The sequence below is a fragment of the Mesorhizobium sp. M1328 genome, assembly GCF_040318075.1.
Taxonomy (GTDB): Bacteria; Pseudomonadota; Alphaproteobacteria; order Rhizobiales; family Rhizobiaceae; genus Mesorhizobium.
On record NZ_JAMYLO010000002.1, the window covers coordinates 42,501 to 154,967 of the forward strand.

Genomic DNA, 112,467 nt, shown 5'->3' on the forward strand with positions numbered 1-112,467 from the left:
AGTTATGGCTAAGTGGGAAAGGATGTGAGGATCCCAAAACAACCAGGATGTTGGCTTAGAAGCAGCCATCATTTAAAGAAAGCGTAACAGCTCACTGGTCTAAATAAGGGTCTTTGCGCCGAAAATGTAACGGGGCTAAAGCCATACACCGAAGCTTAGGGTTTGCAGCAATGCAAGCGGTAGCGGAGCGTTCTGTAAGCTGATGAAGCCATACCCGTGAGGGGTGGTGGAGGTATCAGAAGTGCGAATGCTGACATGAGTAACGTAAGGGGAGTGAGAGACTCCCCCGCCGAAAGTCCAAGGGTTCCTGCTTAAAGCTAATCTGAGCAGGGTTAGCCGGCCCCTAAGTCGAGGCAGAAATGCGTAGACGATGGGAACCACGTTAATATTCGTGGGCCTGGAGGAAGTGACGGATCATTGAGGTAGTCCAATCTTATCGGATTGAAAGGGCTGCTGCGTGGTTCCAGGAAATAGCTCCTCCTTATAGACCGTACCCGAAACCGACACTGGTGGACTGGTAGAGTATACCAAGGCGCTTGAGAGAACTATGCTGAAGGAACTCGGCAAATTGCACGCGTAACTTCGGAAGAAGCGTGACCCTTTCATGCGCAAGCATGGGAGGGTGGCACAGACCAGGGGGTAGCGACTGTTTATCAAAAACACAGGGCTCTGCGAAGTCGCAAGACGACGTATAGGGTCTGACGCCTGCCCGGTGCTGGAAGGTTAAGAGGAGGGGTGCAAGCTCTGAATCGAAGCCCCAGTAAACGGCGGCCGTAACTATAACGGTCCTAAGGTAGCGAAATTCCTTGTCGGGTAAGTTCCGACCTGCACGAATGGCGTAACGACTTCCCCGCTGTCTCCAGCATAGACTCAGTGAAATTGAATTCCCCGTGAAGATGCGGGGTTCCTGCGGTTAGACGGAAAGACCCCGTGCACCTTTACTATAGCTTTACATTGGCATTCGTAGTGGCATGTGTAGGATAGGTGGTAGGCTTTGAAACCTGGGCGCCAGCTCAGGTGGAGCCACCCTTGAAATACCACCCTTATCACTATGGATGTCTAACCGCGGCCCGTTATCCGGGTCCGGGACAATGTATGGTGGGTAGTTTGACTGGGGCGGTCGCCTCCTAAAGAGTAACGGAGGCGCGCGATGGTGGGCTCAGAACGGTCGGAAATCGTTCGCTGAGTGCAATGGCATAAGCCTGCCTGACTGCGAGACTGACAAGTCGAGCAGAGACGAAAGTCGGTCATAGTGATCCGGTGGTCCCGCGTGGAAGGGCCATCGCTCAACGGATAAAAGGTACGCCGGGGATAACAGGCTGATGACCCCCAAGAGTCCATATCGACGGGGTTGTTTGGCACCTCGATGTCGACTCATCGCATCCTGGGGCTGGAGCAGGTCCCAAGGGTATGGCTGTTCGCCATTTAAAGCGGTACGTGAGTTGGGTTCAGAACGTCGTGAGACAGTTCGGTCCCTATCTGCCGTGGGTGTAGGAATATTGAAAGGATCTGTCCCTAGTACGAGAGGACCGGGATGGACGGATCTCTGGTGGACCTGTTGTGGCGCCAGCCGCATAGCAGGGTAGCTATATCCGGACGGGATAACCGCTGAAGGCATCTAAGCGGGAAACCCACCTTAAAACGAGTATTCCCTGAGAACCGTGGAAGACGACCACGTTGATAGGCCGGGTGTGGAAGAGCGGCAACGCTTGAAGCTTACCGGTACTAATAGTTCGATCGGCTTGATCGTTCTCATTCCTAATGCCCATCGTGAACACGATGGATGGCACAGAAAGCAGCTTCTCGAGCAACGTGCGTTTTGCCGACCTGGTGGTTATGGCGGAGCGGCTGCACCCGATCCCATTCCGAACTCGGCCGTGAAACGCTCCAGCGCTGATGGTACTTCGTCTCAAGACGCGGGAGAGTAGGTCGCTGCCAGGTCTGCCAAGCGCACGTTGTTTAATCTTCTCCTTACGAACAGGCCCGCCAACGGGACTCCGGGCCGCGCAAGCGGCCCTTTCATTTGGCGGAAGCTTGAATTCGGTGAGCCAAGGCTTACCTTTAGGGTTGACGCGGGGTGGAGCAGCCCGGTAGCTCGTCAGGCTCATAACCTGAAGGTCACAGGTTCAAATCCTGTCCCCGCAACCAAAAACGAAAACGGCCCGCCTTGTGCGGGCCGTTTTCGTTTTGATACCACCCCTGCACAAAATGCATCGAACCCCGGTAGCCCTACGGCGCCGGGTTTTTGTTTTGGGGCGTGCTGCCAAACACCGGAGAGCACCGCGGGCGGGACGGAGTTTCACGTCCTCGCCGGCACCCGAATGTGCTGCATGGATACAGCTCTCTTCTCGTCGATCCATCCTGATTTTGCAGACGCACACGAGGCCGCCAACCGATGGACCTATCCTTTTGCGTGCTGCAAGGGCGATCCTGAGGATGGAGACCGCCAAAGAATTCCTTACGCTGCAGTGAAGACTCGACCGAACGGCTTCGTGGTAACTCTCTACCCCGGCGACCACCACCGGATCACCACGGAGGAAGACGTGAACTGCTTTTTCGCTCCTCCTGAAGGAGTTTGATTTCTAAAGCGGAAGGTCCGGAAGGGGTCGATAGTGTTGAAACCCCATCGGTTATCCGCCAATAACGGACAGAATCGAGTTCGCGCCAAAAGCTCAAGAGCCACGCGGCAACGAACTATTCCGGCGGCTTGATGCGGAAGATCGAGTTGCCGGAGATCCATAGCGAACCATCTCCATAACGGATACCGTCGCCTAGGTACACTCCGAATGGGCGCTTGAACTTGCCACTGAACGAGTTCGTATTCGGGTCAATGCGAATGACCGGGACGAGTATCGTTGATACCCAGACAAAGCCGCCTCCGGCTGCTATATCTCCGCCCTTTCCGGCGGCGTCAGCCTCGATGGTGGCGAGAAGCTCACCGGTTTTGCCATCGATCCGCTGGACGGTTCCGTCGCCCTGATTGAGGACCCAGATCGATCCTTCGCCGGACGTCAGGAACCGCGGCTCTGGGTTGAGAGCAGTTGTCGTAACGATCTGATTCGTTTTCGGATCGACACGGTACAATTCACTCTTCGCAGTTCCTGTAACCCAGACGGACCCGAAGTCTGCGACTACGCCGGAGCTGGCAGATGGCAGCGGTACCTTCGCGACCTCGTTCCCAGTCTGAGCATCATAGCGAGCCAGGATCTGGCCATTGCTACCGGTGACGGCCCATACGGCACCTTCACCGACTCCGATGCTACCTTCGCTGTCGAATAGGAGGGACGGTATTTGCAGGACGATTTTGTTTGCGTGCGGGTCTACCTTGTAGATTGTCTTGCTGCCGACATCCGGCACCCAGACGGCGCCCTCGCCGACGGAAATCCCGCGGTAACTGCCGACAGCCCCCTCAATGGGAATGTCGGCAACAGAGTTGTCGTCTGGATTGATCCGAACAAGCTTACGGCCACTCATCATCCAGAGAGAGTCAAAACCGAAGGCTAAGAAATCGCCGCCACGCTCTATTGTCGCTTCTATGAGCACCTCAGGGGGTTTTTCGGGAGCTGCCGGAGTTGCCCAAGCCGAAGCTGCTATCGAAAAAGCGATTGCGTATGTTGCTGTTTGGATTCCCATTTGCCCCTCCATCAGGGGAATTCCACCTCGCCGTACTGGCTCTGGTCATTCCAAGTAGCGGCCAACCGCAAGCCCCCCTGGCATCACGGCTACGATGGTTGTGTTCAAGCGTCTTTCGCTTGGTGCGGCCGGCTAGCTAGATCATATACTTTGGACGGCAGCACCGGAAGCCGAAACGCTCCGAGGCCTTGCGGAGGGATCCGACAGCATCCAGCTCTCAGGCGCCAGGAGTTTCGAACTCTTTCGGTTTGGAAAGACGCTCCTTCTTGGAAATGAGCATACGTCGCACGCCCTTAGCCAGGCCACTCGGCGGCTGGTTCATAGTACACGTACCGACATCGCCGCTGCTGAAATGAGTGTAAGAAGTACGCGAGAGAGAAGCTCAGCATTTCTTGTCGGTATCTCTTCAGCCGCGCAGTTCCCGATGAGGATCATGGCGCCGATCGCTACCGTGCTTTCAGCCCGGCTTAACGGGCTTACCAAAGGCAGGCCCTCCTTGCTTCTTCTCGCCACCGCTCATCCCTTCCTTTTGAGAGCGAGCGGTGGCTCCAGACGAAGCAGGCGGTGAAGAATTCGGGAGACTTCCGAACGGCGGGAGGAGGGGACTTGTAAACTTCTTTAGGAATCAAGTGGTTACATGGTATAAGAAAACGTGCGTTGGCCACGAATCAGGCGCACAAACTCGCACAAATCTTCGCACAAATATTATGACTACCGATCTTTTGATTTAAATTTCAATTACTTAAGTAATTGGCTGTCCGACTCATAACCTGAAGGTCACGGGTTCAAATCCTGTCCCCGCAACCAAATACGAAAACGGCCCGCCTTGTGCGGGCCGTTTTCGTTTTGATATCGAACCCCGGTAGCCCTACGGCGCCGGGGTTTTTGTTTTGGGGCGTGCTGCCAAACACCGGAGCAGCGCGCGCGGGGACGGAATTCCACAATCTCGCCGACACCTGAATGTGCTGCATGGATGCGGCTCTAGCCGGCATCCCGGTTGGTCAAGGCGATGTGGCAGCAACCGGAACCGTGCCCCGGCGTCCAGGTGACGTTGTCGAAGCGCACTCCGGTGGCCTCGAACAGGCCACGGTCGAAGGCGCCGGCGATGCGGCAGAGCGTGGCGAGCTTCTCGTTGCCGACGCCGGCTTCGACCCAAGCGTCCTTCAGCGGACAGCGCCTGACCTTGAAGGCGATGCGGTCCGGACCGCGTTCGACGTCGGTCGGATAGATGCGGCCGCCATCCGGGCTGACGGCGAGGAACGCCTCGCCGATTGCCGGCGCGTCGTTCGGACCGAAATCGGCGAAGGCCGCCGCCGCAACCTCCTTGCCGCGCCGATCGATGGTGCGGATCATGATCGCCTCAGCCCTTTCCGCGCCAACTTCCGCGGTTAGCTCGTCGAGCAACAGACGATAGAGATCGGCGCGGTTGCGGAAGGCGGAATCGAGTTCGCGCGACAGTTTTTCGGCTCGGGCTTCGGCGTGGGTCATGATGCGTCCTGTTCGATCCTTGACAGTCTCGGCGCTGCCGCCACCAGCGCCTTGCCGACCGCGGATTGCGGCGCGTCGATGACGGTGCGGGCATCGCCGCTCTCGGCAATCCGCCCGGCGTCCAGAATGGCGATGCGGTGGGCGATGGCACGGACGACACCGAGATCGTGCGAAATGAACAGATAGGCGATGCGCTCCTCGCGTTGAAGGTCGAGCAGCAGCCGCAGGATCTGCGCGCGCACCGAAACGTCGAGCGCCGACACGGCCTCGTCGAGCACGACCAGCGACGGTTTCGTGGCGATGGCGCGGGCGATTGCAACGCGCTGGCGCTGACCGCCGGAGATTTCGTGAATGGCGCGGCCGGCGAGACCGGTGCTGAGGCCGACGCGTTCCAGCAGAGCTGCAATACGGCGCGGGCGCTCGGCACGAGAGGCGATATGATGAATGCGCAAGGGGTCGTCGAGCACACGCGCCACCGTGGCGCGCGGGTTCAAGGCGGCGAGCGGATCCTGAAACACCATCTGCAGACGAGCGCGCCGGTCGCGCAAGGCAGCGCCGTTCAGCGACAGGAGGTCGCTGCCTTCAAATTCGACCTGGCCAGCGTCGGCTTCGATGAGCCGCAGTATGAGCCGAGCTATCGTCGACTTGCCGCTGCCGGAAGGTCCGGCCAGCGCCAGCGTCTCGCCGGGTTCGATGTGGAAGGAAACGTCGTCGACCGCGGCGATGGTCTTGCCGCCGCGACCGTATCGTTTGGTCAGGCCGGAAACGGCCAGCAGAGGACTGGTCATGTTCGCTGCAGCAGCGGCTCGGCGTCTAGGCCGAGATTGGCGTCGAGCAGCGCCCTTGTGTATGCGTGACGCGGCGCACTGACGATTTGGGCGGTCGAACCGAGCTCGAGCAGCTCGCCGTGCCGGAACACCGCGATGCGCTCTGCAAGCTCGGCGGCCAGCGCGATGTCGTGGCTGACGAACAGCAGCGTCATGCCGTCCTCGGACACTAGTCGCCGGATCAACCCGACGATCTCGGCCTGCACGATGTCCAGCGCGCTGGTCGCCTCGTCGGCGATCAGCAGTTTCGGCCCGGCCGCAATCGCGGCGGCGATCGCCACGCGCTGCTTCTGGCCGCCGGAGAGCTTATGTGGGTAGGCCCTCAGGGCGGCATCGGGATCGGGCAGACGGACGCGTTCGAGCAGGGTTTTCGCCCTGGCGTAGGATTGCGACCAGCCGAGGCCGAGATGCGTGTAGGCGACCTCAGCGATCTGCATGCCGATTGGCATCACCGGGTCGAGGCTGGCGGATGGATCCTGGAAGATGAAGCCGACGTCACGGCCGCCGATTGGAGCATGGTCGCGAAGACTTGCAGGTTGACGCAAGAGCCAATCGATGCGGCCTTCGATCCTGGCGGTGGCCGGCAGCAGCCCGGCAATGGCCAGCGCCAGCGTGCTCTTGCCCGAACCGCTTTCACCGATGATGGCAAAGCGCTCGCCGGCCGTGATGTCGAAGCCGACATTCTTCAGCGTCGCCACCTCGGCGCCGTCGCGGCGATAGGTCACCGTCAGATTGCGGATCGAAGCAAGCGCCGTCACGACAGGCTCCTCCTCATCGCCGTGGTCTCGACGACGCCTTCGCCGGCGAGATAGACGCCGAGCACGGTTAGCACGAGCGCTACGCCCGGAATGATCGACAGGAAGGGCGCGGTGCGCAGCACGGCGCGGCCTTCGGCGATCATGCCGCCCCAGGTAACGCGGTTGGGGTCGCCGAGGCCGAGAAAGGACAATGCCGCTTCGGTGAGAATCGCCGCGGCGACGATCACCGACGACAAAGCCAATACCGGCGGCAATGCGTTGGGCAGCACCTCGCGAAAGGCGATCTCCAGCGGATGCATGCCGATGACGCGGGCGCCGGCAACAAAATCGCGCTCGCGGATCGACAGCACTTCGGCCCGCGCCACGCGTGCCGGTCCGGTCCAGGCGCCCAGTGCGATCGCCGCGACGACGACGCCGAGCGACGGCCCGACGATGCTGACGAAAGCCAAAGCCAGCAGGAAGGCTGGGACGGTCTGGAAAGCGTCGGTGATGCGCATCAGCACCTCGTCGACAAGGCCGCCGGCAAAGCCGGCCACCGTGCCGATCACGGCGCCCACGGCAAGGGCGGCGGCGGCTGTTGCCAGCCCGACCGCCAGCGAGGTGCGGGCGCCGTGGAAAAGCTCGGCAAGTACGTCACGGCCGAGGCGGTCGGTGCCCAGTGGCAGCGACCAGTCCTGGAATGGCGGCAGCAATGCCGGCCCGGCAATCGCCTGCGGATCGCCGGGAAAGAGCAAGGGCGCGGCGAGCGCCACGGCGAACAGCGCCACCAGAATGACCGCCCCGGCGACTGCTTCCGGGGTCCGGAGAAAGCGGCGAAGCGGGCTCACGCGCCGGCCTCACTGGCCCCGACGCGCGGATCGAGGAAGGCGTAGGCGATGTCGACGAGAAGGTTGATGATGACGACCAGAACGGCGCTGACGAGAATGATGCCGAGCAGCAACGGCGTGTCGCGCGCGGCCACCGCTTCCTGCGCCAGCCGGCCAAGGCCTGGCACGGAAAAGACGCTTTCGATGACGACGCTGCCGCCCAGCATTTGCGCGGACTGCAGGCCGAGCATGGTGACCAGCGGCAACAGCGCGTTACGGGCGATGTGAGCGAGCACGATGCGGCGACGGGAAAGTCCCCTGGCGCGGGCGGCCAGCACAAAATCCTGTCGCCACACCTCGGCCATACCGGCGCGCATCATGCGCAGATAGAGCGCGAGATAAATGAAGCCGAGCGCCGAAACCGGCAGGACGAGGTGGCGGGCGATATCGGCGGCGCGATCGAGGCCGGTCCTGGCCGAGGCGATACTCTCGATGCCGCCGATCGGCAACCAGCGCAGGTCGACGGCAAAGACGACGATCAACACAAGCCCCAGCCAGAAACCCGGCACGGCATAGAGCGCCAGCGAACCTACGGACAGGAAGCGGTCGCGAAAGCTGCCGGGCCTGGCGCCGGCATAGATGCCGAGCACCGAGCCGAGACCGAAGGAGAGCGCGGTGGCGCTGCCCATCAACAGCAGCGTGTTGGGCAGGCGCTCGAGCATGATATCGCGGATCGGCCGCGAAAAGGTGACCGATTGGCCGAGATCGAGATGCAGCAGCGCCCAGAGGTAGTTGGCCAGTCGCGTCAGCTCGGACTGGTCGAGGCCCCAGCGATGGCGCAGCAGTTCGATCATGCCGGCGTCGCCGCCGGTCGACACGATATAGGCATCGACCGCGTCGCCGGGAGCGGCTTCGAGCAACAGGAAGGTGCCGATGACGACAATCAGCAGCACGAAGATGCTGCCGACGAGACGGCGGCGAAGGAGGATGAGAGCGCGGCTCATGGCGGCGCCGGGTGCTTGGCGATGCGCCGATCAAGAGAAATGCCGCGCCTGAGCACCTCCCTCTGTCCTGCCCTCTTTGCCACAACTTGGCATCTCCCCCTCAAGGGGGGAGATCGGTAGTCACTCGCCGTGGCGCCAATCGCAAACATCGTTGACGGAAGGGCCAGCGTCAAAGCAAACCAATCTCCCCCCTTGAGGGGGAGATGTCCGGCAGGACAGAGGGGGGTATCGTCGAGCACGGACATTACCAACTTCACCTATTGGCGAAGGTCAATCTCAATCTACCCGCAGCTTACCCCTCCAGCCAGGTGTCCGCCCAGTTCGATACCGCCCAGCGCGGGTTGTTGGCGATGTTCTTGACCGTGTCACGTGCGACGCTGATGAAGCTCCATTCGGCGACGTTGATCAGTGGCAGGTCGGCGGCGACTTTTCTTTGGAACTCCTTGTAGAGTTCGGTGCGGGCGGCGGTGTCGAGCGTCTCCGATGCCTTGGCGATCAGGGCGTCGAGATCGACGTTCTTGTAGCCACCCTGGTTGGAGAAGGGCACGCCGTCGGGAATGCCGCTCTGCACCAGGATGGTGGTCGAGATCGCCGGATCGCCGCGGAACACCGGCGGCCCGACCGCAAGGTCGAAGGCGTGGTCGGTGTAAACAGCCTTGATATGCGCGGCCGAGTCGTTGTTGACCAGCTGGGCGTCGATGCCGATGGCGGCGAGCGCCTGGCGCAGATAGTCGCCGAACTGCTTGGTCTCGTTGAAATAGGGCGCCGGCAGCAGTTTCAGCGAAAAGCGCTTGCCGTCATCGCCTCGGCTGTAGCCGGCCTCGTCAAGCAAGGCGTTGGCCTTGGCGACGTCGAAGGCGTAGGTCGGCACGTCGGCGGTGTAGAACTGCGGGTCGTTTTTCGGCACCGGGCCAGTGGCGGTCGCGGCATAGCCAAGGAATACCGTCTTGACGACGAAATCCTTGTCGATGGCGTGAGCGATCGCCTGGCGTACTTTCAGGTCGGCCAGCTCCTTGCGGCGATGATTGATCTCGACGACGAGCTGATAGGTCAGCCCTTCATAACCCTTGGTGATCACCTTGAGACCGGGCACTTTGGAGATGCGGTCGAGATCGGCCAGGGGCACGGCGGAGAAGGCGGCGAGCTGGATCTCTTCGGCTTCCAGGGCGCTGGCCGCCGACGTGCGGTCCGGCAGCACCTGATAGATGATCTCGTCGAGATAGGGCTCGTCCTTGCCCCAATAGTCGGTGTTCTTCTCCAGCCGGTAATATTCGCCGGGCTTGTATTCGGCAAATTTGAACGGTCCGGTGCCGACCGGGGCGTTGTTGGCCGGGTTGTCCTCGATCTTTCCGGTCTCGTAGATGTGCTTGGGCACCACGCTGCTCAGCGCCGGCAAGGCGTTGCGGATCAGCTGGAACGGGGTCGGCTTGGCGAATTTGAACACGGCGGTGACTTCGTCCGGCGTGTCGACTGCCTCCAGATCCTTGAACACGGTGCGGCCGAGATTCTGCAGCGGCTTCCAGACCTGCAGCGCCGAGAAGGCGACATCGGCTGAGGTGAAGGGCTTGCCGTCATGCCATTTGACGCCCTCGCGCAGTTTGAACGTCACCGACAGGCCGTCGGCGGCACCTTCCCAGCTGAGCGCCAGCCGTGGCTCGAGCCCGTCCTTGCCGCCGAAGGAGGCCTCGGCCAAGGTTTCCACGATCTTGCTCGAAATGAAGAAGACGCCGTTCGAGGCGACAATCGCCGGATTGAGATTGCGCGGCTCGGAATCAGCGGCGACAACCAGTCGTCCGCCCTTTCTCGGCGTCTGCGCCGAGCCGATCGTCGGCATGGCGGTAGAGGCCAGCAGCAATGCCGAACCGGCCAGCATCGTACGTCTGGAAATGGTGAACTCTGGCATGATCGAACTCCGTCCTCTCCGCGGACCCGGCCGGGTCCGCCGTACCCCTCGGACGCTCGTAAGCATCCTGCAAAGCTGATTATGGGCCTTGTCCGGGGTTTCGCCAGAGACGGAATTGGCGCATCCCCACGTGGCTTTGAAATTTCCGTCCGCTGGACCAGTTATACAGAAACGGTTCGATGCGCGGTTCTGGCAAGACCAGACTGGAGTAAAGTGCAGCAGGTGGAGCAGCTTTTGGGGCTGGTTCGCCCGTTCTGGCTGGACCAGATCGGGCAAAATGATGCAGATTTAAGCATAGCCGAGGATCAGAGCCGGAAAAGCCGGTGCCGGCGAGCGGCCGGCTAAGGGATTTCAGGGAGAGAGACATGAACATTGCCCCAGGCAAGAATGCCGTCGGCAGCGTGCCGTTCGACCAGGCCAGGGTGGACGGGCTGATGGAGGAAGCCGGCATCGACGTGCTGCTCGCCACCTCCAAGCACAACACGCAATATCTGCTTGGCGGCTACAAGTTCATCTTCTTCGCCGCCATGGATGCAATCGGCCACAGCCGTTATCTGCCTGTCGTCGGCTATGAGAAAGGCGGGCCGGAGCATGCCGCCTATATCGGCAACCGCATGGAGGGCGGCGAGCACCAGAACCATCCGTTCTGGACGCCGACACTGCATGCCGCCTGCTGGGGTACGCTCGATGCCGCCAATCTGGCGGTCGAGCATTTGCGAAAGATCGGCAAAGACAATGCCCGCATCGGCATCGAGCCCGCCTTCTTGCCGTCCGACGCCTATATGCTGATCCGCAAGGCGCTGCCGGATGCCAAGCTGATCGACGCGACTGATATGCTGGAGCGCATGCGGGCAATCAAAACCGAGGCGGAGCTGGAGAAGCTGCGCATCGCCTCCGAGCTGATCACCGATTCTATGCTGGCGACCATTGGCTGGGCACGCGAAGGCACGACGAAGAGCGAGATCATCGAACAGCTTAGGCGCGAGGAAACCAATCGCGGCGCGCATTTCGAATATTGCCTGCTGACGCTAGGCTCCAGTCACAACCGTGCCGCCTCGCCGCAGGCGTGGAAGAAGGGCGAGGTGATGTCGATCGACTCCGGCGGCAACTACCACGGCTATATCGGCGACCTCTGCCGCATGGGCGTGCTGGGTGAGCCTGACGCCGAACTCGAGGATCTACTAGCCGAGATCGAGACAGTGCAGCAGGCGGCCTTCTCCAAGGTCAAGGCGGGCACGCTGGGCGGTGACATGATTTCTCATGCCGAAGGCGTGCTGAAGAAATCCAAGGTTGCGGCCTACACTGATTTCTTCGCGCATGGCATGGGGCTGATCACGCATGAAGCGCCGTTCCTGATGACCAACCATCCGGTGACCTATGAAGGCACCTATGCCGCAAAGCCGCTGGAGAAAAACATGGTGCTTTCGGTTGAGACGACCATGCTCCACCCGACGCGCGGCTTCATCAAGCTGGAGGATACGGTGGCGGTGATCGATGCCGGTTACGTCATGTTCGGCGATCGGGGCAGGAGCTGGAACAGGGGCGGGGGTTAGGCGCTTTTATCTCACTTCCCGCCCGGCGGGATCAACCCGAAATCCGGCAACTCCCGCAAGGCCAGTTCCGGCCCGGCCGGCGAGTAAACGACGAAAAGCTGCATCGGCCCGTCGCCGGTATTGAGCGTCGAATGGAAGCGGCTTTCCGGCACATAGATGGTGCAGCCGGGGCCGACCTTCTCGACGACCGGGTTGCCCTTCTCGTCTTCAACCATCTGCTCGCCATTGCCTGAGATGACAAAGATGATCTCCTCGGCACCCGGATGGTTATGACGCGTATGGCCCTTGCCTGACGGCAGGTCGACGACACCACCGGAAAATCGCTTTGCGCCGTTCACTTCGGGAGCGACCGTCAGCGACAGCCTGCCCCAGTCGAAGCCGAAGGCGCTGACATCTTTTGGGTATACGAATACCTTGCTGTTGTCGGTCATCGTCCCACCCTTCTTTTTGCTGGTCTCTACGCAGCGCCGAACGTGACGGCCTTGAAATCCGCCGTCTGCCTGGCGATCGAGGCTTCCGCCGGCAGCCGCTCCATCGAACTGGCGCCATAGAACCCGTGCAGGCCCTTGCAGCGCTCCAGAATATATCTGGCGTCGTCCGGCATCGAGATCGGCCCGCCATGGCAAAGCAGGATTATATCCTCGCGCACTGAGCGTGCCGCTTTGGCGATGGCGTCGATCTCGCTGACACAGTCGTCCAGCGATTTAGCCGATGTCGCGCCGATCGAGCCGCCGGTGGTCACCCCCATATGGGCGACGACGATGTCGGCGCCGGCTTTTGTCATGGCGCGCGCCTCATCGGGGTTGAAGACATAGGGCGTGGTCAACAGGTCGAGTTTGTGCGCTTCGGCAATCATGTCGACCTCGAGCCCGAAGCCCATGCCGGTTTCTTCAAAACTCTGCCGCATCTGGCCGTCGAACAGTCCGATGGTCGGAAAGTTCTGCACGCCGGAAAAGCCCATCGTCTTCAACTCGGCCAAAAGCAGCGGCATGATGACGAAGGGATCGGTGCCGTTGACGCCGGCCAGCACCGGCGTCTTCTTCACTACCGGCAGCACTTCGTAGGCCATTTCCTTGACGATCTCGTTGGCGTTGCCATAGGCGAGCAGGCCGGCGGCCGAGCCGCGCCCGGCCATGCGGTAGCGGCCGGAATTGTAGATGATGATCAGGTCGATGCCGCCGGCTTCCTCTGCCTTGGCCGACAGGCCGGTGCCGGCACCGCCGCCGACGATCGGAACGCCGTCCGCGATCATCTTACGGAATTTCTCCAGGATTTTCTTGCGCGGTATGGCGGTCATGTCTTGGTGTCTCACTGTCTGGCGATGTCGAGGAAGGCCGTTGTGGCAGCCCAGGCGAATTCGGGGTCGTTGATGTGCAGCGGCAGGCGCAGCACGCTCCGCGTTTTGGCGGGTTTGATGGTACGCTCGATCGCCTCGAACAAAGCTGCATCGGCTTCAGGGTCGAAGAAGGCGCCGCCTTCGATGTCGAGCGCCGACACGCCTTTCTCCGGAATGAGGAAACGGACCGGACCCTGGCAGAGGCTCAGCCTTGTACCGATCCATTCGCCGATCGTTCTGCTTTCGTCGGCAGTGGTGCGCATCAGTGTGACGTTTGGATTGTGCTCATAGAACAGCCGGCCGCGATAGCGTTCCGGAATTGTCGGCGGCGCCCAGAAATTGACCATGTCGAGCGCGCCGACCGAGCCGACATAAGGCAGCCCGGTGCGGGCGATGGCACCAAATCGATCTTCGGTCGCCGGCAGCACGCCGCCAAACAGCAAGTCGCAGACTTCGGTCGTTGTGATGTCGATGACGCCGGACAACAGGCCGCTGTCGGCCAATTTTTCCATGGTGCGGCCGCCGGTTCCGGTGGCATGAAAGACCATGCAGTCATAGGTGGAACGAAGCTCATCGGCGATCGCGGTCACGCATGGCGTGGTGACGCCGAACATGGTCAGGCCGATCGAGGGTCTGCCGTCGGCCGGCGGCGCCGGCTTTGCCGCCATGCCTGATATCGCCTGGGCGGCATTGTGCAGCACGACACGCGAAAGCCGGTTGAGGCCGGCCATGTCGGTCACCGACGGCATCATGACGATGTCGGAGACGTCGACGTAAGGCGCGGTGTCGCCGGAGGCCAAGGTCGAAACCATGATCTTGGGCAGACCGAGCGGCAGCGTGCGCATGCCTGCAGTGATGATCGAGGTGCCGCCGCCGCCGCCGATGCCGATAATCCCGGCAATATCGCCGCGCGATTGAACAAACCGGGCAAAGGCGGTGGTCATCGCCGCCACCGCGGTGCCGCGATCGTCGATGCCGAGCACGGCACCGCGACCCTCGGGATGGTGGCTGGCGACCTCGCCTGCCGAAACATCGACCGGCACGGTCGCGCCGCGTGTTCCGATGTCGACGCGGACAATCGAAGCGCCGGTAGCCGCGACCGCATCGGACAGAAATGCGAGTTCCTCACCCTTGGTGTCGGCGGTGCCCACCACATAGATGCGCTTCATCGCGTTTCCCCGGTCTTGGGCGTGCTCGGCGCTGCCGCCCCTTTGCCCGGCCGTTCGACGGGCGAAGGGCCATTGCAATTTTTTGAGACGCGCGTATCGTATTGACATGGATGTCTCACGTCAACAAGCGACAGTGAACGACGACGCCGGCCAAGGGCCGAACCCGCGGGTAGAGCGCGGGGCCCGCGCGCGCACCAGGCGTCTCATGCTGGAGACGGCGACAAAGCTGATGCAGGCGGGCGCCACGCCCTCCGTCAGCGAGGTGGCGGAGGCAGCGGAAGTCTCCCGCGCCACCGCCTATCGGTATTTTCCGAGCCAGGCGGCGCTGGTGCAGGCGGTGGTCGATGAGGGGCTTGGGCCGATCCTTACCTGGAAATCGAGCTCTGCCGATCCCGAGCGCCGGGTCGCCGAGCTGTTCGAGACCGCCATGCCGCGCATCGAGGTCTTCGAAGCGACGTTCAAGGCGGCGCTGAAACTGTCGCTCGACCAGTGGGCGCAGCGACAGGCAGGCACGCTTGACGGCGAACCTGCCTTCACGCGCGGCCATCGCGTCGATCTTTTGAAAGATGCGATCGCGCCACTCAAAGGCCGGTTGCCGCCGCGCGAATTCAAGCGGCTCGCGCAGGCGCTGTCATTGATCTTCGGTGTTGAGATGCTGATCGTATTGAAGGATATATGGGGATTGGATAGCCGCAGTATGATGTCGGTTGCGCAATGGGCGGCCGGCGCTCTGGTGCGCGCGGCTATGACCGAATCGATGATTGAAGGAGATGGGATCGCGCCGACGTCGGCCGCTAGATAACGCCAATCTGGTTCGACCAGATTTTCAACCTGACTATTCATACTACTAGCGATGCAGCGGCCCAAGCAAGGCATTCATGTATCAAGGAGTAGGAAAATTCAGAGAAAACAGGCAGATATCGCAGAAACCAACTTGTCTGCGTGTCCGCCACCGTCCAAGAAAGGGCTTGACGTTCGTCTGAAATTGGTAATACCAGATCAGGGCAAATAAAGCGGATCAAAGGGTGAAGGCTAAGATCCGTTTCGGTCGAACGAGGAGGCTCAAAAACCGGAACGGTGCCGTCACGGGAGGACTACCAGGGCCGGCCTCGCCGCCGGCTCGCATGACGCGGTAGAATGCGCACAAGGGAGGAAATCATTATGCGCAAGACAATGACCAGCTTGCTTGCTGGTATCGGCCTAGTGCTCGCCTGCGGAACGTCCGTCTACGCGCAGGAAAAGGAACTTACAATCTTCTGGGCGGAATGGGATCCGGCCAATTACCTGCAGGAACTCGGCAACGAGTACGAGAAGGAAACCGGCGTCAAGATCACGGTGGAAACCACACCGTGGCCCGACTTCCAGACCAAGGCCTTCACCGAGTTCAACGCCCATGGCGACGCCTATGATATGGTCGTCGGCGACTCGCAATGGCTCGGTGCCGGCTCGACCGGTGGCCACTATGTCGACCTGACCGACTTCTTCAATAAGCACAAGGTCGGCGACGTTATGGCACCGGCGACGGTGAAGTACTACGCCGAATATCCGGGCGGCAGCAGCAAGTACTGGGCCATTCCACTTGAAGGCGACGCCGTCGGCTGGTCCTACCGCAAGGACTGGTTCGAGGATCCGAAGGAAAAGGAAGCCTTCAAGGCCAAGTATGGCTACGATCTCGACGTGCCGAAGGATTTCAAGGCGCTGCGCGACATCGCCGAGTTCTTCTACCGGCCGGACCAGAAAAAATACGGCATCGCCATCTACACCGACAATTCGTATGACGCGATGGCGATGGGCTTCGAAAACGCGCTGTTTTCCTTTGGCGGCGAGCTGGGTGATTATAAGACCTACAAGGTCGACGGCTTCATCAACTCCGACAAGGCGATCGCGGCGCTCGACGCCTACAAGGAACTCTACAAGTTCACGCCTCCGGGCTGGGCCAAGTCGTTCTTCGTCGAGGACAACCAGGCGATCACTGAAAACCTGGCCGCGATGAGCATGAACTACTTCGCGTTCTTCCCCTCGCTGATCAACGAGGCGTCGAACCCGAATGCCAAGAACACCGGTTTCTTCGCCAATCCTCCCGGCCCGAACGGCGACCAGTTCGCCGCACTCGGCGGTCAGGGCATCTCCATCGTTTCATACTCGCAGAAGCAGGAAGAGGCGACGAAGTTCCTGGAATGGTTCATCAAGGACGAGACCCAGAAGAAATGGGCAGCGCTTGGCGGCTACACCTGCAGTGCCGCCGTGCTCAAGTCGCCCGAATTCCAGAACGCCACGCCCTACAACAAGGCGTTCTACGAGACCATGTTCAAGGTCAAGGACTTCTGGGCGGTTCCGGAATATGCGGAACTGCTGCAGCAGCTCAACCAGCGCATCTATCCCTACATGATCGGCGGCGAAGGCACCGCCAAGGAGACGCTGGACGCACTGGCAGCCGACTGGAACGCGACCTTCAAGAAATACGGCCGCGGCCAATAAGTTTGAAGTTTCACGGAGGGGGCGTTCGTGCCTCCTCCGTTTCTTTTTCTGATTTTTGAACCGGGAGCAGGGTCTTGGCGACCACGATGATCACCACGCTGGACAGGTCTTCGCGGGCCGCCGCTCGCGGTCTAAGCGACATTTCGATCCGCAATCTCTTCATCATCCCGACGATCCTGTTTCTGATCGTCTTCAACATCTTCCCGCTGATCTATTCGCTGGGCTATTCGTTCACCGATTTCCGCGCCTCGACCAGCGCGGCGGCGAATTTCGTCGGGCTGCAAAACTATCGCGACCTGCTCAGCGATCCCTATGTCTGGTCCAACTTCGCCATCACCGCAAAATACGTCATCATCTCGGTCGCCGGCCAGCTGCTCGTCGGCTTCGGCGTGGCCATGCTGCTCAACCGCGACATTCCGCTCAAGGGCCTGCTGACGACGCTCCTGTTGTTGCCGATGATGCTGTCGATGGCCGTCGTCGGCCTGTTCTGGAAGCTGCTCTACGATCCGTCCTTCGGCATCATCAATTATGCGCTGGGCCTCGGCACCTTCGAATGGCTGTCGGATCCGAAAATGGCGCTCTATGCGGTCGCGCTGACCGACATCTGGATGTGGTCGCCCTTCGTCATGCTGTTGTCGCTGGCCGGCCTGTCGGCCGTGCCCAAGCATCTCTACGAGGCAGCCGCGATCGACAGGGCCGGGCCGTTCTACACCTTCTTCCGCATAACGCTGCCGCTGGTTGCGCCGATCCTGATGATCGCGGTCATCTTCCGCACCATGGAGGCGTTCAAGACCTTCGACCTCGCCTACATCCTGACCAGCCAGCCGACGGCCGAGCTGATCTCGATCCGGCTCTACAAGATGGCGTTCCAGGAATGGCAGACCGGGCGTTCCTGCGCGCTCGCCTACATCGTGCTGATCATGGTGCTGGCGATCACCAACATCTATGTCAAATACCTCAACAAGGTGAAGGAGCGCTGAGATGGCCGCAGTCCGCACTTCTTCCGAAATCAGCTTCAACCGGGTCGCTATCGTCGCTGTTCTGCTGGTGACGATCATCTTCCTGGCGCCGATCTACTGGATCGCCTCGACGGCGTTCAAGCCGCGCAACCTCGCCACCACCATTCCGCCGACGGTGGTTTTCCAGCCGGAGATATCGCCCTTCGTCAAGTTGTTCACCAAGCGTTCGCAGCTGCGCAGTCCGCCGTCGCCGGAGGAGTACGCGGCCGCGCCGTGGTGGGAGCGCGTCGTCTTCAATGGCGGCGAAAAGATCGTGCGCGACGGCAAGGGCCAGGTGCAGTGGTCGGGCTATCCGAGCCGTTTCATGAACTCGCTGATCGTTGCCATAACCTCGACCGTCCTGGCCGTCGGCATGGGCACCTTCACCGCCTATGGGTTCTCGCGCTTCAAGGTAAAAGGCGAGGCGGACCTACTGTTCTTCATCCTGTCGACACGCATGCTGCCGCCGGTGGTCGTCGCCATTCCGATGTTCCTGATGTACCGGGCGGTCGGCCTCAACGATTCCCATATCGGCCTGATCATCCTTTACACTGCCTTCAACCTGTCCTTCTCGGTGTGGCTGATGAAAGGCTTCATGGACGAGATCCCCAAGGAGTATGAGGAGGCGGCCCTCGTCGACGGCTATACGCGCATGGAGGCCTTCTTCAAGATCGTGCTGCCCGAGGCCGCCACCGGCATCGCCGCCACCGCCGTGTTCTGCTTTATCACGGCGTGGAACGAATATGCCTTCGCACTGATCATGACCAGCCGCCGTGCCCAGACAGCACCGCCCTTCATCCCCAGCCAGGTCGGTTCCGGCCTGCCGGACTGGACGGTGATTGCCGCCGGAACCTTCCTGTTCCTGCTGCCGGTGGCGATCTTCACCTTCCTGCTCCGCAACCATCTGCTGCGCGGCATGTCGTTTGGAGCGATCCGCAAATGAGCTTTCGTGCCATCAACCAGAAATATCTCGAACCAGGCTCTCAAGTGCTGATGGTGCTCGGTATCATCGCGCTCTGCCAGCCGTGGAACATGCTGCTGCACAGCTATGGCGTGACCATCATCCTGATCGGCCTGATCGGCTTCAACATCACCTCCAAGATCGCGCCGGAGGAGAAGGCCAGCACCGGGCAAGGGGCAAATCCGGGGGCACAGCATTGACCCAGATCGAGCTTCGCGGCGTCCAGAAATATTTCGGCGCCGTCCAGGTCATCAAGGACCTCAACCTGAAGATCGACGATAACGAGTTCATCGTGCTGCTCGGCCAGTCGGGCTGCGGCAAGACGACGACGCTCAGGGCGATTGCCGGGCTGGAGACGATCGACGGCGGCGACATCCTCATCGACGGCAAGCCGGTCCAGCACCTCAAGGCCGCCGACCGTGACATCGCCATGGTCTTCCAGTCGTTCTCGCTCTATCCGCATATGAGCGTCTATGAGAACATCGCCTTTCCGCTGAGAGCGACGCGCAAGAGCAAGGCCGAGATCGACAGCGAGGTGCGCTCGGTCGCCAAGACGCTGCAGATCAGCGATCTCCTCGCCAAGAAGCCGTCGGCGCTGTCGGGCGGCGACATGCAGCGCGTGGCGATCGGCCGAGCCTTGGTGCGGCGGCCGAAGGCGATGCTGATGGACGAGCCGATCGGGGCGCTCGATGCCAAGCTGCGCGAGGAGATGCGGGCCGAGATCAAGCGGCTGCACATCAAGCAGGGCTCGACCAGCATCTACGTTACCCACGACCAGATCGAGGCGATGAGCCTCGCCGACCGCATCGTCATCATGCATGAAGGTGTGCTGCAGCAGGTCGGCTCGCCGGACGAGGTCTATTCGCATCCAGCGAATCTTTTCGTCGCGCAGTTTGTCGGCAGCCCGGTGATGAACGTCGCCGACGCTTCGGTGACCGAGAAAGCCTCATCGGCCTCGGTCACGGTCGGCGATGCGGCCGCCGGTTTCGAATTCCCGCGCGCCTTGCTGTCGAAGCTCAACGGCCATGCCGGCAGCCAACTCGCGCTCGGCATCCGGCCGGAAGGCGTCCTCGTCCGCCGCGAAGCCGCCGAGGGATTCTTGCCGGTGGAGACGCAGATCGTCGAGCCGCTCGGGTCCTTCGACATCGTCGACCTCAAGGTCGGCTCCAAGATGCTGCGTGCGCGCACCAAGAGCGGCTTTATCGGCGGCCCCGGCGAAAGGGTCTTCGTCAGAATCGATCCCAGCCAGGCGCATTTCTTCGACACGGCGAGCGGCAAATCGCTGGGAGTGAGACTCTGATGGCCCACATCCAGCTCAAGAACATCTCGAAGAAGTTCGGCAACCACACCGCCTTGACCGGGCTTGATCTCGACATCGCCGATGGCGAGTTCTTCGTCCTGCTTGGCGAGACCGGCGCCGGCAAGACGACGACGCTGCGCATGATTGCCGGCCTGGAAAAACCGAGCGAAGGTCAGGTCTTCATCGACGGCGTCGATGTCGCAGACTGGGGTGCGGCCGAGCGCGACGTGGCGCTGGTGTTGCAGCAATATTCGCTTTATCCGCGCTATACGGTGCGCGAAAACCTCGAATTTCCGCTGAAGCCGAAGATCCGCCGGCTGCCCGATGCCGAGATCAAGGATCGTGTCGACCGCGCCGCCAGGACGCTGCGGATCGAGCATCTGCTCGACCGCAAGACCGACAGGCTTTCAGGCGGCGAGATGCAGCGCGTCTCGATCGGTCGCGCCATCGTGCGCAAGCCGCGGGTATTCCTGATGGACGAGCCGTTGTCGGCGCTCGACGCCAAGTTGCGCGAGGCGCTACGCACCGAATTGAAGAACCTGCAGATGCAGCTTGGCGCCACCTTCCTGTTCGTGACGCACGATCAGATCGAGGCGATGTCGATGGGGGACAAGGTCGGCGTGCTCAACCATGGCCGCATCGTCCAGACCGGCACGCCGTACGAGATCTACAACAATCCGCGCGACACCTACGTGGCGAGCTTCGTCGGCTCGCCGCCGATGAATCTCATCGACGGCAAGCTTGTCAACGGACGTGCGGTGATGGCGCCGCTCAATTTCGAATTGCCGTTTGCGGGGGGTGCCAAGACTCCGGGGGGTGCCAAGACGGGCGCGGCGACCGACGGTCGCCCGCTCGTCTTCGGTATTCGTCCCGAGGACGTCTATCTCGAGACCGGCGCGCCGGTCGAGGCGCGGGTCCATGACGTCGAGAACCATGGCGTCGAGAAGATCCTGACGCTGCGGGTCGGCGACGCCATGCTGCGCGCCACCGTGCCGGCCAGGACCGACGTCCAGATAGAGCAGCCGGTGCGCTTTGCCTGGAACCCGGACAAGGTGGTGCTGTTCGACAAGGGCAGCGGAATAAGCCTGCGTCACGCCAGCTAAATGCCCTGGGCCATCCGCATCCCCCGTACGGGGGATGCGGATGCTCCGATTTGTCGAGTAGGCTGATCCTTCGGTCCCAAAAAGGGATTTGCACGCCCAATTTGGAGACCCAAATACGGAGGGTTGGCTATGGGAAATCTGTTACGCAGTTTTGCGACGATCCTGCTTGTCGCCGGTATGGGATTGTCGGCCGCGCATCTGGGCGAGGCGCAGGCAGCCAAGAAAGTTGTCGCCGGCGCGCAGGTCGACGCCAAGAAGATCAAGGACCTCAGCGGCGCGGTCAATCTGTCCACCAGTGACTGCAAACTGTTGTTGAGCGGTACCGTCGTCGAAGTCTCGGATGGCAGGTGCGGGGCTTCCGGCAAATATTGCAAGAGTAGCGCCGGCTCGGCCTGCATCACCGAGCAATAACCCGGCCAATGTTTAGCCGGCCTGGCGGATCTCCGCCTGTTCCTCGGCCCGAAAATGGCTGGGCGGCGATCCGATGACCCGCTTGAAGGCGCGGCTGAAGGAGGCGTCGGATTCGTAGCCGAGGCGCGCCGCGACGACGGAAATCTTGAGCCGGTCACGGACCAGCCATTGCCTCGCCTGGTGCATCCGCACCTGCGTGACGTACTTTGCCGGTGTTTCGCCGACAATGGTCGCGAAGCGCTCGGCGAAACCTGATCGCGAGGCACCCATCATCTTCGCCAGAGCCTCCACCGTCCAGTCGCGGTTCGGTTCGAGATGGATTGCGGCCAGCACCCGGCCGATCTCGCGGTCCCTGACCGCCGCGATCCATCCGGAAGAGTCGCCGCAGCCGCGCTCGACCCATGAGCGGATGACGGTTGCGGCAAGCACATCGGCCAGCCGCGCCAGGATGCCGCCGGAGCCGACGCGTTCCATCGTCACCTCGCGGGCCATCGCCTCCAGCAAATGCGGGATACCTGGCTCATAGACCTCCAACTCATGTGCGCGCATCACGTCCGGCATCATGCCGAGCAAGGGGTGCAAGCCATCGAGATTGAAATACATGCTGCCGAAAAACAGCAAGGTGCCCGGACGGCAGCCGGGCACGCCGTCATTCGACATGCAATAGACATCCTTGCAGATTTCCTCGACCTCATAGCCGTGGATCGGCGCCGCCTCGATACCCGGCTCACTCGCCAGCGTGTGGGCTGAACCGCGTGGCAACAAGGCAGCGTCGCCCGCCTTGAGTTCCACCCATTCGCCGGACGGTTGCAGCAACCAGCAGCCTTTGCGGCCGATGAAATGAAACCGTGCCGCCGCCTGAGCCGGAAAATGGATGCCCCAAGGTTCCTTCATCTCGCAACGGCCGTAATCGACACCTTCGAGACGCAATCCGCGCAATATGTCCGTCAGCGGATCGCCGGTGAGGGGAATTTTGGACGAACTGTCAAACATAATGGTGTTTCTAGCATGGAAACTCCAGCTAGTCACTCCCTATGTTGCATTGCAGCTAGATGCTGCGCTGCAACAGACCGGAGATCCCTCATGACCGAACCCGCGACAGGCGTCATGGACGCCGTTCTCGACCCATCGGAAACCGGCGAACGGTCCGAACCGGCATGGGGGGCGGTGGTCTCCCTGGCGCTCGGAGTCTTCGGCCTGGTGACCGCGGAATTCCTGCCCGCCAGCCTGCTGACGCCGCTTGCGCAGGATCTCGGCATCACCGAAGGCGCCGCCGGGCAGGCGGTAACGGCCACCGCCGTCATTGGCGCGATCGCGGCGCCGACCATGGCCATTGTCACCAAGCGGCTGGACCGCAGGCTGGTCATGTGGGCGCTGACGGTGCTGCTTGTGCTGTCAAACCTGGTGGCCGCGTTTGCATCGTCGCTTCCCGTTCTTCTGATCGCCCGCATCATGCTCGGGATCAGTCTTGGCGGCTTCTGGTCGATGTCGGCAGCCATGGCGATGCGGCTCGTTCCGATGCGGCTGATGCCGCGTGCCATGTCGATCATCCTCACCGGCGTCTCGGTGGCGACGGTCTGTGCGGCTCCGGTCGGCGCCTATGTCGGCGACATCTGGGGATGGCGGACAGCGTTCATGATCGCTGCCGTGGTCGGCGCGCTGGCGCTGCTGGTGCAGGTGGCTACCATTCCGAAGCTGCCGCCGGCAGGTACGGCAGGTTTTCGCACGCTGCTGGAGGTGATGAAGCGGCCGATGATCAGGGTGGCACTGCTGGTGGTGTTGCTGGTCGCCTCGGGACACTTTGCCGGCTTCACTTATGTCCGCCCGTTTCTCGAGAAGGTGCCCACGCTGGACATCGAGACGATCTCGCTTGTGCTGCTCGCCTACGGCATTGGTGGCTTTTTCGGCAATTTCGCCGGCGGCTTTATCGCCGAACGCAGCCTCAAGGCAGCCGTCAGCCTGGCGCCTCTGCTGATCGCGTTTTCGGCGGTGTTGCTGCTGGTGGTCGGAGCCTCACCCGTGGTGGCTGCAATAGCAGTGGCCAGCTGGGGCTTTGCCTTCGGCGCGGTGCCGGTCGGGCTGCAGACCTGGCTGGTGCGGGCCGCCCCCGATCAGGCGGAAAGCGCCGGCGGGCTGATGGTTATGACATTTCAGGTCGCCATCGCGTTGGGCGCCGTCTTCGGCGGCCTGCTGGTCGACAATGCCGGCGTTGCCAGCGCCTTCGCCTATTGCGCGGCGGCGACGTTGCTTGCCGCCCTGGCGGCGTTCTTCCTTGGCCCGAAGCCGATCGACGATCCCAAGGCCTAAACTGAACGGCCGTCGAAGTCGAAGACCGGCACGGCGGCGACGTCCAACGCCTCGATGCAATGAATATTGATATAGGCACTTCGCCCGCTCCCTTCGCCGACATCCTCGGCGAAGGGGTGAATGCCGCAGATGCGGCAGAAGCGGTGGGCGATGACATGGTTGCCGAAGCTGTAGCGGCCGAGATCATCGCCCCAGGCAAGTACCCGCATGCTCTCATGCGGCACTGCCCATAGCAGTGCACTCTTGCGCGAGCAGATCGAGCAATTGCACCGAACGGCTCCGGTCAACTCGCCTTCGACCTCGAACGCGACCTTGCCGCAGTGGCAGCTGCCTTGGTAGAGCATCGGGCCTTCCTCCTTCGGTTCGACAGGTGCAAATCCGACCGTGCCGGGCTATGTCTCCTGCGGCCAGCTAGTGGCTGCTACCTTAAGACGTTGCAAGTGGGCGGAGTCCGACACCGAAAAATGCAATCAGCCCGTGATCGCCTCGAAGCAATTCTTTCGCGTCTTGCCGCTCGCGTGGGCGATGAGAGCGTTTTCGTAAAGCTCTACCCGGAAGCCGCACGGGCGGCGGCGGACGCCGCCGATGCGCGGCGAAAAGCCGGCGTCACACTCGGGCTGCTCGATGGGGCGACCGTCTCGATCAAGGATCTGTTCGATGTCGCCGGCGAGCCGACCACGGCGGGCTCTCTGCTGCTCGCCACCGCAGCGCCGGCGCTGCGGGATGCCATTGTCGTGCGACGGCTGCGCCAGGCCGGTGCAGTCATCCTCGGCAAGACCAACATGACCGAGTTCGCCTTCACTGCGATCGGCGTCAACCCACATTACGGTACGCCCGGCAATGCAAGCGATGCCAGCCGTATCCCGGGCGGCTCGTCCTCAGGCGCCGCGGTTTCGGTCGGCGAAGGTACCAGCGAAATCTCCATCGGTTCCGATACCGGCGGTTCGGTACGCATTCCGGCATCGTTGAATGGCGTCGTCGGTTTCAAGCCGACGGCGCGGCGCGTGCCGCTCGCGGGTGCGTTTCCGCTGTCGGCCACGCTGGACTCGATCGGTCCGCTGGCCCGCACCGTCGCCGAATGTGCGGCGGCCGATGCAGTGATGTCGGGCGAAAACCTGGCGGCATTGTTGCCGCTGCCGCTGGACGGCCTGCGCATCGGTATTGCGCGCGGCGTGCTGTTCGATGATACGCAGGAAGAGGTCGCGACGACGTTCGACCGGTGTCTGCGCAAGATGGAGCTTAGCGGCGCACGGCTTGCGGAACTGTCGATCGACGACCTGCTTGCCGATCTGCGCGCGGCAACCAAGCGCGCGTCGATCGCGGCGATGGAAGGGGCGGAGATCCATGCCGACCGGCTGGCGACCGGAGTGGCGACGCCGGTCGACCCGCGGGTAAGCGGACCATTGTCGCGCGCCGCCGCCATTCCGGCCACGGTCTATATCAGGGCAATGCGCTGCCGCACGGCGCTGGCCGCCGCAATGGACGACCGACTGGCAGCGGTCGACGCGCTGGCCCTGCCGACCACGCCGGTGACGGCGCCGACGATCGTCTCGATGACCGACGACGAGGCTCTGTGGAACAGGACGGAAGGCCTTCTGCTGCGCAACACGCAGGTCGCCAACCAGTTCGATCTGTCAGCCATCTCGCTGCCGATGCCGGGAATGACGCGCCCGGCCGGGCTGATGCTGGTGGCGCGCAATGGCCATGACCACCACCTGCTGCGCATCGCAGCGGGCGTGGAGGCGCTGCTTGCAAATTGATCCGATAGCGCGTGTCAGCGCGACGAGCAGTGGCCGCGTTCGCTGTCCTTGGCGGCGCGTTCGATGCTGGTGGCAATCAGCCAAGGCAGGGTGTACCGCTTGCCGTTAAAGGTCCGGGTGCGGTTCTCGATCGATCCGACAACAACGACCTTGCCGGCATAGAGTTTGTCCGAAAGATCCAGCGCCTTGTCTCGCTGCGGTAGGCGATCGATGTCGATCGAAACACCTTTGATAAGCTTACCAGTAGCGAGGTCGAGTGCGCTGTTCGATGGACAGGGTGCCGCCACGCAGCGCAAGCCGTTGTCGCAGAACACGTAGCTGCCCTGTCCGTTGGCGAAGGCTTGCGCCGTCGCCACGCAGAAGCCGGCGGTCAGCAGGAATTTTGTGACGTGTGCCATGCCGGTACCGTCGCCGGCGAATTCGGGAAAATTAGGGCGCTCTCAGAAATCGGCAGGGAACCGCCGCCGGTAGTGCTCGACCACTTCGGGGTTGCGCAGATTGACCGGCAATCTGTTGGCCAGCACCAGCAAGGCTTCGCCAGCCGCGCCGACGCCCATGCGCATCATCGACTGTTCGGTGATCCCGGCCATGTGCGGGGTGACGATGACATTGTCGAAGCCGAAATAAGGATGGTTGGGCGGCAGCGGTTGTGTTGCAAAAACATCGAGCGCAGCGCCGCCGATGCGGCCCTTCTGCAAGGCCTCGATCAGCGCGTCGTCATCGATCACCGGCCCGCGCGAAACATTGATCAGCAGCGCATCCGGCTTCATCCGGTCAATGCGCTCGCGGCTGATGAGCCCCCGTGTTTCGGGCGTCAGCGGGCAGCACAGAACGATGATGTCGCTCTGCTCGATCAGCGCATCGATCGACAGGAAGCCGACCTTGTCCGGCGCCGGCCGCATGCTGCGCGTCGTCGCCACCACATTCAGATCGAACCCATGGGCCGCGATATGGCCAACCGCCTGGCCGATCGCGCCGAGGCCGACAATGCCGATCGTCTTGCCCGCTAGCTCACTGGCCACGACGGTGTGTTCGCGGCCGGCCAGCCAACCCTTCGCGCGCAAGTCGCGGTCCAACACACGAAAGCGCCTAAGCAGTGCCAGCGCCGCGAACATTACATATTCGGCGACGGATCGCGCGTTCACCCCCGGCACGTTCGCCACCAACACGCCGGCCGCATTGGCCGCTTCCATCGGTACCATGTCCAGCCCGGCGCCGTGGCGGATCGCGGCCCTGAGCTTCAACGCGCCTTCGAAAAGCGCCGCAGGCAAGGGAGCGCGAACGATGATGACATCGGCGTCCCTTGCCTCGGCGGCCAGCGTGTGCGCGTCGAGGGCGGAAGCAACGACGAGTTCGCCGGCCCCTGTCAGCATGGAAGAGGCACGGGGGTGCAGTCTGTGTGTCGACAGGATCTTGGGCATTTCAGGCCTTTTCGAGCGCTGGGCTTTCGGGTTCCGCCCCACGCCCCTCGATCAGCCCCTTCCAGTAGCTTTCCGCGCCTTGCAGGTGGGCGCTCATCAGCGCCTGGGCGAGATTGCCGTCGCGGCGCAGCAGCGCCTCGTAGATCTGGATATGCTCGGCATGGGAGCGCACGCTGCGTTCGGGATCGTTGAAATAGATCGGCAGGCGCAGCTCACCCATCATGTAGTAGACGCTGCAGATATTGTGGAAGACGCTGTTCTTGGTCGCCCGCACGATCTCGAGGTGGAACTCGCGGTCTTCCCGGGCAAGGCCTTCACCGGCGGCGATGCGATCCTCGGAGGCCTTCAGGATCTCGCGCAGCCGCTCGAAATTCTCCTCGGTGGCGCGTGAACAGGCAAGTTCGGCGGCCTTGATCTCGTGGATCTTGCGCAACTCGACCGTCTCGTAGATCTGGATGGGATCGAGCGGCAGGCCGGCGCGGGCGAACAGCGCCATCGCCTCGACGCTCGCCTGCTTCGTATCGATGTAGATGCCGGATTTCGCCCGTCGCTCGACGATGCGCATGGCCTCGAGAATGGCCAGCGCCTCGCGGATCTGGCCGCGGCTGACGCTGAAATGCTCTGCCAGTTCGCGCTCCGACGGCGTGCGGCCCGTCTCCTTGTCCGAATGGGAGAACAGATAGGCGGCGAGTTCCGCGAGAAGGTTCTTTTCTTTCATGTCAGCCGTGTTGCGCGTGCGCCTCCAGGAACCGCTCCGAAATGGTGAATCCCAGCCCGGGTCTATCAGGGATCGCTACCATACCGTCCTTTGCTTCGACAGTCTCTTCGATCAGATCGTGGATCATCGGATTGGCGCCGAGCGAATATTCGACGGTGAAGCTCGCCGGCGAAGCAGCGCAGACATGCAGCCCGGCAAAGAAGCAGGGCGCACCCGCCCAAAGGTGCGGCGCAAAGCGCAGATTAAAGGCGCTGGCGATGGTGCCGATCTTCATCGCCTCGCTGATTCCACCGCAAAAGGCCGGATCCGGCTGGAAGATATCGGCGGATTTGAGTACGGCGAGGTCGCGGAAGGCATAGCGCGTCGCCTCGCTTTCGCCGGTGGCGATCGGGATCGAGCCGCAGGCGCGCACCTCGGCCATGCCGGGCTTGTCGTCGGCGATCACCGGCTCCTCGAACCAGGCGAGATCGAGGTCGCCGGCGAGATGGATGAAGCGCTTGGCTTCGGCCACCGTGTAAGTGCCGTGCGCGTCGACCATCAGGTCGATATCGGGACCGAGCGCCTGTCTTGCGGCGCGAACGCGAGCGGCCGAGATATGTGGGGCGCCGTCCATGGCGCCGACGCGCATCTTCAGCGCCTTGAAGCCGCCGTTGGCGATGTAGGACTGCAGCTGGTCGCCGATGGCTTCCGCAGTGGCCCAGCCGCCGGAAGCATAGGCCGGCATGCGGTCCAGCTTGCGGCCGCCGAGCAGCCGCCAGACCGGAACGCCGAGCGACTTGCCAAGAATGTCCCACAATGCGATGTCGACGGCGCTGATGGCGGCGATGCTCATGCCCCGTCGTGCCAATTGCGGCATGGCATGGCCGGCGCGAGCGGCGCTGTCGTGGCGCGTGCCATTATAGAGCATCTCCCATATGACGCCGATGTCGGCCGGGTCGCGGCCAACCAGCTGCGGGCCGACCTCGTAGTTTAGCAAATGGACGAGAGCGCCGTAGCTGCCGGCGCTGCCGGCGGCATTCTTGCCTTCGCCCCAGCCGACCAGACCGTCGTCGGTTTCGATGCGCAGGATGGCGGCGTCGAATGTCGCCACCTGACCGAAGTCGCTGCGGTGTTGCTTCGCGGCTTCGATCGGTATGCGAACCCACCAGGCTTGGACCGTCTTGATGCGCATGTTCATCCTCGGCCCGGCCGCGGTGAGGCGGAAGGGCTTTTTCCAAACGGCTCAGCTACTTGATCAGCGGCAGCAGCGTTTCCGCATTGATGCGCATCTGGTCGGTGTAGAATTTTTCCGTAAGCACGCTGGAGCCGTGGTCCTGAATGAATTTCAACTGCTCCGGCGAGATGTCGACGGGGTTGCGTTCGACCATGTCGGGATAGGGGGCAGCCGGCGTGCGGTCGACGGGGGCGACGAATTCATTGGTCAGCGCGCCGTCATAGCCGATCTCCTTCAGCGTGCCGACGATCTTCGGCCAGTCGATCTGCCCGAGGCCGGCGGCGAAGCGGTTGTTGTCGGCGACATGGAAGTCGTATAGGCGCTTGCCGACCTGCCGGATGGCGTCATAGACGTTAAATTCTTCCATGTGGATGTGGTAGGCGTCGAGGCAGACGCCGCATTCGGGGCTGACCGCATCGGCCAGCGCCAGTGCCTGGGCGCCGCGGTTGAACAGATAGGTTTCAAAGCGGTTGAGCGGCTCGACCGCGATCTTGACGCCGACCTTCTTGGCGTGGGTGAAGCATTCCCGGGTGGCGTCGACCACCCATTTCCATTCCTCTTCCTCGGTGCCGTCCGGCACCACCTTGCCGACGGTGGCGGGAACCAGCGTGATGATCTCGCCATCAAGTTCGCTGACCATGGTCAGCACGTCCTTGACGTATTGCACGGAGCGCTCGCGCTGGCCCTGGTTCTTGGCGGCGAGATTGCGCTCGCCCAGCATCAGCGTCACCGCTCCCCAGCAGCGAATGCCGTGCTCCTTCAACAGCGCGCGCGTCTCCTTGGGCTTGTATTGTTCGGGTTCGCCGGAAATCTCGATCGACTCATAGCCGAATTTCTTGATGCGCTTGAGCGTCGTTTCCAGCGGCTCCGCCCGCATCCAATTGTGTGTCGAAAGATGCATGGTCTATCCTTCCCAGAATCGCCTGTACCAGTCGCCTGCGGCGCACTCTGCCGAAGCCTGCCGCATGATTCCTCCCCAAGGCGTCCCAGCATTTTTAGCAAACTGGTTCGACCAATTGGGCTTAATGGGAGGTCTACAGTAATTTCATCTGGACGGCAAGAAGTGCTGCCATCAAGCGTTGGCTCATGACTATGCTATTGATTATACTTAAACATGTGGCTTAACTCGGCATGGTTGCAGGGCTGCGGCAGCGCGTCAAACGGCTTGACCAGATTTCGGCATTTGGTAATACCAGAATAGCGGCGCCGAGCGCGCTGTGCAAAGAGACCAAAGAAGCTGGCCCTGTTTTCAATCGGCGCTATGCTTGGTCGTGAAACATAGGGAGATGCCGATGCCGACGACGATGAAGGGGCCTGGTCTGTTCCTGGCGCAGTTTGCGGGCGACGCCGCTCCGTTCAATTCGCTGGCCTCGATCACCGAATGGGCGGCTGGTCTGGGCTACAAGGGCGTGCAGATCCCGACATGGGACGCCCGACTGTTCGATCTCGAGAAGGCAGCCTCCTCCAAGGCCTATTGCGACGAGGTGAAGGGCGTCTGCGCCGATGCCGGCGTCGAGATCACCGAATTGTCGACGCATCTGCAGGGGCAGCTGGTGGCGGTGCATCCGGCCTACGATGCACAGTTCGACGGCTTCGCGCCGGCTGCGGTGCACAACAATCCAAAGGCCAGGCAGCAATGGGCGGTCGAACAGATGAAGTTCGCCGCCAAGGCGTCGAAGAATCTCGGGCTCAAGGCGTCGGTGTCGTTTTGCGGCGCCCTGGCCTTCCCATACCTCTACCCCTGGCCGCAGCGGCCGGCGGGATTGATCGAGGAAGCGTTTGCCGAACTCGGCAAACGCTGGAAGCCGATCCTCGACGTCTATGACGAGAACGGCGTCGATATCGGCTACGAAATCCATCCGGGCGAGGACGTGTTCGACGGCGCGACGTTCGAAATGTTCCTCGATGCGGTCGGCGGCCACAAGCGCTGCAACATCAACTACGACCCGTCGCACTTCCTGCTGCAGCAGCTCGATTATCTCGAATTCATCGACATCTACCACGAGCGGATCAAGGCGTTCCACGTCAAGGACGCCGAATTCAATCCGACCGGGCGGCAAGGCGTCTATTCCGGCTACCAGAGCTGGACCAACCGCGCCGGGCGTTTCCGCTCGCTCGGCGACGGGCAGGTGGATTTCGGCGGCATCTTCTCCAAGCTCACCCAATACAATTACGATTCATGGGCGGTGCTGGAATGGGAATGCTGCCTCAAGCACCCGGAGGATGGTGCGGCCGAAGGCGCTCCCTTCATCCAGCACCACATCATCAGGGTTACGGAAAAAGCGTTCGACGATTTCGCCGGCGGCACGACCGATAAAAAGGTGCTGCGCGGGATGATGGGGATCTAGCACAGATATCCCTCCCCCTCGAGGGGAGGGTGGCCCGGAGGGCCGGATGGGGTCGGTCCATGCCGAGCTTCATGCCCGGCGACCCCACCCCGACGCTACGCGTCGACCCTCCCCTCAAGGGGGAGGGGTATCTCAGATAACGAGGGAGAAAATCATGGTTGGTGCATCGAAGGCGGAAACGGGGGGCGGTCCGATCCGCTACGGCATGGTCGGCGGCGGACAAGGCGCCTTTATCGGCGCGGTGCACCGCATCGCAGCGCGCATGGATAACGAGTTCGTGCTGGTCGCCGGCGCCTTGTCGTCGGATCCGGAGCGCGCTAAGGCCTCGGCCGCCGAGCTTGGGCTCGATCCCGCACGCAGCTACGGCTCTTATGCCGAGATGGCCAAGGCGGAGGCCAAGCGGCCGGACGGCATCGAGGCGGTGGCCATCGTCACGCCGAACAATGTGCACGTGCCGGCTGCCAAGGCTTTTCTCGAGGCCGGCATCCACGTCATCTGCGACAAGCCGCTGGCGACGACGCTGGCCGAGGCAAAGAAGCTGGCGGCGCTGGTCGAAAAGACCGGCAAGGTGTTCGTGCTGACGCATAACTACACCGCCTATCCGATGGTGCGGCAGGCACGCGAGATGGTGGCCAAGGGACAGCTCGGCGATATCCGCATCGTGCAGTCGGAATATCCGCAGGACTGGCTGACCGAAGATCTGGCCGCCACCGGCCAGAAGCAGGCTGCGTGGCGCTCAGACCCCAAGCAGGCCGGTGCCGGCGGCGCGCTGGGCGACATTGGCACGCACGCCTACAACCTTGCCCGTTTCGTATCCGGGCTGGAGCTCGATTCGTTGTCGGCCGATCTCGATGCCTTCGTGCCGGGGAGGCTGCTCGACGACAACATCAATGTGCTGCTGCGCTTTAGGCCGGTCGGCGGGTCGCACCCCGCCAAGGGCATGATCTGGGCAAGCCAAGTGGCGCCCGGCCACGAGAACGGGCTGAAATTGCGCATCTACGGCTCGAAGGGCGGGCTCGAATGGGTGCAGGCCGACCCGAACTATCTCTGGTACACGCCGTTCGGCCAGCCGAAGCAGTTGATCACCCGAAACGGCGCCGGCGCGCTCCCCGTCGCCGGGCGCGTCAGCCGCGTTCCGCCAGGGCATCCGGAAGGCTATCTCGAAGGCTTTGCCAATATCTACCAGGAAGCCGCGCGGGCTATTCGTGCGGCGCGCCAGAAGGGCGGCAAGCCGGCCAAGGATGTCGTCTTCCCGACCGTGGAGGACGGCGTCGAGGGCATGGCCTTCATTGAGGCCTGCGTGAAGTCGTCGAAGAAGAATGGGGCGTGGACGAAACTTTAATCGCTGCGTCCGGTTAACGGGAAGCCCCCCTCACCCGGATTGCCAGCCGAATTGCAAGGGCAATTCGGGGCAATCCGACCTCTCCCCGAGGGGAGAGGAGATCGCCAGCGTTGGCGTCTGCTTCTTCTCCCCAGCGGGGAGAAGGTGGCCGCGAAGCGGCCGGATGAGGGGGCTTGTGGCGAAGTCGCCAGAGGAGCAAGCCCGGCCGTCAAAGGGAGGGGGCGTCGATGAAAATCGGCATGTGCATGTTGTTGTGGACGACCAGTGTCTCGAAAAAACACGAGCCGCTACTCAGGGACATCAAGGCGACCGGCTTCGACGGCGTCGAAATACCGGTCTTCTCCGGCACGCCGGACGACTACAGGAAACTCGGCGAGCTGCTCGACCGTATCGGGCTGCAACGCACCGCCGTCTCGGCGATGGGCGATCCGGCGATGAACCTGATCTCGCCGGATGCCTCGACGCGCAAGGCCGGCATCGACTACATGAAGTCGGCGATCGACTGCGCTCAGGCGCTTGGCGCGAACACGTTGAGCGGCCCGCTGCATTCGACACTCGGGGCCTTCTCCGGCAGCGGGCCGACGGCGGCCGAGAAAAAACGTTCGATCGCTTCGCAGCGCGCCATCGGTGACCATGCCGGCAACAAGGGTGTCACCATCGGGCTGGAGGCGCTCAACCGCTTCGAATGCTATCTGCTCAACACGATGGACGATTTGTCGGAGCATATCGACGCGATCGACCGGCCGCACATCAAGGCGATGTACGACACCTTCCATGCCAACATCGAAGAGGCCGACCCGATCGGCGCCTATTCGCGCAACCGCAAGAACGTCGTCCATATCCATATTTCGGAGAATGATCGCGGCGTGCCGGGCCGCGGCCACATCCCCTGGAAGGAGACTTTCTCAGCCATTCGCAACAGCGGCTATGACGATTGGCTGACAATCGAGGCGTTCGGCCGCTCGCTGAAGGATTTGGCCGCGGCCACCAAGGTGTGGCGCGACTTTTCCGAAAGCCCGGAAGCCGTCTACCGCGACGGCTACAAGCATATCAGGAATGGATGGAGGAAGGCGCCCTAACCGCACGCCTGCGCAACGCCCCCGTTAATCCTGGCCGGCCTGGATCCGGTTGTAGTCGTGGATCGTCCTGCTCAAGCGGCGGCGCAGGAAATTGGAAATGTTGTCGAAGATGAAAACGACGAGCAGGACCAAGAGCACCATGTAGAAGACATTGGCCCAGTTGGAATTGGTGCGCATCGCCTCCCAGAGCTTCAGGCCGATGCCACCGGCACCGACGGCGCCGATGATCGTCGCGCCCCTGGTGTTGGATTCCCACTGATAGAGTGTCTGGCTGATGAAGACCGGGATCACTTCCGGCAGCACGCCATAGCGCTGCACCAGCAAGCCGTTGGCGCCGGTCGACTGGATGCCCTCGCGTGGCTTGTCGTCGATGTTCTCGAGGCCTTCCGAATAGACTTTGCCGAGCGTGCCGATCTCGGTGAAGAAAATCGCGGCGCTGCCGGCAAGCGGACCCGGGCCGAAGGCGCGGGTGAAGAACAGCGCCCAGATCAGCATGTCGACCGAACGCATGAAATCGAAGAACCGCTTGAGCACCTGGCTAAGCAGGCCGCTCGGGGTGATGTTGCGTGCGGCGAAGAAGGCAAGCGGGAAGGCAACGATGCCGCCGAGCAAGGTGCCGAGAAACGCCATGACGATGGTCTGGAACAGCTTCGTCCAGACATCGCCATGCTGCCACTGGGCGTTGTTCCAGATGTTGTCGCCGGCCAGTGCCAGATTGGATGTGCCCGGCTTGAGCTGGGGTCCGGACATCAGCAACGAGACCACGTCGCCGGGTGACTTGCCGAAGAAGGGCGAGCGTGTGTCGAAGACGAAATTCGCCCAGCCAAGGAAGCGCTTGCGGACCTTGACGCGATCGACGGTCATACGGACCTCGCCGGCAAAGCCCATCCTGGCGACGATTTCGTCGTCATGCACGGTGATCCACTCCGGCACCGGGCCGGATATTACCGGTTTGCCGCTGGCCAACGACACCGGCACCGTCCGGCCAAAGGCGACAAGCGTCGCCTCGGCCTTGTCGAAGGTGACGGATTTGGCTCGGCCGTCGATCAGGATGGTGTAGGAGCCGTTGGCATTGGTGATGACCCAATCGGGATGCGGGTCTTCGCCAAGCGCCGAAAAACGCGGGTATCTGGGTGTGATCTGAGGCTGGTCGAGACGGAATTCCGGCTGCAGATCGTAGCTGATCCATTGCGTCAGGAAGAGCGGCAGGCGCTCCCAGTGCGATTCCCTCAGCACTTGCGGCAGGCTGAAGAACCACAAGGCGTAGAGGAGGTAGAGCAGGATGCCGGTGAACAGGACCAGCGGGCCGAAGCGTTTGTACAGGGGCCGCCGGAACACTTGGGGAAAGCGCTCCTCGATCGACTGCATCTCATCGGCGGTCATTGCGGCCATGGGCAGTCTTCTTGTTGATTTGCCATGATCTTTTCCAAAAACCGGAATCCACTTTTTGGGATCATGGTCAGGCGCCCATCATGAATGCCTGCTCACCGACGAGCTTGCGGCGTAGCCAGGCGGAAAACTGGTCGACGAGGAAGATCGTCGTGAACAGCAGCAGCACCAATGCCAGCGTCTTGGCGCCGAAACCGCGCGAGATGGAGAGCTTCAGTTCCTCGCCGATGCCGCCACCACCGACCGCGCCGATAATGGTCGAGATACGCACATTGATCTCGATCCTGAGCAGCGTGTACGACATGAAATTGGGCAGCACTTGCGGCAGGCCGGCAAAGCGCACGCGCTCGAACCAGTTGGCGCCGACCGCGCGCAGGCCTTCTTCGGCGCGCATGTCGATGTTTTCATTGATCTCGTAGAAGAGCTTGCCGAGGGCGCCGATCGAATGCAGGCCGATGGCGATGATGGCCGCGACCGGGCCGGTCGAGAGGATGGCTGCGAACAGGCCGGCAATGACGATCTCCGGGAAGGCGCGAAGCAGTTCCATGAAGCGCTTGACGACGAGCCTGAGCACCGGACTGGGCGTCAAGTTGCGCGCGGCGATGAAGGAAAAGGGCACCGCAAAGACAAAGCCGATGAAAGTGGAAACCAGCGCCACGTTAAGCGTGGTGAGCATCAGCTCGAAATATTCGGGTAGATAAAAGCCGCCCCAGAGATAGACGCGACCAAGCGGGAAATTGAACTCCTGGCTGCCCTTGTCGTGCGGCGATGCGATGTCGAACAGCGCCCGCCAGACGTCGTTCCAGTCCTTGGGAACAAGCCAACTAAGGAAATCCAGTATGTGCGGTAGCCGATCGAAGAAATGCCCCGCATTGGCCTCGTCGGCGAACCACATGGCTGTGCACATGGCGACAAGCAGTAAGCCGATGCCGAGCGCCGTGTAGAACCGGCGCAAGGACGTCTGGCGTCGCCAGGCGTCTGCTGCCTGCCGGACCGCGTCTGAACGAATTGTAGCGGCGAAGGTCATACGGGGTCACGAGCGGACACGCAAAAAGGGCGGCGACCGCATCGGCCCGAAAGTCGAAGTTCGACTTTCGGAAAGCACGATGCGGCATCTAAGTGTTAGAGCGTACTTTGTGCGTCCAAGTGGACGCACGTCGCTCTAATGGACGCCGCCCTTTCCGCAATTGTCGTCAGCCGCCGATCGCGGCTTTGCGGGCTTCGACGATGACGCTGTAGAAGTCCGGCTTCACCGGAACGTAGCCGGTGAAATCGCCGCCTTCGATGGCCTCGAAGCAGGGCTTGTCCTTGGCCGGCAGGCTGGTGAAGAAGTTGGCGAGCTTGGCGGTCATATCGCCGCCGAGCGCGGTGCGCACGACCAGCGGGCCGTTCGGGATCAGGCCAGAACGCCAGACTTCGACGAAGTCGTTGGGGTCGACGGCGCCCTTGGCGACTTCCTTGTGGAAGGTGCCGGACGTGTAACCGTTCTTGAAGTCGCCGATGCCGGAAGAATCGTCAACCGCCACGTCGACCTTGCCGTCGCGGACGGCGAGAACGTTGTTCTCGTGACCGCCATTGAACTGCGTCGAGGCGAAGAAGGTTTCGTTCGAAGCGCCGGTGTCCTTCGGGATCTGGGTCAGCGGGATCAGATAGCCGGAGGTCGAATCCGGGTCGGCATAGCCGAGCTTCTTGCCCTTTGCCGACTTGATGTCGGTGATGCCGGACGACTTCAGCGCCAGGCCAATCGAATAATAACCGGTCGCGCCGTCGGTCTGCTGGGTGGTGAGGATCGGGGTGACGGCGTTCGGATCCTTGAGATAGACGCTGGCATAGCCTGACGCGCCAAGCTCGGCGAAATCGAGCGTGCCGCCGAGCAGGCCCTGGATGACGCCATCATAGTCGGCAGCCGGGAACAGCGAGACCTTTTCGAAACCGAATTCGGTCTTCAGATGATCGGCGAGGCACTGAAAGTTGCGCAGCCGGTCCGCTTCGTTCTCGCCGCCGAGAATGCCGACGCGGAATTCCTTGATATCCTGGGCGTGAGCAGCACTTGCTGCGATGGCGAGCAATGAAACCGCACCGAAAACCATCTTCCTGAACATTATCTCTCTCCTGTTGGTCCCGGCCTCGCGCCGGTAGCGTTCGAATTTTTGACGGGTGCCTTTGACGCGGGCGAGCGATCAGGCCGTTCTCAGCAACCAGGAAACGCTGGCTCGAGCGGTCCGGCGGATGCAGCGATCTTCTGTTTGACGGCGACACTGGTCGAGGTGATGGCCTCGGAGATTTCGGCGCCATTGCTGTCGGCGCCGTAGACCATGCGCACGGCCTCGCGGTTGAGGTCTTCGGGCGGGCCGTCGAAGACCACCTTGCCGGCGGCCATGCCGACGATGCGGTTGCAATAGTTGCGGGCCGTATCAAGCGTATGGAGATTTGTGATGACGGTGATGCCTTCGCGCAAATTGATGTCCTGCAGCGAATCCATCACCACCTTGGCGTTGAGCGGGTCGAGCGAGGCGATCGGCTCGTCGGCGAGCAACACCTTCGGCTGTTGCATCATGGCACGCGCAATCGCAACGCGCTGCTGCTGGCCGCCGGAAAGGGTGCCAGCAGGCTGCAGCGCGGTGCGGGCGATGTCGAGGCGCTCGAGAGCTGCAACCGCCTCGGCGCATTCGCCGCGGGAAAACATGCCGAACAGGTTGGACAGGGTCGAACGGTGGTTGAGCCGGCCGAGCAGCACATTGGTCAGCACGTCGAGGCGCGGCACCAGGTTGAATTGCTGGAAGATCATGGCGCAGTCGCGCTGCCAGCGCCGGAGCGGCGAGCCGCGCAACCCGGAGACCTCGACGCCGTCGAACAGGATGGATCCCTGGCTCGGATCGATGAGGCGGTTGATCATGCGCAGAAGCGTCGATTTGCCGGCGCCGGAGCGGCCGATGATGCCGACCATCTGGCCTTGCGGAATGGAGATGTGAACATTGCTGACGGCGGTGTTCTTGCCGAACCGTCGGGTGACGCCGCGGATTTCGAGCGTAGCTGACATGGTGCAGGCTCCAGTCCAGTCGCAATTGAAGGTCTGTTAACTCTCGCTAGCGCAGCCGCATGAACCTGCGGTGTCGGATTGATGTCAGTTTTGTTACCGCCCACAGCCTCGCAGCGCGATCAACCCAGCACAACAAGCTCCTCGAAATGCTTCATGTCGCTGAAGCTGCAGAAAGCCGGTGGTCGCAGCTCGATCACCGGTGCCTGATGCGCAAGGAGCGACAGGCAGTCATCGAACAGATCCTGCCATGCGGATGCCCGGTCGTCGTCCAGGCGCCGAATCGGGTAGGCGAAGGTGATGTGGAACACATAGTTGTCGTGGTCGGGATGCCGGTATCCGAACGGCACCGACAGGGCATCGCGCCAGGAACGCATAACGCGCCGGTCCTCGGTGGAAGCGCCGGCGACGGTCAGGCCAGTCGGTACGATTTCAACGACCCTGACGTTGAAAGCACCGCAGCCTTTGAAGCCGTTCAGGCGTTCCAGATAGAGGCGGGTCATGGCGTCGATGCTGGTGTCGAGGGGCACGTCCTGCGGCCAGTAGGGAAGGCGGCGGCGATGTTCGATGATGCCCTGGAAGAGCGTCATGTGCAGGCTGGAGACCGGCGTGAAGGCCAGCCGGTCGGCATCGGGCATCGCGCGCATCCGCTCACGCACCTCGATGACCCCCGCTTCTGAAGCCGAGCCATTGACGAGATGGCAGACGACCGTGTTGCCGGGCTCGTTGAGAAAATTACCAGAGGTGTCGTAGCGCCTGCCGAGATGCAGCGGAGGGGTCGGGTTGGTGCCGGCAAAGAATCCGGCGAGCGAAGGTTTGACTGAAACAGGCATTGCGATCTCCAGAGGAAAGGCCGCGTCCTGCCCCGACGATGTGTCAGGGACATGAAAACCGTGCCAAGAAGTAGAATATCAAAGGCAGGATTCGCCAAGCGATTCTGCCGGGGTTGCACATCATCAAGATTGAAATAAAGATTCAAATCCGTATCAAAGAGAGGCTTCCTAATTGCTACGTTGGCGCCAGTGGTTGCGGCTGTATGCTGCAGGGGTAGTCGCTGCGATAAGTTTCACAGTGGCCCTGGTTTTGATGTCCGTATATCGGGTTGGTAGCTTGAACCATCCAATATCGGGATACTTGTACAATTATGGAAATGGGCGCGACGCGGCCATTATTCTAATGATTCTCATTTTTTTAATCGCGTTAGTTACGATAAATTTCGCAAATAAGATTGAAGAAAAACAAAAATCACTTGTAGATATTGGTTATGACAAAAAATTTATAGAACTTATCAGGTTAAATCAGACTGGTGTTGCTATTCTAATCACGTTAGGATTTCTTTCTATTATTTTGGACATTTGCCTGAGCGGCTGACTTATTCGGGGCGTCAACCCCCATGCTTCTCCAAAAACTGATTGGCCGACAGTTCCCGAAAATCGTCGAGCGTGGCGCGCAGCCGGGCGTGATCCCAGTCCCACCAGGCGAGCGCCTGGTAGCGTTCCGCAGTGCGGCGGTCGAAGCGTTCGCGGATCGGCTTGGCCGGTACGCCGCCGACAATGGTGTAGGGGGCCACATCCTTCGAGACGACCGCCCCGGCACCGACCGCCGCGCCATCGCCGACGGTGACGCCGGGCAGGATGGTCGAGCCGTGACCGAGCCAGGTGTCGTGGCCGATGGTGACGCGTTTGGCGCGGCGCTGAGCGAAGAATTCGCTCTCGTGCTCGGCGTCGTCCCAATAGTCGGAGGCGCGATAGGTGAAATGGTGTAGCGTCGGCCGCCAGGTCGGATGATTGGTGGCATTGATGCGCACGCTAGCGGCGATGTTGGCGAATTTGCCAATCGTCGCGCACCAGACGGCGCAGTCCTGCATCATGTAGGAATAGTCGCCGAGAATGCTCTCGGAGACCCGGCTGCGTTCGGCGATCTCGGTCCAGCGGCCAAGCGTCGAGCTCTCGATCTCCGCCGTCTCGTGGACCAGCGGCGCCTCCGACAATTTCCTCGTCATGCCGCGATTTTCCCCGCGGCGAAGGCGGTCACGTCGATGATGCGATCGGCCACAGCCTCGCGCACGTCGTGATCGTGGAAGATGCCGAGCAAAGCGACGCCCGCCGCCTTCTTCGCGGCGATCAGGGAAATCACCACGTCGCGGTTCCTGGCATCGAGCGAGGCGGTCGGCTCGTCGAGCAGCAGGATCGGGTGCTCGGTGATGAAGCCGCGCGCGATGTTGACGCGCTGCTGTTCGCCCCCGGAGAACGTCGCCGGCGGCAGCGCCCAGAGCTTCTCCGGCAGGTTCAACTGCGCCAGCAAGGCGCGCGCCTTACCGCGCGCTACTTCGCGCTCTTCGCCGCGCTCGACCAGCGGTTCGGCCACGACATCGAGCGCCGAGACGCGCGGTACAGTGCGCAGGAACTGGCTGACATAACCGATCGTGAGCCGGCGCACAGCTAGCACGGTGCGCGGGCTGGCCGAAGCCAGGTCAATCAGCCCGTCCTCGTGCTGGACGATGATCTGGCCTGCGTCGACGGCATAATTGCCGTAGAGCATTTTCAGGATCGAGCTCTTGCCGGCGCCGGACGGGCCGCCGAGCACGGAGCATTCGCCGGCCCTGATCGCGAACGAGACACCGGCGACCACCGGCAGTTTGATGCCGTCGCGCAGATGCATGGTGAAGCTCTTGGCGACATCGGAGACAACGAGCGGGGTCGGCATCAGAAGGTTCTCCAATCGTCGTTCGTTTGCGGGCCAGCACCCCCCTCTGCCTTGCCAGGCATCTCCCCCTCAAGGGGGGAGATCGGCAGCCTTTTCGTTGCGCCTGTTCTGCAACGTTGAAGAGTGGCGAAACCGAGAGCGACAGCCAATCTCCCCCCTTGAGGGGGAGATGGCCGGCAGGCCAGAGGGGGGTACGGCGGAGCAATCATCTTCAGACCTGTAGAATCGAGGAAACAAGCAATTGCGTGTAGGGCGCGCGCGGATCGTCGAGGACGCGGTCGGTGAGGCCGCTTTCGACGACGCGGCCGTCCTTCATCACCATCATGCGCTGCGACAACAGCCGCGCCACCGCGAGGTCGTGGGTGACGACGATGGCTGCCAGGCCAAGGTCGGTGACCAGCCCGCGCAACAGATCGAGCAGGCGCGCCTGCACCGAGACGTCGAGGCCGCCGGTCGGCTCGTCCATGAACACCAGCCGTGGGCCGGTAACGAGGTTGCGGGCGATCTGCAGGCGCTGGCGCATGCCGCCGGAAAAGGCGCGCGGCTCGTCGTCGATGCGGTCTTCGTCGATCTCGACACGCGACAACCAGTCGACCGCCGTCGCACGGATTCTGCCATAGTGACGGTCGCCGACCGCCATCAGCCGCTCGCCGACATTGGCGCCGGCCGACACCGTCATGCGCAGCCCGTCGGCGGGGTTCTGATGGACAAAGCCCCAATCGGTGCGCATCAGGAAGCGGCGTTCGGCCTCGCTCATGCGATAGAGTTCGCGGAACTGGCCGTCGCGCATCCGATAGCTGGCGGCGCCTGAAGAGGGCAGCAGCCGCGTCGACAGGCAGTTGAGCAGCGTCGTCTTGCCGGAACCGGATTCGCCGACCACCGCCAGCACCTCGCCCGGCCACAAATCGAAGGTGACGTTTTCACAGCCGACGCGCGAGCCGTAGAATTTGGACAGCGCCGAGACGCGCAGCAGCGGTTCGTCGGTCATTGCGCCGGCTCCGTTTTTTCCAGGGCAAGAGGGGTTTCAGGCGCAAGGTGGCCGCGATGGCCTTGTTCGCGCCGCTTCTCGCAATGATCGGTATCGGAGCAGACGAACATGTGGCCGCCATGGTCGTCGAGGATGACCTCGTCGAGATAAACGTTCTCGGCCCCGCACAGTGCGCAGGGCTGGTCGAAGGTCTGTACCTCGAACGGATGATCCTCGAAGTCGAGACTGACCACATCGGTGAAGGGCGGCAGTGCATAGATGCGCTTTTCGCGGCCGGCGCCGAACAATTGCAAAGCCGGCGAACGGTGCATCTTCGGATTGTCGAACTTCGGTGTCGGCGAGGGATCCATCACATAGCGGCCCTCGACCTTGACCGGATAGGCATAGGTCGTGGCGATGCGGCCGTGCCTGGCGATATCCTCGTAGAGTTTTACATGCATCAGACCATACTCCTCCAGCGCATGCATTTTGCGCGTCTCCGTCTCGCGTGGCTCGAGGAAGCGCAGCGGTTCGGGGATCGGCACCTGGTAGACCAGCACCTGACCGGCCGCCAAAGGGTGTTCGGGGATACGGTGGCGGGTCTGGATGACGGTCGCCTTGGCCGTCTCGGTGGTGACGGCGACATTGGCGACCTTCTTGAAGAAGGCGCGGATCGAAACCGCATTGGTGGTGTCGTCGGCGCCCTGGTCGATGACCTTGAGCACATCATCCGGGCCGATGATCGAAGCGGTGACCTGGACGCCGCCGGTGCCCCAGCCATAGGGCATCGGCATTTCGCGCGAGGCGAACGGCACCTGATAGCCAGGAATGGCGATGCCCTTGAGGATGGCGCGGCGGATCATCCGCTTGGTCTGCTCGTCGAGATAGGCGAAGTTGTAGGTGGCTATATCCGCTGGTTGTGCACTCATTCCGCTGCCTCCCTCTTCTCTTCGCCCTTGCCGGCGTTTTCGCGGGCATCATGCTCGGCGCGCATGCGGCGCACGAGGTCGAGCTCGGCCTGGAAGTCGACATAGTGCGGCAGCTTCAGATGCTCGACGAAGCCGGTCGCCTGGACATTGTCGGAATGCGAGATGACGAACTCCTCGTCCTGCGCGGCGGAGACGACGTCCTCGCCGAGTTCCGAGGCGCGTAGAGCGCGGTCACATAGCGCCATGGCCATCGCCTTGCGCTCGCTCTGGCCGAAGACGAGGCCGTAGCCGCGGGTGAATTGCGGCGGCGCCTTGGCCGAGCCCTTGAACTGGTTGACCATCTGGCATTCGGTGACGCGGATGCTGCCGAGCGGCACGGCAAAGGGCAGTTCCGGCACGTCCAGTTCCAGTTCGACCTCGCCGATGCGAACCTCGCCGACGAAGGGATGGTTGCGCGCGTAGCCGCGCTGGGTGGAATAGCCGAGCGCCAGCAGAAACCCCTCGTCGCCGCGCGACAACGCCTGCAGGCGGATGTCACGCGCCATCGGGAATTCGAGCGGCTCGCGGGTGATGTCGCCGGGGACATGATCCCCAGGCATGTCGCCGTCGGGCTCGATCAGGCCTTCGCGGGCGAGGATGGCCGAGACGCGCGGCATCGCCTCCGCTTCGCCTGCACGCTGTTCCGGTTCGGCGACATCGCCGCCGGCGGCAAGCTCGGGATCGAGCAGCCGGTGGGTGTAGTCGAAGGTCGGGCCGAGCAGCTGGCCGCCGGGCAGGTCCTTGTAGGTCGCCGACACGCGCCGCTCGACCAGCATCGTGCCGGTGTCGATCGCCCTGGTGTAGCCGAAACGCGGCAGCGTGGTGCGATAGGCGCGAACCAGGAAGATCGCCTCGATCATGTCGCCGCGCGCCTGGACGATGGCGAGTGCCGCCAGTTCGCGATCATAAAGCGAACCTTCGCTTATCACTCGGTCGACGCCGAGCGCCAGCTGCTCGACGATCTGGTCGAGCCGAAGTGCGGGCACCGAACGATCGCCGCGCCGGCGGTCGGCGAGCAGTTTGTGAGCATTGCGAATGGCCGCTTCGCCACCCTTTACCGCGACGTACATGCTACGCCTCCATGATCTTGATGCGCGTCGTACGCGGCAGGCAGGCAATTGCGTCGGTGGTGGCGAGGATGACGTCGACGCCACGCGGAAAGCGCTGGTTGTTCTGCTTCCATTGCTCGACGAAATGACGCGGCATTTGCGCCGGCGCGATCGTCGCCGTCGTCTCGATGCCGGGGCCTTCGAGCAGCAGCGGAGCGCCGGAGACGAGATCGCCGACCTCGAGGATCAGCGTCGTGGAGCGATCGGGATAATCCTGGGTGCCTTGCGAAAAGCCGTCGAGCGCCATCATCTCGGCCGGCGTGGCGATCAGCGCGAAATGCGCGTCGGCCGGGGTGTTGGCCCGCGGCGCGCCGGTATGGAAGCCAAGCCAGGATTTCATCGCCGCCGACCCCTGCAAAACCAGGTCGAGCCAGAGCGGCGTGTCGTTGTCGCACAGCGCCAGCGCAATGGCGCCGGCGGTGACCGATAGCGGCGCCGGCGGCTGGGCGAGGGCCGGCAGCGGCTGCACGCTGCCCGGGCGCACCATCGCGTCCATGACGACACGGAATACGGTCTGGGCGTTGAACACCGGGTCGGCAAAGCCGCCTTCGATCGATTGCACAGCAGCGTCCATCAGTCTTCTCCGCGCACCATGGTGAAGAAATCGACCTTGGTCGCCGCCGTCTCGGCGCGGCGCTGGTCACGCGCCTTGGCCAGTGCCGCTTGCAAGGGCGCGACGATCCTGGTCTCGACCTCGTTGCGGTAGGCAGGATCCTGCCAGAGCGCGTCGGCGATTGCCGCCAGCCTTGCCTTCTGCTTGTCGCGGCCGAGCGCATAGCAGTGGCCGACATGGCCGGACGCAAGCCGCACCGTGGCGCGGGTGACCGTCGCCTCGCCAACATTGAAGGGCGCGCCGCCGCCGCCAATGCTGCCACGCACGGTAACCAAGCCGGTTTCGGGGCCACGCAGAAGTTCCGCCTCAGAAGGCAGGCCGGCTTCGTCCCAGAGGCGGACGATATCGTCGCCGGCCGATTGGGCCAGCGTCGCCATCAAGGCCTTGCGCTCGGCCTGCTCTCGCACTTCCCGTCCTCGCATGGCCGGTGCTCCTCGTCTGCGTTCATTTGTCTATTGATATAGACAATTATACAAATTATATCTATTTTCTAATGCGTGTCCATGACGAGTGCATGACACGAGGAAAATGTCTGGGGCAAAAAGATCGGGGGCGGAAATGATCGGGCAGCCCAGCAGCATCGAGCGGCGCAGCGGTGTCGCGCTGTGGCGGCAGATCGCCGACCAGATCCTGCATTCGATCGCCGTCGGCGATTTTCCCGAGAATGCCGCGCTGCCGCCCGAGATCGCGTTGGCCGAACGCTATGGCGTCAACCGCCATACGGTGCGCAGCGCCATCGCAGCGCTGGTGCAGGAGGGTGTGCTCAGGGCGGAGCAGGGGCGCGGCACCTTCGTGCTTTCGCGCAGGCGGCTGTCCTATCCGATCGGCGCGCGCACCCGCTTTTCGGAGGGATTGCAAGGACAGGCGTCCGAGCGGCATATCACCTTGCTCGCGTCATCGGTCGAGCCGGCCAACCGTCGTGTCGCAGAGGGCTTAGGCCTTGCGAAGGGGGCCGATGTGATACGCCTGGAAACGCGCGGCGAAGCCGATGGAATGCCGGTGTCCCGCGCTGCCGGCTGGTTCGATGCCAGGCGCTTTGCCGGCATCGATGCCGCCATGGCGGAAACCGGTTCGATCACGGCATCGCTGGCACGTTTCGGCATCGACGACTATCTCCGGCAATCGACAGTGCTGTCGGCGCGCCATGCGGATGCCGCCGACCTTGCCGACCTCGAGCTGCAGCCCGGCGCCATCGTGCTGGTGACGGTCGCCGTCAACGTCACGCCCGACGGTCAGCCGATACAGTTTTCGGAGTCGCGCTTCCCGGCCGAGCGGATCGAGCTCAAACTGTCGGCGCTCTGAGATGCGCCAGCCCTGGCATCATCCGACCTGAATGACAGCCTTGATCAGGCCGGACTTCTCATGCGCCCAGCGGGCGAGGTCACGCGGCGTCTCGCCAAGCGTGGTGCGGTGGGTGACCAGCTTTGCCAGCGGCACCGCGCCGTTGCGGATCGAGGCGGCGACATGGTCGAAATCGGCACGCAGGGCGTTGCGGCTGCCGATCAGCATCATCTCGCGCTTGTGGAATTCGGGATCGGAAAAGGCGATGTCGTCCTTGACGACGCTGACCAGGACCAGCGCCCCGCCATGCGCGACATGGGCGAAGGCCGACTGCACCGACCGGGTGCTGCCGGTGGCGTCGAAGACCACATCGAAGCCGTCGCCGCCGGTTGCTTCCCGCACCAGGTCGGCAGCGGTGCCTCGCGAGCCGTCGAGGGTCGCGAAGCCGAGTTCGCTTTCGGCGAAACCCAGCCTCTCCGCACTCATGTCGAGCAGCGTCACGTCGAGCCCGGCGATGCGGGCGAACAGCGCCGTGCCGAGCCCGATCGGGCCGGCGCCGATGACCAGCGTGCGCGCACCTGGATCAACCAGCGAGCGCCGCACGGCATGGGCGCCGATCGCCAGGAATTCGACGGCGGCGGCATCGGCCAGCGACAGGCCGTTTGCCGGATAAAGATTTTGCGCCGGCACCAGGAGCTGCTCGCACATGGCGCCGTCGCGGTGGACGCCGAGCACCTCGATCCTGACGCAGCAATTGGGCTTGCCTTGCCGGCAGGCGATGCATTTGCCGCAGGCGAGATAGGGATTGACGATCACCGCTTCGCCGACGGCGAGATCGACGTCCTCGCCAACCTCGATCACGGTGCCGGAAACCTCGTGGCCCATGATGCGGGGATAGGCGAGGAACGGGTGCTTGCCTTCGAAGATGTGATAGTCGGTGCCGCAGATGCCGACATGGCTGACGGCGACCAGCGCCCAGCCGGCGGGCGGCGCGCCAGGCGCCGGGCGATCTTCGAGGACAAGTTCGCCGGGCGAGCGGCAGACGACGGCTTTCATGCTTCAATCCAGTCGGTTCATGGCACCGCCGGCTCTGCTGTCGCGAGGCCGGCTGTTGGGAGGCGATCTATTTGCCGCGGCGGCGCAGCCCGTCGAAATAGACTATGACGATGATCAGCACGCCGGTGATGATGCGCTGCCAGAAGGCGTTGACGTTAAGCAGATTGGCGCCGTTGTTGATGGTGGCAAGGATGAAGGCGCCGAGCAGCGGCCCGTGCACGGAGCCGACAGCGCCGAACAACGAGGTGCCGCCGATCACCGAGGAGGCGATCGCCTGCAATTCCCAGCCCTCGGCCTGCGTCGGATTGCCGATGCCGATGCGCGAGGCAAGCAGCACGCCGACGAAGGCCGCGCACAGCCCGGACAGCGTGTAGGCCATGTAGATGGTGCGCTGGACGTTGACGCCCGACAGACGCGACGCCTCGGCGTTGGAGCCGACCGAGAACAGATAGCGGCCCCAGCGGCTGTGGTGCAGGAAGATGTAGGCCGGGATGCCGACCAGGATCACCATCCAGAACAGATTGGGGACGCCGACGAAGGAACTGCGCGAGAACGTCTGGAAGGCGTCGTTGTTGATCGAGATCGAGTTGCCGTTGGTCATCAACAGGCCGATGCCGCGCAGCGAGGTCAGCGTTGCCAGGGTGATGATGAAGGGCGGCAGGCCCATCTTGACGATGCCGAAGCCATGGAACATGCCGATGGCGACGCCGACCAGCAAGGTGATCAGGATGGCGAGGAAAACCGGTGTGCCGGCGTTGATCAGCATCGCGACGATGACGGTGGCGAAGCCGACCACGGCGCCGACGGAAAGGTCGATGCCGCCGGTGATGATGACGAAGGTCTGGCCGACCGCCAGGATGGCGATCATCGACCCTTGCCGCAACAGGTTGGAGATGTTGTTGGCGGAGGCGAAGCTCGGCGTCGCCACCGACAGGATGACCCACAAAAGAACCAGCAGCGCCAGCAGTGTCAGCCCGAACAGGGCGTTGTAATTGCGTTTCGGCCTTTCGACAGCGATCGCCTCGGTGCTCATATCCGTCCTCCCGGTTTTTCTTGTTTCTCGGCCAGCGCCTGGGTGAGGATCTCCTCGTGGTCAGCGGTACGAAACCCATGCGTGGCCACCAGCTTGCCGCGCCGGAACACGTGCAGCGTGTCGGCGAGCTCATAGACCTCCGGCAGGTAGGACGAGATCAGGATGATGCCGGCTCCCTTGGACAGCAGCGCGCCAAACAGGCGGTAGATCTCGGCCTTGGTGCCGACATCGACGCCGACAGTCGGCTCGTCGAAGATGAACAGCTTGGCGCCATGGGCGAGCCATTTGCCGATGACGATCTTCTGCTGGTTGCCGCCGGACAGGCTGGAGGCCAGCGCGCCGCGCGTCGGCGTCTTGATGCGCAGGTCGGCGATCTGGCGATCGGCTTGCGCCTTTTCCTGCGCGCGGGAGATCAGCAGATTATTCGAGATGCGCTTGTAAATCGGCAGATTGAGGTTGAGCCCGACCGGCAGGTTGAGGCAGAGGCCCTGGTCGCGGCGGCTTTCCGGGGCCAGCGCCATGCCGAGCCTGATCGCGTCATGTTCGGAATTGACCTTGACCTCCTTGCCCTCCCACAGGATCTGGCCGGCCGATTTGCGGTGCCGGCCATAGAGCGTGGTGACGAACTCGCTGCGGCCGGCGCCGATCAGGCCGTAGAGGCCGACGATCTCGCCGGCGCGGACGGACATCGAGACATTTTCGAAACCCTTGCCGGACAGGTTCCTGGTTTCTACAAGCATCGCGCCGGGGGTGAAATGCTCCTTGTGGTAGACCTGCTCGATCGAGCGGTTGATCATCATCTTGACCAGCTCGGCGTCATTGGTCTCGGCGATATTCCTGGTGCCGACCAGCGTGCCGTCGCGCAGCACCGAGACGCGGTCGGCGAGCTCGAACACTTCTTCCATGCGATGGCTGATGTAGATGATGGTGACGCCTTCGCCCTTCAGCCGGCGGATCAGCGTGAACAGCTGGTCGGCCTCCTTGCGGGTGAGGTAGGCGGTCGGTTCGTCGAAGATCAGGAATTTGGTGCCGCGCACGGTGGCGCGGGCGGCGGCGATCAGTTGCTGCTGGCCGATGGTCAGGTCACCCAGCATGACATGCGCCGGCAGGTCGAAGCCGAGATCGTCGATGATCTTCTGCGCCTGCCTGACCATCGCCCGCTGCTGCAGGATGCCGAAACGTGCATCCTCCTCGCCGAGGAACATGTTGGCGGCGACGGTGAGATGGCGGCACAGGACGACTTCCTGATGCACGGCATTGATGCCGAGCGCCATCGCCTCATGCGGCGTTGCCAATGCGGCAGGCTTGCCCTCCCAGATGACGTCGCCGGAGGTGCGCGGCATGACGCCGGTCAGAAGCTTGATCAGGGTGGATTTGCCGGCGCCGTTCTCGCCGACGATGGCGTGGATCTCGCCGGCCTTGAAGGCGAGGTCGACAGGCTTCAGCGCGTGGGTGCCGGGATAGCGCTTTTCCAGCCCTTGCAGTTCGAGAATGGTCCTGCCCGGTTCCAGCGTTGGGGCCGGATGGAGTTCCTGCGCCGTCGACATCATGACAATCCTCCCAGATTGGCCCCCAAAGATTGGCCTCGCGATTGGCACGAGTGGGATGTTTCCGGGGCGAAAAGGCCCCGGAAACAGTTCACTTGCGGCGATCCTCAGTCGAGCTTCGGATTGAGCAGCGCGTCGATCTTCGGATCCTTCATGTTGGCCTTGGTGACCAAATTGGCGCCGGTGTCGACATTGGCCTCGACCTTCTCGCCTTTCGAGGCGGCGAGCGCCGTCTTGATGCCGTCATAGCCCATCCGGTACGGATCCTGGACGACGAGAGCCGAAATGACGCCGTCGTTGAGGAATTTGATCAGCTTCTCGTCGCTGTCGAAGCCGACCAGCCCGACCTTGCCTGCGAGGCTGTTCTCGGCGATCGCCTGACCGACGCCCTGCGCCATGATCAGGTTGGAGGCGAAAATGCCCTTGAGGTTGGGGTTGGCGGTGATCAGGTCGGTGGCGATGTTGAGGCCGGTGGTGGCCTGGCCGTCGGCGTATTTGTCGGCGACCAGCTTGAGGCCCGGATATTTGGCGGCGAGCTGTTCCTTGAAGCCCTGGGCGCGCTGTTCGAGCGAGCCGGCGCCCGGAAGCGCGGTGATCAGGGCGACGTCGCCCTCAATCTTGCCGCCATTGGCTTCGCCGATGGCTGCGGCAAGGCCGTCAGCGGCGACGCGGCCGCCCTGGATGTTGTCGGTGGTCAGGAACGAGGTGAAGGCCTTGGAGTCGGCGCCGGAGTCGATACCGATGATCTTGACCTTGGTGGCGGCCTCGTCGATCGGCTTGCCGAGCGCCTTGGCTTCGGTCGGCGCGATGACGACGGCGGCCGGGTTGCCGGCGACGGCATTTTCGAGGATCGAAATCTGGCCGTTGACGTCGGTCTCGGCCTGGGCGCCGAGTTCCGGCACGTTGACGCCGAGATCCTTGCCGGCCTTACGGGCGCCGGCCAGAACGATCTGCCAGTAGAAGGACGTAGTATCCTTGACGATGATCGGAATGGTCGCGTCAGCCGCGGATGCCGGTGCCGAATGCATCACGCCGGCAAGCATCGAGGCGGCCGTGAGTGCCACGAAGGCGCGGCGATTGAGAATGCTGGTCACGAATTTCATTAGGAGTCCTCCCTAAGTCGCCCGGTGAATGTTACGGAAGCTCCATTCGGATGGCGCGGCCCAAACGGAACTTTATCAATAAAAAACATTTACCGCATTTTGATAGTGCATCATCTCGGTCGGCGCAAGCGATGTTTGATGGCCGCTTCGAATGGCTCGGCGGGAAAGCTTGCTCTGTCGGAACTCCGCTGCCAATCTCCTCCAATATGCTGCATGGAATATTAATTCCATCACTCAGTCAATATGGAATGTTCATTCTTTTTTGGGGTGTACGAACTGTGACACCTGGCGATCACGTCAGGTGTCTGCGACTGGCTTAGAGCGTCGCTCCGAGGTGCCACGGCACGAACTCGTTGTCGCCGTAGCCGAACTCCTCGCTCTTGGTCTTGCGGCCCGAAGCCGTCTCGACGATCAGCTCGAAGATCTCGCGGCCCATGCCGGCGATGGTCTTTTCGCCCGAGGCGATGACTCCGCAATTCACGTCCATGTCCTCTTCCATGGTGTGGTACATGGTCGAGTTGCTGGCGACCTTGATCGACGGCGTCGGCCGGCAGCCGAAGCAGGAGCCGCGGCCGGTGGTGAAGACGATGACATTGGCGCCGCCCGCCACCTGGCCGGTGGCCGAGACCGGGTCGTAGCCGGGCGTGTCCATGAACACCAGCCCGTGCCCGGTGACCTTTTCGGCATAGCCGAAGACGCCGTTGAGCGGCGTCTGGCCGCCCTTGGCGACCGCGCCGAGCGACTTCTCCAGGATGGTGGTCAGGCCGCCGCGCTTGTTGCCCGGTGAGGGATTGTTGTCGATGGATGCGCCATGCTTGGCGACGTGGTCTTCCCACCATTTCACGTAGCCGTCGAGCTTGGCGGCGATCTCGGGTGTTGCGGCGCGATAGGCAAGCAGGTGCTCGGCGCCGTAGATCTCCGTCGTCTCGGAAAGGATGCCGATGCCGCCGACGCCGGCCAGGATGTCGACCGCGGCACCCAGCGCCGGATTGGCGGTGATGCCGGACATACCGTCGGAGCCGCCGCATTGCAGGCCGACGACGATCTCGCTGACCGGGATCGGCTCACGCTGAAGCTTGCCGACCTCTTCGGCAATCTCGGCCAGCACGACCAACGCCTTCTCGACCGATTTGCGCGAGCCGCCGGCTTCCTGGATGTTGAAATGGCGTTTTCCCGCGGCAACGCCCTTCTGGCCATAGAGGGTGAGCTGGTTGACCTCGCAGCCGAGCCCGACCATCAGCACACCGCCAAAATTCGGATGACGGGCGTAGCCGGCCAGCGTGCGGTGCAGCACCATCATGCCGTCGCCGGTGGCGCTCATGCCGCAGCCCTGGCCGTGGACGATCGGGACGAAGCCGTCGATGCCGGGATATTGCGGCAGAAGCGTGCGGTTCGCCGCGTCAGCGATGGCGTGGCAGACGGTGGCCGAGCAATTGACGCTGGCGAGAATGCCGACGAAGTTGCGCGTGCCGGCGCGGCCGTCGGCGCGGCGGTAGCCCATGAAGGTGCGGGCGCGGTCGGCCTCGGTCGCATGCACCGCTTCGCTCGGCGGCACCACGGGCAAACGGCCGCTTTCGAAAACCAGATTGTGCGAATGGACATGCTCGCCGGGCGCGATGTCCTGCGTGGCGCGGCCGATCGCCTGGGCGTATTTGACCACGGCCTCGCCGGCCGCAATCGGCTTGATCGCCACTTTGTGGCCCGGCTCGATCACTGCGGCGGCGACGGCGCCGCCCGGCAGCACGGTGCCGATCTCGATGCGGCCATTGGCGACCGCGACATTGTCGGCGGGAGACAGAAGAATGCTGTTTGCGGCGTTCACGGGAGCTTCCTGGGTGTGTTCCTGGGTGCGCGAGCGGATTGACACGCGGCTCTTAACATATAATGTCTTTTATCGTGAAAAAACATTTTTGCGTCAATTGTTTTTTCGCCAGAGCGCGACGCGTCTTTTGGATGCGTGAAGTAGGCTCTACAGCCAAAACTAGCGTTGCGCATGATGTTTTCCGAAGCGGTACCGGTTTCATGCACGAGAAACGCTTCACGTCGGACGCAAACGGCGGCGCGCCACGGGGCAGGGGATGTCGAAGAGCAACAACGTTTACAAGGATGCCTATAATCGCGGTCTGAGGCTGCTCGACGAAACCAGGAGCCTGCCTTCGGAGCCGGAGCTGGGCACGCTGCTCGGCGTCAGCCGCACGACGGTCCGCACCATCCTTGCGCGCATGGAAGAAACCGGGCTGATCGACTGGAACAAGCGCAGCAAGACGGTTCTGCGCGAACCGCGGCCGGACGATTTCTTCCCTGAGGAAGAAACCGACACGCTGGCCGAGATCATCGAGCGCTCCTTCATGCGGCGGCTGCTTGCCAGCGGTGCCGAAGCCGGCATGCAGATCAACGAGCTCGAACTGGCGCGCGAGATCGGCGTCGGCACCACCAGCGTGCGCGAATTCCTGATCCGCTTCTCGCGCTTTGGGCTGATCGAGAAGCGCCGCAACAGCCACTGGGTGCTGAAAGGCTTTACCCGCGCCTTCGCGCTGGAGCTGACCGAAATCCGCGAGATGTTCGAACTGCGCTCGGCCGCAGCCTTTGCCGCTCTGCCCGAGGATAGCCCGGTGTGGGCCGACCTCGACCGCCTGGAAGACGAGCATCACCGGCTGGCACGGGAGATTGCCGTGCGTTTCAACGAATTCTCCGAGCTTGACGAGCGCTTTCACCGGCTGATCCACCGGGCGTCGCACAACCGCTTCATCGTCGATTTCTACGATGTCATCGCCATGATCTTCCACTACCACTACCAGTGGAACAAGGCGCAGGAGCGTGAGCGCAACGAAGTCGCGGTCCAGGAGCATCTCGCCTATATCGCTGCGCTCAAGTCGCGCGATCTCGCCAAGGTCGACGCCGCCTGCCGCAAGCACCTGAAATCGGCCCGCCACACGCTGCTAACGTCGATCCCGGAGGGCAGGCAGCCGCTGCGCGCGTGATTGTGTTGCGTTGCCGCAGCAACGTTTTGGCGATTTTCCGGCCGCCGGCTCCGTGCTAGAGAGCTGACGTTGCTGCGTGAAGAGGCTGGTTCTTGACCATACGCCGGAGACGATGGAGCATGCCGGTCGCATTCGCCGCGGCGTGGCTTTTCGTGCTCCAGTCGATGTTCGGCGCGTTTGCTTCCGGCGTCGAGCCGAACGCCTCGCAATTCGATGCTTTCGGCAACACGATCTGCACCCATGACGGCGCGGCGCAACTCCCCGCCGGCGATCCGCATCAGCAGCACATGCCGGCTTGCTGCATGCTTGGTTGCAACCTCGTCTCGGCGATCTACGCGCCGCCCGGTGCCGCCGGGAGCCTGGCTCGCAGCCTTTCCGTCGAAACCATCGCCTTTGTCCTGCCGGCCTTCCGGCATCGCGATTTCGCCCGCGCCCGCACTCCGTCCAATCCGCGCGCACCACCGGCGACGGCCTGATCCGTTCTGGTTGGCGCCGCGCAACGCTTTGCCGGCGCGTTTATCGACATCGTTCGCGACCGGCCATCGGCGCGATCCCCCATTAAAGTCCACGGAGCAATCATGTCTCACTCTTTTCGCGCTGCCGCATCCAGCCGCAGGCGCTTCGCACTGGGTGGTTTCGAGCAGCGTCTCGGCGTCGCCCTTTGCGTTATTGCCCTCCTGTTCGCCAGCGCCCAGACGGTGTTGGCACATGAGTTCAAGCTTGGCGATCTCGAGATCGGGCACCCCTGGTCGCGCGCCACACCAGCCGGTGCCAAGGTAGCCGGCGGCTACTTCACCATCACCAACACCGGCAGTGCGCCGGATCGCCTGCTGTCGATCACCTCCGACATCTCGGCCAAGGCCGAACTGCACGAGATGGGCGTCAGCAATGGCGTCATGACCATGCGGCCGGTCACCGGCGGCCTCGAAATCCCGGCCGGCGGCAAGGTCGCATTGGCGCCCAACGGCTATCATTTGATGTTCAGGGATTTGAAGCGGCAGCCCAAGGAGGGCGAAATGTTCTCCGCCACGCTGACCTTCGAAAAAGCCGGGCCCGTGCAGATTGAATTCGCCGTGCAAGGCATCGGCAGCGCGGCGCCCCAGGACGACGACTGACTTGGCCGCTTCGAGAGGTAGCATCATGAAGAAATCGCTTTTGCCCGGCTGCGTGCTTCTTGTCCTCGGGACCAGCGCGGCCTTTGCCCACATCACGCTCGAAACGCCGGAGGCGGCGGTGGGCTCGACCTACAAGGCGGTTCTTCGGGTGCCGCATGGCTGCGAGGGCAAGGCAACGACCGCCTTGCGCGTGCAGATCCCGGAAGGGGTGCTTTCGGTCAAACCGATGCCGAAGCCAGGCTGGACGCTGCAGGTCAAGAACGGCAAATACGAGAAGTCCTACCAGCTCTACGGCCAGGCAGTGACCAGCGGCGTTAAGGAGATCGACTGGAGCGCCGGCAGCCTGCCGGACGAGTTCTACGACGAATTCGTCTTTCGCGCGACGCTGGCGTCCGACCTGCCGGCAGGCCAGACGCTGCATTTCCCGGTGGTGCAGGAATGTGACGGCGTTGCCGATCGCTGGATCGAGATCCCGGCGGCCGGGCAGGCTGAGGACGCGCTGGAATTTCCGGCGCCCGGCCTCAAGCTGCTGCCGAAGAAGTGAGCTCCGGCGGCGCGCTTTGGCGGATGAGCGCGCCGCTGCTCTTGGCGGTGAGATGAGCGCGGCATCCTTCCTGCGGCAAGCTTGCATGGCCGGCAACTATTCTGGCCGGCTTGTGGCTGGCCTGCTTGCCGCCATCGTGCTGCTCGCCGTAATTGCCATGCCTGGTCCGGCCTTCGCCCATGCGGCGCTGATCAAGGCCGAGCCGGCTGATGGTGCGGTGCTGGCGCAGAGCCCGTCGCAGATGTCGCTGACCTTCAGCGAACCGGTTTCGCCGCTGGTGCTGACGCTGGTGCGGCCCGACGGCACGTCGATCCCGCTGACCTCCTTCCGGCTCAGCGGCCAGACCGTCGAGATCGACAATCCGCAGGCGCTGAAATCCGGCACGCATGTGCTGAGCTGGCGGGTGATTTCCGCCGACGGGCATCCGGTCGGCGGCTCGGTGCTGTTCTCGGTCGGTGCACCGAGTGCCGCGCCGGCCGCCTCCGAAGCCGTCGACCGGACGCTTCGAACCGCGATCTGGATCGGCAAGGTCTTTCTGTATATCGGCCTGTTTTTCGGCGTCGGCGGTGCCTTTGCGCTGGCCTGGCTGGCGCAAGGCGGGCGACCCGGCCAGCGCCTGATCGTCGCTGCGATCCTGTGCGGGCTGGCCGCCGCACCCCTGTCGCTCGGTTTCCAGGGGCTGGATGCACTCGGTGCGCCGCTTGCCCGGCTGGCGCAGCCGATCATCTGGCAGACCGGGCTCGGCACCAGCTTCGGCTGGACGGTGCTGATCGCGCTGATGGCGCTCGGCCTTGGCCTGTTATCGCTGGTGGTGCCGCACGCCGACGCAAAGCCGCTGGCCTTGGCCGGACTGGTTGGCGTCGGCGCAGCACTTGCCGCCAGCGGCCATGCCAGTGCCGCCGAGCCGCAATGGCTGACCCGGCCGATGGTGTTTCTGCATGCCACTGGTATCGCGATCTGGGCCGGGGCGCTGGCGCCGCTCGGTCTTGCCTTGAAACGGCAGCCGCACAAAGCCGGGCCGTTGCTGCGCCGGTTTTCGCGAGCGATCCTGTTCGTCGTGGCCGTGCTTGCGGCAGCCGGCATCGTGCTCGCCGTGATCCAGGTGCAAACGCCGTCGGCGCTTGTCCATACCGCTTACGGCCGGCTGCTGCTGCTCAAGCTGGTGCTGCTCGTCTTCCTGTTCACGCTCGCCGCCGTCAATCGCCTCAAGCTTACGGCCCCGGCTGAGGCGGGCGAAACGGAAGTCCAGCGGCGGCTGGCCCGCTCGATCGCCATCGAGGTGCTGATCGTGCTGGCGATCTTCGGCGTTGCCGCCGGATGGCGCTTCACGCCGCCGCCGCGCGCGCTGGCGATCGCCGCGGCACAGCCGGCATCGGTGCATATCCACACGCTGCAGGCGATGGCCGACCTCAGCATTGTGCCCGGCCATGCCGGGCCTGTTGCCGCTTCGATCTTCATCATGACCGGCGATTTCGGCCCGCTCGACGCAAAGCAGGTGACGCTGGTGCTATCAAAGCCCGATTCCGGCATCGAACCCATCAAGCGCCCGGCGACGAGGCTTGGGGACGGCACCTGGCGCGTCGACGATCTCGTCATTCCGGTCGCCGGCCGGTGGACGGCGCGGCTCGATATCCTGGTCTCGGATTTCGAGATGGTGAAGATAGAGGCGCCGATCGACATCAGGCCGTGACGAGAGCGCCGGTCCACGCAACACAATTCGGCGAGGCGGTTGACGCGGCATTGAAGGCCCGTCAATCATCGTCATCAATCGCGGCTCAAAGCAACAAGATCCGAAAGCAGGGAAGAAACAATGGAAAAAGCCGAAATCGGCCTGATCGGCCTTGGCACGATGGGCTCCAACCTGGCGCTCAATATCGCCGAGAAGGGGCACCGCATCGCCGTCTTCAATCGCACCGCGGCGCGCACCGATGCCTTTGTCGAAAATGCCGGCGCGCTCAGGGATAGGGTGGTGCCTTGCTATAGCCTCGAGGAACTGGCCGCCGCGATCCGGCCGCCGCGGCCGATCATCATCATGGTGCTGGCCGGCAAGCCGGTCGACGAGCAGATCGCGGCATTGCGCGGCGTGCTGTCGGCCAACGACATCGTCATCGACGCCGGCAATGCCAATTTCCGCGACACGATGCGGCGCTTCTCGGAGCTTACCGATTCGGGCCTGACCTTCATCGGCATGGGCGTGTCCGGCGGCGAGGAGGGCGCCCGCCACGGTCCCTCGATCATGGTCGGCGGCACCGAAGAGTCCTGGAAGCGCGTCGAAAAGGTGCTGACCGCGATCTCGGCCAAGTTCAAGGGCGAGCCTTGCGCGGCGTGGCTTGGCACCGACGGCGCCGGCCATTTCGTGAAGACCATCCACAACGGCATCGAATATGCCGACATGCAGATGATCGCCGAGATCTACGGCATCTTGCGCGACGGGCTAGGCACGGGGCCGAAAGAAATCGCCGAGGTGTTTTCGCAGTGGAACACGGGCCGGCTCAATTCGTACCTGATCGAGATCACCGCCAAGGTGCTGGCTGCCGACGATCCCAAGACCGGCAAACCGGTGGTCGACATCATCCTCGACCGCGCCGGCCAGAAAGGCACCGGCAAATGGTCGGTGATCGAGGCGCAGCAGCTCGGCATCCCGGCCACCGCGATCGAAGCGGCTGTGGCGGCACGCGTGCTATCGTCGATCAAGGACGAGCGGCTTGCCGCCGAAAAGGTTTATGGCGGCGGCGTGAGCAAGATTTCCGGAGATAGGGACGCCCTGCTCGGCGATCTCGAACTGGCGCTGTTTGCCGGCAAGATCGCCGCCTACGCGCAAGGCTTCGCGGTGATGAGCGGCGCATCGCAGGAATTCAAGTGGAACCTGCCGATGCCGGTCATCGCCAAGATCTGGCGGGCCGGCTGCATCATCCGCTCGCAATTGCTCGATACGATGGCGGAGGCCTTCGGCGCCGGCGGCGCAGCCACCAACCTGCTGATGGCGCCGGCTTTCGTCTCGTTGATGCAGGAGGCACATCCGTCGCTTCGCCGTGTCGTGGCAAGGGCGGCCGAAGCCGGCTCGCCGGTGCCGGCCCTGTCATCTGCGCTTGCCTATTTCGACAGTTACCGGCAGGGCCGCGGCACTTCGAACCTGATCCAGGCGCAGCGCGATTTCTTCGGCGCGCACGGCTTCGAGCGCATCGATGGGCAGGGCGCTTTCCATGGGCCCTGGGGGAATGGGGCGGCGGGGTAGCGCCTGAACTTGGACGCAGAGCCCAATTTTGCGGTTGCCAGAAAGCAGATATCTCCAGCGACCAACTGGGTGTCGGGTCGCGCCAGGAACCTGCTATGCCGGTAGAGACGATTGACGGTCTCATCGGCATCGGCGGAGCCGCGAATCTGTGGTAAGCCGCCGCTCAACCAACCAAAGGACGACACCTGTGAGCGAACCGACCGTGGCCCAGGCGACCGAAAGTATCTATGCCTCCCTCCGGGCGGACAATGCCGACATCGACGCACATATCGCGACGCTTAAAGCAGCGCTGACACGAGAAGGGATAAAACAGGCGGTGTTCGATCCGACCAAGTTGGCGCAGAACAACCGCTCGGGGCGCAAGTTGATGCAGGCCTATTTTCGGCAGCGCGGCGTGAGCGTGAGGTTTTCGGACTAGTAGAGCCGCGCTCGGGTGATCTCAAGCGCGCCGTTGGGAGTTCTCGGGCCGGTCCGGCGGTTCGCCATCTGGACATCGGGACTGCGCCTCATGTCGGCCATTGAGGTGACTGTTGCCACTGCCTGAGAGCAGACATTGTTGGCGACCATTTTGGAGGTCGCGGTTGCGCCATCTGCGGAAGTTCGAGGCATCGCCGATGAACGGCAGCCGTCGGCCCCGTTCCAGAAGTTGGGGTGCGAGCGCACCTCCAATATTCTTGCGAAGGATGATCCTGCTTTGAGGGCAACCAGCGCCCACAACACAAAGGCTTCAACGGTTTTTTGCGGCCAATTGGCTTCTGCCGGGCCGCATACGGTCAGCCGTCACTCCGGCAAGCCCGCGAACCGCATGTGTCCGATCCAGCGCTCGAGGGGTCCGGGGGCGGTCCAGTTCTTCTCCCACTGCTTGCGTTGTTTGCTGATGGAGTCGCCGGGCGAGTCTTTGAGGAAAACCGCAAGCGCTTCCTTTGCCTCCCGCTGGTTTCCCAGACAAGCGTAGATCCCCGCAAGCATTCGGTGTGCGCCGATCGGGATTGGGGACATTTTCCGCATCGCCGTTAGCGCAGCCCCGCAATCGTTCTTTTCATAGAGCGCCCAGCCCATGTCCCAGTTGTACCAGTCGGGGTAGAAGGGATCGATGCCTTTGGCCTGCTCGATCCGATCGATCGCTTCGTCGGTGCGGCCGGCAAAGAGCAGCGGGGCCGCACTGCCCTCGAGGATATTCGAGGCGCTGGGGTTCAGGGCGATCGCCTGATCGAACTGCGCAATGGCCTGCTCGATCTCGCCGGCTTCACTATGGATTTGGGCGCGGATTTGATGCGCGTTGGCATCGTCCGGAGCGAGCAGGATGGCCTTGTCGGCGTACTCTGCGGCCCGCTTCAACGCCTCGTCGGGGTTGTTTTCCTGCTTGTGCCAGAATACCGAGTCAAAGCGATAGGACCAGGCCAGCCCGATATAGCCGAATTGGGAGTTCGGATCCGCTTCAATCGCCTTGAGGCTGAGCTGCCGCAGCAGTTCGTTCCCCGCGGCAGAAAAATCCTTTTTGTTCGCGGCAGACCCCATCATGAGATAACTGAGCGCGCTAACCCGGGCGGCGTCGCTCTGTGGCAAGGGTCGCTCGATCCTTTGCCCGACCCGAGCCGCAAGCGTGCGGATGATCTCCTCCTGGACGACGAAAAGATCGCCGATCTCCCGGTTGTAGGTGTTGGCCCAGACATGCGATCCGTCATGCGCATTCAGCAACTGGGCGGTCACTTTCAGCCGGTCTCCGGCCTTCTGCTGGCTGCCTTCGAGCAGGTAGTCGACGCCGAGTTCATCTCCGATCTGCCTGGTGTCGATGGGCTTATCGCGGTACCTGAAGCTCGAGTTCCGCGCGATGACGGCATAAGTCTTGCTCCGCGCCAGCTCGGTGATGATCCCCTCGGCAACGGCATCGCTGAGATATCCCTTATCCGCACCGGCACTCATGTCGTCGAAGGGAAGGACCGCAATCCTGGGCATGTCGCTCGAACGAACGGGAGCGGCTCGCCATACTTCCGCGCCGTAGTATGCGCCGATCGCCGCCGCAACGAGAGCGAGTGCAGCAAGAATGAAGCCGCGCTGCGAGAATCGTGTCTTGGCACGTTCCATGCCGGCTGCGGCGTTTGGGTCCGCCGCGTCCGACGGATCGGCATTCAGTCGGTAGCCTCTCCGAGGCACGGTTTCCACGATCACGTGCGCGTCGTCCGCCAATGCGCGGCGAATATCGGCAATGCATTGAGTGAGGCTGTCTTCGGTCACGAAGGTATCGGGCCAAACCGCCTGCATCATCGCATCCTTGGACACGATTTCGCCTGGTCGCGCCGCGAGCACGGAGAGCACTTCGACGGACTGGCTGCGAAGATTGACCGCTTTGCCTTCCACGGTTCGGAGTTCGTTGCTGTTCGCAAGAAAAACAAAACCGCGGAACGTGACCGTTTCAGCAGATTTCAGGTCAATTTCAGGGGCCGTTCGGGACATTTCACCCTCTTGGCGCGCCTCCTAGCATAGCCCATTCGGCCGTCGCCTCCAAGCGATCCTGGCGGCACCGGATGAAACGGAGGACGACATGAATCGCACCAAGCTCATCATCGCTCTGGCTCTTTTCTTGACAGTGTCAACGGCTGCGAAAGCAGAGCCTCAATCTCTAAATGCAACCGCGCATATAATTTCTCTTGTATTTGTCGATGGCCGCATCGATGAACGCCGAGAACAAAAATCTTTCGACACGATCAAAATCTGCTTCGCATGGAAGCACCAGGGGGAATTTCTTCCGCCGCAACCGGGTTCTTTTGCTTCTTCCACGTTCTGTGAGCTGACTAACTTTGATCCTACTCCGACGGCTAGTATCTCCCAAGTTGCCCAGGAGGGTCAGTGAGGGCGATCCTCGATCGCCCCTCGACAGCTTCATCTCGCATGCGACCGACCACGGTCCGTATTGAAGACTTGCAGTCTTAACCTGCAGGTCCGCTCTCGGCGCCAAGGCTGACTGTCAGCAACGGGCCGCCAAATCGACCGTTCACCTACGAACCCTTGCCGCGTGAAAGCCGACATCCCTGTTGAGGACGTTAGGCGTTCCGGAACTACGGCAAGAGATCCGTCACAGCGCGCCCACTTCCGTCCATTGCCATAGGGAAGCTGGCATGTTCGTGGATGATTTTCCAAGAACCGCCGATGCGCCTTAGCACGATGGTTCGCCGGCTCCAGGAGTCGACCTTTGTGCCATCGGTCTTAATGCCAGTCATGCGCGACAGCCCGAAGGCCACTGCAAGATCGCCGTCGATCATGAGCTGCGGGTCAGCCATGTGAACGGTGACGCCGTTGCGCCAAGTTGCAAACCAAGCATCTATCCCTTCGATGTCGCGCGCCTGTTCGCCTCGAAAGGCAAGCGGCGGCGGCAGATCGAAAACCACGACATCCGGGTCCATGGCATCGACGTTGGCGCGGGCGTCCCCCTTGGCAGTTGCGTCTTCCTGGCCCCGGATGACAGACAAGATTTCCTTTTCAGACATATCGTTGCTCCTTCATTTTCTGGAACGACGAGACCGGGGCGATCAATCCGACATCGACACCATTCGTAACAAATATGGCCGGTCCTAGCTGCTGTTGCATCGTGGTATCAAGAGTGATGAGCCCCTTAATCCCGAAACGTGACTGCCGCGTGCTCCTACGGCCGCTTTATGGTGATCTCGTCCCCATATCGGACGGACAGCTTTCGGCCCCAAGCTGCCAGTCAGCAGCGCGCATTTTGCAGCCAAGTGGAACCATTTGGCGTCGCAGAAATGTGGCTAAGACAGTTAGATGGAGCCGGATGCCAGTTCAATTTGAACATACCCCGCTTTAGTCGGGGCGGCGATAGGCCTGCACTTCGCCCGGCTCGCTCAGGCTTTGCAGGGTGCCGGGTGCGGCGCCGCCGATCCAGCCCAGCACCGAGCGGGCGAGCTCGGCGCCGGCCAGCCGGAAGTTCTCGTTGACGACCAGCAATTCGCTGCGAAACAGGTGCAGAAGCTCCGACGATTGTTTGGATACCACATCGACATCGCGGCCAAGCTTGAGGCCGGCGTCTTCGATGCCGGCGACGATGGCGAGCGTCGCGGCGGCGGCGCTGCTGATGAAACCGTCCGGCCTGACATCGCGGCGCATCAGCTGCGCGGTCCGCATTCTGATCTGCTCGATCGAATGATCGATCGAAACGGTGTTGAACGGGATCTCGCTGGCGCCGACCTCGCTCAGCGCATCGGCAAAGCCGGCGAGCGTGTGGCCGTGATAGGTCAGCTCGACAGGCGGCGCCAGCAGAGCCAGCCGGCGGCGGCCGAGGCCGGCCAGATGGCGCACTGCCTCGGCTGCGAAAGCGTAATTGTCGAAATCATGATAAGGATGGATCAGCCCCATATCGGTGCGACCGTGCGTGGCAAAGGGGATGCCGCGCTCCAGCATATAACGGGCCCTCGGATCGTTTGGCTGTGTGCGCGAAATGATGACGCCGTCGGCTGACCCGGTTTCCACGAGGTAGCGGATCGGGTCGAGCGGATCCTGCGAGCGCGAATAGGGCGTCACGATCAAATGATAGGGCGTGTCGGCAATGACTTCGGAAACGCCGTAGATGATATCCGAGACAAAGCTCATGATCTCGTGCTCGGTGTTGAGCACCAGGCTGATGACATTGGTCTTGCCGGTGCGCAGGCGTACGCCGGCACGGTTGGGCCGATAACCGATCTGCTTGGCGACAAGCTGGACACGCCGCCTGGTCTCGGCGCCGATCTCGGGCGCGTCCTTCAGCGCACGCGACACAGTGGTGACGCCCAGCCCGGTCATGAAGGCGAGCGTCTTCAGTGTCGGCCGGCCCTGGCCCGACGCTTCGTCGGCCTTCTCTTTTTGATGCCTGTTCATTCATCCCGCCCCGTCAGGCGCATACCAGTTGCCGGACAGGCCGGCAATCGGCCGGCCGCGGGTTCGCCGCGGGCCTTCACCGAATGAAACCGCTATATACTGAAACGTTACAGATTGTCACGACCATCGCCATATCACTGGCGACAGATGCAGAACGAGCGGTGCTGCAATCGGTGCAAAACCGTGATTGGAACGGGCTTTTTCCGATTTTTTGGCATCGCAGCATTCCATTTTGCAGTGCAACCCCTCTTGTTGCGATGCGGTAGGCCGGCGAGCCGCGCGATTTTATTCGTGCTTCGAAAAAACTTGATGCCACCTTCGCCTGAGGGGTTGCGCGCCTCAAGCAATTGCCGTATCGAAAATCTGTAACGTTTCAGATTCTGGGAGGAACGAAATGCGATACCAACTCATGACTGCTGCGCTGGCTGCGACGGTCGCGCTGCAATTCGCCGGCCCGGCGGCCGCGACGGATCTGGAAGTCACCCATTGGTGGACCTCCGGCGGCGAGGCGGCAGCGGTCGCCGAACTCGCCAAGGCTTTCGACGCAACCGGCAATCATTGGGTGGACGGCGCTATCGCCGGTTCCGGCGGCACGGCGCGGCCGATCATGATCAGCCGCATCACCGGCGGCGATCCGATGGGCGCGACCCAGTTCAATCACGGCCGGCAGGCGGAAGAATTGGTGCAGGCCGGGCTGATGCGCGACCTCACCGATCTCGCCACCAAGGAAAAGTGGACGGAAATCGTGCAGCCGAAGAGCCTGCTCGACGGCTGTACCCTCGATGGCAAGATCTATTGCGTGCCGGTCAATATCCACTCCTGGCAGTGGCTGTGGCTGTCGAACGCCGCCTTCGAAAAAGCCGGCGTGCCGGTGCCGAAGAACTGGAACGAATATGTCGCTGCGGCGCCCGCTCTTGAAAAAGCAGGCATCCAGCCGCTCGCGGTCGGCGGCCAGCCCTGGCAAGCCTCGGGCGCTTTCGACGTGCTGCTTGCGGCGGTCGGCGGCACCGACGCCTTCCTCAAGGTCTACAAGGACAAGGACGCGGAATTCGCCGCCGGGCCCGAGGTCGCCAAGGTCTTCAAGGCCGCGGACGACGCTCGCAAGATGGCGAAGAACACCAATGTGCAGGACTGGAACCAGGCCACCAATCTGGTCATCACCGGCAAGGCGGGCGGCCAGATCATGGGTGACTGGGCGCAGGGCGAGTTCCAGGTTGCCGGCCAGACCGCCGGCAAGGACTATACTTGCCTTCCGGGCCTCGGTCTCAACGAGGTCATCGCCACCGGCGGCGACGCTTTCTACTTCCCGCTGCTGAAGGATCCCGAAAAATCGAAGGCACAGGAAGTGCTGGCCCACACGCTGCTCGATCCCAAGACGCAGGTCGCCTTCAATCTCAAGAAAGGTTCGCTGCCGGTGCGCGGCGACGTCGACCTCAAGGCGGCGAACGACTGCATGAAGAAGGGCCTCGAAATTCTCGCCAAGGGCAATGTCATGCCCTGGACCGACCAGCTGCTTTCGCAGGATACGCAGAAGCAGAAGGAGGATCTGTTCTCCGAGTTCTTCGCCAAGCAGGACATGACCGTGGAAGATGCGCAGAAGCGCTTCGCCGCTATCGTGGGTTCGGCCGATTGAGCGATCGACCAACCGTGTCTCACTCCCGCCCCCGCAAACGCAGGGTCGGGAGCTCGGGTCAAGACCTCTTGACCCTCCGGCCCTTACCCGATCCAGCGCGGCTGTGCAGATGAGCAAGAGCGAACGCCCTAGCCAACTCTTTCGCAACCTCAATGCGAAAATTGCCTCGATCCCAATGATCTTCACCGCGCTGGTGATTTTTGTCGGCGGCACTGTCTGGACGGTGCTGTATTCCTTCACAAATTCCAAGCTGCTGCCGCGGCTGCACTTCGTCGGGCTCGACCAGTACTACCGGCTGTGGGCAACCCCGCGCTGGCTGATCTCGATCGAGAACCTGCTGATCTACGGCGTGCTGTCGCTGGTGTTCTCGCTGGTCATCGGCTTCCTGCTTGCTGCCCTGCTCGACCAGAAGATACGGTTCGAGGACACGTTCCGGACCATTTTCCTCTATCCCTTCGCCCTGTCCTTCATCGTCACCGGTCTCGTCTGGCAGTGGCTGCTCAACCCGGAATTCGGTGTCCAGGGAGTGGTGCGCAGCCTCGGCTGGACGAGCTTCAGCTTCAATCCGCTCTATGATTCCAGCATCGTCATCTACGGTATATTGATCGCCGCTCTCTGGCAGGGCACCGGGCTCATCATGTGCCTGATGCTTGCCGGCCTGCGCGGCATCGACGAGGATATCTGGAAGGCTGCGCGGGTCGACGGGATACCGACCTGGAAGACCTATCTGTTCATCATCATACCGATGATGCGGCCGGTCTTCATCACCACGCTGGTCATCGTCGCCTCCAACATCGTTCGCGTCTACGACCTTGTCGTCGCCCAGACCAGCGGCGGGCCCGGCATCGCCTCCGAAGTCCCGGCCAAATATGTCTATGATTATATGTTCTTCGCCCAGAACCTCGGTCAGGGGTTCGCCGCCTCGACGATGATGCTGCTGTCGGTGATCATCGTCATCGTGCCGTGGGCCTATCTCGAGTTCGGAGGCAAGAAGCGTGTCTGACCATACCGTTTCATTGCCTGCCATTGCCGGCCCCGGCGGGCTCGAAGCCTACGGGCCGAGCGGGCCGAAGCCGCGCCACACATTCTCGCGCCGCAACATCTTCCTCTACGGCACGCTGATCGTGGTGGCGCTTTACTATCTTTTGCCGCTCTACGTGATGGTGGTGACATCGCTCAAAGGCATGCCCGAGATACGTCTCGGCAACATCTTCTCGCCGCCGATGGAGATCACCTTCGAGCCGTGGGTCAAGGCCTGGTCGAGCGCCTGCACCGGGCTCAACTGCGACGGGCTGTCGCGTGGTTTCTGGAATTCGGTGCGCATCACCATCCCGTCGGTGATCCTGTCGATCGCGCTCGCCTCGGTGAACGGCTATGCGCTTGCCAACTGGCGCTTCAAAGGCGCCGACACTTTCTTCATCATCCTGATCGTCGGCGCCTTCATCCCTTATCAGGTGATGATCTATCCGATCGTCATCATCCTGCGCGAGGTCGGCCTTTACGGCAGCCTCAGCGGCCTGGTGATCGTCCATTCAATCTTCGGCATGCCGATCCTCACACTCTTGTTCCGCAACTACTTTACTTCCATGCCGGAGGAGCTGTTCCGGGCAGCGCGTGTCGATGGCGCCGGCTTCTGGGGCATTTATTTCCGCATCATGCTGCCGATGTCGCTGCCGATCTTCGTCGTCGCCATCATCCTGCAGGTGACCGGCATCTGGAACGACTTCCTGTTCGGCGTCGTCTACACCCGCCCCGACACCTATCCGATGACGGTGCAGCTCAACAACATCGTCAACTCGGTGCAAGGCGTGAAGGAATACAACGTCAACATGGCAGCCACCATCCTGACCGGCCTCGTGCCGCTGATCGTCTATTTCCTGTCCGGAAAATTGTTTGTGCGCGGCATCGCCGCCGGCGCCGTGAAAGGATGATGGCGATGAACGCAAACGGCAGCATTGAGGTAAACGGCAGCAAGGGGGCAAACGGCACCAGTGTCTCGATCCAGAACCTGTCGCTGAATTTCGGCGCGATATCGGTGCTGCAGACGCTCAATCTCGATGTCGCCGAAGGCGAGTTCATCGTGCTGCTCGGCCCGTCCGGCTGCGGCAAGTCGACCTTGCTCAACTGCATTGCCGGGCTGCTCGACGTTTCCGAAGGCCGCATCTTCATCAAGGGCAAGAACGTCACCTGGGAAGAGCCCAAGGATCGCGGCATCGGCATGGTGTTCCAGTCCTACGCGCTCTATCCGCAGATGACGGTGGAGAAGAACCTGTCGTTCGGGCTGCGCGTTGCCGGCCTCGCCAAGGACGAGATCGCCAAGCGCATCGCCCGGGCCGCCGAGATCCTGCAGATCGAACCGCTTTTGCATCGCAAGCCGGCGGCCCTGTCCGGCGGCCAGCGCCAGCGCGTGGCGATCGGGCGCGCACTTGTCCGTGACGTCGATGTCTTTCTGTTCGACGAGCCGCTCTCCAACCTCGACGCCAAGCTGCGCGCAGAATTGCGCGTCGAGATCAAGCTGCTGCATCGCAAGCTTGAGAACACCATGATCTACGTCACTCACGACCAGATCGAGGCGATGACGCTGGCCGACCGCATCGCGGTGATGAAGGGCGGCGTCATCCAGCAGCTCGATGCACCGCAGACCATCTATAACCGGCCGGTCAACCGGTTTGTCGCCGGCTTCCTCGGCTCGCCGGCAATGAACTTTCTCGACGGCAGACTGGAGCAGGCGTCAGGCGACTGGCATTTTGTCGCCGAGGATGTGCGGATCCCGCTTGCCACCTATGCTTTCGAGAAGGACCCGGTGCCGGGGCCGGCCGTGTTCGGCATCCGCCCCGAGCATGTGGCGTTCAACAGCGGCACGGGATGGCCGTTCGCAGCCACGGCAAATGTCGAAGTCGTCGAGCCCATGGGTTCCGACACGCTGGTCTGGCTGAAGCTCGGTGGCCAGAATTTCACGGTACGGGTGACAGCCGAGCGCACGCCAAACAACGCGGAGGCCGTTGGCATCGGTTTTGATCCGATGCGCGCTTCGCTGTTCGACGCCGCCACCGGCAGCCGCCTCTAGAGCATGATTTAGCCCCCCAAGATTCTTCCATTTCCCCCCAAGATCCCATCCCCCAAGACTAACCATCCACAAGAAAACGGACAGAGACGATGAACTGGTCATTCCAACTTTACAGCGCTCGCAATTTCCAGCCCTGGGAGGGTGTGCTCAAAATGCTGGGCGAGCTTGGTTACAGCCAAGTCGAAGGATTCGGCGGCGTCTATGACGATCCCAAGGCGTTCCGTGTCGAGCTCGGCAAGAACGGCCTTGCCATGCCGACCGGGCACTTCTCGATCGACGCGCTCGAGAAGGATTTCGACGGCGTGCGCAGGACGGCCGATGCGCTCGACATCACGCTGCTCATCTGCCCCTTCCTGAACGCCGAGTTCAGGCCGGCCGACGCGGCCGGCTGGCGCGGCTTCGGCGAACGCCTGGCCAAGGTCGGCGAGACGGCCAAGAAAGCCGGCTATGGCTTTGCCTGGCACAACCATGATTTCGAGTTCAAGGCGCTTGCCGACGGCTCGGTGCCGCAGGACCATATCCTGTCCTCGGCGCCCGACATCGGCTGGGAGATGGACGTCGCCTGGGTGGTGCGCGGCGGCGTCGATCCGCTGCCCTGGATCGAGAAGCACGGCAAGCGCATCGTCGCTGTCCACGTCAAGGACATGGCCAAGCCGGGCGAGGGCCTCGACGAGGACGGCTGGTCTGACGTCGGCCACGGCACCATCGACTGGCCCGGCCTGATCAAGGCGCTGCGCGCCAAAAGCGCCGCAAAATACTACGTCATGGAACAGGACAACCCCAACGACATCGAGCGCTTCGCCCGCCGCTCGATCGCAGCTGCCAAGACCTATTAGGAGCACACCAGCATGGCAACAAAACTTGGCATCGGCGTCATCGGCTGCGGCAACATCTCGAAGGCGTATTTCTCGCTGGCGCCGCTGTTTCGCGGCATCGAGATGCGCGCCTGCGCCGACATCAACATGGAAGCGGCGAAAGCGCGGGCAAAAGAGTTCAAACTGCGCGCCGAAACCGTCGAGGGGCTGCTCAAGGCCGACGATATCGACATCATCGTCAACCTGACCATTCCGGCGGTGCATTACGAGGTGTCGAAGCAGATCCTCGACGCCGGCAAGCACGTCTATTCGGAGAAGCCCTTCGTGCTGTCGGTCAAGGAAGGGCTCGACCTGAAGAAACGGGCGGAAAACAAGGGGCTGCGCATCGGCTCTGCCCCCGACACCTTCCTCGGCGGCGCGCACCAGCTTGTCCGCGACCTGATCGACACCGGCAGGCTCGGCAGGATCACCAGCGGCACCTGTCATGTGATGAGCCATGGCATGGAGCACTGGCACCCCAATCCGGACTTCTTCTTCCAGCCGGGCGCCGGGCCGGTGCTCGACATCGGACCCTATTACATCACCAACCTGATCCAGCTGATCGGGCCGGTGAAGCAGGTCGCGGCTTTTGCTTCGATCCCGATGACGGAACGCATCATCAGCTCGAAGCCGCGTGCCGGCGAAAAGATCCCGGTCTCCACGCCGACGACGATCCATGGCGTGCTGGAATTCGAGAACGGCGCCGTGGTGACGCTCAACACCAGCTGGGATGTCTGGAGCCACGGCCACGCGCCGATGGAACTCTATGGCGAGGCAGGCACGGTGTTCGTGCCGGATCCGAACTTCTTCGGCGGCGAGGTGCGCTACACCGAAGCCGCCAAGCCGGTGAAGAAGCTGCCGAAATGGCGGCATCCGTTCGGCGTGCCCAACGAGATGCATTCGCACGGCATGATGGCCAACTACCGCACCGCCGGCCTTGCCGACATGGCGATCGCGATCAGGGAAGGCCGGCCGCATCGCTGCTCGATGGAACTGGCGCTGCATGCCGTCGACGTCATGACCGGCCTGTTGCGCTCGGGCGAGACCGGAAAGTTCGTTGTCATGCAGACCAGCTGCGAGCGGCCCGCAGCACTCGGCGTCAAGGCAGCGAAGGAGCTGCTGGCGAAGAAGAAAACGAAGTAGGCGGCGCACCTCCCAAGCACCGCAAAAGCCTCTCCCCGTTTGCGCGGGGAGAGGCTAAGGGTGGGGCCGAAGTCGACTTGCCCGTCATCGCGGCGGCAGCCGTCGGGCTCGTTTCGATATGAGGATTTTCCATGCCCTATGTTCCCGCCGAAAACCGCTACGAAAAGATGGTCTACAATCGCTGCGGGCGCTCCGGCCTGAAGCTGCCGGCGATCTCGCTTGGGCTGTGGCACAATTTCGGCGACGACACGCCGCATAGAACCAAGCAGGCGATCACGCGCAGGGCGTTTGATCTCGGTATCACGCATTTCGACCTCGCCAACAATTACGGCCCGCCGCCCGGCTCGGCGGAGCGGGCCTTCGGCGAAATCCTGCGGACGGACCTTGCCGGCTATCGCGACGAGCTGATCATCTCGACCAAGGCCGGCTACGAAATGTGGGCAGGACCTTATGGCGAATGGGGCGGCCGCAAATATGTGCTGGCCAGCCTCGACCAGAGCCTGAAGCGGATGCGCCTCGACTATGTCGACATCTTCTATTCGCACCGCTTCGACCCCGACACCCCGTTGGAAGAAACGATGGGCGCGCTCGATCACGCGGTGCGCTCGGGCAAGGCACTTTATGCCGGCATTTCCTCCTATAATTCGCAGAGAACCCGCGAAGCCGCCGACATATTGAAGCAGCTCGGCACGCCTTGCGTGATCCATCAGCCGAGCTATTCGATGCTCAACCGCTGGGTCGAGGACGACGGCCTGCTCGACACGCTGGAGGGACTTGGCGTCGGCTCGATCGTGTTCTCGCCGCTGGCGCAAGGCATGCTGACCGATAAATATCTCGGCGGCATCCCCGATGGCAGCCGCGCCAGCCAGGGCAAGTCGCTGCGCCCGGCATTCATCAACGACAAATCGATCGCCAATATCGAGGCGCTGAACGTCATCGCCCGTCGCCGCGGCCAGACGCTGGCGCAGATGGCGCTGGCCTGGGTGCTGCGCAGGGGCAGGGTCACATCGGCGCTGATCGGCGCCAGCCGGCCGGAACAGGTCGAGGATTGCGTCGGCGCGCTTGAAGCGCTCGACTTCAGCGATGCCGAGCTCGCCGAGATCGACACCTTTGCCCGCGAGTCGGATATCAACCTCTGGGCGGCGTCGGCCGAGCGTAAGGGGCCGCCACGGAAGTAGGCGACGACGGTCTGCGGTCCGTTTTCATCGAAAAGAGCCGGCAGCGCAAATTGGTAGCTGTCTTCGACACGGTGGCCAGCGGCTAACTTTCGGCTGCCTTGAGGTTCCGCGCGGCTTCCTCGAGCGTCGCTCTGTCGTTGCCAAGCCTGTCGATCAGCTCTTGCGCCTGATCACCGGTTATCCCGGTGCGCATCGCCAGCGCCTCGACGGTCAGAACGTCGGAACTGGCGATCGTTCCAGTGGGACCGCGGTCTGTCGCGCCATCTGCCGGCACGGTTGTCGCGTCGTCGAGGTCCAGCTCATGTTTCGCCTGCTGCCAATGACGCTCATGTGCGCCGTGCGGGCGGCCCTCGCGCACCCAGATCTCATAGGCTCGCTGCCGAATTTTTTCATGCAGATCGTCATCCATGGCGGTTCCTCCCTTGTGGCGTTTTCACCGACGCGGGGAGCGCCGGAACGATCCGATGTTCAAGCCGATTTCGTAGGCAAAGCCGCGCTTTCAACGAACAAACACCGGACAGACGCGTTTTGCGGAGGAACCTAGATAGCGGGCCGGCCGTTGAGCCGAACCTGAGCAAAGGAGATTACCATGGCCGACGAACCGAACGAATCCGCAACACCGAAGATGACTCAACGTGAAGCTCAGGAAGCCCTGGAGAAGCAGGTCGCGCAGCTGAGGCGCGAGATCAGCAAGATCAATCGGACCTTGGCCGAACGCGCGGAAGAGGCGATCGAAGACGCCGGCGGCTGGTATGACAACGCTGCTGAGCGCGCCTCCCGGACGGCACAAGCCCTCCGCAACAGGGCGCAGACGGTGTCCGGGGTCGTCCAGGAGAATCCTGGCACAATATCGTCCGCATTCATACTCGGAGCGGCAGTAGGGGCGCTACTGGGCCTCACCTTGGCCGCCACAGACCAGCGCCGCGATCGCTGGTTCTGATGCATGTCGCGCAAAAGTGTGCAGCGGTTTTGCGATAACGACATGCATTGAAACAAGAACCTAAAGTGCGTCGCATGAGGCCGGTCGGACGCGACGCGCTTTAGCCCCGACCAAAAGTTTCCGGGCAGAAACGGCGGGATTGCTCCCGCCGTACATTCAGCAGGCGGAAGCGGTCAGGGCGTGGCCGGCTTCTGAGCCGTGCCGAGGGCTTTGGGCGCTGCGGCTACGGGCGCTGCCGTCTTCATCTTCTCCTCGATCCAGCCGGTGTAATTGGCCAGCCGCGTGTAGATGCCGTAGGCGTTCTTGTGGCCGCAGGCGGTGCTGCCGTCGGCCGGCCCTTCGCCCCAGCTGACGACGCCGACCTGCACCGGACCATCGGCGCCGGTCATGAACAGCGGTCCGCCGCTGTCGCCATTGCAGGCGTCGCGCTCGCCGCTTGCGGTGCCGGCGCAGATCATGTTGCCGGTCAGCGGATCGGCCATGTCGGCTGCAATCGCGTTGGCGGCCGCCTCGATGCCCCTTTCCGAATAACGCATGCGGCGGGCGAGCTCGCCGAGCGCTGCCTTCAAATCATGCGCATAAATCGCCTTGATGCCGCTGTTGCAGGTTGCGTTCGGCTGGAGGTCCAGGTCGGCGACCATCAGCGCGGTGGGAAATGTTCCGTCCTGCATCTTGCCCCAACCGGTGACCATCGTTTTGCCAGCGTCGGGGGTCGGCTCACGGGCAATTTTGATGGTCGGGGCATCGGCCGGCTCGGCCAGCCGGATCAAGCCGAGATCGTTGTCCAGCGTCTGCTCGCTATAGCCCTCGTTGACGATGATCTCCACCGCCTTGTAGCGCTTGCCCTCGCTGAGATCGGTGGCGCCGGTGAGCACGGTGACTACATCAGGCGGAATCGGCTCGCCGTCGTCATTGAGGCAGTGCGCCGCCGTCAGCACCCATTGCGGCGCGATCAGGCTGCCGCCGCAGAACTGCGCATTCGCCTGCGAGGCCGGGCTTTTGTCCAGTTTGCCGGTGGTCAGCAACGCCACCTGGAACGGGTAAGCGCCCTTCTCGGCCTCTTTGCCGCCGTAGACGCGATCGGCGCCGTCGGGGTTCTCCGCCCTGGCCTTTGCCCTGGCCTCGGCCACGCGTTTCATCGGCGAGATCGCCGCCTCCGGCCGGGCGGCCGTGTTCCCGGCATGAACGGAATTGACGACCGGCACGGCCGCCGCGATGCCAAGCAGCGCGGCGGCGGCAATCGGTCTGAATCTATGGATGATCTTCACCTCGAACCCCCTGAGACGATGTTCCCGACAGGTTAGTCGCCGACGCATGATCCACTGAAATGGAACCGGCCGGTGAGATCATGCTCCACGGCGAAGCACGATCCGTCACAAAGCCGAGCACCATTTCTGCTAATCGTGCTGTCGAGCCAAACCCGCCCAAAATCCTATAGCCCCCCACGGGCTATGTGGAAGCAATTTGTCGTTGCCAATGTTGGATTATTTTAGGCAGTATACCGTTGCAGGCATTTTTGGCGGGGACCTAAACTGGCTGCACTGAATAATGGCCCGGTAAAGGCACCGGTAACCAATTTCATTTTTCTGCGCCACCACGATCTCGACAATATTTCTGTATCTTGATCCAGTCCTTGCTGACTTTTGGGAGAGTCTCACCATGACAAAACTGACACATAGCATTATTGCGTCCGCGTTGCTTTCCACCGCAATGTGGGCGGTTCCTGCCTTGGCTGCCGATCCAGGTTCCGCCAATGCCGGCAACGGCGAAAGCATGCGGGACGTGACATCGGGCGATTACAAGCCCGGCCGGGCGAAGCCGATCGCCCCGCCGAAATTGACCGACGATGAGGCCAACCGCGCCGCGCCGCTCACCGACGAAGCAACGGCCGTCAAATCCTACGGCATCGTCGGCCGCTCCGCCGATGGCAAGGACATCAAGATCGACCCGAACGAGACGCTGAAGGACCTTGTCATCAAGGAAATGAACGCGCCCGCCGACGGGCAGAAGTCCGATAATTCCGGACTGAGCGGAGGCGAAGAGGCCGGCCGCCAGGTGTTCGGGACGGACGACCGCGAGCAGATCAAGAATACCAAAACCTACCCGTTCACCGCGATAGGCTATCTCGAAGGCAAATCGAAGAGCGGCAGCTACGGCAGCTGCTCGGCGACGCTGATCGGCCCGCGCACGGTGCTCACCGCGGCGCACTGCCTCTACAGCCACGAGGACAAGGCCTGGCTGGATGACATCCTGTTCGTGCCGGCCCTCAATGGCAAGACCGCCGACGACGCACCGTTCGGCGCCTTCACCTATGAAAGCGCCTATATCGTCCAGGGCTTCATCGACAATTATCAGGGCTTTTACGGCTCGGTCGTGCCGTGGGATCTCGGCATCGTCACCCTGAAACAGGATGTCGGCACCAATCTCGGCTGGCTGGGCTATGCCAATTACGTGGATCTCGGCGATTTCACCGCCAACATCATCGGCTATCCCGGCGACAAGCCGATGGGCACGATGTGGAAAGCGACCTGCGAAGTGCAGGCCGAAAACATCGCCACCGAGTATTTCCAGTACGACTGCGACACGTATCCAGGATCGAGCGGCAGCTCGGTCTATGCCTATGACAATGGCTCCAAGCAGCGCGTCATCACCGGCGTCAACGTGGCCGAGAGCCCGGATGCCAATACCGCCGTGCGTCTGAACGCCATCAACGTCCAGTGGATCAACAGCCTGTACAAATAGGCGTGCAGAATTTCGGCCGCGATCATCGCGGAAAACCAGCCGGCGGCGGAGCATTTCCGTCGCCGGCTTTCGCATTTTGGGGAATTATCTGGACTGGGCCGAGGGTGGCGCCTGGCGCACATAGTTCTCGATCGGCAGGGCAAAAGTCGGCGAGCCGGCCTTGCGCTCCTTGTCGACATAGCCGGCAAAATAGCTCCAGAAGGAAGCGGCATAGTCGCGGAAATAGGAGTCGGCGACCTGACGCGAGCACAGCCTGCCTTCGACGCAGAAGGAAAGGCGGTTGAGGAAATAGACGATGCGGTCGAAATTATCGCTGAACTCGGCAAGCGGCATGTCGCCGCCGGTAGCGCTCATCGCTTCGATGCCGATGCGCTGTCTGAACACCTGTTCCTCGGTCGGCGTCGGATTGGCGCTGAGCAGATTGCCGTATTTGGCGTTGAGCGCCGCCAGGCGTTGCTTGAGGGCCCGTTGCGCCTGCTGGTAATCCTTGCTTTCCCAGAGCTCGACCAGCGACATCGTCTGTTCGACACGCTTCTGCTCCTGGTTTGCCAGGAACTGGTAGACCGAAAAGATCAAGGTGAAGATGATCGCCAGGCGTACCAGCAATCCGGACCAGGCATAGACGAGCATGCGCCAGTCGCGGTCGGTGAACGGGTTCGCCTCCTTCTTGACCTCGTGATTGCTCACCCACGGCAGGCCTTCGACGGTTTCCGGCAGGGACACCGGCTTCTTTTGCGGTACCGGCGCCGTCACTGCCTGCTGCGTTGCGTTGCCCCCCGCTTTCGTCATCCGCAGCTGTCCAGTTCTATGGTGGCGGACGGGTCGAGCACGATGCCCGGCGTCTCCAGCTTCTTCTTCAGGCAATCCAGCTGCGGGCGCGAAACGATGAACTGCACGTCAGGCGCAACCTGCGCCTTGCCCGGCGACGGCAACGGTTCGACCACGCCGCGTGAGGTGCAGCTGCTGAGATCGACCACGACGGCGGCGTTGCCGGTCTTGGCGATCTGGTCGTACTGGTCGAGAAAGCAGCTCGCCAGTTCGGAGTTGATGACGACCTCCTTGGCGCAGAGGCCGCAAGCCTCGTCCGCCGAAGCATTGGCGGCCAGCAACAGCCCGGCGACAAGGCCGACGATTGTTGCGCGCCACGAAAATACGATCCTGTTCACGAACGCCCTCATCCGTTCCGTTCGGCCGCCGACAGCGGCGGTCGAAGAATGTTCATTATCAGCCGATCAGGCAAGAGGCCCGGCCGGGCACTTGATCCCGCTTCAGGCGCGCGGCACCGTCTCCATCGGGAAGATCATCACGGCGCCGTTCGACCCCTTGTCGTCGGTGAGCCGCATGGCCGATCGCGTCGCCGGCGCCATGCCGATATCGGCCAGCATATCGGAGAAGCTTGGCTGTCCAAGTCCGCGCGTTACCGAGACAACCCCGTCTTGCGCCAGGAAACTCAGATCCTGCTTCTCGCTCTGCGGCGGCGCCTCGGTCAAGACGGCGATCATCCGCTCCATGCCGAAGCTGGTGTCGGTGAATTTGAACAAGCCTTCCTCGAGCACGGCGCCCTCGGTCAGGCGCTCGGCAAGAAAATGCTGGATGGAATAGTCGGAGCCGACATAGAGCACGTTGATGTCGACCAGGTTGGTCGAGCCGTTCCTGGCCAGCACGTGCACCTGATCATCGGGCGAAACACGCGGCACCGTCGACGGTTCGATCGGCTGCAGCGTGTCACTGTCAAAACGCTTGATCCGGAACTCGACACTGACCTCTTCCGGCCGATAATCGGAAGCGGCGGCCAGCCTCGACAGGCCGATGGCGCGGAAGATTTTCGTCAGGTTCCTGGCCGCGGTGTCGATCAACTTTTCGCGGCCATCCGGATGAATGACGATCATCGGCGGCTTGTTGCCGTCCTTTAGCGTCATGTCGCCCGAAGCCGGAAGGAACCACAGCGCAGGCGCGTCGGTGGTATCTTCTGCGGCGCCAGCAATGGCGTTCTCGCGCAGCACGGCGAGACGCAGATCTGCGCTCTTGCCCGGCTCGACCAGCGCGATGTGGAACCCTGAGTTCTCCCTGGCCGCCAGATCGTCGAGAACCGAGTTCGCCAGCGCAGCCTCGTTCTCGAGGCCTTTGGACGCCGCCGGCCGCGCAACCACGAGCTTGTAGTCGACGGCGAGCTCGGCGAGCCGCGCATAGGCATTGGCGGGGATGTCGGCCAGCTTGAGCGCTGGCTTGCCGCCGAACTCGACCGGCTTGACCCGGCTTTCCAGGTTTTTCGCCGACTGAACCTGGAGATAGCCAAGCGCCTCGGACAGCGGCGACAGCGCCGACGGCAATATTGCGAGCCTGCTGCCGGGGGTGAGGCGATGCAGCAGTCCGGCGCCGATCGTGGCTTTGTCGCTCTCGATGACGATCGGCCATTGCATGACCGCGTCTGTCTTGTCGGTGCCGAAGACGCGCGCGTCGAGTTCTCCCTCGAACAGCGGCGTCGGCCGGGTGCGGCCGTCCGCCGAATATTGCTGCAGCACGGCCTGGCCGAGCTGGCGGTAGGTGATGTTGGGATTCTCGGCCAGTTTCGACAGGATGGTGAAGGTGAACAGCCCGAAACGCGGCGCATCGGCCGTGCCCTTGGGCAGCGGCATCTCAGGTGTCGTCTCCACCGTCTGCGCCGCGTAGAAGGCGACCAATTTACCCTTGGTGGTCGGCTCGGCGCCGGTCGGCGTCAGCTTGAAAGCCGGCTTGCGCTGCCCGTCCTCGTCAAAGCCGCGCGGCGCGGCCGACGCAATCCCGTCATAGGCTTTCACCGCAGCCGCCCTGGCAGCGTCGTCGCCGCCGACCAGATCGGCGAACTCGACCTTGCGTTCCAGCTCGTCGTCGACCTCGGCGGCGCGCGTCGCCGTGCCGGAATGGCAGCAGTCGAACACGGCCCAGATAAAAGCACCGTTGTCGCGGATGGCGTCGAGCGCGGCGCCGATCTCGTTGTCGACCAGCGCATTGGGCACGCCCTGTTCGCGGTTGACCCATTTGTCGATGTCGGACGGCAAGAAAATCTCGTCGAGGCCGTCGGTCTCGTCGCCCTTGTTCGCCGCCGGCTGTTGCGCGCCATGACCGGACAAATGCAGGTAGACGAAATCGTCGCGCTGGACCTTGGCGGCAAGGTCGGCCAACGCCGCCTTGATCGCCGCATGTGTCGGCGGTCCGTTGGCGCCTTCGACATCCTTGGCGAGCAGCGTGACGTTTTCGGCTGAAAACTTCACCGGCGCGGGCGTGTTCCTCAGGAGGTAATCGCGCACCAGGCCGGCGTCGTTCTTCGGTCCGATCAGCCAGTTCTTCCGCGGCAGGTTCGGATAATCGGTGCAAGCAACGAGCAGCGCGTGATAGGTGCGCGCCGCTGCGAATGCCCGAAACGGCACCAGGCCGGCAACGGCCAGCGCGGACGTGCCGGCAAGCAGCGTCCGCCGCGTCACTTTGATCATGATTGCTTCCCCAAGCCCGATCGAATTTCCAAGCACGGCCAGCCTGGCCGAGGATTTTGTCAGTATTTTGAATATGGCGACGCCGGCCAGCCGACCACCGGCTGCGAATAGAAACAGTAGCAAAAATGGCAGTTCGTCGCTATCTCAAGCGAAGAAGCCGGATTGCATGCGAACTGGCAGTGATCGGCACGGAGCGGCTTGGAACAGGATCATGGCGGCAAGGGATGTACTGACGAAGAACCAGCTTTGCGTGCTCGAGAAACTCGAGGCCGCCAGCGGACCGCTCAGCGCCTATACGTTACTCGACCAATTGCGCGAGCGCGGTTTTCGCGCGCCGCTGCAGGTCTACCGGGCGCTCGACACGCTGGTGAAGTCCGGCTTCGTGCACAGGCTCGAAAGCCTCAATTCCTTCGTCGCCTGTGCCGAGCCGCACGACCACAGCCATTCGATGACGGCGTTTGCCATCTGCGACACCTGCGGCCAGGTGACCGAGTTCTCCGACCACGATGTCGGCCACCGGCTCGACGAATGGGTGCGCTCGACCGGCTTCGCCGCCAAGAAGGCGGTGATCGAATTCCGCGGGACTTGTGCGAAGTGTTTGGCCGAGGCGGCTTAGCAAGCCCGAAGGCAACACTTCGAAGGCGGCGGAGCAGTATTCACGCCTCGCCGGTGGGCTCACGATGGTTCCTATGCCTTGGCGATAGCCTCCATGAGGCGGAAGCCGCCAGTCGACAAACGACCCGTTGCAGACATTCGGCTATGAAAGTGCAGTCCAAACTACCCTCTCAAGATCGGGAGAGTAGCGTGCGATGATAGCCTCTTGATCATTTTCCTGCGTGAGAATTATCTGCTTCCCAGTAGCGTCACCGAGCAATCGCATAAAGCGGTCAAGGTGCTCAACCTCGGTTTTTCCTCTGACTTGCCTTGGATCGAAGTCGAACTCAATTTCGACAGCGCTGAAGAAGTGACATGCAAGCTGAATTGGCCCGACGTTAAAAGACAGTAAGCTGCCTGTTTCGCTTTCCAGGGCCGCTTCGACGCCCAATGGCATCGACTCGATCTTGCCGGAGACACTGAAACTAGCAGGCGGGGTCCATTCGAGGAGGATGTTCCAGACGCTCTGCCAATCTGCCTCAGACGTGTTCAGAACGTAGATGTCTCGCCAGTAGCCGTCCCAAGCGAAATCCGATGCTATCTGTTCCCAATTCATGCATGAACCATTCTCGATGACTGCGGTTCTAGCATGACATACGCCATGAGTGCTTTCCACAAATCCCCAAGTCCGCTTTCCACCTAGTTTACGGCCTAGCCAACCGGCTTCTTTGAGGTATGCCGGATGTGCAGGATTTCGATTGCATCGGAACGGGCACGATAGAAAACCTTGTAGGGATAGCGACCTATGAAGAGCACGCGAACGCCAGGAATATCGGTCGCGTGGCCACTTTCTGGAAATTCGGCAAGTCTCGAAATCCCAGCTTGGATCCGAGAAACAACTGAAAGGGCGCCCTGAGGCGCCCGCTCTTCGAGGTAGTTGAAAATCGCCTCGCGTTCGGCAAAAGCCTGCCGCGTTAATCGGACCTTCATAATCTGCGGCGGGTGTCGGCCGCGCGAACGGTATCCTCATCTACGAAAGTGCCGTGATCGGCCTCTGCCAGCCCCGCTATGATCGCGCTGCGCTCTGATTCCGATGTGGCATACACTCCGGTTCGGCGCGCCTCGATGACGCGGGCATAGTCGGCAAGCTCCTCCTGGTCTTCGCGAGGCCAAGCTTCCGCGTGCTTTACCAAATTCTCGAGTGTCTTCGTGATCATGGGGGCAGTATACCACACCGCTGCTTTTCGTGAACCTTGAGCCGAAAGATGGCTCAACGGGCGCGTAGGCTGATGAGGTAGGCCACATCAGGATATTGAGGCTCCTCAACAGGAAGTCGATATCGGCCCGCCTTAATGCGCCTCTTCCCAGTTGTTGGCGGCGCGGGCGTCGACGTGCAGCGGCACCGACATCGATACCGCCGGCATGGCAGCGTTCTCCATGACATGGCAGACGATGGGGATCGTCGCCTCGACCTCGGCTTCGACCGTCTCGAAAACCAGCTCATCGTGCACCTGCAGCAACATGCGGGCGGAAAGCCTGGCCTTTTCCAGCGCCTCGTCCATGCGGATCATGGCGCGGCGGATGATGTCGGCTGCCGTGCCCTGCAGGCGTGCGTTGATCGAGGCGCGCTCGTTGAACGCGCGGACCGACGGGTTTGACGATCTGATCTCCGGATAGTGGATGCGGCGGCCGAAAATGGTCTCGACGAAGCCGTGCTCGCGGGCATAGGCCTTGGTCGCATCGATATAGTCGCGGATGCCGGGGAAACGCTCGAAATATTTCTTGATGTAGTCGCCGGCTTCCTCGCGCGCGATCGACAGCTGGTTGGCGAGGCCAAAGGCCGAAATGCCGTAGATGATGCCGAAATTGATCGCCTTGGCGCGGCGGCGCACTTCCGATGGCATGCCCTCTACCGGCACGTTGAACATTTCAGACGCGGTGATGGCGTGGATGTCGGCGCGGTCGGCGAAGGCCTGCTTGAGCTGCGGGATTTCGGCGACGTGGGCCAGCACGCGCAATTCGATCTGGCTGTAGTCGGCGGATACCAGCTTGTTGCCCTTGTCGGCGATGAAGGCCGTCCTGATCTTTCGCCCCTCCACCGTGCGCACCGGAATGTTCTGCAGATTGGGGTCCGAGGACGACAGCCGGCCGGTCGTCGTCGCGGCAAGCGCGTAGGAGGTGTGGACGCGCTTGGTGTCGGGATGGATGAAGCCGGGCAGCGCATCGGTATAGGTCGATTTCAGCTTGGTCAGCTGGCGCCAGTCGACGATCTTGCGCGGCAATTCGTGGCCTTCGGCGGCGAGGTCTTCGAGAAGCTGCGCCGAAGTCGACCACTGGCCGGTCTTGGTTTTAGAACCGCCGGGCAGGCCCATCCTGCCGAACAGGATGTCGCCGAGCTGTTTTGGCGAGCCGATGTTGATGCGTTCGCCGACCAGCTGGTAGATCTCGTCCTCGAGCCGTGCGGCACCCTGTGCCAGTTCGCCGGAGAGCCGCGACAGGATCTGCCGGTCGATAGAGATGCCGCGCTGTTCCATCCGTGCCAGCACCGGCACCAGCGGCCGTTCCAGCCGTTCATAGACCGAGACCAGGCCCTTGGCGGCAAGCCGTGGCTTCAGCACCTGCCAGAGCCTGAGCGCGACGTCGGCGTGCTCGGCGCCGTAAGCCGTCGCCTTGCCGAGGTCGGCCTGATCGAGGCCGACGAAGCTTCTTCCCGAACCGGCCAGTTCCTTCAGCGGAATGGTCGCGTGGCCGAGCCATTTATCGGCCAGCGCCTCCAGGCCATGGCCACCGTGGGTTCCGGCCTCGAGCACGTAGGAGATCAGCATGGTGTCGTCATAGGGTCCGATCTCGATGCCGTGACGGCTCATGACGACAAGGCGGTATTTCATGTCGTGCACGATCTTGAGGACGGATTTGTCCTCGAGCAGCGGCTTGAGCAACGCCAGAGCGTCGCGGATCGGGATCTGGTTTTCGACCGCGCCGCCGCCGAGCAGGTCGCCATTGCCGTTCTTATGGGCAAGCGGCACATAGGCGGCATGGCCGGGCGCGACGGCCATGGCAAGGCCGATCAGTTCGGCCCGCATCGGATCGGGCGAGGAGGTCTTAACGTCGAAGGCGACGATGCCTCTCTCCATCGCCTCGGCGATCCAGACCTTCAGCGTGGCGGCGTCGCGGATGCAGGCGTAAGCGCTGGTGTCGATCTTGCGGGCGGTGGCAGCCTCCAGGCGAAGCGCCGAAAGCAGGGATGGGGTGTCGCCTTGCCTGGCTGCGGCCGGGGCTTCGAGTGCCGCTTCGTCCGACGGCGGTGCGCTCTCGGCGGCCGCGGGCACGCCAAAACCCATATCGGGGCCATGCGCGGTATCGGCACGCTCTATCGTGACGGGAGTGGCCGCAACGTCGCCCGCGTCCGTTCCGGTCGCTTCGGCCACGCGGCGGGTCAGCGTCGAGAATTCCATGGTCTTGAGAAAGCCGATCAGCCTGGGGCCGTCCGGCTCGTGCAACACGAACTCGTCGAGCCCCTCGGTCACCGGCACGTCGTTCTTCAGCGTCACCAGGTCACGCGAGATGCGCGCCTTGTCGGCATTGGCGATGATCGATTCGCGCCGCTTGTCCTGCTTGATCTCGCCGGCGCGGGCGAGCAGCGTATCGAGGTCGCCGAACTGTTCGAGCAATTGCGCCGCCGTCTTCGGCCCGATGCCGGGCACGCCCGGCACATTGTCGACCGAATCGCCGGTCAGCGCCTGCAGGTCGATCATTTTCTGCGGCGGCACGCCCCATTTGTCGATCACCTCGGGAACGCCGATCTGGCGGTCCTTCATCGGGTCGTACATGGCAACCGTTGGGCCGACCAGTTGCATCAGATCCTTGTCGGAAGAGATGATGGTGGTGTCGGCGCCGGCTTCGCAGGCAAGCCGGCAATAGGTGGCGATCAAATCGTCGGCCTCGTAGCCTTCCGTCTCAAGGCATGGCAGGTTGAAGGCCCTGGTCGCCTGGCGGATCAGGCCGAATTGTGGGATCAAATCTTCCGGCGGCGCCGAGCGGTTGGCCTTGTATTCGGGGTAGAGGTCGTTGCGGAAGGTTTTCGACGAATAGTCGAAAATCACGGCGAAATGCGTCGGCACGATGCCGACATCGGTATTGCGGGCGTCCTGCGTCAGCTTCCAGACCATGTTGCAGAAGCCGAGCACGGCACTGGTCGGCAGCCCGTCGGACTTGCGGGACAGCGGCGGGAGCGCGTGATAGGCACGGAAGATGTAGCCGGAGCCGTCGACAAGGAAGAGATGATCGCCTTTTTTCATGGCACGAGGGATAGCGCGGCGCAGCGCCGCGGTCCATGCCAAAGGCGGCTTGCGCCAAGGGTTCCGGCAACACCCTGACAAATGTCGTGCGGGCCTGGCCGGCCATGGCGGCTTGCTCGGAGCTTTGTACGCTCACGCCTATGTTACAAAAGTGTAATTTTTGTGCCCTTGAATCGCCACGTTCGCAGACACAGATAAACACCATCGGCGGTTTTCGCCGAAGTCCGGAGCAAGGCCCGTCCCCCGCCTATCCCGGACACTTGCGGCAGCCTATCCCCCCTCTCCGGGCTGCCGCATCGTTTCGAGTAAGGCCGCCGTGGTTCCCCTCCACCACGGCGGCATTTTTTTGCCTTTCGACAGGGAGCTGTGGCCCAACGGTCGCGGGCTTTCCGTTTCGCCGCATGGGCTCTAGATTCGCCGCCAGAATCGAAAGGCCCGCCTGATGTCCGCAGTTTCCCCTGTTCTCGACCGCCTCGACAAGAACTTCGACCAGAGCCTCGAACGCCTGTTCGGCCTGCTCGGCATCAAGTCGATCTCCACCGATCCGGACTACGCCGCCGACTGCCGCAAGGCCGCCGAATGGCTGGTTGCCGAGCTCAAGCTGATCGGCTTCGACGCCAGCGTGCGCGACACGCCGGGGCATCCGATGGTGGTCGCGCATCACGACGGGCCGGCGAGAGCGCCGCATCTGTTGTTTTACGGCCATTACGACGTCCAGCCGGTCGATCCGATCGAGCTGTGGGAAAGCGACCCGTTCGCGCCGGCGGTCAAGGAGATCGAGCCCGGCCACAAGGTGATCACCGGCCGCGGCGCGGCCGACGACAAGGGCCAGCTGATGACCTTCGTCGAGGCCTGCCGCGCGTGGAAGCAGGTGCATGGCGGATTGCCGTGCCGCATCACGATCCTGTTCGAGGGCGAGGAGGAGTCCGGATCACCGTCGCTAAAGCCGTTTCTCGAGGCGAATGCGGAAGAGCTCAAGGCCGATTTCGCGCTGGTCTGCGACACGGGCATGTGGGACCGCGATACGCCGTCGATCTGCGTCTCGCTGCGCGGGCTGGTCGGCGAGGAGATCACGGTGACGGCCGCCGACCGCGACCTGCATTCCGGGCTCTATGGCGGTGCGGCCGCCAATCCCATCCGCATCCTGGCAAAAATCCTGGCCGACATCCACGATGCGGAGGGCCACGTCACCATTCCGGGTTTCTATGACGGTGTCGAGGAAACGCCGTCGCAGATATTGCAGTCGTGGCTGTCGCTCGGCGAGACCGCCGAGACCTTCCTCGGCCCGATCGGCCTGTCGATTCCGTCCGGCGAAAAGGGCCGCTCGGTGCTCGAACTGACGTGGGCGCGGCCGACGGCCGAGTTCAACGGCATTATCGGCGGCTATACCGGCAAGGGCTTCAAGACGGTGATCGCCGCGCAGGCCTCGGCGAAAGTGTCCTTCCGCCTCGTTCACAAACAGGATCCGGAAAAAATCCGCGCCGCCTTCCAGGCATTCGTCAGGCAACGCGTTCCGGCCGACTGCTCGGTCGAATTCCACCCGCATGGCGGCTCGCCAGCGATCCAGCTTTCCTACGACTCGCCCTTCCTCGCCAAGGCCAAGCAAGCGCTATCCGACGAATGGCCGAAACCGGCAGTGGTGACCGGCAGTGGCGGCTCGATCCCGGTGGTCGGCGATTTCCAGACCTATCTCGGCATGGAATCGCTGCTGGTCGGTTTCGGCCTCGACGACGACCGCATCCACTCGCCGAACGAGAAGTACGAGATGAACTCCTTCCACAAGGGCCAGCGCTCCTGGGCGCGCATTCTCGAGGCGCTGACACGCTGAAATTGCGCCAGACTCAAGTTTTTGTTGATTTTTCGCCGGATCGCGGCAAGGACGGGCAAGGTCCGTCGCGCATCGCTGCACGGGGCCGCGACCGGAGAAGACGATGAGCGACATACGTTTCCATAAAAACGATCTGCCCGGCCTGCTGCATTACGATGTCGGGGCGGTCGCCATCGACACCGAGACGCTGGGGCTGAACCCGCATCGCGACCGGCTCTGCGTCGTGCAGATCTCGCCGGGCGACGGCTCGGCCGACGTCATTCAGATCGCGCCGGGTCAGAAGAAGGCGCCGAACCTCGTCAGCCTGCTCAAGAACCGCAGCATCACCAAGCTGTTCCATTACGGCCGCTTCGACCTGGCCGTGCTCTACAACGCGTTTGGCGTCATGCCGGAGCCGGTGTTCTGCACCAAGATCGCGTCGCGGCTGACGCGCACCTACACCGACCGGCACGGGCTGAAGGACATCTGCTTCGAGCTTCTCGGCGTCGGCCTGTCGAAGGCGCAGCAATCGTCCGACTGGGCGGCCGAGACGCTGTCGCCCGAGCAGCTCGAATATGCCGCCTCCGACGTGCTCTATTTGCACCGGCTGCGCGACGTGCTGAGCGCGCGGCTGGCGCGCGACAACCGGACGAGGGAGGCCGATGCCTGCTTCCGCTTCCTGCCGACGCGTGCGAAACTCGACCTGATGGGCTGGGATGAAGAGGATATCTTCGCCCACAGCTAATGGCCTTCTGGCACTAACGCCGTCGGCCGGGAGGAATTGAAATGGCTGCGCGAAAACCAATCGAAACGGCACCGAAGGACGGTTCCAAGGTCACCGTCTACTGGCAGGACAACGACGGCGTGATGAACGAGAGCATCGCGCAATACCGTTCGCTCGACCGGCTGAAGGCGGCCGGCGGCGACTGGGACGAAAGTGATGCGGGCTGGTGGGCCTATACGGACGGCCATACGCAAAAGAAGATCGAGCCAATCAGCTGGCGGCCGGCTTCCGACGATCCGGACGCCGACGACTGAGGGCTGTCGCAACCGCCGACCTGAAGTGATTATTCTGAGGCGAAGCGTATTTTGTTCTTGCTTTGTGCCGGCAGCTATGCTACTAATCTCGCTATGGTGCTCATTGGCCCCAACGACCCGCCCGCTGAGGCGGGTTTTTCATTTTCGGCTTGAGGCTGCCGCGGGCCGCGCGTGCTCGGCAAGCGATTGAATACACTTTACTTCGATTTTTCCCGACTTAACCCGCCCTTAAATCGCCGCATCTAGTCTTCAACCCGAACGCCATAGGCATGGGGAAGACAGCACAGCGCATGGCGAACCGGAAAGACAGCCGCATCGAGCCCAGCTTCGAGGCATCGCCGGGGGCGAGATCCTCGGCCGGTTTTTCGGTGAGCGAGGAGGACCGCGTCGTGCCGAGCAACCGAAAAGCCGCTGCAAAGCGCAAATCATCCAAGGCCAAGCCGTCACGCGGCGGGCGCGGCAAAAGCCGGCTCGGCGTGCTTGGCCGGCTGTTCTACTGGTGCTTCGTGCTGGCCATCTGGGGTGGCATCGCCACTGGCGGCATCGTCGTCTATTACGGCGCGAAAATGCCGGCGGCCACCACCTGGGCCATTCCCGACCGCGCCCCCAACATCAAGATCGTCTCGGTCGACGGCCAGCTGCTTGGCAATCGCGGCATGAGCGGCGGCGAAGCCGTCGGCCTGCACGAAATGTCGCCTTACATCCCCGAGGCCGTCATCGCCATCGAAGACCGCCGCTTCTATTCGCATTTCGGCATCGATCCGATCGGCCTTTCCCGGGCCATGGTGACCAATGTTCTGGGCGGGCATTTTTCGCAGGGCGGCTCGACGCTGACCCAGCAGCTGGCCAAGAACCTGTTCCTGACGCCGGACCGCACGCTGGAACGCAAGGTGCAGGAAGTGCTCTTGGCGCTGTGGCTGGAGCACAAGCATACGAAGGACCAGATCCTCGAAATGTACCTCAACCGGGTTTATTTCGGCTCCGGCGCCTATGGCGTCGAAGCGGCCTCGCGCCGCTATTTCGGCAAGAGCGCGCGCGACGTCACGCTGTCGGAGGCCGCACTTCTCGCCGGCCTGCTCAAGGCGCCGTCGCGGCTGTCGCCGGCGCGCGACCCGAAGGCGGCCGAACAGCGTTCGCAGCTGGTGCTTGCCGCGATGCGCGACGAGGGCAAGATCAGCGTCAAGGAGATGACCACGGCGATGAGCGCGCCGGCGACGCGCGCGCCGTCCTACTGGACCGGCTCGGAAAACTATGTCGCCGATACGATTATGGAAGAGCTGCCCGACCTGATCGGCGACGTGCGCCGCGACATCGTCGTCGACACGACTGTCGACCTGACGCTGCAGAAGCTCGCCGAGGAATCGATCCGGAGGCTGATCGACCAGAGCGGCAAGAAGCTCAATGTCAGCCAGGGCGCGCTTGTGTCGATCGACAATTCCGGCGCGGTGCGCGCCATGGTCGGCGGTTATGATTATTCGACCAGCCAGTTCGACCGCGCCTCGGAAGCGCGCCGCCAGCCGGGCTCGGCATTCAAGCCGTTCGTCTATATGGCGGCGCTGGAATCCGGCCGTACGCCGGACAGCGTGCGCAACGACGCGCCGATCAAGATCGGCAACTGGACGCCCGACAATTACGGCGGCAAATATTTTGGCAAGGTGACACTGGCGACGGCGCTGGCGAAATCGCTGAACTCGGTGGCCGCGCAGCTGACCATGGAAGTCGGACCGAATGCGGTGGTCGAGGCGGCGCACCGCATGGGCATCCAGTCCGAGCTGACGGCCAACACTTCGATCGCGCTGGGCACCTCGGAAGTGACGCCGCTGGAACTGACCTCGGCCTATGTACCCTTCGCCAATGGCGGCTACAAGCCGGACATCCATTTCATCCGCCGCGTCACGACGAGCGACGGCAAGGTGCTCTACGAAAATAATGGCGGCGGTGCGCCGCGCGTCGTCAAGCCCGATGTCGTCGGCATGATGAACTCGATGATGACCGGCACGGTCGAGATCGGCACGGCCAGGAAGGCGGCGTTCGCGTGGCCGGCCGCCGGCAAGACCGGCACCAGCCAGAACTCGCGCGACGCCTGGTTCATCGGCTATACCGCCAACCTCACCACCGGCGTCTGGTTCGGCAATGATGACGGCAGCGCGATGAAGAAGGTCACCGGCGGCGCGCTGCCGGCGCAGGCCTGGCACGAATTCATGGTCGCCGCCCATGAGGGCGTGCCGGTGCGGCCGCTGCCCGGAACCTGGAAGTCGACGCCGCCCGACACCATCGTCCCAGACGACATACCGTCCGACACGGCGCCGCCGGTCGCTTCCGTCGGCCAATCGGCGCCGCCTGCGGCAGCTACCCAGCCGGCTTCGCGTCCCGCGCGCCCTGCCGAGACGGTCGATGCCGGCGGCCTGGCCATGCCGGGCGTCGACAGCGCCACCGGATCGATCAAGCATCCGGTGCCGCCCGGCAATGTCGGCGGCCCGGTCAAGAAGCGGCAGACCTCGATTCTTGACATCCTGACCGGCGGCTGAGCGGCGATCCCCCTCGCAACCGCGACGATGTTCCGCTACATGTCCGCCTGGAGACAAGCGACATGGCTGAACTCGACACCAGAAAGACGATCGTGCTGACCGGCGCCAGCCGTGGCATCGGCCATGCCACGGTCAAGCGCTTTTCACGCGAAGGCTGGCGCGTCATCACCTGCTCGCGCCAGGCCTTTGCCGAGGACTGCCCGTGGCCGGCCGGCCCGGAAGACCACATCAAGGTCGACCTCGCCGACCAGGAGGACGTCGGCATCGCCATCTCCGAGATCCGCCACCGGCTGGAGGCGCATGGCGGGCAGCTGCATGCGCTGGTCAACAATGCCGGCATCTCGCCGAAGCTCAAGGACGGCAACAGCCGCATGAACTCGATCGACACGCCGATGCATGTCTGGCGCGACGTCTTCCAGGTGAATTTCTTCGCCCCGATCATGCTGGCGCGCGGACTGTTCAAGGAGCTGGCATCGGCCAAGGGCTCGATCGTCAACGTCACCTCGATCGCCGGCACCCGCGTGCACCCCTTCGCCGGTACCGCTTATGCGACGTCGAAGGCGGCACTCGGCTCGCTGACACGCGAGATGGCGCATGATTTCGGCCCGCACGGCATTCGCGTCAACGCCATTGCGCCGGGCGAGATCGACACCGCGATCCTGTCGCCGGGCACCGAAAAAATCGTCGAGACAATTCCGCTGAGAAGGCTGGGCACCACGGCGGAAGTTGCCGACATCATCTTCTTCCTGTGCTCGCAGCAGGCGTCCTACGTGACCGGTTCGGAAATCCACATCAATGGCGGCCAGCACGTTTGAGCGGTGAGCTTACGCGGTCGACTTCTCAGCTGTCTCTAACGGTACCGCCGGTGCCGTCGCATGTCCGATCACTACTTCGACGATCCCGCGGGCGATCTCCCGTTCGCCCATGATGACGGTGTCGGCACCAAGGCCCTTGAGGTGCTCGACCTCGGCATCGGAATGGGCGCGGGCGATGATCTCGATTGTCGGATTGGCGGCGCGGGCGCGCAGCACGACCTGCCCGGCCTCGAAGGCGTTGGGAATGGCCAGGATCAGCCGCTTCGCGCCCTCGGGGTTCGATGCGGCGAACACGTCGCCATTCGCCGCGTTGCCGGCCACGGTTTCGATGCCGTCGGCCTTGAGCTTCGCCAACGTCTTGTCGGCATCCTCGATGACGAGGAAGGGCAGGGCGGCCTGCCTCAGCGCCGTGCCGACGAGGCTGCCGACGCGGCCGTAGCCGATCAGGATGGTGTGGCCGGTCAGCCTCGTCCTGGGCGGTGGGCCATCCTCCTTCGCAGGCGCCGCGACCGAAGCCACCTGGCCGGGCTAGGTCGCCGGGCCGATCGGCCTTGCTTCGCCGGGCGCCGCCGTCCCGCCGGCGCGTGCTTCCAGCCAGGGTTTCATCCGGTCGACGGCAAGAAACATCAGCGGATTGAGGACGATCGACAGGATGGCGCCGGCGAGGATGAGGTCGCGGCCTTGTTCGGGCAGCAGCTTCAGCCCGACACCGAGTTCGGCAAGGATGAACGAGAATTCGCCGATCTGGGCAAGGCTTGCCGAAATCATCAACGCGGTTGCGATCGGATAGCGGAAAACGACGACGATGACGAAGGCTGCCAGCGACTTGCCGATAACGATGATGGCCAGCGTCGCCAGGATCGGCCAGCCATTGCTGATCAGGCTGAACGGGTCGAACAACATGCCGACCGAGACGAAGAACAGCACGGAAAAAGCGTCGCGCAGCGGCAGCGATTCCTCGGCCGCGCGGTGGCTGAGCTCGGATTCGCTCATGATCATGCCTGCGAAGAAAGCGCCGAGAGCCAGCGACACGCCGAACAGCTTGGCCGCGCCGAAGGCGACGCCAAGCGCAATCGCAATCACCGCCAGCCGGAACAGTTCGCGCGATCCGGTATGGGCGACGTAGTGCAGGATCCAGGGGATAAGCCGGCGGCCGACCACCAGCATGACCACGACAAAGGCCGCGACCTTGGCCAGTGTGATGCCGACGACGCCCCAGACGCCGTAGCTCGTCGGCAGCGACAGCAGACCGCTGGAGTGTACATCCACCTGCTCTTGGCCGCCGAGCACGCCGGCCAATGCCGGCAAAAGCACCAGCGCCAGCACCATGGCGAGATCCTCGACGATCAGCCACCCGACGGCGATGCGGCCGCGCTCGGTCTCGATCAGCCGCCGCTCCTGCAGGGCGCGCAACAGCACCACCGTCGAGGCCACGGAAAGCGCCAGGCCGAAGACCAGCCCCGCGCCCATCGACCAGCCGAGCATCCAGGCAAGGCCGGCGCCAAGGGCTGTCGCGAAGCCGATCTGCACAATGGCGCCGGGCACGGCGATGGCGCGGACCGACAACAGGTCCTTCAGCGAGAAATGCAGGCCGACGCCGAACATCAGCAGGATGACGCCGATCTCGGCCAGTTCATTGGCAAGGCCGGCATCGGCCACGAAACCCGGCGTGTTCGGTCCAACCAGAACGCCGGCGACGAGATAGCCTACCAGCGGCGGGACACGGAAGCGGTTGGCAAGTGCGCCGAAGATGAAAGCCAGCCCCAGACCGGCGACGATGGTGGCGATAAGGGGCGTGTCATGCGGCATTGTCTATGGAGCGCCTTCAGGAATTGCCATGTCGGATGTGCGCCGCCCAAAAGCCGCCGCCTTGGCAGTATGGAGGCTGGGACAGTCGCGAGACAACCCCGCATTCCCCATGAAATCGATGACAAGGCAGCAAAAGGCGGAGAGCCGGCAAGCGTTGCCAGCCGGCGGCCTGCTCCAGGCAGGCGACGGAAACGAAAGTTGCGCGCCGCCGATGCCCCGATCAGGTTGCCTGCAGCAGGCTCTCGATATCGGGTATGCTGTGGTTGGTCAGCGTCTTTGGAATTTCGGCCGTTATCTTGTCGGTGACCTCCTTGTGCAGCTTCCTGCGCATGTCGCCCAGCACCGCCGGCGGCGCGATCAGCACGATCTCCTTGAACGTGCCGCGATGCGCGAGCTTGTAGAGCCTGTCGGCAATCTCTTCGGCAAAACGCTCCTTGCCGAGACGGTGCCAGTCGGTGTCCTCGACCGCACTGCGGTGGACGGAAGGGCCGTCGCTGTAGCGGCCGGGGCGGTCCGTGCCTTGTTCTCGGGTTGCCGGATTTTCCTGCTCCATCTCGTGCACGACCTGAAGGTCGGGATATTGGACGTCTCCACGATTCTCGAGGAACAGCGCCTTTTCGCCATCTGCCACCACGATCCACAGTCCGCGTTTCAGTCTGACGTTGCTCATGGGGCGCTCCTTTTTTGATTTTTCGAGCCCATCGCCAAGCCTTTGCCGCAGGGGCATGACCGGGCCTGGGCCCAAAGGGCAAACGCGTGCCGAGGCGGGAATGTTCCGGTACTCGGACCCGGTATTCCGACAAGGGCCGGCGAGAGCGCCGGGCTGCCTTTGATGACTCGGTTGGCATCCGGCGGCTTTAATCTACTAAATTGGTAGAATTTAGAAAAATCTGTTTTGTGGCCGGCTCTGCCAGCCGCTACAAAGGCAGCGGATCAAGGGCCGCAACAGCAGCTTCAATCCGCTCCGCATTTGAATGTGGAATATTTTTCTCTTGGCCTTCATGCTTGCAGAAAAGAGATTGCCTGCTACGAAGCGATGCGCGAGTGGGTGCCTTCTGGTTTTTCGCGCCCCCGCGTAGAACTGGCAAACGGTTCCAAGGATTCCGCTCGTCATGCCGCAAGCCACGCCCAAGCTCAATGCCTTTCCCGTCTTCATGCGGGTCGAGGGCGAAGCCGTAGCCATCGTCGGCAGCGGCGAGGAGGCGCTGGCCAAGGCGCGGCTGCTCGCTCAGTCGAGCGCTGTGCTGCGCATCGTAAGCGATGCCGCAAGCGCCGATCTGCTGGCCTTTATCGCCGAGACGGGGGCCACCTACATTGCCGACGCCTACGATGCAGCACATCTCGCCGGTGCGGTGATGGTGTTTGCCGCCAGCGGCAATGAGGCGCTCGACCGCCGCGTTGCCGGGGATGCGCGCCGGCTGGGCATTCCGGTCAATGCCGTCGACCGGCCGGAGCTTTGCGATTTCTTCACGCCGGCGCTGGTCAACCGCGCGCCGGTCGCCATCGCCATCGGCACCGAAGGCGCCGGCCCGGTGCTGGCGCAGATGCTGCGCAGCCGCATCGACCGCATGCTGTCGCCCTCGCTCGGGCCGCTCGCAGCCCTTGCCGCATCGTTTCGCGGCGCCGCCGAAAAACTGCTGCCGAAAGGCAATGCCCGCCGCCGCTTCTGGAGCGATTTCTTTGGCGGCGCGCCGGCCCGTGCCGTGGAGGCCGGCGAGCTTTCGCAGGCGCATGATGCCGCCGTCGGCCTGCTGCTTTCGAACGAACCGGCATCGGGCCATATCGCGCTTGTAGGCGCCGGTCCCGGCGCCGAGGACCTTTTGACGCTGCGCGCCCATCGCCTGCTGATGGAAGCCGACGTGATCGTCCATGACGCGCTGGTGCCGGAGGCGATCGTCGCCATGGGCCGCCGCGATGCCGAGCGCCTGCCGGTCGGCAAGCGCAAGGGCTGCCATTCCAAGAGCCAGGCCGAGATCAATACGCTGCTGGTCGAGCTTGGCCACGCCGGCAAGCGCGTCGTGCGGCTGAAGTCCGGCGACCCGCTGGTGTTCGGACGGGCCGGCGAGGAGATGGCGGCACTTCGCGATGCCGGCGTCGCCTACGAAGTGGTTCCGGGCGTCACCGCGGCCTTCGCCGCCGCCGCCGATTTCGAACTGCCGCTGACGCTGCGCGGCGTGTCGTCGTCGATGGTGTTCACCACTGGCCACGACCTCAAGGGAAATTCGCTGCCCGACTGGGCAAAGCTCGCCATTTCCGGCGCGACGGTCGCCGTCTATATGGGGCGCTCGGTCGCCGCCGAGGTCGCCGGCCGGCTGATCGAAGCCGGCCTGTCGCCGGATACCGCCGTCGCCGTGGTCGAGAATGCCAGCCTTGCCAACCGCCGCCGTTTTCATGGCACGCTGGCCGACCTGCCGTCGCTGGAGGCGCGCGCCGACCTCAGCGGCCCGGTGATGACCATCATCGGCGACGCGGTCGCCGGCGCCAATTTCGAACGGTCCGAGCCGCTGGCGGCACACAGGCAGGAAAGCGTGGCCCGTGCTGCCGCGCAAGGAGTGAACCAATGAAAGTCCTGACCGCGAACCGCCTCGCCGACGGCATAGCCGTCTGGTACGCCAATGGCGGCTGGGCCGAGACCATCGACCATGCCGACATCGCCCATGACAAGGCGGCCGAGGACCGGCTGGAGGCGATCGGCGCCAAGGCCTCCGCCGACAACGAGGTGGTCGACGTCAATCTGATCGACGTGACCGTGGTCAACGGCACGGTCGAGGCGGTCCGGCTGCGTGAAAAGATCCGTGCCGCCGGCCCGACCACCCGCAACGATCTGGGCAAGCAGGCCCGTCCGCAGGCCGCACGCGCGGCATAGATGACACAAGCATGATCCCGATCATGCTCGAACGAAGAAAATAACGGGCGGACGCGCCCGGAAAGACCTGGATATGTACCGTTACGATGAGTTCGACCACGATTTCGTCAAGGCCCGCGTCGCCGAGTTCAGCGACCAGGTCGCACGGCGGCTTGCCGGCGAGATCACCGAGGACCAGTTCCGGCCGCTTCGGCTGATGAATGGCGTCTATCTGCAGCTGCATGCCTATATGCTGCGCATCGCGGTGCCCTACGGCACGCTCAACAGCAAGCAGCTGCGCATGCTCGGCCACATCGCCCGCAAATACGACAAGGGTTATGGGCATTTCACGACGCGCCAGAACATCCAGTTCAACTGGCCGGCGCTGTCGGACATTCCGGCGATCCTGGCGGATCTGGCAAGCGTCGAGATGCACGCCATCCAGACCAGCGGCAACTGCATTCGCAACGTCACCGCCGACCACTTCGCCGGCGCCGCCGCCGACGAGGTTGCCGATCCGCGCCCCTATGCCGAAATCCTGCGACAATGGTCGTCGGTGCATCCGGAATTCTCGTTCCTGCCGCGAAAGTTCAAGATCGCGGTGACCGGCGCCGAGCGCGACCGCGCCGCCATCCAGACGCACGACATCGGCCTGCACCTGAAGAAGAACGCTGCCGGCGAGCTCGGTTTCGCCGTCTATGTCGGCGGCGGCCAGGGCCGCACGCCGATGGTCGCCAAGAAGATCCGCGACTTCCTGCCCGAAGCGGATCTGTTGTCCTATTGCACAGCGATCCTGCGCGTTTACAACCTCTACGGCCGTCGCGACAACAAATTCAAGGCGCGCATCAAGATCCTGGTCCATGAGACCGGCGTCGAGGAGATCACCCGCCAGGTCGAGGCCGAATGGCAGGAGTTGAAGGACGCCGAGCTGAGGCTGCCGGAAGCCGACATCCGCGCCATCGACGCCTATTTCGCGCCGCCGGCGCTTGTCGACCGGCCGGAAGGCGACGAGGCGGTCAAGCTTGCCCGGCTCGACTCCAAGAGCTTTTCCGAATGGCTGGACCAGAATGTGGTCACCCATCGCCATCCCGACTACGCGGCGGTGACCATCTCGCTCAAGGGCATCGGCGAGACGCCGGGCGACGCCTCCGACAGCCAGATGGAAGCGGTCGCCGACATTGCCGAAAAATATTCCTTCGACGAGCTGCGCGTCAGCCACGAGCAGAACCTGATCCTGCCGCATGTCGCGCGTGCCGACCTCAAGGCGGTCTACGACGCGCTTGTCGATATCGGGCTGGCGACGGCCAATTCCAACCTGATCAGCGACATCATCTCCTGTCCCGGCCTCGATTATTGCGCGCTGGCGACGGCGCGCTCGATTCCCGTGGCGCAGGAAATCTCGCGGCGCTTCGCCTCGCTGGAGCGCCAGCGCGAGATCGGCGAATTGAAGCTGAAGATCTCCGGCTGCATCAATGCCTGCGGCCATCACCATGTCGGCCATATCGGCATCCTCGGCGTCGAGAAGAAAGGCGCCGAGCTCTACCAGGTGACGCTCGGCGGCTCGGCCGACGAGAACACTTCGGTCGGCGAGATCATCGGCCGCGGCTTCAGTTCGGAAGAGATCACCGATGCCATCGAGCAGATCGTCGAGACCTATCTCGGGCTTCGACTGGACAGAAACGAAAGATTCATCGACGCCTACCGCCGAGTCGGTCCCGCGCCGTTCAAGGAGGCGCTCTATGCTGGCGAAACCAAGGCCGCTTGACCGGATCGTCGACGTCGAGGCCGGCATCGCCGCGGAAGCGGCGGGCCTCGACGCGCTCTATGGCCACCTGAAGCCGCTGGAGATCATCGAGCGATCGGCCCGGGAATTCTTTCACGGCGAAATCGCCGCCGTCTCGTCCTTCGGCGCGGATTCGGCGGTGCTGCTGCACATGATCGCCGAGATCGACCGCACGCTGCCGGTGATCTTTCTCGACACCGGCAAGCATTTCGAGGAAACGCTCGGCTATCGTGACGCGCTGGTCGCCGATTTCGGGCTGACCGATATCCGGGTGATCAGGCCCGACGATGCGGCGCTGGCAAGGATCGACCCGACCGGCAATCTGAATGAGACCGACACCGACGCCTGCTGTGACGTGCGCAAGGTCGAGCCGCTGGCGCGCGGCGTCGAGCCGTTCCGCGCCTGGTTCACCGGACGCAAGCGCTTCCAGGCGGCGACTCGGGCAGCGCTCCCGGTGTTCGAGGCGGTCGGTTCGCGCATCCGCATCAATCCGCTGGCGCACTGGACGACATCAGACCAGGCCGGCTACATGCGCGCGCATGCGCTGCGTGAAAACCCGCTGGTCGCCTATGGCTATCTGTCGATCGGCTGCTTCCCATGCACGCAGCCGGTGCAGCCGGGCGACGACGCGCGCAGCGGCCGCTGGGCCGGGCACGCCAAGACCGAATGCGGCATTCATTTGTCGGGGCTGGAAAGGTCGCTGACCGACGCCTCGCTTTAGGGTATGTTGATATTCAGGTGATGCCGGCGTGCAAACGGCGGCTTCCTGCGCTTCCGGCCTTCGCCGGCCGAAGCATTCATGATAGTGACGAAGGAGTTAAGGCTACGGCCGGCATAGGCCGGTGCTCACGTACCAAAAGTACGCTCCGCTCCGGTTCTCGGAAGCCACCATTTTCGGCTCGGCCTGACCTGAATCTCAACACACCCTGAGGTGTTTTGCACTTTAGAATCTTTGGACTTGGGAATTTCTTGATGAGCGACTTGATAGCCGAAAACGCCACGCGGCTGTGGACACCGAATGGGTTCCGCGAGGACGAGTGGGTTCATGCCGAAAGCGCCGAGGCGCTGGTCGGCAACGGCCGCTTCATCCTGCCGCTGCAGGCGTTTCTCAGCCTCGATCCGGAGGTGCGGCGGTCGGCGAAGGAACGCATCGGCGTGCTGCTGCAGCCTGGCGACCAGCTCGAAAAGATCGCAGGTCTGCTCGATCAGCTGTCGCTGGTGGCGCTGGCCTTCCCGGCGTTCAATGACGGCCGCTCGTTCTCCAAGGGCGAATTGTTGCGCAACCGTTACCACTTCACCGGCGCCATGCGCGCCACCGGGCAGGTGCTGGTCGACCAGCTGCCGCATATGCTGCGCCTCGGCTTCGACGAATTCGAGATCTCGCACCCGGTGCTGCTGAAGCGGCTCGAGCAAGGCCGCACCGGCGGACTGCCGCTGTTCTACCAGCCGGCGGTGAAGCCGGAGGCCAAAGGCCCGAAATATTCCTGGCGGCGGGTGCGCGCCGGCTGATCCGCTCCAGGGGGCCAGAAGCCCTATCTGGTCGGACCACATTCCCGATTCAGCCTTTTATTTTGCGCCTCTCCGCCTTAGGATAGGCCCATTATTTCGCGATCCGAATAAATGTGGCCACAAGGGAGGAACCGGGTATGGCTGGCAAGAAGATATTGATGCTCGTTGGCGAGTTCAGCGAGGAATACGAGATTTTCGTCTTTGAACAGGCCATGCATGCGGTGGGCCACACCGTCCACGTCGTCTGTCCGGACAAGAAGGCCGGCGATGTCCTGAAGACCTCGCTGCACGACTTCGAAGGACACCAGACCTATACGGAAAAGCTCGGCCATGACTACATCCTCAACAAGACGTTTTCCGAGGTCAATCCTGCCGAATACGACGCCGTCTACGCAGCGGGCGGGCGCGGGCCGGAATATATCCGTATCGACAAGCGCGTGCAGGCGCTGGTGCGGCATTTCCATGAGACGGGAAAACCGATCTTCACCATCTGCCACGGCGTGCAGATCCTGATCGCGGTCGACGGCGTGGTGCGCGGCCGCGAGGTTGCGGCGCTGCAATATTGCGAGCCGGAAGTCACGCTGGCCGGCGGCATCTATATCGATGTTGCGCCGACCGGCGCCCATGTCGACGGCAATCTTGTGTCGGCCAAGGGCTGGCCGGGCCTTGCAGCGTTCATGCGCGAATGCCTGAAAGTGCTGGGCACCGAGATCCGCCAGGGCGAGATCCTGATGCGCGACCAACGCCGGGCGGCTTGAGCTGGAATTTTGGAGCCCGCCGCACCCCTAATGCATGTCGCGCAAAAGTGTTCAGCGGTTTTGCGATAACGGCATGCATAAACAAGAACCTAAAGCGCGTCGCATGAGGCCGGTCGAGCGCGACGCGCTTTAGGTGCGGCGGTGCGTCTACACGCCCATCCGCGCTTCGCGGAATGACACCAGCTTGCTGCGGCTCTCGTCCCACAGCGCCAGCTTGACGCAGCGCAGGCTGTCGAGAAGCGTGACGCGGCCGATCTCACGCAGTTCCGGATAGTCCCTCAGCACTTCCGGAAGCCGGTAGCATGGCACCTTGGCCGAGAGGTGGTGCACGTGGTGGACGCCGATATTGCCGGTAATCCAGTTCAGCACCGGCGGCAGGTCGTAATAGGACGAGCCGTGCAGGGCTGCGTGCTGGAATTCCCACTCGGAGTCCTTTGTCCACTCCGTCTCCTCGAACTGGTGCTGGACATAAAACAGCCAGATGCCGGCCGATCCGGCGAGGATGACGATCGGCAAATGCACGACAAGGAACGCGCCAGGGCCAACGAACCAGATGAGCAGCGCGGCGATGACCGCGATAGCGAGATTGGTCGACATCGACGACACCCAGGGGGTGAGGCCGCCCCGCATCATGCCCAACGGCAGTCTCTGCTCGAAAATGAAGATCCATATCGGGCCAAGGCCAAACATCACCAGCGGATGGCGATAGAGGCGATAGGCGAGTCGGCCCCGCCACGACAGTTGCCGGTATTCGGCGACGGTCAGTGTCTTGATGTCGCCGGTGCCGCGCTCGTCGAGATTGCCGGCGCTGGCGTGATGGGTTGCGTGGGCGCGGCGCCAGCAATCGTAGGGCGTCAGTGTCAGCACGCCAAGCACGCGGCCGATCCAATCGTCGGCATAGCGGTTGGCAAAGAAGGACCCGTGGCCGCAATCGTGCTGGATCATGAATATCCGCACCAGAAAGCCGGCTGCCGGCAGGATGAGGACCAGACCCCACCAATGGCCATAGGCATAGGCGGCCGAGGACAGTGCCCACAGCGTGGCGAAGGGGATGAGGGTGATGGCGAGTTCGACGGCGCTGCGACGCCTGTCGGGCTTTTTATAGCGCGACAGGATTTTCAACCAGGCGCGCTTGCTGTTTGCCACAGCTTCGGGGGAAATCATGTTCATCATGAAACATAGGCGGAGCGGGGCGCTGCCGCAAGGCGGAGATCACGCAAAGTTACTGCGCGTAAATGTCGCGCGATGGCAAGGAATGCCGGCCACAATCGCCGGGCGCGGCGCCGGCGACGGTGTCTACCGACGGCGCCCGCCTGCGGCCACCTTGGCTTCCACGCCGTCCAGGCGGTCGAGCAATTCCTTCAGACGGTCGGGAATATCGGACTCCGTGCGGAAAGCCGGCAAGGTGCGCAGAAAGCGCTTGGTCGCCTCAGTGCCGAGCTGGCGCCGGATATCGGCAGCGAGCCCGTCGCGTTTTTCGCCGTTCCTGCGGGGCATCATCTCAAAATCCTGTGTCGGCTTCGAAACTCTTCCAAGGGAGGAATGGTTCCCGCATTGTAGTAGCCTGGCAAGCAAAGCCGTCGGGTACGGTAAAGTTTGAATTAAAATCGAAAGGTTTGCGCCGTCGGCCATCAAGCCACGACAGCGGCTACAGTATCGCTTGCCCCTTGATTTTTGGCCGCTAAACCTCGATATCGGGCGCAAATCCACACCATTCGAAAATGACGGGAAACGGCGATGAGCGACCAGGCAAAAGACGAACGCGTGCCCGATGAAGCCGAGAAGACCGAGGCTGCCGCGGAGCCAAGGGAAGGTGGCGTCGACAGCGACTATGAAGCGCTTGTGCGGCTTCTGAAGGAAAACGAAGAGCTGAAGGATCGCGCGTTGCGCGTCGCGGCCGACATGGAGAATTTGCGCCGCCGCACGGCCCGAGACGTCCACGATGCGCGCGCCTACGCGGTTGCCAACTTTGCACGCGACATGCTGTCGGTATCAGACAATCTGCGCCGTGCGCTGGATGCCATCCCGGAGGAGGCCAAGGCGTCCGGCGATGCCGGGTTCAAAGCGCTGATCGACGGCGTCGAGATCACCGAGCGCGCCATGCTGTCGGCGCTGGAACGTCACGGCGTGAAGAAGCTCGAACCCGAGGGCGAGAAATTCGATCCGAATTTCCACCAGGCGATGTTCGAGGTGCCCAATCCCGACGTACCGGCCAACACGGTCGTGCAGGTCGTGCAGCCCGGCTATTCGATCGGCGAGCGTGTGCTGCGGCCGGCCATGGTCGGCGTCGCCAAGGGCGGCCCCAAGCATGTAGCAAGCGAAGCGCCGGTCGAGCCGGGGCCGGTCAACGAGCAGGCTGAGAAGGATGCGTAAGTTAGGGGAGTAGGGGAATAGGGCAATACGGGAGTAGGGAATAACGCTACGTAAGGTAAGGTAGAGCAATTGCCTACTCCGGCCGTTGCCTTCTCTCCGCCTACTCCCCTATTCCCCTACTGCCCTACTCAGGCCGCAAACCGCTGCGCTTCCCCGCCATAATAATTGACGTAGCGGGCGCCGATCTCCTTGACTGGCATCACCACGAACACGTCGACCGTCGAGAATTCACGGTCGATGACGCAGCCGTCGCCAATGCGCGCGCCGACGCGCAGATAGCCCTTGACCAGCGGCGGCATCGCGGCGATCGCTGCCTTGGCATTGACGGCCTCGATCGGCATCAGATCCATGGAACAATAGCGCCCGGCGACGGCACGCACGTCCCACGATGAATTCGTCCGGCAGTGGTGGGCAAGATAGGTCAGCGCCTCGGCATGTGCGGCCGGCACGGTGCCGTGGAACGACGCGCAGCCGGTCATCACGCCGATGCCGTAATGGTTGATATAGGCCCAGATGCCTTGCCACAGCGCCTCGATGGTGCGCTTCGAGCGGTATTCCGGCAGAACGCAGGAGCGGCCGAGCTCAAGGAAGCGCTGGCCTGGATGCCGCGCGATCAGCTTGGTCAGCTCGAATTCGCCTTCGGAATAGAAGCCGCCGGCGGCCGCGGCAATCTCCTGCCGCAGCAGGCGGTAGGTGCCGACGATGCGGCGGTGCTCGGGGCCGGAAAGCGAAGTGTCGAAGACCAGCAGATGGTCGCAGAGGGGATCGAAGCGATCGGCATCGCGGCGGTCCTGCATCTGGAACAGGTCCTTCCTGGCACCAAGCTCGTCGTAGAACACCCGGTAGCGCACTTCCTGCGCGGCAGCGATCTCGGCCTCGTTGCGGGCGAGCCGCACTTCGAGATTGCCGATGCGGCCGAGCGATGCGCCTTTTATGACGGCATCGGCGTTCCGGCCGACGAGCAAAGGCCCGCTGGCGTTCGGCCGAGCATCACATTCCGGCATGACTGTATGCACGAGTGATTCTCCTTCGAGCCATCCCTCTTGGCACGGGGATACGTTGTAGGTGCAACAGGATTGTGACAGTACCGTGATACGGCTCTGCGGGCAATACTTCGTCGGCTGGGTAATCTATCAACCGTCTATGTTGTGCCTCAGGCGGCCACTTGGCCCTCGACCGCATGAACCAGGGCATCGGGGTCGAGCGGCTTGGTGACGAAGCCGCTGGCACCGTGAGCGAGCACGGCGTGGCGGGTCTTTTCCTGGCTGTCGGCCGACAGCACCATGATAGGCACCGGCGGCACCGCGGTCTCCTCCTCATGGCGGCGGATGGCGGCGATGGCGTCCAGACCGTCCATGACAGGCATGTGCAAGTCCATCAGCACCACGTCGTAGCGGTGCTTGTGGCCGGTGCTGATGACCGCCTCGACCGCGGCTTTGCCGTTGCCGACCACTTTCACGCGATGCCCGGCCTTCAGCAGCGTGGCGCGAGCCAGCATGGCGTTGATGTCGTTGTCCTCGGCGATCAGCACTGACAGGCCCTGCTGGCGGCCGCCAATGGCGTGCCCAGCCTGCGCGCCGCGCTTTTGCGGTTGTGGCTCTGCGATGACCGGCGCATGGCTGGTCAAAAGCACGCGCAGCAATGTCTCGCCGCGCACCGGCCTCGCCAGGAAGGTGGCGTAACCGTTGGCACGGAATTCGCCAAGCATGCCGCGGTCGGTCGGCGCGATCAGCGTCACCGCCTCGCAATCGGCAAATCCGCCCTGGCGCAGGCGCCTGAGCAGCCTGCCGTCGCTTTGCTCCATGGCAGCATCGATCAGCAGCACGTCGCAGCCCTCGGCGAAAGGGGTGGCCTGGGCGGCGGTGGTGGCCAGATCGACCGTGCCGCCATTGGCGCGAATGGTGCGGGCGATGGCTTCGGCCTCGACCAGGTTCTTCGACACGATCACCGCATGCCGGCCCGACAGCGGGTCCTGGCGGATCTGCGGCGCCTCGACGGCGGAAATAGCGGGAATATCGAAGACGAATTCGGACCCCTGGCCAAGCCGGCTCGACACAGAGATGGTGCCGCCCATGGCGGTCACCAGGCGCTTGGAAATGGCGAGACCGAGCCCGGCACCGCCATGCGCACGGGTCGAGGTGCCGTCAGCCTGTTCGAAGTCCTCGAAGATGCGCTCCATGTCCTCCTCGCGCAGACCGGGGCCGGTGTCGGTGATAGTGAAGCGGATGCGGTTGGTGGTTTCGGTGCGGACGCGGGCGATGCTTGCCAGGACGCCGCCGCTGTCGGTGAACTTGACGGCGTTGCCGATGAGGTTCAGCAGCACCTGCCTGACCCTGCCGGGGTCGGCGGTGATCAGCTGCGGCACGTCGGGTTCGACATGACAGCCGAGGCCGATATCCTTGGCAAAAGCCCGCGCCGCCAAAAGCTCGATGACATTGTCGGCGATCTCGCGCACCGACATCGGCTGCGGTTCGGGATCGAAGCGGCCGGCCTCGATCTTGGAATAGTCGAGCAGGTCCTCGATCAGCGCCAGCAGCGCGCTGGCCGAGGTCGAGATGGCGCCGACATAGGTCCGCTGCTCGGCCGAAAGGCTGGTGTCGGCGAGAAGCCGGGCCATGCCCATGATGCCGTTCATCGGCGTGCGGATCTCGTGGCTGACGGTGGCGAGGAAGCGCGATTTGGCCTGGCTCGCATGTTCGGCTCGCTCGCGGGCGGTGATCAGCGAGGATTCGGCGCGTTTGCGGGCAGTGATGTCACGGGCGATGGCGCGATGCGAAACGGCGCCGCTGTCCTTGTCGCGCACCGACAGCTCGATCCAAGAGAACCAGCGTGGGCCGTCCGGCGTGCGAATGGCGACATCGGTGGAACTCAGGCATTCATGGTCGGAAAAGGCGGCGTCGGGGACGATGCCGACATCGATGCCTAGTTCGGCCAGGGTCTTGCCGGCAAGGTCGCGCTGGTCGGTTTCGACAAGGTCGGCGAAAACCTTATTGGCGTAGACAATGTGGCCGTCGCGGTCACGATGGACGACGAGATCGCCGAGTGCATCGATCAGACCGCGAAAGCGCTCCTCGCTCTCCTGCATCTCCCACATGCGGTCGGCCAGCGTCTCGATCTCGGCGCGGCTGCGGGCGGTCGTGGCATCGAGAAGGGCCACCGCGCGGCGCTCGGTGCGCCTGTTGCGCAGATGCATGGCGAGCCCGGCGATGGCTGTCGCCCAAAGGCCGATGGTGATGAAGATCGGCGCTCCGGTCAGATGCGACAGGCCCGCCAGCACGACGATGGCGACGAGCGTCAGGAAGGGCAGGCCTTCGCGATTGGCGGCCGGCAGTTCCGGCGCCAGCGGCGGCGCGGCGACAAGCTGCCGTCCTGGCGCCTCGGGAGCCGTCCCGTCGGCCCGTTCGGCTGGTTCCGCCTCTCTGATGCCGGGTTCCGCAATCATACGGAACTCCTGCCAGACAGAGCTTATCGAAGGTTGTGGTTGATCGTTCGAATTTTAGCGGTCGCGCTCTTTTTTGTCCCTTTGGGGGCTCACATATCCACCACCACGCGGCCGCGGATCTTGCCCTCGACGATGTCATGCGCGGCGCCGATGATGCCGTCGAAGCCGATGCTCGTCGAGAGGCTGGCAAGCTTTGCGTGATCGAGATCGGCGCCGATGCGGCGCCAGGCCTCGAGGCGGACCGCCTTGGGCGCCATCACCGAATCGATGCCGAGCAGCGAGACGCCGCGCAGGATGAAGGGGGCGACGCTTGCCGGCAGATCCATGCCGCCGGCAAGGCCGCAAGCGGCGACGGCGCCGCCATAGGAGGTCATCGACAGGACGTTGGCCAGCGTGTGACTGCCGACCGCATCGACGCCGCCGGCCCAGCGTTCCTTGGCGAGCGGTTTTGCCGGCTGGACAAGCTCGTCGCGTGAAATCACTTCCGCGGCGCCGAGGTCGATCAGATAGGGGCTTTCGGCAGCGCGGCCGGTCGAGGCGATGACGTGATATCCCAGGCTGGACAGGATCGAGACCGCGACCGAGCCGACGCCACCGGCAGCGCCGGTCACCACCACCGGGCCGCGATCGGGCACGATGCTGTGGCGCTCCAGCGCGATGACGCAAAGCATGGCGGTGTAGCCCGCGGTGCCGACCGCCATCGCATCATGCGGGCTCATTCCGTCCGGCAGCGGCACCAGCCAGTCGCCCTTGACGCGGGCGCGTCCGGCAAAGGCGCCGAAATGCGTCTCGCCGACGCCCCATCCGTTCAATATGACCTTGTCACCCTTGCGCCAGTCGGGATTGGAAGACGAGATGACGGTGCCGGCGAAATCGATGCCCGGCACCAGCGGCCAGCGGCGGATCACCGGCGCCTTGCCGGTAATCGCAAGACCGTCCTTGTAGTTCACCGTCGTCGCCTCGACCGTGACGGTGACGTCGCCCTCCATCAGGTCTGCCTCGATAAGCTCGGTCACCGCGACCGACTGGTTTTTCTCGGCGTCGCGCGAAACGAGGATGGCTTTGAAGGTTTCGGGCATTTTTTCTCCTCGGGCTTGCAGATCAGAATGTGCGGCGCCAGGCGAGTGAGGTCAATCGCTCGACGTACCGCGCCGCCAACCAATGAGCTCATCGAAGACGACCAGCACGGCACCGACCGAAATGAAGGCGTCGGCGAGGTTGAAGACGGCGAAGGACCAGACCGGCGTATGGAACAGGACATAGTCGATGACATGCCCATAGGCAGCGCGGTCGATCAGGTTGCCGAGCGCGCCGCCGACGATCAGTGCGAAGCCGATGCGGGCAAGCAGGTGGCCGGACGGCGTGCGGGCCGCAAGATAGAGCACGAAAGCGACCACCAGAACCGCGACGACCACCAGGCCGGTGTCGCCGAAGGACGAAAACAGCGAGAACGCGATGCCGGTGTTGTAGGTGCGGTACAGCGCCAGGAACGGCAGCAGGTCGAGCCGTTCCTGAAAGGCAAGGCCGGTTTCGACCAGATATTTCAGCCACTGGTCGAGCGCTATCGCGGCGACGACCAGAAGAGCATACGGCCTCCAGGACTTCATGGTTTGCAGTTTCACGGTTTGAGATGTCACGATCTGGCGTCCTCCGGGCCGAGCTTCAGCGCGCCGCGCCGGATCTCGAACAGCATGACGCCGGTGGCCACCGCAAGGTTGAGCGAATCGGCGCGGCCGGCCTGCGGTATCCGCAGCAGCTTGTCGCAGCTTGCGGCAAGCTCGTCAGGCAGGCCTTGCTGCTCGTTGCCCATCATCAAAAGCACCGGGCCTTTTGAAAAATCGACCGAGCGGTAGTCGACCGCACCCTTCAGATGGGTGCCGGCGACAAGGCCGGGAAAGCTCTTTCGCCAGGCGAGAAAAGCCTCGGGCGTCGCCTTGGCGACCGGCACGGCGAAAATCGAGCCCATGGTGGCGCGCACCGTCTCGACCGAAAAGGGATCGGTGGTCTCGCCGACCAGTATGACGCCTCTGGCGCCGACGGCGTCGACCGTGCGGATGACGGTGCCGAGATTGCCGGGGTCGCGCACCCGGTCGAGCGCCACCCAGAGGTCGCCGTCACGGGCGCGGATGTCTTTCAGCGGCAGGAATTTCTGCGAGAACACGCCGACGACCATTTGCGGATTGTCGCGGCGGGTGATGGCAATCAGCACTTTTTCCGAAACTTCGAGCACGGTGCCGCCGGCGGCAACCGTGCGCGCCGCGACTTTTTCGACCGCCGCATTGCCGCGCCCGGCCTTGGCGAAGACCAATGTCCTGATCGACCAGCCGAGATCGAGCGCGTCGATGACCAGCTTCAGGCCTTCGGCCATGAAGGCATTCTGCTGGTCACGGAATTTCTTCAGCGCGAGTGCCTTGATGTCCTTGACCAGCGGATTGGCGAGGCTGGTGACTTCCTTCACCTGCCCTGGCGCTCCTGCGTGCCGTTCGTACGCACTCATTCAGGCCACCCAGCGTGAGAACAGCGAGGTCGACAGCGCCCGACCGGCAGATTTCTCGCGGATGATCAATTCGCCCGATTCGACCGTGCCGCCCATGCCGGCGAAGGTGTCGCGCATCAGGGCATGGATGGCGAAAAAAGAGGCGCGGATCGAATAGGCGGTCAGTACCACGGCGAGCGGCTTCGGCGTCAGGATCGCGCGGCAGATATCGGTCAGCGCCGGCAGGTCCTCGAACAGCTGCCAGACCTCGCCTTTCGGTCCGCGGCCATAGGCGGGCGGGTCGAACAGGATGATGTCGTAGCGGCTGCCGCGGCGCTCCTCGCGTTCGGCGAATTTCACGGCATCGTCGACGATCCAGCGGATCGGCTTTTGCGACAGGCCCGCCATCTCCTGGTTTTCGCGCGCCCAGCCGATCGCCTTCTTGGAAGCATCGACATGCGTGACCTCTGCGCCGGCACGCGCCGCCACCAGCGAGGCAAGGCCGGTGTAACCGAACAGGTTCAGCACCTTCACAGGCCGTTTTGCCGCCGCGATCAGTCCGGCCATGTGGTCCCAGTGCGAGGCCTGCTCGGGAAAGACGCCGACATGGCGAAACGACGTGAAGCGGCCGAGATAGTCGATGCCGTCGTGCTTCATCGGCCAGGTCTCGCCGAGCGGCGTCTTGGGGAAGCGCCAGCGGCCGATACCTTCCTCGTCGGTATCGCCGGTGAAAATGGCATCGGCGCGCTCCCAGTCCCTGGCCGGCAAAGCCTTTTGCCAGATCGCCTGGCCCTCCGGCCGAACGATGCGGTAGGGGCCGTATTGCTCGAGTTTTTCTCCGGCGCCGCTGTCGAGCAGCGCGTAGTCCTGATTGGGGCCGACCTCGAGGATCAGCGGCAGATGTTCGGCAGGCAGCGCGCCATCGCGGCGCGAGAGCAGGCGTGGCGCGGCTTTCGGCTCGGACCGGTCCTGCAGTTTAGGCTCCGAACCGGCGGTCAGGCCGGTGTCGCGCCGCCGCGGCTGCTCCGCCCCGCCCTTCGCGGACGGGCGGCTGTCGCGGCGTTTGTCGCGAAAAGGTTTCAAGAAGGCGCATCTCCGGAAGGCGGCTTGGCCGCTTCTGCCACAGCACATTGACCGGCGCAACAAAAGGGCTGCCGACGTGTGCAACCTGATCAGCCGCGCCTGATCTACAGCAGGCCGATTGCGAGCGCTATGAAACCAACGGCCTTGAAGCCGGTGACGACCATATGGCCGGTTTCCCAGCGGCTCCGGATAGTTTCGAAATTGTCCGGGATCGGTCCAGGCACCCAAGTGGCCAGGACATCGTTTGCCGGTTTGACCAGCGCAAACCACGCCACAAGCGCCATCAGATAAAGTACGGTGGCGGCCAAAACCCACCAGAATGCCGGGCGGTCGCTGCGCAGCATCCAGGCGAGAAGGCCCGGACAGACGATCGCCGCCACGTCCAGCGGTGCGCCGACAATCGCGAAGAATTGGAACTGAGCGTTGAAGACAGTGGTTTCACGCCAGAGCGAAGGCGACCATCTGGTCAGCCGCGGCACCGATTCCAGCACATGGGCGAAGGACGGCCCAAGGCTGAGCGCAGCGACGATGGCGGTCAAAACCGACCAGAACAACAGAAAACCGCGTATATCCATAATGGCCAGACAACGGCGTCAGACCGCAGACGTTCCGGTCGGCGATCATCTCGCTTGCCGCCGAAACCGCAGGCGCACTATCGTCCATTCAAATTGGGCATCCATCCAACCGGGTTGCGATCCATGTCCCGCGCCGAACGCCTGCTCGACCTGATCCAAATCCTGCGCCGGCATCGCCGGCCGGTCAGCGGCCGCAGCCTTGCGGGCGAAATGGGTGTGTCGATCCGCACGCTTTATCGCGACATCGCCACGCTGCAGGGGCAGGGCGCGCCGATCGAGGGCGAGGCGGGGCTGGGTTACGTGCTCAGGCCAGGCTTCATGCTGCCGCCCTTGATGTTCACCGATGAGGAGATCGAGGCGATCGTGCTTGGTTCGCGCTGGGTGGCCAAGCAGCCGGACTGGCGGCTTGCGAACGCCGCCACCGACGCGCTGGCCAAGATCGCCGCGGTGCTGCCGGACGATTTGCGCGAAGAGCTCGATGCCTCGACGCTGCTGGTCGGGTCGCGCACCCCGGTCACCGAAGGCATCGATCTCGGCGTGGTGCGGCAGGCCATCCGCGAGGAGCGCAAGCTGAGCTTTGTCTATCGCGACGCCGGCGGCGCTGCCTCCGAGCGCACCGTCTGGCCATTCGCACTCGGCTTCTTCGACAAGGTGCGCGTCGTCGCGGCCTGGTGCGAGATGCGCCAGGATTTCAGGCACTTTCGCGCCGATCGGATATCCGGCCTCAACGCCACCGAGATGCGCTATCCGCGCCGCCGTCAGGTGCTGCTCAAAGAATGGCGGGCGACGCTCGACACGCCAAGCTAAGGCTGCTGCTCAGTTAAGACTGCTGCCAGAATCTGGCAGTGGCGTACGCTATGCTCCTCCAGTCGAAACCATCTGGAGAGCAATTCATGACACCGCCCAATTTCGTCATCCTCTATGTCGACAAGCCTGAGCAAAGCGGCGCCTTCTACAGCGCGCTGCTTGGGCGGCAGCCGGTCGAGACCTCGCCGACCTTCGTGCTGTTCGTGCTCGACAACGGCTTCAAGCTCGGCCTCTGGTCGCGTCACACCGTGGAGCCGGCCGCCCCCCCCGCCGGGGGCGGCGCCGAGATCGTCTTTGCACTGGACACGCCGGATGCCGTCGACGCCACCCATGCCGAGTGGGCCGGCCGCGGGCTGAAAATTCTGCAGACGCCGACCGACATGGATTTCGGCCGCACCTTCGTCGCGCTTGATCCCGACAGCCACCGGCTGCGGGTCTATTGGCAAAGGGAGTAAGGGAGGAGGGCAGTAGGGGAGTAGGGGAGTAGGGGAGTAGGGCAGTAAGGCAGTAAGGCAGTAAGTGAGTACATAACAGGAAATATAGCTGGCGCGGCGCCGCACGATCAGTACGGTTTCCTACTCCCCTACTCCCCTACTCCCCTACTCCCCTACTCCCCTACTCTTGCCCGATACACGGCAATGCCGGCGGCGAGGTCCTCGAGGGCTGCGCCGACCGACTTAAACAGCGTGATCTCGTCGTCGTTCTGCCGGCCTTTTTTCTGGCCGCGCGCCAGTTCATAGAGGTCGGCGACGATGGCTTCCGGCTTCAGAACGCCGGAGGCCAGCGGCTGGACGATATCGCCGGCTTCCTTGGTGGCGCCGGCGCGGGTGTCGACATAGACGCGGGCGCGTACGATCGCGTCGTCGTCGCTTTCGCGCATCGCCGGTGTGAAGCCGCCGACCAGATCGACATGGGCGCCGGGCTTCAAGAGTGCCCCCGTGATCAGGGGCGTGGTGGTGATGGTCGCCGACGATACGATATCGGCCTTTCCGAGTTCGGCGTCGAGATCGCCTGCTGCTTCGGCCGAAAAACCCTCGGCACGCAATTTTGCCGCGACCTTTTCGGCATTGGCCGGCGTGCGGTTCCAGATGCGGATGTTCTTGATCGGACGCACCGTCGAATGCGCCTTTGCAAGGAATGGCGACAGCGCGCCGGCGCCGACCACCAGCAGCCGCGATGCGTCCTTGCGGGCCAGATAGGAGGCGGCCAGCGCCGAGGCGCAGGCCGTGCGCCACTGCGTCAGCCTCTGGCCATCGATCAACGCCTGCGGCTCGCCGGTGGCGCCGTCGAGCAACAGGTAAAGCCCCATCACCGCGGGCTTGCCGATGGCATTGTTGTCGGGCGACACCGTGACGATCTTGACGCCGATATGGCCATCGGCCGAGGTGCCGGCTGCGTTGAAGTCGGTCCAGGCCGGCATCAAAAGCAGCGTCGAGGCGGCGCCATCGGGCCGCTCGACCGTGTGATGGTGCCTGACCGGCTGCACGGCGCCGTCGCGAAAAGCGGCGCGCAACGTCTCGACCAGCCCGGAAAAGGTCAGCGCGCGGTCGACCTCGGCGGCGGAAATCGTCAGCATGAAAGGCTCCGTAGAGAAATAGGCCAGCTGCGCTTCAGGGAGCCGCGGCTCAGTTCATCGGCTTCGGCAAGGCCGGGCCCTGCGACGCGGTGGGCGCACGGCTGACCGCCTGACGCAGGTTCTCGGCCTCGGCGCCGCGCTGGCGCGCCAGCTTGCGGTAGCGGCCCTGCTTGATCCAGGTCGCCAGGCTGCCGACGATCATACCGATGGCCAGCGCCAGGAACAGGAAAATGAAGAGCGGCACGGTCAGCGTCAGCGCCGGATTGCCGGGATTGAACGGATCGAGTGTGAAGGCCACCGGTTCGCGGTTGGCGACGGCCAACGCAATCAGGATGACGGCCAGCGGCACGAAAACCACGATGAGGAGAAAGCGATTGAACATGTTTTTCCGTTCGGAAGAAAAGGCAGGAGCGGTGGCGGGTGCCGCGCCTATTTGCCTCCGTTCAGCCTTTCACGCAATTCCTTGCCGGTCTTGAAGAACGGTACCCATTTCTCCTCGACCTCTACGGATTCGCCGGTGCGCGGGTTGCGGCCTGTGCGGGCAGGGCGGTTTTTCACCGAAAACGCGCCGAAGCCGCGCAACTCGACCCGGTTGCCCTCGGCAAGCGCGTCGGTGATTTCATCGAAGATGGCGCTGACAATGTTTTCGACGTCGCGCAGGAAAAGATGCGGATTGCGCGTGGCGATGATCTGCACAAGTTCGGATTTGATCATGAAAAGGCTCCCCGTGAAAGCAGTGCCGCCGAAATTATCAGAATGATTTTATTTGCTTTTTCACTCGTCCCAAGCGGTTCCTCAAGGGTGCCAGACGGAAACGAGACCGTCAAGAAACAAGCGGTCCACTCCAATTTCGTGAAGGACGTCGCCGCCATGGCCGGGCAGGCCAAGCGCAGCGCCGACGGTCTGCGCCATCGCCTTGGAGAACAGAAAACCACCACGTTTTTCCGTGTCCTTCCATTCCACCACCTTGAGCTTGGCATCGACACCCTTGCCTGCAAGCCAGTCGATCGCTTCGGCCTCGCCGCCGACCGCGTCGATCAATTTGTTGGTGACCGCCTGCCGGCCGGTGAAGATCGACCCGTCTGCGAGCGCCAGCGCCTCCGGCTTGGTCATGTTGCGGCGCTCGGCGACGATGCCGACGAACCAGTCGTAGCTGTCGAGGATGAGCTTGCGGACCATGGCGCGCTCATCGTCATTGGTCGGCTTGAAGGGAGAAGGCGAGGCCTTCAAGGGCGAAGATTTCACCTCCTCCAGCTTGACGCCGAGCTTGTCCATGAGGCCGCTGACGTCCGGGTACTGGATCAGCACGCCGATCGACCCGACGATCGAGGATTTGCGTGCGACAATATGGTCGGCCGCAGTGGCGATCATGTAGCCCGCCGAAGCCGCGAGCGTGCCCACCTCGGCCACCACCGGCTTGTCGGCGGCGAGCTTGCGCACTGCCTCATAGATCGACTCGCCACCGACGGTGGTGCCGCCGGGTGAATCGATCGACAGGATCACAGCCTTGACGCGCGGCGACTGACGGATGGCCTCCAGCCGCTTGATCAGTTCTTCGTCTTCGGTGATGGTACCTTCGATCTTGACCTTGGCGATGTGGTCGACAGCCGCGCCGGTGAAGTCGTCACCATAGATCCACGCCGAAAAGGCGATCAGCCCGGCTGCGGCGACGATGATCGCCGCAACACGCCAGAATGTCAGCTTGCGGCGCAAGCGGCGGCGGTCGATCAGGTCGTCGGCTCTCAATGCCATGGTCAGCCTCGTAGTCGGTGGGAGCAGATGCTTTTAAAGCAACCATTGGCGCCCGGCTACCGTTTCCTGACGGCCTTGCGCCAAAGGCCGTTAGGCATTCGCGGCAAGC

At 63.0% G+C, this 112,467-nt stretch carries 108 protein-coding genes, 1 tRNA gene, 2 rRNA genes and 1 pseudogene (1 of these 112 cut by a window edge); 51 read left to right on the forward strand and 61 right to left on the reverse strand.

Annotated features, from left to right (window positions below; all coding sequences use genetic code 11):
* The 4 genes from NKH23_RS04740 to NKH23_RS04755 all read left to right on the forward strand — a co-directional run.
* Positions 1-1,750 (forward strand): 23S ribosomal RNA (locus tag NKH23_RS04740) (it extends 1,049 nt beyond the left edge of the window).
* A gap of 76 nt (positions 1,751-1,826) precedes the next feature.
* A 5S ribosomal RNA gene (gene rrf, locus NKH23_RS04745) occupies positions 1,827-1,941 on the forward strand.
* Between the two features lie 130 nt (positions 1,942-2,071).
* A tRNA-Met gene (locus NKH23_RS04750) sits at positions 2,072-2,148 on the forward strand.
* A 182-nt stretch (positions 2,149-2,330) separates the two neighbouring features.
* Positions 2,331-2,579, forward strand: coding sequence for a hypothetical protein (locus tag NKH23_RS04755; protein ID WP_352910492.1), 249 nt, complete (start codon positions 2,331-2,333; stop codon positions 2,577-2,579).
* Positions 2,580-2,694: 115 nt separating this feature from the next.
* Here NKH23_RS04755 and NKH23_RS04760 read toward each other — a convergent pair whose 3' ends face one another.
* The 7 genes from NKH23_RS04760 to NKH23_RS04790 form a co-directional block, all read right to left on the reverse strand.
* Positions 2,695-3,633 carry a Vgb family protein gene (locus NKH23_RS04760; RefSeq protein WP_353034284.1) on the reverse strand — a complete coding sequence of 313 codons (939 nt, stop codon included), beginning with the start codon at positions 3,631-3,633 and terminating at the stop codon, positions 2,695-2,697.
* A 981-nt stretch (positions 3,634-4,614) separates the two neighbouring features.
* The gene (locus tag NKH23_RS04765) at positions 4,615-5,121 is read right to left on the reverse strand and encodes an L-2-amino-thiazoline-4-carboxylic acid hydrolase (RefSeq protein ID WP_352910496.1); all 507 of its coding nucleotides are present in this window, start codon (positions 5,119-5,121) and stop codon (positions 4,615-4,617) included.
* Positions 5,118-5,909: an ATP-binding cassette domain-containing protein gene (locus NKH23_RS04770; protein WP_352910497.1), complete on the reverse strand. Its 792-nt coding sequence runs from the start codon at positions 5,907-5,909 to the stop codon at positions 5,118-5,120. Before NKH23_RS04770 ends, NKH23_RS04765 begins: the two co-directional genes overlap by 4 nt.
* Positions 5,906-6,706 carry an ABC transporter ATP-binding protein gene (locus NKH23_RS04775; RefSeq protein WP_353034287.1) on the reverse strand — a complete coding sequence of 267 codons (801 nt, stop codon included), beginning with the start codon at positions 6,704-6,706 and terminating at the stop codon, positions 5,906-5,908. The genes NKH23_RS04770 and NKH23_RS04775 overlap by 4 nt, the downstream gene beginning before the upstream one ends.
* Positions 6,703-7,533, reverse strand: coding sequence for an ABC transporter permease (locus NKH23_RS04780; protein ID WP_352910502.1), 831 nt, complete (start codon positions 7,531-7,533; stop codon positions 6,703-6,705). The genes NKH23_RS04775 and NKH23_RS04780 overlap by 4 nt, the downstream gene beginning before the upstream one ends.
* Positions 7,530-8,516, reverse strand: a complete 987-nt coding sequence (locus NKH23_RS04785; protein ID WP_352910504.1) for an ABC transporter permease — start codon at positions 8,514-8,516, stop codon at positions 7,530-7,532. Before NKH23_RS04785 ends, NKH23_RS04780 begins: the two co-directional genes overlap by 4 nt.
* Positions 8,517-8,808: 292 nt before the next feature.
* Positions 8,809-10,419 carry an ABC transporter substrate-binding protein gene (locus NKH23_RS04790; RefSeq protein WP_352910506.1) on the reverse strand — a complete coding sequence of 537 codons (1,611 nt, stop codon included), beginning with the start codon at positions 10,417-10,419 and terminating at the stop codon, positions 8,809-8,811.
* Between the two features lie 365 nt (positions 10,420-10,784).
* On the opposite strand from NKH23_RS04790, the gene NKH23_RS04795 reads away from it, so the two are divergent.
* Positions 10,785-11,972 (forward strand): M24 family metallopeptidase, encoded by a 1,188-nt coding sequence (locus tag NKH23_RS04795; RefSeq protein WP_353034290.1) that lies wholly within the window; start codon positions 10,785-10,787, stop codon positions 11,970-11,972.
* An 11-nt stretch (positions 11,973-11,983) separates the two neighbouring features.
* Here NKH23_RS04795 and NKH23_RS04800 read toward each other — a convergent pair whose 3' ends face one another.
* From NKH23_RS04800 to NKH23_RS04810, 3 genes are read right to left on the reverse strand one after another with little or no spacing between them, the layout of a single operon-like run.
* Positions 11,984-12,403 (reverse strand): cupin domain-containing protein, encoded by a 420-nt coding sequence (locus NKH23_RS04800; RefSeq protein WP_352714076.1) that lies wholly within the window; start codon positions 12,401-12,403, stop codon positions 11,984-11,986.
* Between the two features lie 26 nt (positions 12,404-12,429).
* Positions 12,430-13,269, reverse strand: coding sequence for a phosphoenolpyruvate hydrolase family protein (locus NKH23_RS04805; protein WP_352714075.1), 840 nt, complete (start codon positions 13,267-13,269; stop codon positions 12,430-12,432).
* Between the two features lie 11 nt (positions 13,270-13,280).
* A complete protein-coding gene (locus NKH23_RS04810; RefSeq protein ID WP_352714073.1) occupies positions 13,281-14,477 on the reverse strand; it encodes a Tm-1-like ATP-binding domain-containing protein in 1,197 nt (398 codons plus the stop codon).
* Positions 14,478-14,583: 106 nt separating this feature from the next.
* On the opposite strand from NKH23_RS04810, the gene NKH23_RS04815 reads away from it, so the two are divergent.
* The 8 genes from NKH23_RS04815 (at position 14,584) to NKH23_RS04850 (ending at position 21,728) form a co-directional block, all read left to right on the forward strand.
* The gene (locus NKH23_RS04815; protein ID WP_352714071.1) at positions 14,584-15,279 is read left to right on the forward strand and encodes a TetR/AcrR family transcriptional regulator; all 696 of its coding nucleotides are present in this window, start codon (positions 14,584-14,586) and stop codon (positions 15,277-15,279) included.
* Between the two features lie 359 nt (positions 15,280-15,638).
* A complete protein-coding gene (locus tag NKH23_RS04820) occupies positions 15,639-16,955 on the forward strand; it encodes an ABC transporter substrate-binding protein (RefSeq protein ID WP_023722314.1) in 1,317 nt (438 codons plus the stop codon).
* 74 nt (positions 16,956-17,029) lie between these two features.
* Positions 17,030-17,935 carry a carbohydrate ABC transporter permease gene (locus tag NKH23_RS04825; RefSeq protein WP_023722315.1) on the forward strand — a complete coding sequence of 302 codons (906 nt, stop codon included), beginning with the start codon at positions 17,030-17,032 and terminating at the stop codon, positions 17,933-17,935.
* A gap of 1 nt (position 17,936) precedes the next feature.
* The gene (locus NKH23_RS04830) at positions 17,937-18,896 is read left to right on the forward strand and encodes a carbohydrate ABC transporter permease (RefSeq protein ID WP_352714069.1); all 960 of its coding nucleotides are present in this window, start codon (positions 17,937-17,939) and stop codon (positions 18,894-18,896) included.
* Entirely contained in the window at positions 18,893-19,114 is a 222-nt protein-coding gene (locus NKH23_RS04835; RefSeq protein ID WP_352714068.1) for a hypothetical protein, read from the forward strand. Before NKH23_RS04830 ends, NKH23_RS04835 begins: the two co-directional genes overlap by 4 nt.
* A complete protein-coding gene (locus tag NKH23_RS04840; RefSeq protein WP_352714066.1) occupies positions 19,111-20,214 on the forward strand; it encodes an ABC transporter ATP-binding protein in 1,104 nt (367 codons plus the stop codon). The genes NKH23_RS04835 and NKH23_RS04840 overlap by 4 nt, the downstream gene beginning before the upstream one ends.
* Positions 20,214-21,317: an ABC transporter ATP-binding protein gene (locus NKH23_RS04845; protein ID WP_352714064.1), complete on the forward strand. Its 1,104-nt coding sequence runs from the start codon at positions 20,214-20,216 to the stop codon at positions 21,315-21,317. Before NKH23_RS04840 ends, NKH23_RS04845 begins: the two co-directional genes overlap by 1 nt.
* Positions 21,318-21,446: 129 nt before the next feature.
* Positions 21,447-21,728, forward strand: a complete 282-nt coding sequence (locus tag NKH23_RS04850; RefSeq protein ID WP_352714061.1) for a hypothetical protein — start codon at positions 21,447-21,449, stop codon at positions 21,726-21,728.
* A 12-nt stretch (positions 21,729-21,740) separates the two neighbouring features.
* On the opposite strand, the gene NKH23_RS04855 is transcribed toward NKH23_RS04850, so the two are convergent.
* Positions 21,741-22,721: an AraC family transcriptional regulator gene (locus NKH23_RS04855; RefSeq protein ID WP_352518055.1), complete on the reverse strand. Its 981-nt coding sequence runs from the start codon at positions 22,719-22,721 to the stop codon at positions 21,741-21,743.
* Between the two features lie 90 nt (positions 22,722-22,811).
* Between NKH23_RS04855 and NKH23_RS04860 the strand changes: the two genes are divergently transcribed.
* Positions 22,812-24,035: an MFS transporter gene (locus NKH23_RS04860; RefSeq protein ID WP_352469246.1), complete on the forward strand. Its 1,224-nt coding sequence runs from the start codon at positions 22,812-22,814 to the stop codon at positions 24,033-24,035.
* Here NKH23_RS04860 and NKH23_RS04865 read toward each other — a convergent pair.
* Positions 24,032-24,379: a GFA family protein gene (locus tag NKH23_RS04865; protein ID WP_353034292.1), complete on the reverse strand. Its 348-nt coding sequence runs from the start codon at positions 24,377-24,379 to the stop codon at positions 24,032-24,034. The genes NKH23_RS04860 and NKH23_RS04865 overlap by 4 nt on opposite strands.
* 120 nt (positions 24,380-24,499) lie before the next feature.
* Here NKH23_RS04865 and NKH23_RS04870 point away from each other — a divergent pair, with 120 nt between their 5' ends.
* Positions 24,500-25,795 carry an amidase gene (locus NKH23_RS04870; RefSeq protein ID WP_352714050.1) on the forward strand — a complete coding sequence of 432 codons (1,296 nt, stop codon included), beginning with the start codon at positions 24,500-24,502 and terminating at the stop codon, positions 25,793-25,795.
* 14 nt (positions 25,796-25,809) lie between these two features.
* Here the strand turns inward: NKH23_RS04870 and NKH23_RS04875 are convergent, their stop codons facing one another.
* The 5 genes from NKH23_RS04875 to NKH23_RS04895 are packed head-to-tail and all read right to left on the reverse strand — an operon-like array spanning position 25,810 to position 30,048.
* Positions 25,810-26,193 (reverse strand): hypothetical protein, encoded by a 384-nt coding sequence (locus NKH23_RS04875; protein ID WP_352714048.1) that lies wholly within the window; start codon positions 26,191-26,193, stop codon positions 25,810-25,812.
* Between the two features lie 42 nt (positions 26,194-26,235).
* Entirely contained in the window at positions 26,236-27,216 is a 981-nt protein-coding gene (locus tag NKH23_RS04880; RefSeq protein WP_352910517.1) for a hydroxyacid dehydrogenase, read from the reverse strand.
* A 1-nt stretch (position 27,217) separates the two neighbouring features.
* The gene (locus NKH23_RS04885) at positions 27,218-27,934 is read right to left on the reverse strand and encodes a FadR/GntR family transcriptional regulator (protein WP_352714040.1); all 717 of its coding nucleotides are present in this window, start codon (positions 27,932-27,934) and stop codon (positions 27,218-27,220) included.
* Between the two features lies 1 nt (position 27,935).
* Complete coding sequence (locus tag NKH23_RS04890; RefSeq protein WP_352714036.1) at positions 27,936-29,105, reverse strand: mandelate racemase/muconate lactonizing enzyme family protein; 1,170 nt, start codon at positions 29,103-29,105, stop codon at positions 27,936-27,938.
* A gap of 55 nt (positions 29,106-29,160) precedes the next feature.
* A complete protein-coding gene (locus tag NKH23_RS04895) occupies positions 29,161-30,048 on the reverse strand; it encodes a sugar phosphate isomerase/epimerase family protein (RefSeq protein ID WP_352469252.1) in 888 nt (295 codons plus the stop codon).
* A gap of 391 nt (positions 30,049-30,439) precedes the next feature.
* Here NKH23_RS04895 and NKH23_RS04900 point away from each other — a divergent pair, with 391 nt between their 5' ends.
* The 3 genes from NKH23_RS04900 (at position 30,440) to NKH23_RS04910 (ending at position 33,916) form a co-directional block, all read left to right on the forward strand.
* On the forward strand, positions 30,440-31,495 hold the full coding sequence (locus tag NKH23_RS04900; RefSeq protein ID WP_352714029.1) for a sugar phosphate isomerase/epimerase family protein: 1,056 nt from the start codon (positions 30,440-30,442) through the stop codon (positions 31,493-31,495).
* A gap of 154 nt (positions 31,496-31,649) precedes the next feature.
* Positions 31,650-32,837: a Gfo/Idh/MocA family protein gene (locus NKH23_RS04905; protein ID WP_352714026.1), complete on the forward strand. Its 1,188-nt coding sequence runs from the start codon at positions 31,650-31,652 to the stop codon at positions 32,835-32,837.
* 227 nt (positions 32,838-33,064) lie between these two features.
* Positions 33,065-33,916 carry a sugar phosphate isomerase/epimerase family protein gene (locus NKH23_RS04910; RefSeq protein ID WP_352910524.1) on the forward strand — a complete coding sequence of 284 codons (852 nt, stop codon included), beginning with the start codon at positions 33,065-33,067 and terminating at the stop codon, positions 33,914-33,916.
* A 24-nt stretch (positions 33,917-33,940) separates the two neighbouring features.
* Here NKH23_RS04910 and phnE (NKH23_RS04915) read toward each other — a convergent pair whose 3' ends face one another.
* The 12 genes from phnE (NKH23_RS04915) to phnG form a co-directional block, all read right to left on the reverse strand.
* The gene (phnE, locus tag NKH23_RS04915) at positions 33,941-35,308 is read right to left on the reverse strand and encodes a phosphonate ABC transporter, permease protein PhnE (RefSeq protein WP_352714019.1); all 1,368 of its coding nucleotides are present in this window, start codon (positions 35,306-35,308) and stop codon (positions 33,941-33,943) included.
* A gap of 67 nt (positions 35,309-35,375) precedes the next feature.
* Positions 35,376-36,332: a phosphonate ABC transporter, permease protein PhnE gene (phnE, locus tag NKH23_RS04920; protein ID WP_352714016.1), complete on the reverse strand. Its 957-nt coding sequence runs from the start codon at positions 36,330-36,332 to the stop codon at positions 35,376-35,378.
* A gap of 166 nt (positions 36,333-36,498) precedes the next feature.
* Positions 36,499-37,407 (reverse strand): phosphonate ABC transporter substrate-binding protein, encoded by a 909-nt coding sequence (phnD, locus tag NKH23_RS04925; protein WP_352714014.1) that lies wholly within the window; start codon positions 37,405-37,407, stop codon positions 36,499-36,501.
* An 89-nt stretch (positions 37,408-37,496) separates the two neighbouring features.
* Positions 37,497-38,345, reverse strand: a complete 849-nt coding sequence (gene phnC / locus NKH23_RS04930) for a phosphonate ABC transporter ATP-binding protein (RefSeq protein WP_352910528.1) — start codon at positions 38,343-38,345, stop codon at positions 37,497-37,499.
* Between the two features lie 119 nt (positions 38,346-38,464).
* The gene (locus tag NKH23_RS04935) at positions 38,465-39,175 is read right to left on the reverse strand and encodes a DUF1868 domain-containing protein (RefSeq protein WP_352910531.1); all 711 of its coding nucleotides are present in this window, start codon (positions 39,173-39,175) and stop codon (positions 38,465-38,467) included.
* Between the two features lie 551 nt (positions 39,176-39,726).
* Complete coding sequence (locus NKH23_RS04940; RefSeq protein ID WP_352714004.1) at positions 39,727-40,344, reverse strand: DapH/DapD/GlmU-related protein; 618 nt, start codon at positions 40,342-40,344, stop codon at positions 39,727-39,729.
* On the reverse strand, positions 40,341-41,048 hold the full coding sequence (gene phnL, locus NKH23_RS04945; protein WP_352910534.1) for a phosphonate C-P lyase system protein PhnL: 708 nt from the start codon (positions 41,046-41,048) through the stop codon (positions 40,341-40,343). Before phnL ends, NKH23_RS04940 begins: the two co-directional genes overlap by 4 nt.
* A gap of 211 nt (positions 41,049-41,259) precedes the next feature.
* Positions 41,260-42,036: a phosphonate C-P lyase system protein PhnK gene (gene phnK, locus NKH23_RS04950; protein WP_352713996.1), complete on the reverse strand. Its 777-nt coding sequence runs from the start codon at positions 42,034-42,036 to the stop codon at positions 41,260-41,262.
* Positions 42,033-42,944 carry an alpha-D-ribose 1-methylphosphonate 5-phosphate C-P-lyase PhnJ gene (locus NKH23_RS04955; RefSeq protein ID WP_352713992.1) on the reverse strand — a complete coding sequence of 304 codons (912 nt, stop codon included), beginning with the start codon at positions 42,942-42,944 and terminating at the stop codon, positions 42,033-42,035. The genes phnK and NKH23_RS04955 overlap by 4 nt, the downstream gene beginning before the upstream one ends.
* Complete coding sequence (locus tag NKH23_RS04960; protein ID WP_352910537.1) at positions 42,941-44,053, reverse strand: carbon-phosphorus lyase complex subunit; 1,113 nt, start codon at positions 44,051-44,053, stop codon at positions 42,941-42,943. The genes NKH23_RS04955 and NKH23_RS04960 overlap by 4 nt, the downstream gene beginning before the upstream one ends.
* 1 nt (position 44,054) lies before the next feature.
* Positions 44,055-44,666, reverse strand: a complete 612-nt coding sequence (phnH, locus tag NKH23_RS04965; RefSeq protein ID WP_352978183.1) for a phosphonate C-P lyase system protein PhnH — start codon at positions 44,664-44,666, stop codon at positions 44,055-44,057.
* On the reverse strand, positions 44,666-45,127 hold the full coding sequence (phnG, locus tag NKH23_RS04970; RefSeq protein ID WP_352713981.1) for a phosphonate C-P lyase system protein PhnG: 462 nt from the start codon (positions 45,125-45,127) through the stop codon (positions 44,666-44,668). Before phnG ends, phnH begins: the two co-directional genes overlap by 1 nt.
* A 136-nt stretch (positions 45,128-45,263) precedes the next feature.
* Here phnG and phnF point away from each other — a divergent pair, with 136 nt between their 5' ends.
* Positions 45,264-46,007 carry a phosphonate metabolism transcriptional regulator PhnF gene (gene phnF / locus NKH23_RS04975; RefSeq protein ID WP_352713977.1) on the forward strand — a complete coding sequence of 248 codons (744 nt, stop codon included), beginning with the start codon at positions 45,264-45,266 and terminating at the stop codon, positions 46,005-46,007.
* 18 nt (positions 46,008-46,025) lie between these two features.
* On the opposite strand, the gene NKH23_RS04980 is transcribed toward phnF, so the two are convergent.
* The 5 genes from NKH23_RS04980 to NKH23_RS05000 all read right to left on the reverse strand — a co-directional run bounded on the left by NKH23_RS04980 (position 46,026) and on the right by NKH23_RS05000 (position 52,547).
* Positions 46,026-47,042: a zinc-binding alcohol dehydrogenase family protein gene (locus NKH23_RS04980; RefSeq protein WP_352978187.1), complete on the reverse strand. Its 1,017-nt coding sequence runs from the start codon at positions 47,040-47,042 to the stop codon at positions 46,026-46,028.
* A gap of 67 nt (positions 47,043-47,109) precedes the next feature.
* Complete coding sequence (locus NKH23_RS04985) at positions 47,110-48,075, reverse strand: ABC transporter permease (protein ID WP_292664616.1); 966 nt, start codon at positions 48,073-48,075, stop codon at positions 47,110-47,112.
* A complete protein-coding gene (locus NKH23_RS04990; protein WP_292664617.1) occupies positions 48,072-49,625 on the reverse strand; it encodes a sugar ABC transporter ATP-binding protein in 1,554 nt (517 codons plus the stop codon). Before NKH23_RS04990 ends, NKH23_RS04985 begins: the two co-directional genes overlap by 4 nt.
* A 104-nt stretch (positions 49,626-49,729) precedes the next feature.
* Positions 49,730-50,725 carry an ABC transporter substrate-binding protein gene (locus tag NKH23_RS04995; protein WP_352713967.1) on the reverse strand — a complete coding sequence of 332 codons (996 nt, stop codon included), beginning with the start codon at positions 50,723-50,725 and terminating at the stop codon, positions 49,730-49,732.
* Between the two features lie 316 nt (positions 50,726-51,041).
* Positions 51,042-52,547 carry a UxaA family hydrolase gene (locus NKH23_RS05000; RefSeq protein WP_352713964.1) on the reverse strand — a complete coding sequence of 502 codons (1,506 nt, stop codon included), beginning with the start codon at positions 52,545-52,547 and terminating at the stop codon, positions 51,042-51,044.
* Between the two features lie 256 nt (positions 52,548-52,803).
* Here NKH23_RS05000 and NKH23_RS05005 point away from each other — a divergent pair, with 256 nt between their 5' ends.
* The 7 genes from NKH23_RS05005 to NKH23_RS05035 all read left to right on the forward strand — a co-directional run bounded on the left by NKH23_RS05005 (position 52,804) and on the right by NKH23_RS05035 (position 59,018).
* Complete coding sequence (locus NKH23_RS05005) at positions 52,804-53,706, forward strand: GntR family transcriptional regulator (protein ID WP_352713961.1); 903 nt, start codon at positions 52,804-52,806, stop codon at positions 53,704-53,706.
* A gap of 119 nt (positions 53,707-53,825) precedes the next feature.
* Positions 53,826-54,182 (forward strand): DUF2946 family protein, encoded by a 357-nt coding sequence (locus NKH23_RS05010; RefSeq protein ID WP_352713956.1) that lies wholly within the window; start codon positions 53,826-53,828, stop codon positions 54,180-54,182.
* Positions 54,183-54,284: 102 nt separating this feature from the next.
* Complete coding sequence (locus tag NKH23_RS05015) at positions 54,285-54,821, forward strand: copper chaperone PCu(A)C (protein WP_352713952.1); 537 nt, start codon at positions 54,285-54,287, stop codon at positions 54,819-54,821.
* 25 nt (positions 54,822-54,846) lie between these two features.
* Entirely contained in the window at positions 54,847-55,365 is a 519-nt protein-coding gene (locus NKH23_RS05020) for a YcnI family copper-binding membrane protein (RefSeq protein ID WP_352456800.1), read from the forward strand.
* A gap of 52 nt (positions 55,366-55,417) precedes the next feature.
* Positions 55,418-57,055, forward strand: coding sequence for a copper resistance CopC/CopD family protein (locus NKH23_RS05025; protein WP_352713949.1), 1,638 nt, complete (start codon positions 55,418-55,420; stop codon positions 57,053-57,055).
* 120 nt (positions 57,056-57,175) lie between these two features.
* Positions 57,176-58,600 carry an NADP-dependent phosphogluconate dehydrogenase gene (gene gnd, locus NKH23_RS05030; protein ID WP_352910549.1) on the forward strand — a complete coding sequence of 475 codons (1,425 nt, stop codon included), beginning with the start codon at positions 57,176-57,178 and terminating at the stop codon, positions 58,598-58,600.
* A gap of 187 nt (positions 58,601-58,787) precedes the next feature.
* Positions 58,788-59,018 (forward strand): hypothetical protein, encoded by a 231-nt coding sequence (locus NKH23_RS05035; protein WP_095488311.1) that lies wholly within the window; start codon positions 58,788-58,790, stop codon positions 59,016-59,018.
* Positions 59,019-59,380: 362 nt separating this feature from the next.
* On the opposite strand, the gene NKH23_RS05040 is transcribed toward NKH23_RS05035, so the two are convergent.
* On the reverse strand, positions 59,381-61,054 hold the full coding sequence (locus NKH23_RS05040; protein WP_352910552.1) for a winged helix-turn-helix domain-containing tetratricopeptide repeat protein: 1,674 nt from the start codon (positions 61,052-61,054) through the stop codon (positions 59,381-59,383).
* An 88-nt stretch (positions 61,055-61,142) separates the two neighbouring features.
* On the opposite strand from NKH23_RS05040, the gene NKH23_RS05045 reads away from it, so the two are divergent.
* Positions 61,143-61,451 (forward strand): hypothetical protein, encoded by a 309-nt coding sequence (locus tag NKH23_RS05045; protein WP_352713936.1) that lies wholly within the window; start codon positions 61,143-61,145, stop codon positions 61,449-61,451.
* A gap of 205 nt (positions 61,452-61,656) precedes the next feature.
* Here NKH23_RS05045 and NKH23_RS05050 read toward each other — a convergent pair whose 3' ends face one another.
* A complete protein-coding gene (locus tag NKH23_RS05050) occupies positions 61,657-62,085 on the reverse strand; it encodes a YybH family protein (RefSeq protein WP_352713935.1) in 429 nt (142 codons plus the stop codon).
* A gap of 328 nt (positions 62,086-62,413) precedes the next feature.
* Positions 62,414-63,463, reverse strand: a complete 1,050-nt coding sequence (locus NKH23_RS05055) for a LacI family transcriptional regulator (RefSeq protein ID WP_023721952.1) — start codon at positions 63,461-63,463, stop codon at positions 62,414-62,416.
* A gap of 394 nt (positions 63,464-63,857) precedes the next feature.
* Here NKH23_RS05055 and NKH23_RS05060 point away from each other — a divergent pair, with 394 nt between their 5' ends.
* From NKH23_RS05060 to mgrA, 7 genes are all read left to right on the forward strand, one after another.
* Positions 63,858-65,096 carry an ABC transporter substrate-binding protein gene (locus tag NKH23_RS05060; protein ID WP_352456792.1) on the forward strand — a complete coding sequence of 413 codons (1,239 nt, stop codon included), beginning with the start codon at positions 63,858-63,860 and terminating at the stop codon, positions 65,094-65,096.
* Positions 65,097-65,205: 109 nt separating this feature from the next.
* The gene (locus NKH23_RS05065) at positions 65,206-66,099 is read left to right on the forward strand and encodes a carbohydrate ABC transporter permease (protein ID WP_352910556.1); all 894 of its coding nucleotides are present in this window, start codon (positions 65,206-65,208) and stop codon (positions 66,097-66,099) included.
* Complete coding sequence (locus NKH23_RS05070) at positions 66,092-67,027, forward strand: carbohydrate ABC transporter permease (protein ID WP_352713926.1); 936 nt, start codon at positions 66,092-66,094, stop codon at positions 67,025-67,027. The genes NKH23_RS05065 and NKH23_RS05070 overlap by 8 nt, the downstream gene beginning before the upstream one ends.
* A gap of 5 nt (positions 67,028-67,032) precedes the next feature.
* A complete protein-coding gene (locus NKH23_RS05075) occupies positions 67,033-68,163 on the forward strand; it encodes an ABC transporter ATP-binding protein (protein ID WP_352713924.1) in 1,131 nt (376 codons plus the stop codon).
* Between the two features lie 89 nt (positions 68,164-68,252).
* The gene (locus NKH23_RS05080; protein WP_352910561.1) at positions 68,253-68,999 is read left to right on the forward strand and encodes a sugar phosphate isomerase/epimerase family protein; all 747 of its coding nucleotides are present in this window, start codon (positions 68,253-68,255) and stop codon (positions 68,997-68,999) included.
* A gap of 12 nt (positions 69,000-69,011) precedes the next feature.
* On the forward strand, positions 69,012-70,160 hold the full coding sequence (locus NKH23_RS05085) for a Gfo/Idh/MocA family protein (RefSeq protein ID WP_352713919.1): 1,149 nt from the start codon (positions 69,012-69,014) through the stop codon (positions 70,158-70,160).
* A gap of 131 nt (positions 70,161-70,291) precedes the next feature.
* The gene (mgrA, locus tag NKH23_RS05090) at positions 70,292-71,338 is read left to right on the forward strand and encodes an L-glyceraldehyde 3-phosphate reductase (RefSeq protein WP_352910564.1); all 1,047 of its coding nucleotides are present in this window, start codon (positions 70,292-70,294) and stop codon (positions 71,336-71,338) included.
* An 82-nt stretch (positions 71,339-71,420) separates the two neighbouring features.
* Here mgrA and NKH23_RS05095 read toward each other — a convergent pair whose 3' ends face one another.
* On the reverse strand, positions 71,421-71,747 hold the full coding sequence (locus NKH23_RS05095; RefSeq protein ID WP_352713912.1) for a DUF2934 domain-containing protein: 327 nt from the start codon (positions 71,745-71,747) through the stop codon (positions 71,421-71,423).
* A 180-nt stretch (positions 71,748-71,927) separates the two neighbouring features.
* On the opposite strand from NKH23_RS05095, the gene NKH23_RS05100 reads away from it, so the two are divergent.
* Complete coding sequence (locus NKH23_RS05100; RefSeq protein ID WP_352713911.1) at positions 71,928-72,278, forward strand: hypothetical protein; 351 nt, start codon at positions 71,928-71,930, stop codon at positions 72,276-72,278.
* 173 nt (positions 72,279-72,451) lie between these two features.
* On the opposite strand, the gene NKH23_RS05105 is transcribed toward NKH23_RS05100, so the two are convergent.
* Positions 72,452-73,546 (reverse strand): S1 family serine peptidase, encoded by a 1,095-nt coding sequence (locus tag NKH23_RS05105; protein WP_352713909.1) that lies wholly within the window; start codon positions 73,544-73,546, stop codon positions 72,452-72,454.
* A 391-nt stretch (positions 73,547-73,937) separates the two neighbouring features.
* Between NKH23_RS05105 and NKH23_RS05110 the strand changes: the two genes are divergently transcribed.
* Complete coding sequence (locus tag NKH23_RS05110) at positions 73,938-75,020, forward strand: trypsin-like serine peptidase (RefSeq protein WP_352910569.1); 1,083 nt, start codon at positions 73,938-73,940, stop codon at positions 75,018-75,020.
* Positions 75,021-75,104: 84 nt separating this feature from the next.
* On the opposite strand, the gene NKH23_RS05115 is transcribed toward NKH23_RS05110, so the two are convergent.
* The 3 genes from NKH23_RS05115 to NKH23_RS05125 all read right to left on the reverse strand — a co-directional run bounded on the left by NKH23_RS05115 (position 75,105) and on the right by NKH23_RS05125 (position 78,490).
* Positions 75,105-75,809: a DUF4760 domain-containing protein gene (locus NKH23_RS05115; protein ID WP_352978191.1), complete on the reverse strand. Its 705-nt coding sequence runs from the start codon at positions 75,807-75,809 to the stop codon at positions 75,105-75,107.
* Positions 75,806-76,186: a hypothetical protein gene (locus NKH23_RS05120; RefSeq protein WP_352910572.1), complete on the reverse strand. Its 381-nt coding sequence runs from the start codon at positions 76,184-76,186 to the stop codon at positions 75,806-75,808. Before NKH23_RS05120 ends, NKH23_RS05115 begins: the two co-directional genes overlap by 4 nt.
* A gap of 102 nt (positions 76,187-76,288) precedes the next feature.
* Positions 76,289-78,490, reverse strand: a complete 2,202-nt coding sequence (locus NKH23_RS05125) for a caspase family protein (RefSeq protein WP_352978193.1) — start codon at positions 78,488-78,490, stop codon at positions 76,289-76,291.
* 211 nt (positions 78,491-78,701) lie between these two features.
* Between NKH23_RS05125 and NKH23_RS05130 the strand changes: the two genes are divergently transcribed.
* Positions 78,702-79,106 carry a Fur family transcriptional regulator gene (locus NKH23_RS05130; protein ID WP_023675234.1) on the forward strand — a complete coding sequence of 135 codons (405 nt, stop codon included), beginning with the start codon at positions 78,702-78,704 and terminating at the stop codon, positions 79,104-79,106.
* Positions 79,107-79,247: 141 nt separating this feature from the next.
* Here NKH23_RS05130 and NKH23_RS05135 read toward each other — a convergent pair whose 3' ends face one another.
* The 4 genes from NKH23_RS05135 to polA all read right to left on the reverse strand — a co-directional run bounded on the left by NKH23_RS05135 (position 79,248) and on the right by polA (position 83,382).
* A complete protein-coding gene (locus NKH23_RS05135; protein ID WP_352713892.1) occupies positions 79,248-79,700 on the reverse strand; it encodes a hypothetical protein in 453 nt (150 codons plus the stop codon).
* 95 nt (positions 79,701-79,795) lie between these two features.
* On the reverse strand, positions 79,796-80,074 hold the full coding sequence (locus NKH23_RS05140) for a type II toxin-antitoxin system RelE/ParE family toxin (RefSeq protein WP_352910578.1): 279 nt from the start codon (positions 80,072-80,074) through the stop codon (positions 79,796-79,798).
* Entirely contained in the window at positions 80,071-80,301 is a 231-nt protein-coding gene (locus tag NKH23_RS05145) for a hypothetical protein (protein ID WP_352910579.1), read from the reverse strand. The genes NKH23_RS05140 and NKH23_RS05145 overlap by 4 nt, the downstream gene beginning before the upstream one ends.
* A 132-nt stretch (positions 80,302-80,433) precedes the next feature.
* Positions 80,434-83,382 carry a DNA polymerase I gene (gene polA, locus NKH23_RS05150; protein ID WP_353034300.1) on the reverse strand — a complete coding sequence of 983 codons (2,949 nt, stop codon included), beginning with the start codon at positions 83,380-83,382 and terminating at the stop codon, positions 80,434-80,436.
* A 442-nt stretch (positions 83,383-83,824) separates the two neighbouring features.
* On the opposite strand from polA, the gene NKH23_RS05155 reads away from it, so the two are divergent.
* The 5 genes from NKH23_RS05155 (at position 83,825) to NKH23_RS05175 (ending at position 89,570) form a co-directional block, all read left to right on the forward strand.
* Positions 83,825-85,210, forward strand: coding sequence for a M20/M25/M40 family metallo-hydrolase (locus tag NKH23_RS05155; RefSeq protein WP_352910585.1), 1,386 nt, complete (start codon positions 83,825-83,827; stop codon positions 85,208-85,210).
* Between the two features lie 103 nt (positions 85,211-85,313).
* Positions 85,314-85,934 (forward strand): ribonuclease D, encoded by a 621-nt coding sequence (locus tag NKH23_RS05160; RefSeq protein ID WP_023675237.1) that lies wholly within the window; start codon positions 85,314-85,316, stop codon positions 85,932-85,934.
* A gap of 41 nt (positions 85,935-85,975) precedes the next feature.
* Complete coding sequence (locus NKH23_RS05165) at positions 85,976-86,227, forward strand: hypothetical protein (RefSeq protein ID WP_352910587.1); 252 nt, start codon at positions 85,976-85,978, stop codon at positions 86,225-86,227.
* A 290-nt stretch (positions 86,228-86,517) separates the two neighbouring features.
* Positions 86,518-88,755: a transglycosylase domain-containing protein gene (locus tag NKH23_RS05170; protein ID WP_352910589.1), complete on the forward strand. Its 2,238-nt coding sequence runs from the start codon at positions 86,518-86,520 to the stop codon at positions 88,753-88,755.
* 62 nt (positions 88,756-88,817) lie between these two features.
* The gene (locus NKH23_RS05175; RefSeq protein ID WP_254816795.1) at positions 88,818-89,570 is read left to right on the forward strand and encodes an SDR family NAD(P)-dependent oxidoreductase; all 753 of its coding nucleotides are present in this window, start codon (positions 88,818-88,820) and stop codon (positions 89,568-89,570) included.
* Positions 89,571-89,579: 9 nt separating this feature from the next.
* Here NKH23_RS05175 and NKH23_RS05180 read toward each other — a convergent pair.
* Positions 89,580-91,379, reverse strand: a pseudogene (locus NKH23_RS05180) (cation:proton antiporter domain-containing protein).
* Positions 91,380-91,599: 220 nt separating this feature from the next.
* Positions 91,600-92,049: a baeRF12 domain-containing protein gene (locus tag NKH23_RS05185; protein WP_352468331.1), complete on the reverse strand. Its 450-nt coding sequence runs from the start codon at positions 92,047-92,049 to the stop codon at positions 91,600-91,602.
* Between the two features lie 442 nt (positions 92,050-92,491).
* Here NKH23_RS05185 and cysG point away from each other — a divergent pair, with 442 nt between their 5' ends.
* From cysG to NKH23_RS05215, 6 genes are all read left to right on the forward strand, one after another.
* Positions 92,492-93,943 (forward strand): siroheme synthase CysG, encoded by a 1,452-nt coding sequence (gene cysG / locus NKH23_RS05190; RefSeq protein WP_352978197.1) that lies wholly within the window; start codon positions 92,492-92,494, stop codon positions 93,941-93,943.
* Complete coding sequence (locus NKH23_RS05195; RefSeq protein ID WP_352910594.1) at positions 93,940-94,245, forward strand: DUF2849 domain-containing protein; 306 nt, start codon at positions 93,940-93,942, stop codon at positions 94,243-94,245. The genes cysG and NKH23_RS05195 overlap by 4 nt, the downstream gene beginning before the upstream one ends.
* Before the next feature lie 73 nt (positions 94,246-94,318).
* The gene (locus tag NKH23_RS05200) at positions 94,319-95,989 is read left to right on the forward strand and encodes a nitrite/sulfite reductase (protein ID WP_292664600.1); all 1,671 of its coding nucleotides are present in this window, start codon (positions 94,319-94,321) and stop codon (positions 95,987-95,989) included.
* Entirely contained in the window at positions 95,964-96,728 is a 765-nt protein-coding gene (locus NKH23_RS05205) for a phosphoadenylyl-sulfate reductase (protein ID WP_292664601.1), read from the forward strand. The genes NKH23_RS05200 and NKH23_RS05205 overlap by 26 nt, the downstream gene beginning before the upstream one ends.
* Positions 96,729-96,979: 251 nt before the next feature.
* Entirely contained in the window at positions 96,980-97,516 is a 537-nt protein-coding gene (locus NKH23_RS05210) for a DUF934 domain-containing protein (RefSeq protein ID WP_352910597.1), read from the forward strand.
* A 137-nt stretch (positions 97,517-97,653) separates the two neighbouring features.
* Positions 97,654-98,274 (forward strand): DJ-1/PfpI family protein, encoded by a 621-nt coding sequence (locus tag NKH23_RS05215; RefSeq protein ID WP_352713867.1) that lies wholly within the window; start codon positions 97,654-97,656, stop codon positions 98,272-98,274.
* A gap of 147 nt (positions 98,275-98,421) precedes the next feature.
* On the opposite strand, the gene NKH23_RS05220 is transcribed toward NKH23_RS05215, so the two are convergent.
* Both NKH23_RS05220 and NKH23_RS05225 read right to left on the reverse strand, forming a co-directional pair.
* Positions 98,422-99,444, reverse strand: coding sequence for a fatty acid desaturase (locus NKH23_RS05220; protein WP_352713863.1), 1,023 nt, complete (start codon positions 99,442-99,444; stop codon positions 98,422-98,424).
* 126 nt (positions 99,445-99,570) lie between these two features.
* Positions 99,571-99,774 (reverse strand): hypothetical protein, encoded by a 204-nt coding sequence (locus NKH23_RS05225; RefSeq protein ID WP_352910599.1) that lies wholly within the window; start codon positions 99,772-99,774, stop codon positions 99,571-99,573.
* Between the two features lie 237 nt (positions 99,775-100,011).
* Here NKH23_RS05225 and grpE point away from each other — a divergent pair, with 237 nt between their 5' ends.
* Positions 100,012-100,647 (forward strand): nucleotide exchange factor GrpE, encoded by a 636-nt coding sequence (gene grpE, locus NKH23_RS05230; RefSeq protein WP_352910601.1) that lies wholly within the window; start codon positions 100,012-100,014, stop codon positions 100,645-100,647.
* A 128-nt stretch (positions 100,648-100,775) separates the two neighbouring features.
* Here the strand turns inward: grpE and olsB are convergent, their stop codons facing one another.
* The 7 genes from olsB to NKH23_RS05265 form a co-directional block, all read right to left on the reverse strand.
* Positions 100,776-101,651 carry a l-ornithine N(alpha)-acyltransferase gene (gene olsB / locus NKH23_RS05235; protein WP_292664606.1) on the reverse strand — a complete coding sequence of 292 codons (876 nt, stop codon included), beginning with the start codon at positions 101,649-101,651 and terminating at the stop codon, positions 100,776-100,778.
* A gap of 149 nt (positions 101,652-101,800) precedes the next feature.
* Positions 101,801-104,089, reverse strand: coding sequence for a hybrid sensor histidine kinase/response regulator (locus NKH23_RS05240; protein ID WP_352910603.1), 2,289 nt, complete (start codon positions 104,087-104,089; stop codon positions 101,801-101,803).
* An 89-nt stretch (positions 104,090-104,178) separates the two neighbouring features.
* Positions 104,179-105,168 carry an acrylyl-CoA reductase (NADPH) gene (gene acuI / locus NKH23_RS05245; protein WP_352978201.1) on the reverse strand — a complete coding sequence of 330 codons (990 nt, stop codon included), beginning with the start codon at positions 105,166-105,168 and terminating at the stop codon, positions 104,179-104,181.
* 51 nt (positions 105,169-105,219) lie between these two features.
* Positions 105,220-105,696, reverse strand: a complete 477-nt coding sequence (gene lspA, locus NKH23_RS05250) for a signal peptidase II (RefSeq protein WP_353034536.1) — start codon at positions 105,694-105,696, stop codon at positions 105,220-105,222.
* A 26-nt stretch (positions 105,697-105,722) separates the two neighbouring features.
* The gene (locus NKH23_RS05255) at positions 105,723-106,586 is read right to left on the reverse strand and encodes a TrmH family RNA methyltransferase (RefSeq protein ID WP_352978203.1); all 864 of its coding nucleotides are present in this window, start codon (positions 106,584-106,586) and stop codon (positions 105,723-105,725) included.
* Complete coding sequence (locus tag NKH23_RS05260; RefSeq protein WP_352910610.1) at positions 106,587-107,648, reverse strand: RsmD family RNA methyltransferase; 1,062 nt, start codon at positions 107,646-107,648, stop codon at positions 106,587-106,589.
* Positions 107,649-107,752: 104 nt separating this feature from the next.
* Positions 107,753-108,223 carry an anthrone oxygenase family protein gene (locus tag NKH23_RS05265; protein ID WP_352910612.1) on the reverse strand — a complete coding sequence of 157 codons (471 nt, stop codon included), beginning with the start codon at positions 108,221-108,223 and terminating at the stop codon, positions 107,753-107,755.
* A gap of 123 nt (positions 108,224-108,346) precedes the next feature.
* Between NKH23_RS05265 and NKH23_RS05270 the strand changes: the two genes are divergently transcribed.
* Together NKH23_RS05270 and NKH23_RS05275 are read left to right on the forward strand one after the other, a co-directional pair.
* The gene (locus NKH23_RS05270) at positions 108,347-109,030 is read left to right on the forward strand and encodes a helix-turn-helix transcriptional regulator (protein WP_352910614.1); all 684 of its coding nucleotides are present in this window, start codon (positions 108,347-108,349) and stop codon (positions 109,028-109,030) included.
* A gap of 86 nt (positions 109,031-109,116) precedes the next feature.
* Positions 109,117-109,485 carry a VOC family protein gene (locus NKH23_RS05275; protein ID WP_353034307.1) on the forward strand — a complete coding sequence of 123 codons (369 nt, stop codon included), beginning with the start codon at positions 109,117-109,119 and terminating at the stop codon, positions 109,483-109,485.
* A 152-nt stretch (positions 109,486-109,637) separates the two neighbouring features.
* Here NKH23_RS05275 and lhpI read toward each other — a convergent pair whose 3' ends face one another.
* The 4 genes from lhpI to sppA form a co-directional block, all read right to left on the reverse strand.
* Positions 109,638-110,606, reverse strand: a complete 969-nt coding sequence (lhpI, locus tag NKH23_RS05280) for a bifunctional Delta(1)-pyrroline-2-carboxylate/Delta(1)-piperideine-2-carboxylate reductase (protein WP_352910619.1) — start codon at positions 110,604-110,606, stop codon at positions 109,638-109,640.
* Between the two features lie 49 nt (positions 110,607-110,655).
* Positions 110,656-110,988 carry a LapA family protein gene (locus tag NKH23_RS05285; RefSeq protein ID WP_352910620.1) on the reverse strand — a complete coding sequence of 111 codons (333 nt, stop codon included), beginning with the start codon at positions 110,986-110,988 and terminating at the stop codon, positions 110,656-110,658.
* 47 nt (positions 110,989-111,035) lie between these two features.
* Positions 111,036-111,320 (reverse strand): integration host factor subunit beta, encoded by a 285-nt coding sequence (locus NKH23_RS05290; RefSeq protein ID WP_023675261.1) that lies wholly within the window; start codon positions 111,318-111,320, stop codon positions 111,036-111,038.
* 81 nt (positions 111,321-111,401) lie between these two features.
* Entirely contained in the window at positions 111,402-112,358 is a 957-nt protein-coding gene (sppA, locus tag NKH23_RS05295; RefSeq protein ID WP_292664965.1) for a signal peptide peptidase SppA, read from the reverse strand.
* Positions 112,359-112,467: the final 109 nt, after the last annotated feature.

Coding starts and splice junctions, on each gene's coding strand:
- NKH23_RS05265 (WP_352910612.1), bottom strand. CDS start 108,223: ATGGATATACGCGGTTTTCTGTTGTTCTGGTCGGTTTTGACCGCCATC.
- NKH23_RS04895 (WP_352469252.1), bottom strand. CDS start 30,048: ATGCATCTTTCGACACACAATTGGATGCGGGCGGAGCCGCTGGAAACG.
- NKH23_RS05220 (WP_352713863.1), bottom strand. CDS start 99,444: ATGAACATGATTTCCCCCGAAGCTGTGGCAAACAGCAAGCGCGCCTGG.
- NKH23_RS04785 (WP_352910504.1), bottom strand. CDS start 8,516: ATGAGCCGCGCTCTCATCCTCCTTCGCCGCCGTCTCGTCGGCAGCATC.
- NKH23_RS05085 (WP_352713919.1), top strand. CDS start 69,012: ATGGCAACAAAACTTGGCATCGGCGTCATCGGCTGCGGCAACATCTCG.
- phnD (WP_352714014.1), bottom strand. CDS start 37,407: ATGTTCAGGAAGATGGTTTTCGGTGCGGTTTCATTGCTCGCCATCGCA.
- NKH23_RS05050 (WP_352713935.1), bottom strand. CDS start 62,085: ATGTCTGAAAAGGAAATCTTGTCTGTCATCCGGGGCCAGGAAGACGCA.
- NKH23_RS04900 (WP_352714029.1), top strand. CDS start 30,440: ATGCCGACGACGATGAAGGGGCCTGGTCTGTTCCTGGCGCAGTTTGCG.
- NKH23_RS04820 (WP_023722314.1), top strand. CDS start 15,639: ATGCGCAAGACAATGACCAGCTTGCTTGCTGGTATCGGCCTAGTGCTC.
- NKH23_RS04755 (WP_352910492.1), top strand. CDS start 2,331: ATGGATACAGCTCTCTTCTCGTCGATCCATCCTGATTTTGCAGACGCA.
- NKH23_RS05270 (WP_352910614.1), top strand. CDS start 108,347: ATGTCCCGCGCCGAACGCCTGCTCGACCTGATCCAAATCCTGCGCCGG.
- NKH23_RS04880 (WP_352910517.1), bottom strand. CDS start 27,216: ATGCCCAAGATCCTGTCGACACACAGACTGCACCCCCGTGCCTCTTCC.
- NKH23_RS04995 (WP_352713967.1), bottom strand. CDS start 50,725: ATGAAATTCGTGACCAGCATTCTCAATCGCCGCGCCTTCGTGGCACTC.
- NKH23_RS04815 (WP_352714071.1), top strand. CDS start 14,584: ATGGATGTCTCACGTCAACAAGCGACAGTGAACGACGACGCCGGCCAA.
- NKH23_RS05225 (WP_352910599.1), bottom strand. CDS start 99,774: ATGATGCCCCGCAGGAACGGCGAAAAACGCGACGGGCTCGCTGCCGAT.
- NKH23_RS05215 (WP_352713867.1), top strand. CDS start 97,654: ATGGCTGGCAAGAAGATATTGATGCTCGTTGGCGAGTTCAGCGAGGAA.
- NKH23_RS05195 (WP_352910594.1), top strand. CDS start 93,940: ATGAAAGTCCTGACCGCGAACCGCCTCGCCGACGGCATAGCCGTCTGG.
- NKH23_RS04905 (WP_352714026.1), top strand. CDS start 31,650: ATGGTTGGTGCATCGAAGGCGGAAACGGGGGGCGGTCCGATCCGCTAC.
- cysG (WP_352978197.1), top strand. CDS start 92,492: ATGCCGCAAGCCACGCCCAAGCTCAATGCCTTTCCCGTCTTCATGCGG.
- lhpI (WP_352910619.1), bottom strand. CDS start 110,606: ATGCTGACGATTTCCGCCGCCGAGGTCGACCGCGCGCTGACCTTTTCC.
- phnF (WP_352713977.1), top strand. CDS start 45,264: ATGATCGGGCAGCCCAGCAGCATCGAGCGGCGCAGCGGTGTCGCGCTG.
- NKH23_RS04985 (WP_292664616.1), bottom strand. CDS start 48,075: ATGAGCACCGAGGCGATCGCTGTCGAAAGGCCGAAACGCAATTACAAC.
- NKH23_RS05155 (WP_352910585.1), top strand. CDS start 83,825: ATGTCCGCAGTTTCCCCTGTTCTCGACCGCCTCGACAAGAACTTCGAC.
- phnG (WP_352713981.1), bottom strand. CDS start 45,127: ATGCGAGGACGGGAAGTGCGAGAGCAGGCCGAGCGCAAGGCCTTGATG.
- NKH23_RS05125 (WP_352978193.1), bottom strand. CDS start 78,490: ATGATCAAAGTGACGCGGCGGACGCTGCTTGCCGGCACGTCCGCGCTG.
- NKH23_RS05025 (WP_352713949.1), top strand. CDS start 55,418: ATGAGCGCGGCATCCTTCCTGCGGCAAGCTTGCATGGCCGGCAACTAT.
- NKH23_RS04770 (WP_352910497.1), bottom strand. CDS start 5,909: ATGACCAGTCCTCTGCTGGCCGTTTCCGGCCTGACCAAACGATACGGT.
- NKH23_RS04860 (WP_352469246.1), top strand. CDS start 22,812: ATGACCGAACCCGCGACAGGCGTCATGGACGCCGTTCTCGACCCATCG.
- NKH23_RS04810 (WP_352714073.1), bottom strand. CDS start 14,477: ATGAAGCGCATCTATGTGGTGGGCACCGCCGACACCAAGGGTGAGGAA.
- NKH23_RS05205 (WP_292664601.1), top strand. CDS start 95,964: ATGCTGGCGAAACCAAGGCCGCTTGACCGGATCGTCGACGTCGAGGCC.
- NKH23_RS05200 (WP_292664600.1), top strand. CDS start 94,319: ATGTACCGTTACGATGAGTTCGACCACGATTTCGTCAAGGCCCGCGTC.
- NKH23_RS05075 (WP_352713924.1), top strand. CDS start 67,033: ATGAACGCAAACGGCAGCATTGAGGTAAACGGCAGCAAGGGGGCAAAC.
- NKH23_RS05275 (WP_353034307.1), top strand. CDS start 109,117: ATGACACCGCCCAATTTCGTCATCCTCTATGTCGACAAGCCTGAGCAA.
- NKH23_RS04845 (WP_352714064.1), top strand. CDS start 20,214: ATGGCCCACATCCAGCTCAAGAACATCTCGAAGAAGTTCGGCAACCAC.
- phnL (WP_352910534.1), bottom strand. CDS start 41,048: ATGCCGACCCCGCTCGTTGTCTCCGATGTCGCCAAGAGCTTCACCATG.
- NKH23_RS04910 (WP_352910524.1), top strand. CDS start 33,065: ATGAAAATCGGCATGTGCATGTTGTTGTGGACGACCAGTGTCTCGAAA.
- NKH23_RS04865 (WP_353034292.1), bottom strand. CDS start 24,379: ATGCTCTACCAAGGCAGCTGCCACTGCGGCAAGGTCGCGTTCGAGGTC.
- NKH23_RS04960 (WP_352910537.1), bottom strand. CDS start 44,053: ATGTACGTCGCGGTAAAGGGTGGCGAAGCGGCCATTCGCAATGCTCAC.
- NKH23_RS04935 (WP_352910531.1), bottom strand. CDS start 39,175: ATGCCTGTTTCAGTCAAACCTTCGCTCGCCGGATTCTTTGCCGGCACC.
- NKH23_RS04800 (WP_352714076.1), bottom strand. CDS start 12,403: ATGACCGACAACAGCAAGGTATTCGTATACCCAAAAGATGTCAGCGCC.
- phnK (WP_352713996.1), bottom strand. CDS start 42,036: ATGACCGACGAACCGCTGCTGCGCGTCTCGGCGCTGTCCAAATTCTAC.
- NKH23_RS05060 (WP_352456792.1), top strand. CDS start 63,858: ATGCGATACCAACTCATGACTGCTGCGCTGGCTGCGACGGTCGCGCTG.
- phnH (WP_352978183.1), bottom strand. CDS start 44,666: ATGGACGCTGCTGTGCAATCGATCGAAGGCGGCTTTGCCGACCCGGTG.
- NKH23_RS05005 (WP_352713961.1), top strand. CDS start 52,804: ATGTCGAAGAGCAACAACGTTTACAAGGATGCCTATAATCGCGGTCTG.
- olsB (WP_292664606.1), bottom strand. CDS start 101,651: ATGCCGGAATGTGATGCTCGGCCGAACGCCAGCGGGCCTTTGCTCGTC.
- NKH23_RS04795 (WP_353034290.1), top strand. CDS start 10,785: ATGAACATTGCCCCAGGCAAGAATGCCGTCGGCAGCGTGCCGTTCGAC.
- NKH23_RS04790 (WP_352910506.1), bottom strand. CDS start 10,419: ATGCCAGAGTTCACCATTTCCAGACGTACGATGCTGGCCGGTTCGGCA.
- NKH23_RS04835 (WP_352714068.1), top strand. CDS start 18,893: ATGAGCTTTCGTGCCATCAACCAGAAATATCTCGAACCAGGCTCTCAA.
- NKH23_RS04830 (WP_352714069.1), top strand. CDS start 17,937: ATGGCCGCAGTCCGCACTTCTTCCGAAATCAGCTTCAACCGGGTCGCT.
- NKH23_RS05055 (WP_023721952.1), bottom strand. CDS start 63,463: ATGAACAGGCATCAAAAAGAGAAGGCCGACGAAGCGTCGGGCCAGGGC.
- NKH23_RS05185 (WP_352468331.1), bottom strand. CDS start 92,049: ATGAGCAACGTCAGACTGAAACGCGGACTGTGGATCGTGGTGGCAGAT.
- NKH23_RS05145 (WP_352910579.1), bottom strand. CDS start 80,301: ATGATCACGAAGACACTCGAGAATTTGGTAAAGCACGCGGAAGCTTGG.
- NKH23_RS04850 (WP_352714061.1), top strand. CDS start 21,447: ATGGGAAATCTGTTACGCAGTTTTGCGACGATCCTGCTTGTCGCCGGT.
- NKH23_RS04940 (WP_352714004.1), bottom strand. CDS start 40,344: ATGACGAGGAAATTGTCGGAGGCGCCGCTGGTCCACGAGACGGCGGAG.
- NKH23_RS05290 (WP_023675261.1), bottom strand. CDS start 111,320: ATGATCAAATCCGAACTTGTGCAGATCATCGCCACGCGCAATCCGCAT.
- NKH23_RS05080 (WP_352910561.1), top strand. CDS start 68,253: ATGAACTGGTCATTCCAACTTTACAGCGCTCGCAATTTCCAGCCCTGG.
- NKH23_RS05240 (WP_352910603.1), bottom strand. CDS start 104,089: ATGATTGCGGAACCCGGCATCAGAGAGGCGGAACCAGCCGAACGGGCC.
- NKH23_RS05110 (WP_352910569.1), top strand. CDS start 73,938: ATGACAAAACTGACACATAGCATTATTGCGTCCGCGTTGCTTTCCACC.
- NKH23_RS04990 (WP_292664617.1), bottom strand. CDS start 49,625: ATGATGTCGACGGCGCAGGAACTCCATCCGGCCCCAACGCTGGAACCG.
- NKH23_RS05040 (WP_352910552.1), bottom strand. CDS start 61,054: ATGTCCCGAACGGCCCCTGAAATTGACCTGAAATCTGCTGAAACGGTC.
- NKH23_RS05175 (WP_254816795.1), top strand. CDS start 88,818: ATGGCTGAACTCGACACCAGAAAGACGATCGTGCTGACCGGCGCCAGC.
- grpE (WP_352910601.1), top strand. CDS start 100,012: ATGAGCGACCAGGCAAAAGACGAACGCGTGCCCGATGAAGCCGAGAAG.
- NKH23_RS05210 (WP_352910597.1), top strand. CDS start 96,980: ATGAGCGACTTGATAGCCGAAAACGCCACGCGGCTGTGGACACCGAAT.
- NKH23_RS05045 (WP_352713936.1), top strand. CDS start 61,143: ATGAATCGCACCAAGCTCATCATCGCTCTGGCTCTTTTCTTGACAGTG.
- phnE (WP_352714016.1), bottom strand. CDS start 36,332: ATGACCTTCGCCGCTACAATTCGTTCAGACGCGGTCCGGCAGGCAGCA.
- NKH23_RS05015 (WP_352713952.1), top strand. CDS start 54,285: ATGTCTCACTCTTTTCGCGCTGCCGCATCCAGCCGCAGGCGCTTCGCA.
- NKH23_RS04855 (WP_352518055.1), bottom strand. CDS start 22,721: ATGTTTGACAGTTCGTCCAAAATTCCCCTCACCGGCGATCCGCTGACG.
- NKH23_RS05140 (WP_352910578.1), bottom strand. CDS start 80,074: ATGAAGGTCCGATTAACGCGGCAGGCTTTTGCCGAACGCGAGGCGATT.
- NKH23_RS04875 (WP_352714048.1), bottom strand. CDS start 26,193: ATGGCACACGTCACAAAATTCCTGCTGACCGCCGGCTTCTGCGTGGCG.
- mgrA (WP_352910564.1), top strand. CDS start 70,292: ATGCCCTATGTTCCCGCCGAAAACCGCTACGAAAAGATGGTCTACAAT.
- gnd (WP_352910549.1), top strand. CDS start 57,176: ATGGAAAAAGCCGAAATCGGCCTGATCGGCCTTGGCACGATGGGCTCC.
- NKH23_RS04885 (WP_352714040.1), bottom strand. CDS start 27,934: ATGAAAGAAAAGAACCTTCTCGCGGAACTCGCCGCCTATCTGTTCTCC.
- NKH23_RS04765 (WP_352910496.1), bottom strand. CDS start 5,121: ATGACCCACGCCGAAGCCCGAGCCGAAAAACTGTCGCGCGAACTCGAT.
- polA (WP_353034300.1), bottom strand. CDS start 83,382: ATGAAAAAAGGCGATCATCTCTTCCTTGTCGACGGCTCCGGCTACATC.
- phnC (WP_352910528.1), bottom strand. CDS start 38,345: ATGTCAGCTACGCTCGAAATCCGCGGCGTCACCCGACGGTTCGGCAAG.
- NKH23_RS05285 (WP_352910620.1), bottom strand. CDS start 110,988: ATGTTCAATCGCTTTCTCCTCATCGTGGTTTTCGTGCCGCTGGCCGTC.
- lspA (WP_353034536.1), bottom strand. CDS start 105,696: ATGAAGTCCTGGAGGCCGTATGCTCTTCTGGTCGTCGCCGCGATAGCG.
- NKH23_RS05135 (WP_352713892.1), bottom strand. CDS start 79,700: ATGAATTGGGAACAGATAGCATCGGATTTCGCTTGGGACGGCTACTGG.
- NKH23_RS05130 (WP_023675234.1), top strand. CDS start 78,702: ATGGCGGCAAGGGATGTACTGACGAAGAACCAGCTTTGCGTGCTCGAG.
- NKH23_RS04980 (WP_352978187.1), bottom strand. CDS start 47,042: ATGAAAGCCGTCGTCTGCCGCTCGCCCGGCGAACTTGTCCTCGAAGAT.
- NKH23_RS04805 (WP_352714075.1), bottom strand. CDS start 13,269: ATGACCGCCATACCGCGCAAGAAAATCCTGGAGAAATTCCGTAAGATG.
- acuI (WP_352978201.1), bottom strand. CDS start 105,168: ATGCCCGAAACCTTCAAAGCCATCCTCGTTTCGCGCGACGCCGAGAAA.
- phnE (WP_352714019.1), bottom strand. CDS start 35,308: ATGGCCGCAATGACCGCCGATGAGATGCAGTCGATCGAGGAGCGCTTT.
- NKH23_RS05170 (WP_352910589.1), top strand. CDS start 86,518: ATGGCGAACCGGAAAGACAGCCGCATCGAGCCCAGCTTCGAGGCATCG.
- NKH23_RS04890 (WP_352714036.1), bottom strand. CDS start 29,105: ATGCGCATCAAGACGGTCCAAGCCTGGTGGGTTCGCATACCGATCGAA.
- NKH23_RS05095 (WP_352713912.1), bottom strand. CDS start 71,747: ATGGATGACGATCTGCATGAAAAAATTCGGCAGCGAGCCTATGAGATC.
- NKH23_RS05010 (WP_352713956.1), top strand. CDS start 53,826: ATGCCGGTCGCATTCGCCGCGGCGTGGCTTTTCGTGCTCCAGTCGATG.
- NKH23_RS05065 (WP_352910556.1), top strand. CDS start 65,206: ATGAGCAAGAGCGAACGCCCTAGCCAACTCTTTCGCAACCTCAATGCG.
- NKH23_RS04870 (WP_352714050.1), top strand. CDS start 24,500: ATGCAATCAGCCCGTGATCGCCTCGAAGCAATTCTTTCGCGTCTTGCC.
- NKH23_RS05020 (WP_352456800.1), top strand. CDS start 54,847: ATGAAGAAATCGCTTTTGCCCGGCTGCGTGCTTCTTGTCCTCGGGACC.
- NKH23_RS05255 (WP_352978203.1), bottom strand. CDS start 106,586: ATGAGTGCGTACGAACGGCACGCAGGAGCGCCAGGGCAGGTGAAGGAA.
- NKH23_RS05165 (WP_352910587.1), top strand. CDS start 85,976: ATGGCTGCGCGAAAACCAATCGAAACGGCACCGAAGGACGGTTCCAAG.
- NKH23_RS04955 (WP_352713992.1), bottom strand. CDS start 42,944: ATGAGTGCACAACCAGCGGATATAGCCACCTACAACTTCGCCTATCTC.
- sppA (WP_292664965.1), bottom strand. CDS start 112,358: ATGGCATTGAGAGCCGACGACCTGATCGACCGCCGCCGCTTGCGCCGC.
- NKH23_RS05100 (WP_352713911.1), top strand. CDS start 71,928: ATGGCCGACGAACCGAACGAATCCGCAACACCGAAGATGACTCAACGT.
- NKH23_RS05115 (WP_352978191.1), bottom strand. CDS start 75,809: ATGACGAAAGCGGGGGGCAACGCAACGCAGCAGGCAGTGACGGCGCCG.
- NKH23_RS04760 (WP_353034284.1), bottom strand. CDS start 3,633: ATGGGAATCCAAACAGCAACATACGCAATCGCTTTTTCGATAGCAGCT.
- NKH23_RS05160 (WP_023675237.1), top strand. CDS start 85,314: ATGAGCGACATACGTTTCCATAAAAACGATCTGCCCGGCCTGCTGCAT.